Annotated in this window: 106 protein-coding genes, 3 tRNA genes and 3 pseudogenes (2 of these 112 only partly in view); 37 read left to right on the forward strand and 75 right to left on the reverse strand. The window is 69.2% G+C overall.

Features of this window, described 5'->3' with window-relative positions; genetic code table 11:
• Nucleotides 1–888 carry the 5' portion of a stealth family protein gene (locus tag KY500_RS11360; RefSeq protein ID WP_219903414.1) on the reverse strand. The gene continues 828 nt to the left of window position 1, outside the view, so 888 of the gene's 1,716 nt are visible here — the first part of the coding sequence; it begins with the start codon at nt 886–888; the stop codon falls past the left edge of the window.
• Between the two features lie 395 nt (nt 889–1,283).
• Nucleotides 1,284–3,164 carry a thioredoxin domain-containing protein gene (locus tag KY500_RS11365; RefSeq protein WP_219900674.1) on the reverse strand — a complete coding sequence of 627 codons (1,881 nt, stop codon included), beginning with the start codon at nt 3,162–3,164 and terminating at the stop codon, nt 1,284–1,286.
• A 357-nt stretch (nt 3,165–3,521) separates the two neighbouring features.
• Between KY500_RS11365 and KY500_RS11370 the strand changes: the two genes are divergently transcribed.
• Nucleotides 3,522–4,232, forward strand: coding sequence for a hypothetical protein (locus tag KY500_RS11370; RefSeq protein ID WP_219900675.1), 711 nt, complete (start codon nt 3,522–3,524; stop codon nt 4,230–4,232).
• 94 nt (nt 4,233–4,326) lie between these two features.
• Here the strand turns inward: KY500_RS11370 and pnuC are convergent, their stop codons facing one another.
• The 7 genes from pnuC to KY500_RS11405 form a co-directional block, all read right to left on the reverse strand.
• On the reverse strand, nt 4,327–5,025 hold the full coding sequence (gene pnuC, locus KY500_RS11375) for a nicotinamide riboside transporter PnuC (protein ID WP_370626801.1): 699 nt from the start codon (nt 5,023–5,025) through the stop codon (nt 4,327–4,329).
• A gap of 51 nt (nt 5,026–5,076) precedes the next feature.
• Nucleotides 5,077–5,658 carry an FMN reductase gene (msuE, locus tag KY500_RS11380; protein WP_219900677.1) on the reverse strand — a complete coding sequence of 194 codons (582 nt, stop codon included), beginning with the start codon at nt 5,656–5,658 and terminating at the stop codon, nt 5,077–5,079.
• A gap of 258 nt (nt 5,659–5,916) precedes the next feature.
• Nucleotides 5,917–6,750 carry an aldo/keto reductase gene (locus KY500_RS11385; protein WP_219900678.1) on the reverse strand — a complete coding sequence of 278 codons (834 nt, stop codon included), beginning with the start codon at nt 6,748–6,750 and terminating at the stop codon, nt 5,917–5,919.
• Between the two features lie 318 nt (nt 6,751–7,068).
• Nucleotides 7,069–7,896: an ABC transporter permease gene (locus tag KY500_RS11390; protein ID WP_255579215.1), complete on the reverse strand. Its 828-nt coding sequence runs from the start codon at nt 7,894–7,896 to the stop codon at nt 7,069–7,071.
• Entirely contained in the window at nt 7,893–8,867 is a 975-nt protein-coding gene (locus KY500_RS11395; RefSeq protein ID WP_219900679.1) for an ABC transporter ATP-binding protein, read from the reverse strand. Before KY500_RS11395 ends, KY500_RS11390 begins: the two co-directional genes overlap by 4 nt.
• Nucleotides 8,864–9,160, reverse strand: coding sequence for a transcriptional regulator (locus KY500_RS11400; RefSeq protein WP_219900680.1), 297 nt, complete (start codon nt 9,158–9,160; stop codon nt 8,864–8,866). Before KY500_RS11400 ends, KY500_RS11395 begins: the two co-directional genes overlap by 4 nt.
• Before the next feature lie 2 nt (nt 9,161–9,162).
• Nucleotides 9,163–9,822, reverse strand: coding sequence for a hypothetical protein (locus KY500_RS11405; RefSeq protein WP_219900681.1), 660 nt, complete (start codon nt 9,820–9,822; stop codon nt 9,163–9,165).
• An 86-nt stretch (nt 9,823–9,908) separates the two neighbouring features.
• On the opposite strand from KY500_RS11405, the gene hrpA reads away from it, so the two are divergent.
• The gene (gene hrpA, locus KY500_RS11410) at nt 9,909–13,916 is read left to right on the forward strand and encodes an ATP-dependent RNA helicase HrpA (RefSeq protein ID WP_219900682.1); all 4,008 of its coding nucleotides are present in this window, start codon (nt 9,909–9,911) and stop codon (nt 13,914–13,916) included.
• A 146-nt stretch (nt 13,917–14,062) separates the two neighbouring features.
• Here the strand turns inward: hrpA and KY500_RS11415 are convergent, their stop codons facing one another.
• The 8 genes from KY500_RS11415 to KY500_RS11450 form a co-directional block, all read right to left on the reverse strand.
• Nucleotides 14,063–14,815: an amino acid ABC transporter ATP-binding protein gene (locus tag KY500_RS11415; protein ID WP_219903415.1), complete on the reverse strand. Its 753-nt coding sequence runs from the start codon at nt 14,813–14,815 to the stop codon at nt 14,063–14,065.
• Nucleotides 14,816–14,853: 38 nt separating this feature from the next.
• A complete protein-coding gene (locus KY500_RS11420) occupies nt 14,854–15,891 on the reverse strand; it encodes an amino acid ABC transporter permease (protein WP_219900683.1) in 1,038 nt (345 codons plus the stop codon).
• A gap of 3 nt (nt 15,892–15,894) precedes the next feature.
• On the reverse strand, nt 15,895–16,791 hold the full coding sequence (locus KY500_RS11425) for an ABC transporter substrate-binding protein (RefSeq protein ID WP_219900684.1): 897 nt from the start codon (nt 16,789–16,791) through the stop codon (nt 15,895–15,897).
• 197 nt (nt 16,792–16,988) lie between these two features.
• Nucleotides 16,989–17,885, reverse strand: coding sequence for an ABC transporter substrate-binding protein (locus KY500_RS11430; protein WP_219900685.1), 897 nt, complete (start codon nt 17,883–17,885; stop codon nt 16,989–16,991).
• Between the two features lie 226 nt (nt 17,886–18,111).
• The gene (locus KY500_RS11435; RefSeq protein WP_219900686.1) at nt 18,112–19,137 is read right to left on the reverse strand and encodes an iron-siderophore ABC transporter substrate-binding protein; all 1,026 of its coding nucleotides are present in this window, start codon (nt 19,135–19,137) and stop codon (nt 18,112–18,114) included.
• A gap of 66 nt (nt 19,138–19,203) precedes the next feature.
• Nucleotides 19,204–20,073 carry an ABC transporter ATP-binding protein gene (locus KY500_RS11440; protein ID WP_219900687.1) on the reverse strand — a complete coding sequence of 290 codons (870 nt, stop codon included), beginning with the start codon at nt 20,071–20,073 and terminating at the stop codon, nt 19,204–19,206.
• Nucleotides 20,073–21,176 carry an iron chelate uptake ABC transporter family permease subunit gene (locus KY500_RS11445; protein WP_255579216.1) on the reverse strand — a complete coding sequence of 368 codons (1,104 nt, stop codon included), beginning with the start codon at nt 21,174–21,176 and terminating at the stop codon, nt 20,073–20,075. Before KY500_RS11445 ends, KY500_RS11440 begins: the two co-directional genes overlap by 1 nt.
• Complete coding sequence (locus KY500_RS11450) at nt 21,173–22,249, reverse strand: iron ABC transporter permease (RefSeq protein WP_255579217.1); 1,077 nt, start codon at nt 22,247–22,249, stop codon at nt 21,173–21,175. Before KY500_RS11450 ends, KY500_RS11445 begins: the two co-directional genes overlap by 4 nt.
• A 198-nt stretch (nt 22,250–22,447) precedes the next feature.
• On the opposite strand from KY500_RS11450, the gene KY500_RS11455 reads away from it, so the two are divergent.
• Entirely contained in the window at nt 22,448–23,314 is an 867-nt protein-coding gene (locus KY500_RS11455) for a PhzF family phenazine biosynthesis protein (protein WP_219900688.1), read from the forward strand.
• Between the two features lie 462 nt (nt 23,315–23,776).
• On the opposite strand, the gene KY500_RS11460 is transcribed toward KY500_RS11455, so the two are convergent.
• Nucleotides 23,777–24,775, reverse strand: a complete 999-nt coding sequence (locus KY500_RS11460; protein WP_370626802.1) for a sulfurtransferase — start codon at nt 24,773–24,775, stop codon at nt 23,777–23,779.
• Between the two features lie 217 nt (nt 24,776–24,992).
• Between KY500_RS11460 and KY500_RS11465 the strand changes: the two genes are divergently transcribed.
• From KY500_RS11465 to KY500_RS11475, 3 genes are all read left to right on the forward strand, one after another.
• On the forward strand, nt 24,993–26,201 hold the full coding sequence (locus KY500_RS11465) for an MFS transporter (RefSeq protein ID WP_219900689.1): 1,209 nt from the start codon (nt 24,993–24,995) through the stop codon (nt 26,199–26,201).
• A gap of 150 nt (nt 26,202–26,351) precedes the next feature.
• Nucleotides 26,352–27,260: an endonuclease domain-containing protein gene (locus KY500_RS11470; RefSeq protein ID WP_219900690.1), complete on the forward strand. Its 909-nt coding sequence runs from the start codon at nt 26,352–26,354 to the stop codon at nt 27,258–27,260.
• A gap of 60 nt (nt 27,261–27,320) precedes the next feature.
• Nucleotides 27,321–28,139, forward strand: coding sequence for an aldo/keto reductase (locus tag KY500_RS11475; RefSeq protein ID WP_219900691.1), 819 nt, complete (start codon nt 27,321–27,323; stop codon nt 28,137–28,139).
• 90 nt (nt 28,140–28,229) lie between these two features.
• Here the strand turns inward: KY500_RS11475 and KY500_RS11480 are convergent, their stop codons facing one another.
• The 4 genes from KY500_RS11480 to KY500_RS11495 all read right to left on the reverse strand — a co-directional run bounded on the left by KY500_RS11480 (nt 28,230) and on the right by KY500_RS11495 (nt 31,273).
• A complete protein-coding gene (locus tag KY500_RS11480; protein WP_219900692.1) occupies nt 28,230–29,216 on the reverse strand; it encodes an aldo/keto reductase in 987 nt (328 codons plus the stop codon).
• Nucleotides 29,217–29,257: 41 nt separating this feature from the next.
• Complete coding sequence (locus KY500_RS11485; RefSeq protein ID WP_219900693.1) at nt 29,258–30,046, reverse strand: GNAT family N-acetyltransferase; 789 nt, start codon at nt 30,044–30,046, stop codon at nt 29,258–29,260.
• 105 nt (nt 30,047–30,151) lie between these two features.
• The gene (locus KY500_RS11490; RefSeq protein ID WP_219900694.1) at nt 30,152–31,036 is read right to left on the reverse strand and encodes an alpha/beta fold hydrolase; all 885 of its coding nucleotides are present in this window, start codon (nt 31,034–31,036) and stop codon (nt 30,152–30,154) included.
• Between the two features lie 24 nt (nt 31,037–31,060).
• Nucleotides 31,061–31,273, reverse strand: a complete 213-nt coding sequence (locus KY500_RS11495) for a hypothetical protein (RefSeq protein WP_219900695.1) — start codon at nt 31,271–31,273, stop codon at nt 31,061–31,063.
• A 163-nt stretch (nt 31,274–31,436) separates the two neighbouring features.
• On the opposite strand from KY500_RS11495, the gene KY500_RS11500 reads away from it, so the two are divergent.
• The 4 genes from KY500_RS11500 (at nt 31,437) to KY500_RS11515 (ending at nt 35,158) form a co-directional block, all read left to right on the forward strand.
• Nucleotides 31,437–32,354, forward strand: coding sequence for a DUF4349 domain-containing protein (locus KY500_RS11500; RefSeq protein ID WP_219900696.1), 918 nt, complete (start codon nt 31,437–31,439; stop codon nt 32,352–32,354).
• A 10-nt stretch (nt 32,355–32,364) separates the two neighbouring features.
• Nucleotides 32,365–33,558, forward strand: coding sequence for an acyl-CoA dehydrogenase family protein (locus KY500_RS11505; RefSeq protein ID WP_219900697.1), 1,194 nt, complete (start codon nt 32,365–32,367; stop codon nt 33,556–33,558).
• 83 nt (nt 33,559–33,641) lie between these two features.
• On the forward strand, nt 33,642–34,535 hold the full coding sequence (locus tag KY500_RS11510) for a threonine/serine exporter ThrE family protein (RefSeq protein WP_219900698.1): 894 nt from the start codon (nt 33,642–33,644) through the stop codon (nt 34,533–34,535).
• Nucleotides 34,487–35,158: a threonine/serine exporter family protein gene (locus tag KY500_RS11515; RefSeq protein WP_219900699.1), complete on the forward strand. Its 672-nt coding sequence runs from the start codon at nt 34,487–34,489 to the stop codon at nt 35,156–35,158. The genes KY500_RS11510 and KY500_RS11515 overlap by 49 nt, the downstream gene beginning before the upstream one ends.
• 84 nt (nt 35,159–35,242) lie before the next feature.
• On the opposite strand, the gene KY500_RS11520 is transcribed toward KY500_RS11515, so the two are convergent.
• The 8 genes from KY500_RS11520 to galU form a co-directional block, all read right to left on the reverse strand.
• Nucleotides 35,243–35,461 carry a hypothetical protein gene (locus KY500_RS11520; protein WP_219900700.1) on the reverse strand — a complete coding sequence of 73 codons (219 nt, stop codon included), beginning with the start codon at nt 35,459–35,461 and terminating at the stop codon, nt 35,243–35,245.
• Between the two features lie 498 nt (nt 35,462–35,959).
• Nucleotides 35,960–37,096 (reverse strand): hypothetical protein, encoded by a 1,137-nt coding sequence (locus KY500_RS11525; RefSeq protein WP_219900701.1) that lies wholly within the window; start codon nt 37,094–37,096, stop codon nt 35,960–35,962.
• 104 nt (nt 37,097–37,200) lie between these two features.
• Complete coding sequence (locus KY500_RS11530) at nt 37,201–37,980, reverse strand: hypothetical protein (protein WP_219900702.1); 780 nt, start codon at nt 37,978–37,980, stop codon at nt 37,201–37,203.
• A gap of 162 nt (nt 37,981–38,142) precedes the next feature.
• Nucleotides 38,143–38,556, reverse strand: coding sequence for an ankyrin repeat domain-containing protein (locus KY500_RS11535; protein ID WP_219900703.1), 414 nt, complete (start codon nt 38,554–38,556; stop codon nt 38,143–38,145).
• Nucleotides 38,557–38,843: 287 nt separating this feature from the next.
• A tRNA-Ala gene (locus KY500_RS11540) sits at nt 38,844–38,919 on the reverse strand.
• Between the two features lie 55 nt (nt 38,920–38,974).
• Nucleotides 38,975–39,964: a hypothetical protein gene (locus KY500_RS11545; RefSeq protein ID WP_219900704.1), complete on the reverse strand. Its 990-nt coding sequence runs from the start codon at nt 39,962–39,964 to the stop codon at nt 38,975–38,977.
• 54 nt (nt 39,965–40,018) lie between these two features.
• Entirely contained in the window at nt 40,019–40,678 is a 660-nt protein-coding gene (locus tag KY500_RS11550) for a GNAT family N-acetyltransferase (RefSeq protein ID WP_219900705.1), read from the reverse strand.
• Nucleotides 40,679–40,741: 63 nt separating this feature from the next.
• On the reverse strand, nt 40,742–41,635 hold the full coding sequence (gene galU / locus KY500_RS11555) for a UTP--glucose-1-phosphate uridylyltransferase GalU (protein ID WP_066597235.1): 894 nt from the start codon (nt 41,633–41,635) through the stop codon (nt 40,742–40,744).
• A 51-nt stretch (nt 41,636–41,686) separates the two neighbouring features.
• Here galU and KY500_RS11560 point away from each other — a divergent pair, with 51 nt between their 5' ends.
• The 3 genes from KY500_RS11560 to mscL all read left to right on the forward strand — a co-directional run bounded on the left by KY500_RS11560 (nt 41,687) and on the right by mscL (nt 43,309).
• Nucleotides 41,687–42,265, forward strand: a complete 579-nt coding sequence (locus tag KY500_RS11560) for a 5-formyltetrahydrofolate cyclo-ligase (protein ID WP_219900706.1) — start codon at nt 41,687–41,689, stop codon at nt 42,263–42,265.
• A gap of 67 nt (nt 42,266–42,332) precedes the next feature.
• Nucleotides 42,333–42,725, forward strand: coding sequence for an FmdB family zinc ribbon protein (locus tag KY500_RS11565; RefSeq protein WP_219900707.1), 393 nt, complete (start codon nt 42,333–42,335; stop codon nt 42,723–42,725).
• An 83-nt stretch (nt 42,726–42,808) separates the two neighbouring features.
• On the forward strand, nt 42,809–43,309 hold the full coding sequence (mscL, locus tag KY500_RS11570; RefSeq protein WP_255579226.1) for a large conductance mechanosensitive channel protein MscL: 501 nt from the start codon (nt 42,809–42,811) through the stop codon (nt 43,307–43,309).
• A gap of 443 nt (nt 43,310–43,752) precedes the next feature.
• Here the strand turns inward: mscL and KY500_RS11575 are convergent, their stop codons facing one another.
• The 5 genes from KY500_RS11575 to KY500_RS11595 all read right to left on the reverse strand — a co-directional run bounded on the left by KY500_RS11575 (nt 43,753) and on the right by KY500_RS11595 (nt 51,435).
• Nucleotides 43,753–44,952, reverse strand: coding sequence for an IS110 family transposase (locus KY500_RS11575; protein WP_219900708.1), 1,200 nt, complete (start codon nt 44,950–44,952; stop codon nt 43,753–43,755).
• A 599-nt stretch (nt 44,953–45,551) separates the two neighbouring features.
• Entirely contained in the window at nt 45,552–45,719 is a 168-nt protein-coding gene (locus KY500_RS11580) for a hypothetical protein (protein ID WP_255579227.1), read from the reverse strand.
• A gap of 187 nt (nt 45,720–45,906) precedes the next feature.
• Nucleotides 45,907–49,656: an AAA family ATPase gene (locus KY500_RS11585; RefSeq protein ID WP_219900710.1), complete on the reverse strand. Its 3,750-nt coding sequence runs from the start codon at nt 49,654–49,656 to the stop codon at nt 45,907–45,909.
• A gap of 99 nt (nt 49,657–49,755) precedes the next feature.
• Nucleotides 49,756–50,772 carry a magnesium/cobalt transporter CorA gene (corA, locus tag KY500_RS11590; protein ID WP_219900711.1) on the reverse strand — a complete coding sequence of 339 codons (1,017 nt, stop codon included), beginning with the start codon at nt 50,770–50,772 and terminating at the stop codon, nt 49,756–49,758.
• A gap of 63 nt (nt 50,773–50,835) precedes the next feature.
• Nucleotides 50,836–51,435, reverse strand: a complete 600-nt coding sequence (locus KY500_RS11595) for a hypothetical protein (RefSeq protein WP_219900712.1) — start codon at nt 51,433–51,435, stop codon at nt 50,836–50,838.
• A gap of 189 nt (nt 51,436–51,624) precedes the next feature.
• Here KY500_RS11595 and KY500_RS11600 point away from each other — a divergent pair, with 189 nt between their 5' ends.
• Nucleotides 51,625–52,386: a 4'-phosphopantetheinyl transferase superfamily protein gene (locus KY500_RS11600; protein ID WP_219900713.1), complete on the forward strand. Its 762-nt coding sequence runs from the start codon at nt 51,625–51,627 to the stop codon at nt 52,384–52,386.
• A gap of 176 nt (nt 52,387–52,562) precedes the next feature.
• Here the strand turns inward: KY500_RS11600 and KY500_RS11605 are convergent.
• Nucleotides 52,563–52,808: pseudogene (locus tag KY500_RS11605) on the reverse strand (hypothetical protein); the annotation flags it as partial.
• Between the two features lie 91 nt (nt 52,809–52,899).
• Between KY500_RS11605 and KY500_RS11610 the strand changes: the two are divergent.
• Nucleotides 52,900–53,253, forward strand: coding sequence for a four-helix bundle copper-binding protein (locus KY500_RS11610; protein WP_219900714.1), 354 nt, complete (start codon nt 52,900–52,902; stop codon nt 53,251–53,253).
• Between the two features lie 34 nt (nt 53,254–53,287).
• Here the strand turns inward: KY500_RS11610 and KY500_RS11615 are convergent, their stop codons facing one another.
• Nucleotides 53,288–53,923 (reverse strand): TetR/AcrR family transcriptional regulator, encoded by a 636-nt coding sequence (locus KY500_RS11615; RefSeq protein WP_219900715.1) that lies wholly within the window; start codon nt 53,921–53,923, stop codon nt 53,288–53,290.
• A gap of 725 nt (nt 53,924–54,648) precedes the next feature.
• Here KY500_RS11615 and KY500_RS11620 point away from each other — a divergent pair.
• On the forward strand, nt 54,649–56,499 hold the full coding sequence (locus KY500_RS11620) for a S9 family peptidase (protein ID WP_219900716.1): 1,851 nt from the start codon (nt 54,649–54,651) through the stop codon (nt 56,497–56,499).
• Between the two features lie 376 nt (nt 56,500–56,875).
• Here KY500_RS11620 and KY500_RS11625 read toward each other — a convergent pair whose 3' ends face one another.
• From KY500_RS11625 to KY500_RS11635, 3 genes are all read right to left on the reverse strand, one after another.
• A complete protein-coding gene (locus KY500_RS11625) occupies nt 56,876–58,210 on the reverse strand; it encodes a M1 family metallopeptidase (RefSeq protein WP_219900717.1) in 1,335 nt (444 codons plus the stop codon).
• Between the two features lie 7 nt (nt 58,211–58,217).
• A complete protein-coding gene (locus KY500_RS11630) occupies nt 58,218–62,144 on the reverse strand; it encodes a Pls/PosA family non-ribosomal peptide synthetase (RefSeq protein WP_255579939.1) in 3,927 nt (1,308 codons plus the stop codon).
• A 353-nt stretch (nt 62,145–62,497) separates the two neighbouring features.
• Entirely contained in the window at nt 62,498–63,463 is a 966-nt protein-coding gene (locus KY500_RS11635) for a DMT family transporter (RefSeq protein ID WP_219900718.1), read from the reverse strand.
• Between KY500_RS11635 and KY500_RS11640 the strand changes: the two genes are divergently transcribed.
• Nucleotides 63,462–64,895, forward strand: a complete 1,434-nt coding sequence (locus tag KY500_RS11640; RefSeq protein ID WP_219900719.1) for a PLP-dependent aminotransferase family protein — start codon at nt 63,462–63,464, stop codon at nt 64,893–64,895. The two genes, KY500_RS11635 and KY500_RS11640, sit on opposite strands and share 2 nt — an antisense overlap.
• Nucleotides 64,896–65,044: 149 nt before the next feature.
• Here KY500_RS11640 and KY500_RS11645 read toward each other — a convergent pair whose 3' ends face one another.
• Entirely contained in the window at nt 65,045–65,941 is an 897-nt protein-coding gene (locus tag KY500_RS11645; protein WP_219900720.1) for a patatin-like phospholipase family protein, read from the reverse strand.
• A gap of 264 nt (nt 65,942–66,205) precedes the next feature.
• Here KY500_RS11645 and KY500_RS11650 point away from each other — a divergent pair, with 264 nt between their 5' ends.
• Together KY500_RS11650 and KY500_RS11655 are read left to right on the forward strand one after the other, a co-directional pair.
• Nucleotides 66,206–66,505 carry a hypothetical protein gene (locus KY500_RS11650; protein ID WP_219900721.1) on the forward strand — a complete coding sequence of 100 codons (300 nt, stop codon included), beginning with the start codon at nt 66,206–66,208 and terminating at the stop codon, nt 66,503–66,505.
• Nucleotides 66,506–66,918: 413 nt separating this feature from the next.
• Nucleotides 66,919–67,116: a hypothetical protein gene (locus tag KY500_RS11655; RefSeq protein ID WP_219900722.1), complete on the forward strand. Its 198-nt coding sequence runs from the start codon at nt 66,919–66,921 to the stop codon at nt 67,114–67,116.
• Nucleotides 67,117–67,182: 66 nt separating this feature from the next.
• Here the strand turns inward: KY500_RS11655 and KY500_RS11660 are convergent, their stop codons facing one another.
• Nucleotides 67,183–67,383, reverse strand: coding sequence for a hypothetical protein (locus KY500_RS11660; RefSeq protein WP_066597280.1), 201 nt, complete (start codon nt 67,381–67,383; stop codon nt 67,183–67,185).
• A 141-nt stretch (nt 67,384–67,524) separates the two neighbouring features.
• Between KY500_RS11660 and KY500_RS11665 the strand changes: the two genes are divergently transcribed.
• Nucleotides 67,525–68,406: a transposase gene (locus tag KY500_RS11665; RefSeq protein WP_219900723.1), complete on the forward strand. Its 882-nt coding sequence runs from the start codon at nt 67,525–67,527 to the stop codon at nt 68,404–68,406.
• Nucleotides 68,407–68,470: 64 nt separating this feature from the next.
• Here KY500_RS11665 and KY500_RS11670 read toward each other — a convergent pair whose 3' ends face one another.
• Entirely contained in the window at nt 68,471–68,743 is a 273-nt protein-coding gene (locus KY500_RS11670; RefSeq protein ID WP_219900724.1) for a DUF2277 domain-containing protein, read from the reverse strand.
• Nucleotides 68,744–69,148: 405 nt separating this feature from the next.
• On the opposite strand from KY500_RS11670, the gene KY500_RS11675 reads away from it, so the two are divergent.
• Entirely contained in the window at nt 69,149–69,418 is a 270-nt protein-coding gene (locus KY500_RS11675; protein ID WP_219900725.1) for a hypothetical protein, read from the forward strand.
• A 258-nt stretch (nt 69,419–69,676) separates the two neighbouring features.
• On the opposite strand, the gene KY500_RS11680 is transcribed toward KY500_RS11675, so the two are convergent.
• The 8 genes from KY500_RS11680 to KY500_RS11715 all read right to left on the reverse strand — a co-directional run bounded on the left by KY500_RS11680 (nt 69,677) and on the right by KY500_RS11715 (nt 75,991).
• Nucleotides 69,677–70,660 carry a Gfo/Idh/MocA family protein gene (locus tag KY500_RS11680; protein ID WP_219900726.1) on the reverse strand — a complete coding sequence of 328 codons (984 nt, stop codon included), beginning with the start codon at nt 70,658–70,660 and terminating at the stop codon, nt 69,677–69,679.
• Nucleotides 70,661–70,859: 199 nt separating this feature from the next.
• A tRNA-Arg gene (locus KY500_RS11685) sits at nt 70,860–70,934 on the reverse strand.
• A 96-nt stretch (nt 70,935–71,030) separates the two neighbouring features.
• Entirely contained in the window at nt 71,031–72,095 is a 1,065-nt protein-coding gene (locus tag KY500_RS11690; RefSeq protein ID WP_219900727.1) for a CHAP domain-containing protein, read from the reverse strand.
• 336 nt (nt 72,096–72,431) lie between these two features.
• On the reverse strand, nt 72,432–72,788 hold the full coding sequence (locus KY500_RS11695; protein WP_219900728.1) for a three-helix bundle dimerization domain-containing protein: 357 nt from the start codon (nt 72,786–72,788) through the stop codon (nt 72,432–72,434).
• Nucleotides 72,789–72,855: 67 nt separating this feature from the next.
• Nucleotides 72,856–73,170: a hypothetical protein gene (locus KY500_RS11700; RefSeq protein WP_219900729.1), complete on the reverse strand. Its 315-nt coding sequence runs from the start codon at nt 73,168–73,170 to the stop codon at nt 72,856–72,858.
• A 133-nt stretch (nt 73,171–73,303) separates the two neighbouring features.
• Nucleotides 73,304–73,807 carry an HNH endonuclease gene (locus KY500_RS11705; RefSeq protein ID WP_219900730.1) on the reverse strand — a complete coding sequence of 168 codons (504 nt, stop codon included), beginning with the start codon at nt 73,805–73,807 and terminating at the stop codon, nt 73,304–73,306.
• Nucleotides 73,808–74,171: 364 nt separating this feature from the next.
• Entirely contained in the window at nt 74,172–74,978 is an 807-nt protein-coding gene (locus tag KY500_RS11710; RefSeq protein WP_219900731.1) for a C40 family peptidase, read from the reverse strand.
• 299 nt (nt 74,979–75,277) lie between these two features.
• Nucleotides 75,278–75,991 (reverse strand): metal-dependent transcriptional regulator, encoded by a 714-nt coding sequence (locus KY500_RS11715; RefSeq protein WP_120339493.1) that lies wholly within the window; start codon nt 75,989–75,991, stop codon nt 75,278–75,280.
• Nucleotides 75,992–76,065: 74 nt separating this feature from the next.
• Between KY500_RS11715 and serC the strand changes: the two genes are divergently transcribed.
• Together serC and KY500_RS19325 are read left to right on the forward strand one after the other, a co-directional pair.
• Complete coding sequence (gene serC, locus KY500_RS11720) at nt 76,066–77,181, forward strand: phosphoserine transaminase (RefSeq protein ID WP_219900732.1); 1,116 nt, start codon at nt 76,066–76,068, stop codon at nt 77,179–77,181.
• Nucleotides 77,182–77,189: 8 nt separating this feature from the next.
• Nucleotides 77,190–77,423, forward strand: a complete 234-nt coding sequence (locus tag KY500_RS19325) for a DUF2530 domain-containing protein (RefSeq protein WP_255579231.1) — start codon at nt 77,190–77,192, stop codon at nt 77,421–77,423.
• Nucleotides 77,424–77,546: 123 nt separating this feature from the next.
• Here KY500_RS19325 and KY500_RS11725 read toward each other — a convergent pair.
• Both KY500_RS11725 and KY500_RS11730 read right to left on the reverse strand, forming a co-directional pair.
• Nucleotides 77,547–78,131: pseudogene (locus KY500_RS11725) on the reverse strand (DUF3027 domain-containing protein); the annotation flags it as partial.
• A complete protein-coding gene (locus KY500_RS11730) occupies nt 78,124–78,504 on the reverse strand; it encodes a cold-shock protein (protein ID WP_066597311.1) in 381 nt (126 codons plus the stop codon). The pseudogene KY500_RS11725 and the gene KY500_RS11730, both read right to left, overlap by 8 nt.
• Nucleotides 78,505–78,598: 94 nt before the next feature.
• Between KY500_RS11730 and KY500_RS11735 the strand changes: the two genes are divergently transcribed.
• The 3 genes and pseudogenes from KY500_RS11735 (at nt 78,599) to KY500_RS11745 (ending at nt 82,440) form a co-directional block, all read left to right on the forward strand.
• Nucleotides 78,599–78,874, forward strand: coding sequence for a hypothetical protein (locus KY500_RS11735; RefSeq protein ID WP_219900734.1), 276 nt, complete (start codon nt 78,599–78,601; stop codon nt 78,872–78,874).
• Nucleotides 78,875–78,879: 5 nt separating this feature from the next.
• Complete coding sequence (locus KY500_RS11740) at nt 78,880–80,727, forward strand: helicase-associated domain-containing protein (protein ID WP_219900735.1); 1,848 nt, start codon at nt 78,880–78,882, stop codon at nt 80,725–80,727.
• Nucleotides 80,728–80,791: 64 nt separating this feature from the next.
• Nucleotides 80,792–82,440, forward strand: a pseudogene (locus KY500_RS11745) (DNA repair helicase XPB).
• Nucleotides 82,441–82,502: 62 nt separating this feature from the next.
• Here KY500_RS11745 and KY500_RS11750 read toward each other — a convergent pair.
• Genes KY500_RS11750 through KY500_RS11760 form a run of 3 tightly spaced genes read right to left on the reverse strand, consistent with a single transcriptional unit; the run spans nt 82,503 to nt 85,536 of the window.
• Entirely contained in the window at nt 82,503–83,315 is an 813-nt protein-coding gene (locus KY500_RS11750; protein ID WP_219900736.1) for a pyrimidine reductase family protein, read from the reverse strand.
• Nucleotides 83,315–84,220 carry a dihydropteroate synthase gene (gene folP, locus KY500_RS11755; protein WP_219900737.1) on the reverse strand — a complete coding sequence of 302 codons (906 nt, stop codon included), beginning with the start codon at nt 84,218–84,220 and terminating at the stop codon, nt 83,315–83,317. The genes KY500_RS11750 and folP overlap by 1 nt, the downstream gene beginning before the upstream one ends.
• Nucleotides 84,221–84,258: 38 nt before the next feature.
• Nucleotides 84,259–85,536 (reverse strand): NAD(P)/FAD-dependent oxidoreductase, encoded by a 1,278-nt coding sequence (locus KY500_RS11760; RefSeq protein ID WP_219900738.1) that lies wholly within the window; start codon nt 85,534–85,536, stop codon nt 84,259–84,261.
• A gap of 164 nt (nt 85,537–85,700) precedes the next feature.
• Here KY500_RS11760 and KY500_RS11765 point away from each other — a divergent pair, with 164 nt between their 5' ends.
• From KY500_RS11765 to KY500_RS11775, 3 genes are all read left to right on the forward strand, one after another.
• Nucleotides 85,701–86,393, forward strand: coding sequence for a response regulator transcription factor (locus KY500_RS11765; RefSeq protein WP_066597326.1), 693 nt, complete (start codon nt 85,701–85,703; stop codon nt 86,391–86,393).
• Between the two features lie 28 nt (nt 86,394–86,421).
• Complete coding sequence (locus KY500_RS11770) at nt 86,422–88,230, forward strand: cell wall metabolism sensor histidine kinase WalK (protein ID WP_219900739.1); 1,809 nt, start codon at nt 86,422–86,424, stop codon at nt 88,228–88,230.
• A gap of 147 nt (nt 88,231–88,377) precedes the next feature.
• Nucleotides 88,378–88,668 carry a WXG100 family type VII secretion target gene (locus KY500_RS11775; protein ID WP_219900740.1) on the forward strand — a complete coding sequence of 97 codons (291 nt, stop codon included), beginning with the start codon at nt 88,378–88,380 and terminating at the stop codon, nt 88,666–88,668.
• 103 nt (nt 88,669–88,771) lie between these two features.
• On the opposite strand, the gene groL is transcribed toward KY500_RS11775, so the two are convergent.
• The 5 genes from groL to KY500_RS11800 all read right to left on the reverse strand — a co-directional run bounded on the left by groL (nt 88,772) and on the right by KY500_RS11800 (nt 93,077).
• The gene (gene groL / locus KY500_RS11780) at nt 88,772–90,400 is read right to left on the reverse strand and encodes a chaperonin GroEL (RefSeq protein ID WP_066597333.1); all 1,629 of its coding nucleotides are present in this window, start codon (nt 90,398–90,400) and stop codon (nt 88,772–88,774) included.
• A gap of 141 nt (nt 90,401–90,541) precedes the next feature.
• Nucleotides 90,542–91,588 (reverse strand): DUF3048 domain-containing protein, encoded by a 1,047-nt coding sequence (locus KY500_RS11785; protein ID WP_219900741.1) that lies wholly within the window; start codon nt 91,586–91,588, stop codon nt 90,542–90,544.
• Between the two features lie 144 nt (nt 91,589–91,732).
• The gene (locus KY500_RS11790; protein WP_066597336.1) at nt 91,733–91,936 is read right to left on the reverse strand and encodes a cold-shock protein; all 204 of its coding nucleotides are present in this window, start codon (nt 91,934–91,936) and stop codon (nt 91,733–91,735) included.
• Between the two features lie 213 nt (nt 91,937–92,149).
• A complete protein-coding gene (locus tag KY500_RS11795) occupies nt 92,150–92,728 on the reverse strand; it encodes a LytR C-terminal domain-containing protein (protein ID WP_219900742.1) in 579 nt (192 codons plus the stop codon).
• Nucleotides 92,729–92,777: 49 nt separating this feature from the next.
• The gene (locus KY500_RS11800) at nt 92,778–93,077 is read right to left on the reverse strand and encodes a DUF3263 domain-containing protein (protein WP_219900743.1); all 300 of its coding nucleotides are present in this window, start codon (nt 93,075–93,077) and stop codon (nt 92,778–92,780) included.
• A gap of 215 nt (nt 93,078–93,292) precedes the next feature.
• On the opposite strand from KY500_RS11800, the gene msrB reads away from it, so the two are divergent.
• Nucleotides 93,293–93,694, forward strand: coding sequence for a peptide-methionine (R)-S-oxide reductase MsrB (gene msrB / locus KY500_RS11805; RefSeq protein WP_066597342.1), 402 nt, complete (start codon nt 93,293–93,295; stop codon nt 93,692–93,694).
• 5 nt (nt 93,695–93,699) lie between these two features.
• A complete protein-coding gene (locus KY500_RS11810) occupies nt 93,700–94,254 on the forward strand; it encodes a nitroreductase family protein (RefSeq protein WP_219900744.1) in 555 nt (184 codons plus the stop codon).
• A 97-nt stretch (nt 94,255–94,351) separates the two neighbouring features.
• Here the strand turns inward: KY500_RS11810 and KY500_RS11815 are convergent, their stop codons facing one another.
• Complete coding sequence (locus tag KY500_RS11815) at nt 94,352–95,326, reverse strand: oxidoreductase (RefSeq protein WP_219900745.1); 975 nt, start codon at nt 95,324–95,326, stop codon at nt 94,352–94,354.
• A gap of 76 nt (nt 95,327–95,402) precedes the next feature.
• Between KY500_RS11815 and KY500_RS11820 the strand changes: the two genes are divergently transcribed.
• A complete protein-coding gene (locus KY500_RS11820; protein ID WP_219900746.1) occupies nt 95,403–95,645 on the forward strand; it encodes an SHOCT domain-containing protein in 243 nt (80 codons plus the stop codon).
• A 9-nt stretch (nt 95,646–95,654) separates the two neighbouring features.
• Here the strand turns inward: KY500_RS11820 and KY500_RS11825 are convergent, their stop codons facing one another.
• Nucleotides 95,655–96,260: a sugar O-acetyltransferase gene (locus KY500_RS11825; protein ID WP_219900747.1), complete on the reverse strand. Its 606-nt coding sequence runs from the start codon at nt 96,258–96,260 to the stop codon at nt 95,655–95,657.
• A 67-nt stretch (nt 96,261–96,327) separates the two neighbouring features.
• Complete coding sequence (locus tag KY500_RS11830; protein WP_219900748.1) at nt 96,328–96,726, reverse strand: PLD nuclease N-terminal domain-containing protein; 399 nt, start codon at nt 96,724–96,726, stop codon at nt 96,328–96,330.
• Between the two features lie 203 nt (nt 96,727–96,929).
• Here KY500_RS11830 and KY500_RS11835 point away from each other — a divergent pair, with 203 nt between their 5' ends.
• Nucleotides 96,930–98,327, forward strand: a complete 1,398-nt coding sequence (locus KY500_RS11835) for a chloride channel protein (protein WP_219900749.1) — start codon at nt 96,930–96,932, stop codon at nt 98,325–98,327.
• A 5-nt stretch (nt 98,328–98,332) separates the two neighbouring features.
• On the opposite strand, the gene KY500_RS11840 is transcribed toward KY500_RS11835, so the two are convergent.
• The 3 genes from KY500_RS11840 to KY500_RS11850 form a co-directional block, all read right to left on the reverse strand.
• The gene (locus KY500_RS11840; RefSeq protein WP_219900750.1) at nt 98,333–98,869 is read right to left on the reverse strand and encodes a nucleoside deaminase; all 537 of its coding nucleotides are present in this window, start codon (nt 98,867–98,869) and stop codon (nt 98,333–98,335) included.
• Nucleotides 98,870–98,915: 46 nt separating this feature from the next.
• Nucleotides 98,916–98,991: transfer RNA gene (locus KY500_RS11845), tRNA-Thr, on the reverse strand.
• A gap of 97 nt (nt 98,992–99,088) precedes the next feature.
• On the reverse strand, nt 99,089–100,003 hold the full coding sequence (locus tag KY500_RS11850) for a thioredoxin domain-containing protein (RefSeq protein WP_219900751.1): 915 nt from the start codon (nt 100,001–100,003) through the stop codon (nt 99,089–99,091).
• 285 nt (nt 100,004–100,288) lie between these two features.
• On the opposite strand from KY500_RS11850, the gene KY500_RS11855 reads away from it, so the two are divergent.
• Both KY500_RS11855 and KY500_RS11860 read left to right on the forward strand, forming a co-directional pair.
• Nucleotides 100,289–101,386: an ABC transporter ATP-binding protein gene (locus KY500_RS11855; protein ID WP_219900752.1), complete on the forward strand. Its 1,098-nt coding sequence runs from the start codon at nt 100,289–100,291 to the stop codon at nt 101,384–101,386.
• 166 nt (nt 101,387–101,552) lie between these two features.
• Complete coding sequence (locus tag KY500_RS11860) at nt 101,553–102,857, forward strand: DUF4032 domain-containing protein (protein ID WP_219900753.1); 1,305 nt, start codon at nt 101,553–101,555, stop codon at nt 102,855–102,857.
• Nucleotides 102,858–103,271: 414 nt separating this feature from the next.
• Here KY500_RS11860 and rlmB read toward each other — a convergent pair whose 3' ends face one another.
• The 4 genes from rlmB to KY500_RS11880 form a co-directional block, all read right to left on the reverse strand.
• Nucleotides 103,272–104,369, reverse strand: a complete 1,098-nt coding sequence (gene rlmB, locus KY500_RS11865) for a 23S rRNA (guanosine(2251)-2'-O)-methyltransferase RlmB (RefSeq protein ID WP_219900754.1) — start codon at nt 104,367–104,369, stop codon at nt 103,272–103,274.
• The gene (gene cysS, locus KY500_RS11870) at nt 104,369–105,784 is read right to left on the reverse strand and encodes a cysteine--tRNA ligase (RefSeq protein ID WP_219900755.1); all 1,416 of its coding nucleotides are present in this window, start codon (nt 105,782–105,784) and stop codon (nt 104,369–104,371) included. Before cysS ends, rlmB begins: the two co-directional genes overlap by 1 nt.
• Nucleotides 105,781–107,022, reverse strand: coding sequence for a 2-C-methyl-D-erythritol 4-phosphate cytidylyltransferase (gene ispD / locus KY500_RS11875; RefSeq protein ID WP_219900756.1), 1,242 nt, complete (start codon nt 107,020–107,022; stop codon nt 105,781–105,783). The genes cysS and ispD overlap by 4 nt, the downstream gene beginning before the upstream one ends.
• A 107-nt stretch (nt 107,023–107,129) precedes the next feature.
• Entirely contained in the window at nt 107,130–107,612 is a 483-nt protein-coding gene (locus KY500_RS11880) for a CarD family transcriptional regulator (protein WP_066597369.1), read from the reverse strand.
• 192 nt (nt 107,613–107,804) lie between these two features.
• On the opposite strand from KY500_RS11880, the gene KY500_RS11885 reads away from it, so the two are divergent.
• Nucleotides 107,805–108,356, forward strand: coding sequence for a hypothetical protein (locus KY500_RS11885; protein ID WP_084021181.1), 552 nt, complete (start codon nt 107,805–107,807; stop codon nt 108,354–108,356).
• 159 nt (nt 108,357–108,515) lie between these two features.
• Here the strand turns inward: KY500_RS11885 and KY500_RS11890 are convergent, their stop codons facing one another.
• Together KY500_RS11890 and KY500_RS11895 are read right to left on the reverse strand one after the other, a co-directional pair.
• On the reverse strand, nt 108,516–109,196 hold the full coding sequence (locus KY500_RS11890; protein ID WP_219900757.1) for a response regulator transcription factor: 681 nt from the start codon (nt 109,194–109,196) through the stop codon (nt 108,516–108,518).
• Nucleotides 109,193–110,347 (reverse strand): cell wall metabolism sensor histidine kinase WalK, encoded by a 1,155-nt coding sequence (locus KY500_RS11895; RefSeq protein ID WP_219900758.1) that lies wholly within the window; start codon nt 110,345–110,347, stop codon nt 109,193–109,195. The genes KY500_RS11890 and KY500_RS11895 overlap by 4 nt, the downstream gene beginning before the upstream one ends.
• Nucleotides 110,348–110,531: 184 nt before the next feature.
• Between KY500_RS11895 and phoU the strand changes: the two genes are divergently transcribed.
• Nucleotides 110,532–111,194, forward strand: a complete 663-nt coding sequence (phoU, locus tag KY500_RS11900) for a phosphate signaling complex protein PhoU (RefSeq protein WP_219900759.1) — start codon at nt 110,532–110,534, stop codon at nt 111,192–111,194.
• A gap of 200 nt (nt 111,195–111,394) precedes the next feature.
• Here the strand turns inward: phoU and KY500_RS11905 are convergent, their stop codons facing one another.
• Together KY500_RS11905 and KY500_RS11910 are read right to left on the reverse strand one after the other, a co-directional pair.
• Nucleotides 111,395–112,144, reverse strand: a complete 750-nt coding sequence (locus KY500_RS11905; protein ID WP_066597380.1) for a phosphoglyceromutase — start codon at nt 112,142–112,144, stop codon at nt 111,395–111,397.
• 76 nt (nt 112,145–112,220) lie between these two features.
• A protein-coding gene (locus KY500_RS11910) for a folate-binding protein YgfZ (RefSeq protein ID WP_219900760.1) crosses the window boundary here: on the reverse strand, nt 112,221–113,079 show its 3' portion. The gene runs 323 nt beyond the window's last position; the window shows 859 of its 1,182 coding nt (coding positions 324–1,182); its start codon lies beyond the right edge, outside the window; its stop codon occupies nt 112,221–112,223.

The raw sequence follows: 113,079 nt of genomic DNA on the forward strand, positions 1-113,079 counted from the left end.
TTCGCTATTCATGATGGTCACCCGCGGGTGCTCCACCAGCCACTCGGGAGCGGGCGAATCGGTGGCAATGAAGATACGCCGCACCCACGGTGCGAACATGTACACGCTGCGCAGGGCGTATTTGAGCTCGTCGATCTGCCGGAACCGGGCATCCGAGTCGTCACCCTCGCCCACCACGTACGACGCCATGCGTGCGGCGCGAGCCTTCTGGAAGTCGGTGGACGACCCGTCGACCCAGGAGAAGACCAGATCGATGTCGAAGCTGATGTCGCTGACGAGGTCGTCGAACATGTTCTGCAGGGTGCGCCAGCTGCGGCCGAACAGCTCGACCGTGGTCTCCCGCGCCTCGGAGCGAGGCAGGCGCTTCCGCATCAGCACGTTCTCCACGGGGGCGATGATCTCGTCCTCGCCGAAGGTCCAGAGTTCGAGCTGGAAGGCGGTCTCGGCGCCGTAGCGGAGCCGGCCGATGGGTTCGATGCGCGGCTGGTAGGCGCGGAAGACATCGGACTTGCGCAGTTGGGCCAGGGCCCCGTCGGCGAGCAGCCCGGCCCGGGCCTCGTCGTTGTCGAGCGGCTTGATATAGAACGGGGTGTCGGAGAAAGCGTTGCTCAGGATCTTGCTGATCTGCTTGCGTCGTTTGCGGTTGACCGCGATGACCGGGCGGTCGTGGTCGCCGCGCACGAGCAGGTACTCGATGCCGGCGGCGTCGAGGGCGGCGCTCAGGGCGAGCAGGTCGATGACCATGGACTCGTGCGGGGTGAAGTGCCCGTTGATGAGGGCGATTTCGCCCTTCCGTACGACGACGTCGTCGCGGTCGAAGCGGCGGGTGCGCTCGTCGAGCGACAGCAGAACGGGTTCGGGTTCGTTGCTCAGAGAGAGGATGGGCATGGACGCGGTGTCCGGAGCCGGTTCGTCGAAGGGTGCCGGCAGGGCCTCGGAGAAGCCGCTGCCTGAGGCGTTGCGAGCGTGTCGTGCGGAATCGGTGCGGTCAAAGCGAGCCATGGTCCTCCTTGGAGCAATAGCGTGGAACGGGGAACAGCTGCAGTCGGGCTGCGATTCAGATGCGGTGATTCGTAACAGGTTGTCGAGAGGAATCCGTTGGGCGGGCATCCATGCGCCAGGCCCCGGAATGTGCGCCCGGGTTTCCCGGGCATCCCCCGCACCGCACCAGACCGGGTATGAAGCCCGCTGGGAACAGTGTCGTAAGACCTAGTGTACGTCGTGCGCGCCGTCCTCTCGCGACCCGCGCCGGGCCGGGGTTCCGGGCGGCCCGACGAGGCCGGTCAGACCAGGTCTGCAGTCTCCGTGACGGGCAGCCGGCAGACGAAATCCCGGCACTGGTAGGCGGTGGGCACGCCGTCGCGGACACCACGGTGGGCGAACAGGTCGAAGCCTGCCGCCGCCCAGTCGCGCCCCTGCTCCTCGGTGACCACGGCCACGAGGCCGCTCCGACGCCGGGCCGCGTCGACCAGGCCGCCGGGCGAGGTGGCGCCGACCGGGGTCGCGCCGGTCGCAGTGGCGCCGGCCGCCGGACTGTCCGGGGTCACCACGACGAGTTGCCGCACGGACGAGGTGAGCGCGTCGACCAGGCGCAGGGCGGCACCGAATGCGAGCGGGTTGAGACTGCCCGACCCCACCAGGCGCACCATCGCCGCTGTTGCGGCCTGCCGGTATCGGGCCGCCCCGGTGAGCACGTACAGCCGCCAGGCCGCGGCCGCGATGGCACTGAGCCCGGACGGGTAGGCGCCCTCGGAGGGGTCGGTCGCCAAGTCGAGGCCGTGACCGGTGAGCACCGGGTCGGCGCCCTCCGGCGCGACAAAGACCACCGACGTGAGGTCGGGCAGGGTGCGGTCCACGAGTTCGCGCGCCGCGACCGCGTAGCGCACCTCGCCGGTGGCCGTCGCGAGGTCGAGCAGACCGGCCGCGAACATGCCGTAGTCCTCGAGCGTGGCCACGGCACTCGAGAGCCGGCCGTCGATGGATGCGCGCACCAGTGCGCCGTCCTCCCGGCGGTGCAGCTCCAGCAGCCGGTCCGCCGCCCGGCGGGCCAGGGTGAGAGCGGTGTCGTCGTCCCAGGCCGCTCCGGCGAGCGCGAGCGCGCCGATCGCGAGGCCGTTCCAGCCGGTGAGCATCTTGGTGTCGAGGGCCGGCGGCACCTGCTCGTGCCGGCTGTCCTCGTCGAGGGCGTAGTAGCCGCCCTCCACGCGCACGCCGTCCACCGTGCTCTCCGAGTCCTGGGCGCTGGCGAATCCGCCGTCGGGCAGCTGCAGTACCTCGCCGAGGAACCGCACCAGCCCCTCGCTCACCAGCCGGGCCCACGCTTCGCCGGTGAACATCCACGCCCGGGTGTACAGCTCGAGCAGCTGGGCGTTGTCGTAGAGCATCCGTTCGTAGTGCGGCTCGCTCCAGTCCCGGTTGACGGCGTAGCGGAAGAACCCGCCTTCGACGGAGTCGCGGAGGGGGGTGGCGCCCAGCCGCTTGAGGGTGCGCAGGGCCAGGTCGCGCCCGTCGGCACGGTCGAGCAGCAGCGCCAGGGTGGGCGAGGCCGGAAACTTGGGGGCGCCGCCGAAGCCGCCGTAGACCGGGTCCTCGGCGGTGGCGAGCAGGTCGACGCTCTCGGCGAGCCGGTCCTGGCCGGGCAGCTCCCCCCCGCCCGGGTCCGGCGCCGCCTGGGCGAGGGCGTCTGCCAGTCCTGCGGCGCTGTCCTCCACGGCGTCGCGGCGGGTGGTCCAGGCATCCGTCACGGCGGCGAGCACCTCGCGAAAGGCCGGGTGCCCGGGCATCGGCGCGGGCGGCGAATAGGTGCCGGCGTAGAACGGCCGGCCGGCCGGGGTGACGAACACGTTCAACGGCCAACCGAGGTTCTGGGTGAAAGCTCCCGCGGCCGCGAGGTAGCTGGCGTCCACATCGGGGTGCTCCTCGCGGTCTACCTTGATGCTCACGAAGTTCTCGTTGAGATAGGCGGCGATCACAGGATCGCTGAAGCTCTCGCGGGCCATGACGTGGCACCAGTGGCAGGTGGAGTAGCCGATGCTCACGAGCACCGGCACATCGCGGGCGCGCGCCTCGTCGAACGCGGCCGCGCTCCAGGGTTGCCAGTCCACCGGATTCTCGGCGTGCGAACGAAGATATGGGCTGATGGCGTCGGCGAGGCGGTTCGTCATCCCTCCATTGTGACTCGGCCGCCTCCGCGCCCGCTGGTCGTGCAGCGATTCATGCGGTGTTCGCGGCTGCAGGCCGTTCCGCGCCGCTGCCCGCAGGTGCCGCCCCACCCGCGAGTTGCCGCATATCGCCCCCTCAAAACGGCCGAAGGGGCACTCTGCCGCAACTGGGTGCTGCGTGCGCGCGGATTCGTGCCGTCGGAAACCGGGTCGCACGAGAGGCTTGCCGCGCCGGATTGCTGCTGTGAGACTTGAGGGAGAAAGGGGCGCGATGAAGATCTGGGCACGGGTTCCGGGCAGAGGCGCGAATTCCCGTGCGTTCTCGCGGCGCGGCAGCCCTGATCGGATCGAGTGCCGGCCATGATGACCCTCGCCGAAGCCGCGGCCCTGCTCGAGGTCGCGGTCGATGCGCATCCCGAGCAGGTTGAACGCGCGTACCGCTACCAAGCGCAGCAGTCACACCCGGACCGGATGACCTCAGCCAGCCCGGCAGAGCTGGCCGCCGCCGCCGCTCGGTTCGACAGGTTCACCCAGGCGCGCGCACTGCTGCGCAAGGCCGACGCCGAACGGATGCGCCCCTCCCCCGCCGACGCGCAAGCGGGGCGCCCCGCGGCTTCAGGCGCATCCGCCGCACCGGGCCGAAACTCGGCCGACGGCTCCGCCTGGGCCGATCCGAACTGGGCGGCCGACGAGCCCTACGAACCTGCACCGCCTGCCGGACCGTGGCTGTTCTGGGTGTGGACGGGCCTGTTCGGGCTCGCCGCCGCGATCTCGTACCTCGGCGGGCCGCTGCCGCAATCGGCGGCCGACCTGTGGCTGCGGGTGGTGCCGCTCGGGCTGGCCAGCGTGGCCTTCGCCCGCACCGGCCGGCCGGTGTTCCTCGGAGGAATCCTGGTGTTCGGGGCCGCGACGGCTGTGCTCACGGTGCTGTTCGCGTCGTTCGGTCCGCTCGTGACGCTGCAGCTGCTCATCGCACCGGTGCTGGGGCTCGTCGCGCTGGGCCGGCCCAAGCAGCTGCGCCGCCGTTTCGGCCCGGTCTCGACTGCGCCCCCACCGCGCCCGGTCGGCTGAGCGACTGAGCGACTGAGCGGCTGAGCGACTGAGCGGCTGAGCGACTGAGCGACTGAGCGACTGAGCGACTGAGGGCAGCGCGAGACCGCCGTGGTCAGAGCGGCGCAACCTCGAGAAGGAGTTGCCGGCGGCGTTGCACCCGGGTCCAGATCACGAAACCGGTGATGGTGAACGCGCCGTAGAACAGGTAGAGCACGGCCGAGGCGTAGTAGCCGGCACTGATCAAGAGCGGCACCCCGACGATGTCGACCGCCACCCAGATCAGCCAGAATTCGGTCCAGCCGCGGGCCATTCCGTAGGTGGCTAGCAGCGACCCGGTGAAGATCCAGGCATCCGCCCACACCGGTTCGAACGACCCGAGGGCCCGGAAGATCGGCGTGAGCACGAGGGTACCGGCGACCAGGCCCACACCCAGGCCTATGCGCGCCCGGGCGCCGGCCCAGTGCGGGGCGACGGCGGCCGTGCCGGTGGAGCGGCTGCGCGACCATTGCACCCAGCCGTAGACCGACACCACGATGAACATGACCTGCCGGCCGGCCTGGCCGAGCAGGTTCACCGGATTGGGGGTGCCGAACACGGCGCCGAGGAACACCGTGAAGAGCAGCGCGTTGCCGACAATGCCCACGGGCCAGGCCCAGAGCTTGCGGCGCATGCCGCCGACGGCGCTGGCGATGCCGAAGACGTTGCCGATGATCTCCCGCCAGAGGATGGTCTGGGTGCCGATGTGGAGCTGGGCGTCGAACAGCCAGGTGATCAGGGACACAGCACAACTTCTCTCTCGGATGGTTCGCATCCGTGCACGTCCCAATGTAAGCCGCTGAGGCGGGTGGCTATTCCCCGCGCGTCACCAGACGATCGCGGCAGAGTCGGCGGAGAGCACGGCGGGCAGGCTGGCCCGCACCAGCGGCAGGCCTCGGCGGATGGCCTGGTCGATGCGCTCACTCAGCTCGGTGTTGGTCACCTCGTAGTTGGTGAAATCGGCGTCCTTGGCGTAGACGCCGATCGGCAGGGTGAGCGCCTGGAAGAAGCTGAACAGCGGCCGGAACTGGTGCTCGAGGATGAGCGCATGCCGGTCGCTGCCGCCGGTTGCGGCCAGCAGAACGGGCTTGTCGACGAGCGAGTACTGGTCGACGAAGTCGAAGACGTGCTTGAACAGGCCCGTGAACGAGGCCCGATACACCGGCGACGCCACGATGAGCAGGTCGGCACCCTCGATACGCACGAGGTCGGCTTCGGCCGCGGCGGAGAGCTCGTCACGGCGCAGCGCCCCGGAGAACTCGCGGCCCACCTGGCTGAGCTCGATCAGGTGCACGTCGATCGACAACTCGCGCTCCAGCGCGGCAACGATCGCCCGCACCAGCGCGGTGGTCTTGGAGGGCGCGTGCAGGCTGCCGGAGACGGCGACGACGTTCAGGGTGTACGACATGCTTCGACGCTAAGTGCCCGCCGCGGATGCCGCCACCCGCACCGACACACGGCGTAAGACGGCGGATGCTGCCGGCGCCGCCGCATCCGCCGCCCACGCCGCTCGCACGCCAGTCGAGTTGCCACATTGTGCCCTCTCGCGCCGCCCCAATGGGCATCATCTGGCAAGTCAATTGGCGCGGTCGCCGTGACTTGCCAGAAACGGCCCCTTCCGAAGCACGGAAGGGGCCGTTAGTGGCAAGTCACGAGCCGGGTGGGGCTAGTTGACGTCGTTGGGGTGCGAGCCGACCCGGCCGCCCCGCTCGAGGGCCGTGATGGTGGCCAGCTCGGTGTGGCTGAGCTCGAAGTCGAAGACGTCGAAGTTCTCGATCATGCGCTCACGGCGGTTGGACTTGGGGAAGACGATGTTGCCGCTCTGCAGGTGCCAGCGGATGATGACCTGCGCCGGGGTCTTGCCGTGTGCCTCGGCCGCGGCGGTGACCACGCCCTCCTCGAGCAGCGGGTACTTGCCCTGGCCAAGTGGGCCCCAGGCCTCGATGTGGATGCCGTTGGCGCGGGCGAACGCGGTGAGCTCGGCCTGCTGGAGCGCAGGGTGCAGCTCGATCTGGTTGACCGCGGGCACGACATCCGTTTCACTGAGCAGGCGCTCCAGCTGCGGCACCAGGAAGTTCGACACACCGATGGAGCGGGCGCGGCCGGACTCGCGGATCTTCTCGAGGGCCTTCCAGCTCTCGACGAACTTGTCGTTCGCGGGAGCGGGCCAGTGGATGAGGTAGAGGTCGACGTAATCCAGGCCGAGCTTCTCCAGGCTCGCGTCGAAGGCATCCAGCGCCGACTGGGTGCCCTGCTTGTCGTTCCAGAGCTTCGTGGTGATGAACAGCTCGGAGCGGTCGATGTTGGAGGAGGCCAGTGCCTGACCCACGCCCTCCTCGTTGCCGTAGATGGCCGCTGTGTCGATGTGGCGGTAGCCCACCTCGAGCGCGTCGGTGACGATGCGGGTGGTCTCGGTCGGGTCGACCTTGAAGACCCCGAAACCGAGCTGCGGGATGGTGTGGCCGTCGTTCAGGGTGATGAGGGGTACAGAATTCGTCATCCAACGAGCCTACGGAGCGCGCGGCCGGGGCGCACGTCACGCACGCCGACAGCGTAATCCGCGGCTTTGTAGGCGTCGCCACCACACGCTGGCCGAGGCCCGATGTCTGTCTCGACGGCGCCACCACACGCTGGCCGAGCTTGTCGAGCTGTGGGGGCGCTTCGCGCCCGGGTGGTCGGCGGAAGCGCACTTCCTTAGGAGACCCCGTGACCGTGCCTACGTTCCGAGGGCGGCTCACGAGGTCTACTTCGACAGGCTCAGCACGGCGTCGACAAGCTCGACCGACGAGACAGGCGCGGCCTCGTAGACCGCGTCGACCTAGTGGTAGCGGCGGCCCTCGTCGCGGCGGAAGAGCAGCAGGGCCAGGGCGAAGGTCGCCGCGGTCCAGACCAGGATGCCCACCCATACCCACGGCTCCAGCTCGCCGCCCTGCACGGCCCAGATCACGAACTCGCGGGCCTGCCGCGACGGCAGGAACTTGGACAGCGTGTCGAGCCAGTCCGCGAAGAGGTACGGCGGCAGGAACAGCCCGCCTGCGAACGCCAGGCCAAACATGACGATCTGCACCACGGCGATGGCGGCCTTGGACGACATCGAGTAGCCGATCGAGATGCCGATGAACATGAACGGCAGCGCCGAGATGCCCAACGCCACGATCCCCGCGAGAATGCCCAGGGCGGATGCCTCGGCGGCCGTGAACAATGCCCCGATCGCGATCACGGGGAGGATCGAGACCAGGCCCATCAGCCCGGTGGAGCAGATCTGCCCCAGCACCCGGGAGATGCCCGGCACCGGCAGGGTGCGCAGGTAGGGGTCCCACGGCTGCTCCCGGTTGGCCGAGATGTTCAGGCCGAAGCTGAACAGCGAGTTCGACATCAGCGCGAAGACGCTCAGCGCGATCACCGCCTGGGTGGCGAACTCCGGATTGTCGGCGACGGTGCGCTGCGGCACCACGAAAAACAGCAGCGACAGCCCGGGAAACACCAACGACCCGATCAGGGCGGCCGGGATGCGGAAGGTCTCGACGAGGATGATCCGGGCGTGCACGAGTGTGAGGGCCAGGATGCCCGTCCGCCCGCCGAGAACCGGGCCGCGGCCGCCGGTGCCGGGCGCGGTGCCGGCCGGGGTGGGGGTGAGAGTACTCATCGGTTCATCTCCTTCTGGGCGGAGCGCACAGCGGGGTCGTGATCGTGAATTGCCTCCGTGGCGGGCCGGGCTGGCTGCCCGGTGGCGGCATCCGTCGCCCCGGTAAGGGTGAGGAACGCCTCTTCGAGGGTGGCGCCGCGCACGGTGAGGTCGGTGAAGGGGATGCCGGAGCGCACCAGCTCCACGATCAACCGGTCGCTGTCGTTGGCGTAGAACGTGGTGCTGCCGTTGTCGCTGAGGTCACGGCCCACCACGCCGGGCAGTCCACTCACCCGGTCGGGCTGGTCGGTCACCAGGCGTACCTGGCGGAGCGAGACCTGGTTGATGACCGCGGTGACGGTGTCATCGGCGATCACCCGGCCGTGCCCCATCACGACCACGCGTTCGGCGAGCGCCTCGATCTCCTCGAGGTAGTGGCTGGTCACGACCACGGTGGCGCCGCGGTCGTGCTGCCGGCGCACGGCGTCCCACAGGGTGCGGCGGGCATCCACGTCGAGCCCGGTGGTGGGTTCGTCGAGCAGCACCAACCGCGGCTGGCCCACGAACGCGAGCGCCACACTGAGCCGACGCTTCTGGCCACCCGACAGAGCGCCGGTCTGGCGTTTGAGCAGGTCCCCCAGGCCGAACTCCTCGGCCACGGCCGCGGTGCTCAGCGGCTCCTCGAAGTGCCGACCGACGAAGTCGATGACCTCGCCCACCCGCAGTGTCGGCGGCAGCGCGGTCTCCTGAGGGGTGCCACCGAGCTTCTGGCGCATCCGGTAGTCGCCGGGCGAGCCGCCGAACAGCGTGACGGTGCCGGAGCTGGGCTTGCGCAGCCCCTGCAGCATCGTGAGCACGGTGGACTTGCCCGCGCCGTTGGGCCCGAGCAGTCCCAGGATGCTACCGGAGTGGATGTCGAGGGTGACATCGTCGACGGCGAGTACGTCGCCGAAGCGGCGGGTGACGTGATCGAGCCGGGCTAGAACGCTCATGCGGATTCTCCCAACAGCCCGCGCAGGGCTTCTCGGTAGTCTTCGAATGCGCGCCGGCCCGTGCGCGACAGGGCCAGATAGGTGGCCGGGGTGCGGCCTTGGTGCGACTTCACGACGTCGACGTAGCCGGCGTCTTCGAGCTTGCGCAGATGCGTAGACAGGTTGCCGGCGGTCATGCCGAGCAGTTCCTGGAGGCGGGGAAAAGCGATCTGGTCGCCCACCGGCAGCGTCGCCAACGTAGCACTGATCTTCAGCCTGGCAGAGGCGTGGATGACGGGGTCGAGTTCGTCCATCGTCAGCGGTTCGCTCGGCGCCGAATTGTGAGCGTACCGGCGGCGACCAGGAACGCGCCGCCCACTCCGAGGGCAAGAACGAGATCGTTGCCCGGAGACCCGGCGAAGGTTGACGCGGCTCCGACCGTGAGCAGCACGAGGCCGAGCACCAGCTGGGACACGTCCCGCCAGAGGGCCGCGCCGCCGAGGTAGATGGTGCCACACATCAGGGCGTACGCGGCCGGGAAGTAGAGGTTGGCGAGTTCGGGCGAGAGGCCCTGGCTGATCAGGCCGGTGCCGACCATCGCAAATGCCGTGCCGCAGGCCGACCAGGACACCCCGTAGACGGCGCCGGAGAAGGTGGAGGTGCCGCGCACACCGCGGTTGATGCGAATTCCCAAGACGGCCGACGCCACAATCGACACCACCAGCATGATGATGAATACCGGCGTGGCCACGTAGGCCGGAATGGTGAACCACGGATTGCCGTCCACGTCGCCCGACCAGAGGGCCAGGAAACCGACGAACCAGGTGATGCCCCAGATGAAGTACATCCAGATCACCGGTGCCTTCTGGGCGTTCAGCACCTCGCGCTGCTGGCTTTCGAGCAGCGCGAGCATCTCGCGAGGGTCCCCCATTGGCTCGTCGACGTCGGCGCCAGCAGCAGTTCTGTTGTTGTCCATGAGTACTTTGTAACACAAACTACTTTGCGCCACAACGTTTTATCCCGAAGTGGGCTGTGCCCGCGAGGCAATAACATGGAGGGCTAATGATTCCCGTGAACATCACCTTCCCGCCCGAGTTGCCGATCAGCCAGCGCCGCGATGACATCGCGCGCGCCATCCGCGACAACCAGGTCGTGATCGTCGCGGGATCCACCGGGTCGGGCAAGACCACCCAGCTGCCCAAGATCTGCCTGGAGCTGGGGCGCGAGAGCATCGGCCACACCCAGCCGCGCCGGCTCGCGGCGCGCACCATCGCCGAGCGCATCGCCGAAGAACTCGGCCAGGAGGTCGGCGAACTCGTCGGCTACCAGGTGCGCTTCACGGACCGGGTCGGCGCCGACACCCGCATCAAGCTGATGACCGACGGCATCCTGCTGAACGAAATCCACCGCGACCGGATGCTGCGGAAGTACGACACCATCATCATCGACGAGGCCCACGAGCGCAGCCTCAACATCGACTTCCTGCTCGGCTACCTGCAGCAGCTGCTCCCCCAGCGCCCCGACCTCAAGCTCATCATCACGAGCGCCACCATCGACCCGGCCAGCTTCGCCAAGCATTTCGCGGCCGCCGACGGCACCCCGGCACCCATCATCGAAGTCTCCGGCCGCACGTACCCGGTTGAAATCCGCTACCGCCCACTCGTGGCCGAGGCCGCGATCGACGACGACGACGAACTCTCGGATGCCGCGCCCAGCGTGGACAGGGACTACATCGAGGGCATCTCCGCCGCGCTCGACGAGCTCGAGCGGGAGTCCAACGGCGACGTGCTGGTATTCCTTTCCGGCGAGACCGAGATCCGCGACGCCGCCGACGCCCTGCAGGGCAAGTTCGCCGGCGGCGATCGCACCAGTCCCACCGAGGTGCTGCCGCTCTACGGCCGGCTCTCCTCAGCCGACCAGCACAAGGTGTTCCAGCCCTCCACCGTCGCCGGGGTGCGGCGCCGCATCGTGCTGGCCACCAACGTGGCCGAGACCAGCCTCACCGTGCCGGGCATCCGCTACGTCATCGACGCCGGCACCGCCCGCATCAGCCGCTACAGCGTGCGCTCCAAGGTGCAGCGGCTGCCGATCGAGGCCATCGCGCAGGCCTCGGCCAACCAACGCTCGGGCCGCTCCGGCCGCACCAGCGACGGCATCGCCATCCGCCTGTACAGCGAAGAAGACTTCACCCGCCGGCCCGAGTACACCGAGCCGGAAATCCTGCGCACCAACCTGGCCGCGGTCATCCTGCAGATGATCTCGCTGGGCCTCGGCGACATCGCGCAGTTCCCGTTCCTCACCCCGCCGGACTCACGGAATATCAAGGACGGCCTCGACCTGCTCACCGAGCTCGGAGCCGTCAAGGCCGTCGTGGCCCCCACCGGCACACCCACCGAAGACCCGAGCCAGGCCGGCGGCCGGTCCGGGCGTGACGGCGGGCGCGGGCGCGGCGGGCGCGACAACGGAGCACGTGGCGGGCGGATGGCCGTGACGGCTGGCACGCACAGCCTCACCCGGGTGGGCCAGCAGCTGGCCCAGCTGCCCATCGACCCCCGGTTCGGCCGCATGGTGATCGAGTCCAAGGTACAGGGCACCAGCCGCGAGGTGATGGCCATCGTGGCCGGCCTCACCATCCAGGACGTGCGCGAGCGCCCGCTCGAGCGGCGCGGCTCCGCGGACGAGAAGCACGCCAGGTTCGCAGACCCCACCAGCGATTTCCTTTCGCTGCTCAACCTCTGGAACTACCTCGAAACGCAGCAGAAGGAGCTCGGCTCCAGCGCGTTCCGGCGGCTGTGCAAGAACGAGTACCTCAACTACCTGCGGGTGCGCGAGTGGCAGGACGTCTACAAGCAGCTCCGCCAGCTGGCCAAGCCGCTGGGCCTCCACATCGGCGACCCGGCCGTGAATCCCGACGGCATCCACCGGTCGATGCTCTCCGGCCTGCTCTCCCACATCGGTTTGAAGGACGTGGCCAAGAAGGACTACATCGGCGCCAGGCAGCAGCGCTTCGTGCTCTTCCCGGGCTCCGCACTGGCCAAGAAACAGCCCAACGCAGTGATGAGCGCCGAGCTCGTGGAGACCAGCCGGCTGTTCGCCCGGATGAACGCCGTCGTCGACCCGGCCTGGGCCGAGCAACTGGCCGGCGACCTGTGCAAGCGGTCGTACTCCGAACCACACTGGGAGAAGAAGCAGGGCGCCGTGGTCGCCTACGAGCGCGTCACCCTCTACGGCGTGCCGATTGTGCCGCGCCGCCGGGTGCAGTTCTCTAGGGTCGACCCGGCCTACGCGCGCGAGCTATTCATCCGGCACGCCCTCGTCGACGGCGAGTGGGACCTCGACCGGGTCGATCAACGGGTCACCGCCTTCGACCGGGCCAACACGGCCCTTCGCAAGGAACTCGCGGAGCTCGAGGAACGCACCCGGCGCCGCGACATCCTATTCGACGACGAAGCCGTCTTCGAGTTCTACCACCGCCGAATCCCCGCCGAGGTGCACAGCACCCGCACCTTCGAGACCTGGTGGCGCGTCGCCCGCGCCCAGACGCCTGACCTGCTCACCATGACGGCCGAGACTCTCGTGCCCGAGGACGCTCCGGAGATCGACGAGGCGCTCTTCCCGCCGTCCTGGCAGCAACGCGACCAGCGCTTCGCGCTGAGCTACCGGTTCGAACCGGGCGCCGAAGACGACGGTGTGACCGTGCAGGTGCCGCTGGCTCTCTTGGCCCGGGTCTCCCCCACCGGCTTCGACTGGCAGGTGCCGGGGCTGCGCGCAGACCTGGTCACGTCGCTGATCAAGTCGTTGCCCAAGGCCATCCGCCGCAACGTCGTGCCCGCCGCCGACTGGGCCGTGCGCCTGCTCGCCGAGCTGCCCCCGGCCCCCGGTGTGGTGGGAAGCTCGCTGGTTGAGCCTGTCGAAACCTCGCAAGGTGCCTCGAATCGCACCAACACTCACGGCGACTCGTCCGACCCCTCCTTCGCCGAAACCCTCGCCGCCCTCATCCAGCGCCTCACCTACGTGCCCGTCACCGTGCGCGACTTCGACCTCTCCCGGGTGCCGGCGCACCTGCGCATGACCTTCCGGGTGGTCGACGAGCGCGGCAAGAGCGTCGCCAGCGGCAAAGACCTCGGTGAACTGCAGCGGCGCCTGGGCAACAAGGCGCGCGAATCCGTCGCCAAGGCCTCCGCCGCCGTGCCCACGAACGCTATCGAGCGCTCGGGCCTCACCACCTGGGACTTCGTCGAGCTGCCCCGCTTCATCGACACCAAGCAGGGTGACAACACCATCCGCGGCTACCCCACCCTGATCGACGACGGAACGTCGGTAAGCATCCGCATGATGAGCACCGTTGACGAGCAGGCCCGCACGCTGCCCGGCGGCGTGCGCCGACTGCTGCTGCTGGCGACCCCCTCGCCGGTGGCCTACGTGCAGCAGCACCTCAAGGGCGGCGAGAAGCTCTCTTTGGCCACCAGCCCGTACCGTTCGACCCAGGCCCTGTTCGACGACTGCCTCGCGGCCGCCGTCGATGATGTGCTCTACCGAGTGCGGCCCGACGGCCAGGTCTTCATGAAGGCTGAATTCGACACCATCCGCGACCGGGTCTCCGGGGTGGTGATGGACTCGATGTTCGAGACCGTCGGCCTCGTGGCCCGCATCCTCACGGCCTCACGAGCCGCCGACAAGGCGCTCAAGGCCTCCACGAGCATGGCCCTGCTGGCGGCGCTCACGGATGCCCGCGAGCAGCTGAACGGGCTGGTCTACCCCGGTTTCGTCAGCGCCACCGGTCTTGCCCAGCTGCGGCACCTGCCGCGCTACCTCGGCGGCATCAGCGCGCGCATCGACAAGCTCCTCGACAACCCCAACCGAGACCGGGTGTGGATGAACGAGGTGCAGTCCGCCACGGCCAAGTTCACCGAGGCCGGCGGCCGCATCCCGTTGCCCGAGACGGCCGCGCCGAACCTGGTGCGCGCCCGCTGGATGATCGAGGAGCTGCGCATCAGCCTCTTCGCCCAGGAGCTGCGGGCCGCGGAGAGCGTCTCCCTCCAGCGCATCCAGAAGGTCCTAGCCTCCTAGCCCCGTCTCACGAGGTCTCGACGAGCTCGACCGACGAGGCGGGGCGTTCCGCGGACCGCAGCAAAAAAGGAAATAGTGACCAAAAAAGGACGAAATCCGAGATTTCGTCCTTTTTTGCGACCTTTTTCCCGTTTTGCGGTCGTCGTCTAGAGCACCTTGGAGAGGAACGCCTGGGTGCGGGCGTGCCTCGGGTTCGCCAGGACCTCCGAGGGGAGGCCCGACTCGACGACGACACCGGCGTCCATGAACACCAGGGAGTCGGCGACCTCACGGGCGAAGCCCATCTCGTGGGTCACCACGATCATGGTCATGCCCTCCTTGGCCAGGCCCTTCATCACGTCGAGCACCTCGCCGACGAGCTCGGGGTCGAGCGCGCTGGTGGGCTCGTCGAAGAGCATCAGCTTGGGCTCCATGGCCAGTGCCCGGGCGATCGCCACCCGCTGCTGCTGTCCGCCGGAGAGATGCGCCGGGTAGTACTCGGCCCGGTCGGCCAGGCCCACCCGGGCCAGCAGCTCGCGCGCGCTCGACTCGACCTTCGCCTTGGGCAGGCCCTTGACACGCAGCGGCGCCTCCATGACGTTCTGCAGAGCGGTCATGTGCGGGAACAGGTTGAACCGCTGGAACACCATGCCGATGTCGCGGCGTTGCTTCGCTGCTTCCTTGGGCGCCATCTCGTAGAGCTTGCCGTTGGCTTCGCGGTAGCCGATCAGGTCACCGTCCACGCTGAGCCGGCCGGCCGAGAGCACCTCGAGGTGATTGATGCAGCGCAGGAACGTGGACTTGCCTGAGCCCGACGGCCCGACCAGGCACATGACCTCGCCGCGCTTGACCTCGAGCGTGATGCCCTTGAGCACCTCGTGCGTGCCGAAGCTCTTGGTCACTTGCTCGGCCAGCACCATCGGCGTCTCGGATGCGACGCCCCACACTGTCGTGTCGCTCATCGTGCTCCCCCGTCGCCGGGCGTGCCCGGGTTATCGGTCTTCGGCGGCGCGATCACGGTCGGCTGGCCCGCGCCCACCACAGGCAACACGCCCGTGATGACGCCGGTGCCGGTGCCCACGTCGTTCTTGTCGGTCTGCCGGTCGCCCACTCCACGGGAGAAGCGCTTCTCCAGGAAGTACTGGCCCACCATGAGGATCGAGGTGAAGAACAGGTACCAGATCGACGCCACGATGAGCAGCGGGATCGGGTTGAAGGTCTCCGCCGAGATGTCCCGCGACCGGGTGAACAGCTCGAGGCTGAACGGCACGGCCGTGACCAGCGAGGTCGTTTTCAGCATCGAGATCACCTCGTTGCCGGTCGGCGGGATGATCACCCGCATCGACTGCGGCAGGATGACCCGGGTCATCGTCTGCGACCAACTCATGCCCAGGGCGACCGAGGCCTCTTCCTGGCCCTTGTCGACCGAGAGGAGTCCGGCACGCACGATCTCGGCCATGTACGCGGCCTCGTTCAGCGCCAGACCGATGACGGCCAACGTGAAGGTGTTCAACGCCGCATTGGTGCTGAACGAGATCCACGGCGTCATGAACGGCAGGCCGATGTCGATGCTCGTGTAGATCAGCGAGATCAGGCCCCAGATGGTCAGCTGCACGTACACCGGGGTGCCGCGGAAGATCCACAGGTAGAACCAGGCCACGCTCTTGACCACCGGATTCGGTGAGAGCCGCATCACGGCCAGGATCACGCCGAGGACGATGGCGATCACCATCGAAAACACCGTCAGCTCGATCGTGACCAGCGCGGCCATCGAGATGCGCCGGTCGAAGAGGTACTTGCCCACCGACGGCCAGTCGTAGGCCGGGCGGAAGGCCGCATCCACGACGAACCAGGCGAAGATCGCCACCAACAGCACGGCGAACACCACGCGCCACGGGTGCCGTAGCCGGATGGCCTTGATCGGCTCACTCGGTGCCGGTGCGCCACGCGGCGGGGTCGCCGCCGCCGCGTGGCCATTCACGTTCGTGGTGCTCATGGTCTAACCGTTCGAGGCCGCGTTGATCGTGATCGTGTCGATGCCGCCGTCGGCTACGCCCCACTGATCGAGGATCGCCGTGTAGCTTCCGTCGTCAACCATGGACTGCAGTGCGGCCTGGATGGCCTTCGAGAGCTCGGAGCCCTTGGCGACGACCATGCCGTACGGGGCCACGTCGAAGGTCTCGCCGGCCAGCTGCAGCTTGTCGCCGGTCTGCGAGATGGCGTAGAGCGTGACCGGGGAGTCGGCGCTGAGCGCATCGGCCTGGCCGAGCACGACGGCGTTCGTCGCGGCATCCTGGGTGTCGAACTTGAGCTTCTCGATGGCGGGCTTACCGGCGGCAACGCAGGCGTCGCTCTTGGCCGGAACCTCGTCGGTGTCCTCGTAGGTGGTGGCCTGCACGGCGACCTTCAGGCCGCAGGCATCGTTGGGGTCGACGTCCTTGCCCTTGGCGGATGCCCACTGGATGCCAGCGGTGTAGTAGTTGACGAAGTCGACCTGCTGCTCGCGCTCGACGGTGTCGGTGAACGACGACGAGCCCATGTCGGCCTTGCCGCCGGAGACGCTCGGGATGATGTTGTCGAACTTGGCGACCTGGAACTCGGGCTCGAGGCCGAGCTTGGCGGCGATGGCGCTGGCGATCTCGACGCCCCAGCCGATCGGGTCGCCGGCTTCGTTCTTGAACTCGTTGGGAGCGTAGGTCGGGTCGGTGCCGATGACGAGCTTGCCGGTGTCGGCCACCTCGGCGGGCACCATGGCCGCCGCGGCGTCGTCCTTCGCGATCGCAGGGGCGGTGCTGGCGTCGGACCCGGATGTCGCGGGCGTCGAGTTGTCGACGCAGCCGGTGAGCATCAGGGCCGCAGCGGCGGCGAGGGCGGGGAGTACGTATCTAGCGCGCATGGCACGACCTTCTTCGTAGGGTGTCGAGTTGGGATTCGACTGCTGAACGTGAACGGTTCCGACTGCAGCGAGCCTAATACACCCCCGCGCTGGGGCTATGGCTCGGCGATATCGGTTCGGGAACAGCCGCTGGACGCGTGGCAAGGTTACCGCCTTCGCAGGCGGTGGACTCCCGCGGTCTTTTCGCGAGCTGACGCTCAGCTGTTCGCGGCTGCGTTGATCGTGATCTCGGCCACGCCGCCGTCGGTGACACCCCAGGCATCAAGAATGGCCGTGTAGCTGCCGTCGACAACCATGGACTGCAGCGCTGCCTGCACGGCGGCCGTCAGGTCGGAACCCTTGGCGACGACCATGCCGTACGGAGCCTCGTCGAAGGTGGTTCCGGCCGCCTGCAACTTGTCGCCCGTCTGGGCGATCGCGTACAGCGTGACCGGGGAATCGGCGCTGAGCGCGTCGGCCTGACCGAGCACGACAGCGTTGGCCACGTCGGCCTGGGTGTCGAACTTCAGCTTGTCGATCGGCGGCTTGCCGGCGGCGACACAGGCGTCACTCTTGGCGGGCACCTCATCGGTGTCTTCATAGGTGGCGGTCTGCACCGCCACCTTCAGGCCGCAGGCGTTGTCGGGGTCGACGTCCGTGCCCGTGGCCGACGCCCACTGGATGCCGGCGTTGTAGTAGTTGACAAAATCAACCTGCTGCTCGCGCTCGACGGTGTCGGTGAAGGAGGAGGCCCCGATGTCGGCCTTGCCGCCGGCCACGCTCGGGATGATGTTGTCGAACTTGGCGACCTGGAACTCGGGCTCGAGGCCGAGCTTGGCGGCGATGCCGCTCGCGAGCTCGATGTCCCAGCCGATCGGGTCTCCGGCCTCGTTCTTGAATTCGTTCGGCGCATAGGTCGGTTCGGTGCCAATGATCAAGGTGCCACGATCGGCTACCTCGGCCGGGACCAGTGCTGCCGCCGCGTCATCCGTCGTGATCGCGGGAGCCGTGCTGACGGCGGACCCGGATGTCGCGGGCGTCGAGTTGTCGACGCATCCGGTGAGCGTCAGCGCCGCTACGGCAGCGAGGGCGGGGAGGACGTATTTAGCGCGCATGGCACAACCTTTTCGTGGGTCTCGAGGCCTCACGGGATCGAGTCGACTGAGCGGTCCGTGAATGGTTCGACTAGAGCGAGCCTGCGAATCCCTGCGCTGGGATGCGGCTCGTACGATCGCGGCTTCGGGATCAGTCGAAACGGACGCGTGTCCAGGTTATCGTGCTCCAGAGCGCACACAGCGCCCGGCCGAATCCGGCCGGGCGCTGCTCGTGCGAGCGGTGCTGCTACTTCGCGGCGTCCGCGGCGAGGGCAGCGGTGGAGAGCAGGTCGACGTAGTCGTCGATGCCCCAGGGCAGCGAGAGACCGGTGGGCGGTGACACCGAGGAGATGAAGGCCGCGCCGACCGGGGAGGCCACAGCACCGGACTGCACCTGCGGCATGACCTGGGCGTAGCCGGCTTTCAGGAACGCGTCGGACTCCTCCTGCGTGGCGCCGAAGTTGACCAGCACGTCGCTGGAGAGCTGGTCGAGCTGCTCATAGCTGAGCGTGTAGTAGAACGAGGACTCGCCGTTGGCGAGCGTGTCGACGCTCGGGGCGCTGGTGAATCCCAGGTCGGTGGCGAAGGTCACACGCGGGTCGGCATCCGTGTAGACGTAGAAGACCCCGCCGCTGTCCGAGGTCAGCGCGACGGACTTGCCGGCGAATTCGGGGTGTGCGGCAGCCTTTTCGGCGATGGTGGCGTCGATATCGCTGAGCAGCGCGGTGGCTTCGGTGGACTTGCCGAGCGCTGTGCCGGTGATGGTGATCAGGTCGCGCCAGTCGGTGGACCAGGGCGCGTCGGGATAGGCCACGACCGGGGCGATGTCGCTGAGCAACTCGTACTGCTCCTCGGTGATGCCGGAATACGCGGCGAGGATGACGTCGGGCGCGGCGGCCGCGATCTCTTCGTAGGGCGGCTCAGTGGAGTCGGAGAGCACCGTGGGCGTTTCGACGCCCTGCTCGTCGAGGGACTCGGAGATCCACGGCAGCACGCCGTTGTCGTCGCCGCCGTAGGCCTGGAACGGGATCGCGACGGGCACGACGCCGAGCGCGATGGCATCGTCGGCGCTGCCCCAGCCCCAGGCGACGACGCGGGTGGGTTCGGCGTCGATCGTGGTCTCGCCGAAGGCGTGCTCGATGGTGACGGGGAAGGAATCACCGCTTGCGCCGCCCGTCGCCGTGTCGGTGGCGGGCGTGGCGGAGCATCCGCTGAGCGTGAGGGCGGCGATGGCCGCGGCGGCGGCGAGCACGGTGGTCAGACGTCTGGGCACAGGTAACTCCGGTTCTGGAAAAGGAAGGCCGACCGTGATTAGGGTAGCCTCACCTAATATAGCGGGTCAGACCGTGCCGTGGAACCGTCCGACCGGAACGATCATCGGGGATCCGCAGACCGGGTCGGCGATGATGCGGGCGGTGAGCCCGAACGCCTCGAGGACCACGGCCTCGGTGAGCACCTCGGCGGGTGGCCCCTCGGCGATGATGCGGCCGGCGCGCATGACCACGAGCCGGTCGGCGTACCGGGCCGCGAGATTGAGGTCGTGCAGCACCATCACCACGGTGGTGCCCCGCTCGTGGTTGAGCTCGTGCAGCAGGTCGAGCACCTCGATCTGGTGGGTGACGTCGAGGAAGGTGGTGGGCTCGTCGAGTAGCAGGATGTCGGGCTTCTGGGCCAGGGCCATGGCGATCCAGACGCGTTGGCGCTGTCCGCCGGAGAGCTCCTCCATGCGCCGCGGGGCCAGCTCGAGGGTCTGGGTGGCGGCCATCGCCGCCGCCACGATGGCGTCGTCGGTGCTGGACCAGTGCCGGAACCAGCCCTGGTGCGGATAGCGTCCACGGCCGACGAGGTCGGCGACGCCGATGCCGTCGGGGGCGACGGGCTGCTGCGGCAGCAGCCCCACGATGGTGGCGACCTGCTTGCTGGGCAGGCTCGCGATATCCCGGCCGTCGAGCGTGACGGTGCCGGCCTGCGGCGGCAGCAGTCGGGCCAGTCCGCGCAGCAGGGTGGACTTGCCCGACGCGTTGGCGCCCACGATCACGGTGACCGCGCCGGGTTCGATGGCCAGGTCGAGAGAGTCGACGATACACACACCGTCGTAGCCGAGGCTGAGGCCGTTGGCGGTGAGTTCGTGGCGGGCGGATGCGGCGGGCGCGGTGATGGGGCCCGGTGCGGTGGCCTCGGTGGCGGGCTGGTCGGTGGGCTGGGGCATCAGGCTCCCTTTCCGATTCGGTTCTGGGTGGCCAGCAGCCAGAGCAGGTAGGGGGCGCCGATGGCGCCGGTGATGATGCCGGCCGGCAGGTCGAGGGCGCCCGGCAGCAGGTGCTGGGCGGTAAAGTCCGCCACCGTGGTGATGAGCACGCCGATGAGTGCGGCCGGCACCAGGGCGAGACTGCCCGTGGCGACGAGGCGACGGGCGATGGGCGCCGACACGAACGCGACGAACGCGAGTGGTCCCACGAAGGCCGTGGCGAGGGCGGCGAGGGCCACGGCGGCCACGAGCAGCGCCAGCCGGGACCGCTCGGCACGCACGCCGAGGGCGCTGGCGGTGTCGTCGCCGAGCTGGAGCATCCGCATTCGCCCCGCCAGCACGGCCACCCCGGGCAGTAGCACCGCGAGGAAGGCGGCCAGTACCGCGATCTCTGGCCACCGGGCGCCGCTGACGCTACCGACGAGCCAGGTGAGGGCGTCCTGTGCATTGCGGAGGTCGGCGCGGGAGAGCAGGTAGCCGAGCAGGCCCTGCACCATGAACGCGACGCCCACGCCGATGAGCACGAACCGGTAGCCGGCCACGCCGCCGCGCCAGGCGAGGAGGTAGATGGCGCAGGCCACCACCATCGCGCCGCCGAACGCCATGAACGAGGTGGCCACGCTGCCCAGGCCCAGCACGAGCATGCCGAACACCGCGGCGGCGCTCGCTCCCCCGGTGACACCGATGATGTCGGGGCTGGCCAGGGGGTTGCGCAGCACGGTTTGGAACAGGGCCCCGGAGACCGCGAACGCGACGCCCACCAGGATCGCCAGGGTGAGCCGCGGCAGCCGCAACTTGAAGACGATGAAGTTCTCGCTCGTGGCGCCCTGGCCCACCAGGGTGCGCAGCAGGTCGGGCACACTGAGGTTGTAGGCGCCCACCATCAGGCTCAGGGCGGCGACGAGCAGTACCAGAACGACCAGCACGAGCACCACCCGGCGTTCCCGGCGGTGCCGCACGGCCCTGGCCAGGACCAGCGGGGCGGCGGCATCCGTGCCGGGGGTCAGGTATGCGGCACCGGTGCGCGGGCCGGTGCAGACGGATGCTCCGCGGCCGGCGCTCACAGGCCGGCCAGCTTCACGCGGCGCACCAGGGCGATGAGCATCGGGGCGCCCAGGAACGCCACGACCAGGCCGGCCTCGATCTCGCCGGGCGGGGCGATCACGCGGCCGAGCACGTCCGCGGCCAGCAGCAGCACCGGGCCGAGCACCGCGGAGTAGAGCAGGATCCAGCGGTAGTCCGGTCCGGTGAAGCGGCGGGCGATGTGCGGCACGGCCAGGCCGACGAACACGATCGGGCCGGCCAGCGCGGTGGCGGAACCGCACAGCAGCACCACGGCGACGGCGCAGACGATGCGCGCCGCGACGAGGTTCTGGCCGAGGCCGCGGGCCAGGTCGTCACCGAGCGCGAGCGCGTTGAGCATCCGCCCGGCCAGGAGGCAGAGCAGCACCCCCACGCCGATGAACGGGGCCAGTTGGAGCGCCGAGCCGAGGTCGCGGGCCACCAGGGAGCCGGCCGACCAGAACCGGTACTTGTCGAAGGCCGCGGAGTCGCCGAGCAGCACGATGGTGATCAGCGAGGTGAGCGACGCGGTGAGCGCGGTGCCGGCCAGCGCCAGCTTCACCGGGGTGGCGCCCTCGCGGCCGAGTGACCCGATCACGTAGACGATCACCGCCGCGACAAAGGCGCCGGCGAAGGCGAACCAGACGTAGCCGAGGGCCGAGCTGACGCCGAACCAGGCGATGCCGGCGACGACGAAGAGCGAGGCGCCGGCGTTGACGCCCAGCAGGCCCGGGTCGGCAAGCGGGTTGCGGGTGATGCCCTGCATGAGGGCGCCGGCCAGGCCGAGGGCGAGGCCCGCGAGTAGGCCGATGGCGGTACGGGGCACGCGCAGGTCGAGTACCACGGTGTGGTCGGTGAGGCTGAGGTCGGGGCGCACCAGAGCGTCGAGCACCGTGCCCAACGGGATGTCGCGGCTGCCCACCACGAGTGACGCCGTGACCGCGAGCACCAGCAGCAGCACCGCGACCAGGAGGCCGGACAGCTGCCGGCGGCGCGGCATCCGCAAGGCTTCGCCGGGCAGGGCCGAACCACGAGCGGGCGCGCCCGTCATCCCGGCCTGTGCTGAGGTAAGCATTACCTAAGTATGACAGCCCGGCCTGGCCCGCGCCCCTTCCCGGCGGCCGCATCGCAGGCAACCCACGCCATGACTGGCCCACTTTCGCTAGTCGGATGCCCCTCCCGACTAGCAATTCCGGGCCAGTCTGGGCGGGAAGCATCCACGAGTTACGAATTGGCCTGGGCGCGCACGGATTACCCCTGCCAGCATGGAGTCATGACCGTGCCCGTGCTGCGCCTTGCCGCCTTCACCGACCCTGCCCGTTCCGATGCCTCCGCCGGGGGCAACCCGGCCGGGGTCGTGCTTGACGCGAGCGCACTCGACGACGCTGCGATGCAGGTGATCGCGGCCGAGGTCGGCTACGCCGAGACGGCCTTCGTCACGGAGCGGTCGGTCGGCGGCGATCCGCGGCACAGCCGGCTGCGCTACTTCTCCCCCGTGGCCGAGGTGCCGTTCTGCGGGCATGCCACCGTCGCCACCGCAGTGGCACTGGCCCGCCGCGACGGCGTGGGCGCCCTCACCTTCGAGACCAGCGTCGGCTCGATCACTATCCAGACCCGGGCCACGGATGCCGGCCTCACGGCGTCGTTCACGAGCGTCGACCCGCAGGTGCGCCCCATCGCACCCGAGGTGCTCGCTCGGTTGCTGGAGTTGCTCGGGGCCACCCCCTCGTCGCTGCACCCCGGGTATCCGCCCCGGCTGGCTTTCGCGGGCAATTGGCATCCGGTGCTGGTGTTCTTGTCGCCGGCCGAGTTCGACGCCTTCAGCTTCGACCCCGCGGGCATGCGCGCCCTCATGGACGAGCAGGGCTGGGCGGGTACCGTGACGACCCTGTCGGTGTTGGGAGACACCGAGTTCGAGGCGCGCAACCTGTTCCCGGTCGGCACCCTCACCGAGGACCCGGCCACCGGATCGGCCGCCGCCTCGGTGGGCGGCTACCTGCGCGAGCTCGGGCTGGTGCGCCCGCCCACCCGGGTGGTCATCCACCAGGGCCGGCACGTGAGCCGGCCGAGCCTGCTCCTGGTGGACGTGCCCGCCACCGGCGGCATCGTGGTGAGCGGCGGCGCCACGGAGATCGCCTGACCGCTCGCGGCGCAAGGTAGACCTCGTGGCGCAGGAAGAACCTCGCGGCGCAGGAAAATGGGCCACCTACCCTGCGCCACGAGGCCAAACGTGCGCCACGGCGGCCTTGCAGGGACGAGAGGCTGGCATTCCCGTCCCTCACATGCCCGCAGCACCCCTTCCGCGCCTGCATCACCACCGAACCACGCATGGACGGCCGCGCATCCCTGGCTCGCAGCACGCGAAAATGCTCGCAGCACGCGAAAATGCTCGCAGCGTGCGAAAGTGCTCGCAGCACGCGAAAGTGCTCGCAGCGTGCGAAAAGCAGCGCACTACCGCACGCTGCGAGCACTAGTGCACGCTGCGAGCACCACTGCACGCTGCGAGCACCACTGCACGCTGCCCGCTGCCCGCTGCCCGCTGCCCGCTGCGACGGTCATCCCGTGCTGCGAGACGCATCCTGCGCGAGTGGAATGCTCCGGACTAGAGCCCGGGGGCGTCCCCCGTCGCGACGGGCCGGTCGGGTAGGTTCGACCACTGCGACCAGGAGCCGGGATACAGCGCCGGAGCGAAGCCCGCGAGCGTGAGCGCCACCGCCTCGTGCGCCGCCGTCACGCCGGATCCGCAGTACACGCCCACGTCGAACCCGAAATCGGGCACTGCCCCGGCGCCACCGGATGCATCGGACCCCGCCCCCGTCTCGTCGCCATCCGCTGCGCCAGGCGCGGTTTCCGCCGGCGAAGCGGGTGCATCAGCTGACGCGAGTTCCCCGCCCCGCCCAGGAGCCGCATCCGTCCCGGTACGCGCCCGCACCCCGAGCGCCTCGAACCGCGCACGCAACTCGGCGGCCGGCAGGAAGCGTCCGTCGGCGTCGAGGTTGCCGCCCGTCGGCGCGTTCACCGCACCGGGGATGTGTCCGGCGCGGGGATCGATCGGCTCGGAGTCGCCCCGGTAGCGTTCGGCGGCGCGGGCGTCGAGGAGCACGCCGTCCTGTGCGAGCGCGGCCGCGGCATCCGCGTCGAGAGTAGGCAGCGCGCCGAAGACCAGGGTCACCGAACCCGCTGTCACCGGCTCCTCGCCCTCCACCACGGGAAGGCCGTCCGCGCGCCAGGCACCGAGCCCGCCGTCGAGCAGGCGCACGTCGCGCACACCCGCGTTCCGCAGCAACCACCAGGCGCGGGCGGACGACATGTTGCCCAGGTCGTCGTAGACCACGACGGTGTCTCCGTCGTTCAGACCCCATCCACGCGCCGCGGCCTGCAGCTCGGCCGGTGCGGGCAGCGGATGCCGACCATCCGTCGGCTCACCGTGCCCGGCAAGCTCGGTGTCGAGGTCCACGTACACGGCCCCCGGCAGGTGACCGCGGCGGAATTCCGTGCGGCCGGGAGGGCCGCCGAGCTTCCACCGCACGTCGAGGATGCGCGGGGCGGGCCCGACGACGAGGAGCGCGGCCAGATCCGCCGGCGTGATCAGAGTGTGCACCCGTTCACGTTAGCCGTAGCCGTCGGCTCGTCGCTGGGCAACCCGGCCGACCCGGACCAGGCGGACCTGGCGGGCAAAGCCGGCCAGGCCGACCTGAGGGACCCGACATCCGCTTCGACCCGGCGGAGCCCCCACCCGACATCGCGCGCCGGACCCTCAACCGACCTCGGCATCCCGCGATGCGCCGAGCCCCGCTCCGGCCGTAGACTGGACGGTTGTGAGCAGCTACTGGACCCTTCTGAAAACACCGGGCGTTGCCCGTCTCATCGGAGCCCAGCTCACCGCCCGATTCCCGTTCGGGATGCTCTCGCTGGCATTCCTGATCCACATCGAGAAGCTCTTCGATTCCTACGCCGCGGCCGGCCTCGTTCTGGCCGCCATGAGCATCGGCCAGGCCATCGCGGGCCCGCTCACCTCCCGGCTGATGGGCCGCCTGGGCATGCGCCCGGTGCTCATCGTCACCATGGTCATCTGCACCACGTCGATCGTGGCGATGGCCCTCGTTCCGCTGCCGATCGCTGGACTCATGATCATCGGCTTCATCGCCGGCCTGTCGATGCCGCCCATCCAGCCGGCCGTGCGCACCATCTACCCCAAGGTCGTCAACTCCCGCCAGCTCACCCCGCTGTTCTCCCTGGATGCCTCGGCGCAGGAGATCATCTGGGTGCTGGGCCCGGTCATCGCCACCTTCGTCGCCATCCAGGTCAGCACCACCGCGGGCATCCTGCTCGCCGCGTTCTTCCTGGTCGCCGGCGGCATCTGGTTCGTGGCGCTGCCGGAGGTGGGCCGGGTGCGCATCCCCCGCAGCCGCCGCAAGCTCGGCGTGGTGCTCAAGAAACCCGAGGTGCTGCTCAGCACCGTTGTGGGCTTCATGCTCGTCGCGGCCTGCGCCGCCGTCGAGGCCGGCGTCGTCGCCGTGTTCGGCCACGGCAGCGCCAATGCCGGCTGGGTGCTGGGCATCTTTGCCGTCGGGTCGCTCATCGGCGGGCTCGCCCTCGGGCACCTCCCGATCGGCCCGTGGGCACTGGCCAGCCGGATGCTCATCGTCACGATCGGCCTGGCCATCGCCGGCCTCTTCCTCAACTTCTGGTGGCTTTCCGCCGCGCTGCTCGTCGCCGGCATCGGCATAGCGCCGTCGTTCGCGGTCTTGTTCGGCATCGTCTCGGCGAGCGTCAAGTTCAGCGACACCGCCGAGGCCTACGGCTGGATCGGTACCGGCCAGCTCATCGGCGCGGCGCTCGGCTCGGCACTGGCCGGCTTCGCGATCGACCACTCCGGCGCCGGCTCGGCAATCTACGTCGCCGCCGGGTTCGCCGCGCTCGGCACGCTCATCCCCGCGCTCGGCCGTCGCTGGCACCCCGACCTGCGCGGACGCGACGTGAGCCCCATCCCCGACACCGAGCCCATCAGCATCCAGGTCTCCTAGTCCCCTCCCTCCCTCCCTCCCGCCCTCCCGCCCTCCCGCGAACTGTGAGTTAAGCACCCAAAAACGCCGGATTCTGGGGCTTTTCTCTCAGTTCGCGGGTGCCTGTGGAGAGATTCCGCGCGGACCGCTTCCGTTTGACATCCTCTGTGCATGTCACGACGCACCCCTCTCCCTCCCGAGCTCTTAGGCGAGCCGTTCCCGGTTGCGCTGGCCCGCAGCCTCGGCGTCACCCGGCGACGCCTCCAGGGCGCTGACCTCACCGCCCCGTTCCGGGCGGTGCGGGTCGCCGGGCCCTCCCCCAGCAGCGCGGCAACTCTCAGCCGCAGCTATGCCGAGCGGATGCCGCCCACCCACGTGATCAGCCACCACACCGCGGCCCTTCTGCTCGGGTTGCCGCTGCCCGGCTGGCTCGCCGCGGACACCCGCATCCACGTCACCGTGCCGGCCGGTACTCGGCCGCCGCAGATGACCGGGGTGATCGGACACGAGCTGCGCACCGAGCTGATGAACGTCGAGTACGTCGACGGGATCCCGGTCACCTCGCCGCTGCAGACCTGGGCGGACCTCGGCATGGTGCTGCCTCGCACCGCGCTCGTCGCCGTCGCCGATTTCCTGCTCGCCGGCGACAACCCCGCCTACTGTCGGGAGGACTTGGACCGCGTGATCCTGGGGCGTACCGGCCGCCGCGGGGTCAAACGGCTGCGTGCGGCGGCGGCCCTCGCCCGGGCCCGGGTCGAGTCGCCCAAGGAGACCGAGACCCGCCTACTCCTCTTCGATGCGGGGCTGCCCGAGCCGCTCACGAACTACGTCATCACCGACGCCGAGGGCACCTTCATCGCGCGGGTCGACCTGGCCTGGCCGCACCTGCGCGCCTGCGTCGAGTACGAGGGCGACGGGCATCGCACCGACCGCGCGCAGTTCCGCAAGGACATCACCCGCCGGGAGCGGCTCGAGGATCACGGCTGGCGGGTCATCCGGGTCACCGACGATGACCTCATGAACGGCGGCGAGGAGTTCCTGCGGCGGGTGCGCGCTATCCTCACCGCCCGCGAACCGTGAGTAAAGCACCGGAATTTCGGGATTTTTGGTGCTTTACTCACAGTTCGCGAAAATGGGGGCATGGAACATGCTCTGACGCTCAACGACGGACACGCCATCCCCCAGCTCGGACTCGGGGTCTACAAGATCCCCGACGACCTCGCCGCCGGGACCGTGCAGATCGCACTGGAGGACGGCTACCGGCACATCGACACGGCCGCGCTGTACGCCAACGAACGCGGCGTCGGCGAGGGCCTGGCCCGGGCGGCGCTGCCCCGCGACGAGGTCTTCGTCACCACCAAGGTCTGGAACGACCGGCACGGCTACGACGAGACCCTGCGCGCCTTCGACGAGAGCCTGGCCAAGCTCGGCCTCGACTACGTCGACCTCTACCTGATCCACTGGCCGGCACCCCGGCAGGACCGGTACATCGAGACCTACCGCGCGCTCGAACGCTTGCAGGCGGATGGCCGCGCCCGATCGATCGGGGTATCCAACTTCCACCCGCACCACCTCGACCGGCTCATCGCCGAGACCGACATCGTGCCGGCAGTCAACCAAATCGAACTGCATCCGTGGCTGGCGCAGGCCGAGACCCGCGCGTACAACGCCGCCCACGGCATCCTCACCGAGGCCTGGTCGCCGCTGGCCAGGGGCCGCGCGATCGGCAACGCCACCCTCGACGCCATCGGCGCCCGGCACGGCAAGTCCGCCGCACAGGTGGTCATCCGTTGGCACCTCGAGCTCGGCAACGTGGTGATTCCCAAGTCGGTGACGCCGTCGCGCATCCGGGCGAACCTCGACGTCTTCGACTTCGCCCTGGATGCGGCCGACCGAGAGGCCATCGCCGGCCTGGACGCCGGCGAACGCACCGGAAAAGACCCCGACGACCTCGACTGACCCTCGCGCCCACCCCGCGACCTGTGAGAAAAGCACGCCTCCGGGCTCGGAGGCGTGCTTAAGTCACAGTTCGCGGAAGGGGCGGGAGGGTTACCAGCGGTGGTGGATGGACTCGCGCAGCTGGCGGTCGTAGATGGACTGCACGCCTTCCATGAACTCGATGGGCAGCGCCGGCACGGCGCCGGCGGATGCGTTGCCCTCAGCCTGCTTCACCGACCGGGCGCCCGGGATCACCGAAGACACCCCGTCGATCTGCGCCACCCAGGCCAGCGCGGCCTGCGCCGGCGTGAGGCCCTCCGGCACCAGGGCGGCGAACTCCGCCGCCGCGGCCAGGCCGGTCTCGTAGTCGACACCGGAGAAGGTCTCGCCCACATCGAAGGCGCTACCGTCGCGGTTGTAGTTGCGGTGGTCGTTCTCGGCGAACACGGTCTCGCGCGTGTACTTGCCGGTGAGCAGCCCGCTGGCCAGCGGCACCCGGGCGATGATGCCCACGCCCGCGGCGCGCGCGGCCGGCACGACCTCGTCGAGCGGCTTGAGCCGGAAGGCGTTGAGAATGATCTGCACCGTCGCGATGCCCGGCCGGCTAATGGCCTCCAGGGCCTGCGAGCAGGTCTCCACGCTCACGCCGTAGTTGGCGATGACGCCGTCGTCGACGAGGGTGTCGAGGGCGTCGTAGACCTCGCCCGACTCGATCACGGCGCTCGGCGGGCAGTGCAGCTGCACCAGGTCGAGGGTCTCGGTGCCGAGGTTGCGGCGCGAGCGTTCGGTCCAGGCGCGGAAGTTGTCGAGGACGTAGTTCTCCGGCAGCTGCTCGAGGCGCCGGCCCATCTTGGTGGCCACGGTGATGTCCACGCCGGGGGCGCCGTGCTCGAGGAAGTGCCCGATGATCTGCTCGCTGCGTCCGTCGCCATAGACGTCCGCGGTGTCGAAGAAGGTGACGCCGGCATCCACGGATGCGGCGAGCACGGCGGTGGCGTCGGCCTCGGTGACGTCGCCCCAGTCGGCGCCCAGCTGCCAGGTGCCCAGTCCGATGACGGAGACGGTGCGGCCGGTTCTGCCCAGTGTTCTCTTATCCATAGGACCAGCCTAACGACGGGGCCTGACAGAACCTGGTCGACTTACCGGTTCCAGTTGTACGGCGTGGTCGTCGACACACGGAGGAGCCCGGATCGCTCCATGATCGGCCGCGAGTCCTCGGTGGAGTCGCTGTGCACGAACCTCTTGCCCAGCGCGAGCGCGGAACGGGCACGAGCGGCCGTCAGGGCACGGTAGATGCCGCGGCCGCGGTAGGCCGGGAGGGTGGCGCCGCCCCAGATGCCGACGAAGTCGGTACCGGGGACCGGTTCGAGGCGGCCTCCGCAGACGATGCGGCCGTCGGTCTCCGCCACCCACAGTTCCATTCCGTCGTCACGGGCGAGGCGCTCAAGCAGCGCCTGGGCCATCCGGGTGTCGACGGCCTCCCCGAATGCTTCGTCGACCGCCGCGCTCATGGCGCGCACGTCGGCCTCGGCGGTGACCCGCCGCAGTGTCACGTCGGCGGGGGTGGGAGCGTTGCGGCACAGTGCCTCCAGCGGGCCGATCATGATCGACTCCGGCTCGTCGGCGGAGAACCCGTTCGCCAGCAGAGCCGCGTGCAGCCCGGGCGCCCGGTCGTGACCACGGCTCTTCCACTCCACGGTCCTGATCTCCCGGTCGGCCCGGAAGTGCTCCAGCGCCGCCGCCACCAGACCCGCGATAGCCGGTGCGTCGGCGCCGTCGAGATCCTGGTAGGTGATGAAGCCTCGCCCTCCAGCGAAGGTCACCAACCGGAGCGGACCCAGTCGGGCGACGCTGAGCGCGCTGGGCGTTTCGGCATCGGTGCGGAGTTGAGCGTCGTAGGCCTGCAGGTAATCCGTGGCACGTGTCATCGGATCCATGCTGGCAGCACCGCGGTTCCCCGGCAACTCGGTCCCGTTCCCTCGGTCGAGGCGCCGTTCACGGCCCAGACAAGCGGCCCGGGCACTCGTGACGTCTCAGCCCGAAACCTCGGCCGGCGTCGGACCGCCCGAGGTGCCCGTCACCGGTCCGGGCGCACCGTCGATCACCCGCACCAGAACCTTGGCGATGCGGCTGCGCACGATGTGGTCGTTGGCCTCAACCCGGTGAGTGGTGACGTGCCGCATCCGCTCGACCACCCGGAGGCTGCCGGGCGCGACGAAGGCATCAAGCGCACCGTAGATCAGGTCGACGGGCACGTGCAGACTGGCGATGTCGCTCACCATGGTCTGCGACTCGATGCAGTGCTCGAGTGACTTCACGAACGGTGTCCAGTTCTCCGCGGTGAGCTCAAGGATCCCCTTGGGCAGCAGGCGCGCCAGCACGGCGGCGTTGGCGAGGGTGAAGTCCTTGTTCGCCCGCAGGAACTCGTACGCGCGCAGGTACGCGGTGACCCTGGCGCGCACCCAGGGGTCGCCGATGTCGGTGGGCGAGAGGTAGATCGGCGGGCCCACCAGGACCAGCCGGGAGACCCGGCTGCCCGACGGCGAGAACCAGCGGCGCTCGGAGGCGTAGCGGGTGGCGATGAGGCTGCCCAGCGAGTGCCCGACGAGCACGAACGGCTGGCGCAGCCTGAGGTGCTGGATGGTCGCGGCGAGCGCGGCGACGTGATCGTCGAGGGTGTATTCGCAGCCGGCCGGTTTCGGAGACGCCCCATGGCCGAGGATGTCGACGGTGATCACCCGGTGATTCGGGGCGAGCAACGGAACGACCTTGCGAAAGGTGACCGCGGTGGAGGCGATGCCGTGCACCAGGATCACGACCGGGCCGGAGCCGGTGTCGGAGTGGATGTTCAGACGCGGGGCCCGGCGCCGACGGAACCATCCCGTCGGCGCCGGCCCCTCACCCTCGCTGGGCGGCATCAGGCGGCGTCTGCTCCGCTCTGTCTAGCGCAACTCTTCCTTGTAGTCGTTCTTGGCCTTCGTGGCGTCACGCTCGGCTTCGGCGCGCTTCACGTCACCCTCGGCCTTCTTGACCTCGGCGTCCGCCTGGACCTCGTCAACCTTGTCGGAGACGCGCTCCTTGGCGTCTTCGGCGGCGCGTCCGATCTTCTGGCCGGTGGCCGCGAGGGCATCTTTGGCGTCGTCTGCGAATCCCATGGTTCCTCCTAGAACACGAACTGAATCGGTGATCGGGCATCGGCGCCGCACGTTTTCGGCGCCACGTCGAGCGTACGATGCCCGCCCGGACCGAGACTCGATTGTGATCCGACTCCCAGAATCCACCCAGATTCCGGATGCGGCCCGACCCTACAGTGGGGCCATGAGCCACACCCCGGAGACAGCCAGCCCGGCCACCAGCAGCACCGACCGCGCCCGCCCGCGACGCCGTAGCCCCCGCCTCGGCCTGGCCGCCGGGGTCATCCTCGCGGCCGTTCTCCTGGCCGGTTGCACGTCCTCAGGCTCCGACAGCCTGAGCGCCCAGTCCGCCGAGTCGATGGATGCCGGCACCGCGCCCGGTCAGCTCGTCGCGCCCGGCGAGGCCGCCGCCGGGGACGCGGCCAGCGCCGACCGGTCCGTGATCACGACCGGCTCGGTGTCGGTGACCGTGGAGGACCCGATCGGCTCGGCCGAGGCCGCCGTCACCATCGTCGAGGAGGCCGGCGGCCGGGTCGACTCTCGCACCGAGAACCCCAAGACCGAGAACCAGGCCGCCAGCGCCAACCTGTCGCTGCGCATCCCCGCCGGCGACCTCGACCGCACCCTCGACGAACTCCGCGCTCTGGGCACCGTCAACTACGTGTCGCTGAACGCCTCCGACGTCACCCAGCAGAGCCAGGACCTCGACGCTCGCATCACCGCGCTGAGCACCTCCGTCGACCGGCTGCTGGCGCTCATGACGCAGGCCACGAGCACCACCGACCTGGTCGCCATCGAAGGCGAGCTCTCCACCCGGCAGGCCGAGCTGGAGAGCATGCGCTCGCAGCGTGACTACCTCAGCGACCAGGTCGAGTACTCCACCGTGAGCCTCGAGCTGTACTCCACGGGTACCGTCGCCCCCGGTGCCCCGGACAACTTCTGGACCGGCATCGTGGCCGGCTGGGACACCCTCGTGGTGGCGCTCGGCGGCCTCCTGGTGGGCATCGGATTCGCCCTACCGTGGCTGGCGATCCTCGCCGTCTTCGGCGGGATCGTGTTTCTCATCGTGCGCCTGTTCACCCGCAAGGGAAAGGCTACGTAGGCTTGCAGGTGTGACAGAATCTTCCCGTCCCGCTGCATCCTCCCCCGCCGCCCCACCGGCGCTGCTCGACGACGAACTCCTGGCCCGCATCCGCTCGCGCGCAGCGGCGCACGACGCCGCCAACACCTTCCCGTTCGACGACGTCACCGAACTCGCCGAGGCCGGTTATCTGCGCGCCCTGGTGCCCACCCGGTTCGGCGGGCTCGGCCTCACCCTGCCGCAGCTGGCCGCCGAGCAGGCCCGGCTCGCCGCACATGCCCCGGCCACTGCGCTGGCCATCAACATGCACCTGGTCTGGACCGGCGTGGCCAAAGCCATGCACGACCGAGGCGACAGCGCCCTCGACTTCGTCCTCACCGAGGCCGCAGCGGGCGCCATCTTCGGTTTCGGCGTCAGCGAACCCGGCAACGATCTGGTGCTGTTCGGGTCGGGCACGGATGCCGCACCCCAGCCCGACGGCGGCTACCGGTTCACCGGCACCAAGGTGTTCACCTCGCTCTCCCCTGTCTGGACCAGCCTGGGCACCATGGGCCTGGACACCAGCGACCCCGGTCGGCCTCTCATCGTCTGGGCGTTCCTCGACCGCGCTGAGGCGGGCATCACCCGGTCCGACGACTGGGACACGCTGGGCATGCGCGGCAGCCAGAGCCAGACCACCCGGCTCGACGCGGCGTATGCGCCCCCTCACCGGGTGGTGCGGAAGCTCCCGCCCGGCCCGGTGGCCGACCCACTGATCTTCGGCATCTTCGCCACCTTCGAGATCCTGCTCGCCGCCGTGTACACGGGCCTGGCGCAGCGGGCGATCGAGCTGGGCGTCGAGGCGGCGAAGCGTCGCCACTCGGCCAAGAACGACGGCCGATCGCTCAGCCAGGATCCCGACATCCGTCGCCGCATCGCGCAGGCGGCGATGCTGCTGGACGCCCTGTACCCGCAGATCGACACCCTCGCCCGCGACGTCGACGCCCTCGTCGACCACGGCCCGTTCTGGTTCGCCCGGCTCTCCGGCCTGAAGCACCGTGCCGTGGAGAGCGCCAAGGAGGTCGTCGACCTCATGGTGCGCGTGAACGGCGGGGCCAGCTATTTCACCGGCGACGAGCTCGGCCGGCTCTACCGCGACGTGCTGGCCGGGCTGTTCCACCCGTCCAACTCCGACTCAGCCCACGCCACCGTCGCCGCCGCCTGGCTCGGTCCCCTCGATGAGTGACCGCGCCCACCCCATCCCCACCCGCATCCCCGACCCTCGAAGTGTAGAAGTTGTCCCGTTGACTGCAGTTCCCCCCCCCGCCCGTGACCACCCCCGCGGTGACCCCCACCCCCACCGAACCGGTGAACGTCGCCCGCACCCCCTACCGGGCGCCGCACCCCACGACTCCGCGACCGGTCACCACGAGCATCCCGATCCTGCGCGCCGACGCCAGCGGCATCGCCGCCGTGCGGGCCTACGAGGATGCGCCGAGCACCTCCACGATCGCCGTTCCGGTGATCGACATCGCCGCGTACACCCGCTCGGTGCTCGACCTCACGATGCGGTTGGCGGAGGTGATCTTCGCGTCGGGCGCCGGCGCCGAGGACGCCACCGCGGCCATGCACGCGCTCACCCGCGCCTACGGGCTGCGCGGCACCGACGCCAACATCACGCACACCATCATCACCCTCACCCACGAGGACCAGTCCACGCACGAGGCCATCTCGCGCAGCCGCGACGTGAAATACCGCACCCTCAACTACGCCAAGCTCACCGCCACCTCCGAGCTCATCGCCGATCTCATCGAGGAGCCCACGGATGTCGCCGAGGCCCGCAAGCGCCTGGCCACCATCGTCTCCTCCAAGCCGCAGGTGCCGCCGCTCTACCGCCGGTTCGGCTGGAGCCTGGTCGGCGCCGGCGCGGCCGCGCTGATCGGCGGTGGCCCGATCGTGATCCTGGCCGCCTTCGTCGCCGCGTTCGTGATCGACCTGCTCACCACCGCGCTCGACAACCGGCGGGTGCCGTTGTTCTACCAGACCGTCGTCGGCGGGGCCATCGGGCCGCTCTTCGCCGCGTTCGTGCCCCTGGTCGACCCCACCGCCACCCCGTCGCTCGTCGTCGTGGCCACGATCATCATGCTCCTGGCCGGGTCACCACCTTCGGCGCCGTGCACGACACCCTGTCCGGGTTCTATCTCACCGGCACCGCGCGGTTGATCGAGGCGTTGCTGATCACCGGCGGCCTGGTCGCCGGGGTCGCCGGATCCTCGCTGCTGCTGGCCCGGTTCGGCCTCGATCTGCGCATCAACGCCGACGTCTCCCCCACCCTGAGCAACCTCGCTATCCAGCTGGTCGCCGCCGTGGTGATCGTGATCGGGTTCGGCCTGGCCACCCAGGTGCCCTGGCGCGCGGTCTGGGTGGTGTCCCTGCTCGGTGCCGTGGCCGAGGCCATCTACCTCGGCGCCACGAGCTCAGGGTTCGGGCTGGTCTGGTCCTCCGGAGCGGCCGCGATGGGGGCAGGGCTGCTCGCCGCGGTCGGCGCGCGTATCGTGCGCACCCCGCCGCTGGTGATCATCGTGTGCGCCCTGGTACCGCTGGTGCCGGGTCTCGCACTGTTCCGTGGGTTGCTGCAGATGTCCGACGGTGACATCAACGGGCTGCTCAACCTGCTCACCGCCGGCGCGATCGCCGTGGCCCTGGCGGCCAGCGCCATCCTGGCACAGCTGATCGTGCAGTACGTGTGGGGTCCGGGCCGGCGCCTGCAGCGCCGCTTCGTCGGTCCGCTCATGGCCCTGCCCGTGCGGCTGGGCCGCAACCCCGGCCCAGGCACCCGCATCTAACCCCGGCCAGGGCGCACAAGGGCGTCGCACGGCTGCGCATCCGCGATGCCGTGCGACGCTCACCTGCCGCGTGACTCAGGTCGACTAGTTGGGAACTTCGCCCTCGGCGGTCTCGTCGCTGACGTCTTCGTCGACGAAACGGTACGGGATCGGCTCCTCCGTTTCCCGGCCCTTCTTGTAGGTGCGGGTGATCTTCTGGCCGTCCTCGACGGCCTCGAGCACCACGACGTCCTGGTGTTCTCCGTTGGCGAAGTGCAGTTCCACCTCGGTGCCCGCCGCGATCACGTTCGGACCGAACAGCACTGCTTTGTATGTTCCCTGTGAGCTCATGATCTCCCGGCTCTCCTGCGCCTTCCCGTCCCACTGACGAGGCGCCTCATCGCAGACAGCCTACGTCGACACGATCAAAAGGCACAGGGCACGCGCAGCGCGCCTTGGGATACCGCTCAGGATGCCGCTCGGGCAGTCGCCGAGGCCGTCCCGCCGCGTCGAGATGCTCTTTGTCCCGAACCCGCGTAGGGTCAAAGCATCCGGCCGCACGGCCGGGTCCGAAGGAGTACACATGGCTGACAAATCACCCAAGAAGGATGCGACCAAGAAGGTCGCCGGCAAGTCGCTCAAGGAAAAGCGCGCCGACAAGCAGGCCAAGTCCGCTGAGACCGAGAAGGCTCGCAAGCGCTGACCACTTCCGGCCGGGCGCATCCGCCCGACCCGCCAGACTCACCGGTGTCGCCCGTTTTCGGGCGGCACCGGTTTTTCTCGCCCGGTCTGCCGGACGGCCCGGTTCCGGTCCGCGGCGGCTCAGACCACGAACCGCACCCCGGCCGCCACCGCTCCGCCGCCCGGTATGTCGTCGGCCCGCACCGCGAAGATCTCGGCGCCCGACAGAAGCGCCCGGCGCAGGATCTCGTCGACCACGCCATACGTCACGGCGTCCTCGGTGTCGCTGAGGGTGATCGCCCCGGTCTGCTCGTCGACCACCCCGGGCACGCTCCGGTCGATGTCCACGAAGAGAGTCTCGACGGCGCCGTAGGTGGCCGCCCTGGCCACGTCGCTGAGGTCGGTGACGGCGCGGCCGTGCGCGGCCCGGCTAGCCATCCGGTCTTTGAGGGTTTCGAGTTCGACCGCGTAGCGCTGGTCCAGGATCCCCCGCGCCGCCCGGCCGAGCTCCTCGTCCGGAGTCTCCTCGGGGTTACCGGCGATGATGCCCTCGGTGAGATTGGGGTAGCTGTTCACCGACGGGTAGATGCCCGCAAGGGGTTCGGCGGCGGCGAGCACCAAGGGCAGGTCGAGTCCGCTGAGCACCGGGCGGAGCGCCCGGTCGATGGCCCTGGCGTACTGGCGCATCCGCACCTTCTGACCTTCGCTGCCCTGGATGCGCCCGTTCATGCTGTGGCCGTCCTGGCTGCGGCCGCTGATCGACGGCAGGCCCACCGAACTGGCCACGTCGCTGGGCAGACCCGGCACGGGCACCGCGTAGACGGGGCCCTCTGCGCTGATCTCGAGCAGCCGCACGGAGTTCTGCGCCAGGGCGAGCACGAACGCCGCCTGCGGGAAGGTGACCGCTCGCAGCAACGGCTTGAGATAGAACCGGTCGGAGACCTCCAGGGCGCCGCTGAGCCGGTTGGGCAGCCGGAACGTACGCACACTGGTGGGCGTGGCGAAAATGGCCAGGCTGTACGACAGGGACCGCCAGAAGTCGGAGTCTTCGACAAGGTCCCCCAGGGTCTCCTGCACGGCCTCGATGACGCTCTTGTCGGTGTTCGCGTCGCGCAGCTGCTGCACCGTCTCGGCGAGCCGGTTCTTCAGCTCCACCCGGGCTTTATCCGAATCCTGCGGCAGCGGGGTGGTGCTGAGGTAAACCGAGACGCACGGATGCTGCCGCACCGCGGCCAGGGTATCGACGTCGTCTCGGGTAGGTATATCGGTGTGCAGCACGACCAGGCTCCTTCGATTGGCGAGAGTGTGCCCACGTGCCGTCCCCCTGCTCGACGAACTACTCGACTCCTCTGCTCGACCGTGAGCGTCTTACCCGGCCCACTCTAACCACTCGGATCTGTTCGCATAAGGGCGGCCACGGCCTCCTCCCCGCGGATCAGCACGAGCAACCGCAGTACCTCGTCGATCACCAGGGCGGTCACCCCGGCGCAGGCGATGCTGTACGGTCCGAGCGGCTCCAGGCCGTCGGCGCGCACCCGGATCACGGCCCAGCCCACCTCGGCGAGGGCCGCGTCCTTCTCGCGGTCGGAGGCCTCCTTCAGACCGCGGTGAGCGGTGCGCTCCCGCCCCGGCGAGTCGTATTCGATCGCCACCAACAGCCCCGGGATGATGATGTCGGGCCACACCTCGGGTTTGCCGTAGAAGCTCCGGTTGATCCGGATGGCGTTCACCCGGTGCGGCAGCCGGATGCGCTCGCCCAGCAGCATCCGCAGCTTCTGTTCCGCCTGGGAAGTGCGGGTCTTCAGGCCGGGCTTCATGAACGGCACCCCGCCCTCGTGCCGGGCCGCGGGCGCCTGGGCGTTCTTCTGGCATTTCGGGCAGCCGGGCCCGGTGAGGGCCTGACGCACTGTGGCCTCATACCGGGAGTGCCCGCGCGTGCAGATCCACTCGTAGCTCGCTCCGATGCGGGTCTCCTGGGCCAGGGCGGCCGGGCCGGCGGGCGCCGCGCGGCGGAGCAGTTCCTCGCGGCTGCGCTTGGTCTCGCCGAGCAGCATGCACAGCGGGCAGGCTCGTTGCAGGGTGATGCGTGCCTCGGCGGCATCCGCCCCGTGCCCGCAGCGGAACCGCACGGCGACGCCCGCCGCACCCGAGTCCTCGTCCATCCGCATCCGCCCGTCGCCGCCCGAACCTCGCAACCGAGGTGCCACCACGGTAACCACACCCGCCGACATCGACGCCCGGATACGCGAGTCGAGGTGCGGACTTCCGCCTTCGTTTCGTCGGGGAAGGAGGGATCTCCGCTGTCGAGTGCGCGGGAGAGCCGGTCAGGTGCCGGTGTGGGCCTCGATGACCTGGCGCATCCGCGGCAGGGCGAACTGGTCGGCGATCTGGATGCCCGTGTGGCTGCCCAGGTCGGGGTCGGCGCCGGCCGCAAGCAGGTCGAGCAGGATCGCCTCGTTGCCCCGGAACACGGCGCAGGCGAGGGCGGTCTGGCCCATAGCGTTCACCACGGCAGTGTCAGCGCCGCGTCGGATCAGCTCCAGCACAGTGTCCCGGTGCTGCGCGTACGCGGCCACGATCAGCAGGCTGTCGCCGCGCCCGTTGACCAGGTCGAGCGGCACCCCGGCGTCGAGCATCTCGCCGAGCGGGCCGGTGCGGCCGTCCCTCGCCAGGGCGAAGACACCCTCGACGACCTCCTCGGGAGGCGCCGTCACCGGCTGGTCCTGGTGCGCTGTCATGATCGTCTCCGCTTGTCTCGAACAGTGGAACCGCAAGCTCCCCGCCTGCCCGGCCCCGGCAGTGCCCCCAATCCTAACCAACGCCTCCGCCCCACCCGCCCGGCAAGCCCGGGCCTTGGGGGAGCACAGTTCCCGCAGAATTCTCCGGGGTGCCGACGCACGCGCGTGATTCCGGCATCCGCTGCCCGCGCGGCGTCGAATTGCAGGAGGTAGGCCCAGGACCGGCACGGAAGGCCGGGGAAACGAAAAAGGACCGCAACCCGGGGGCTGCGGTCCTTCTCCTTCAGTGGTGGAGCTAAGGAGATTCGAACTCCTGACCTTCTCATTGCGAACGAGACGCGCTACCAACTGCGCCATAGCCCCAGACTGCGTATTTACAATATCACGCGAGCGCTGCCGCTTCGAACCGGGCGGGTCCTCAGCCGACGGCCCGGCGGCGGCGCAACACGTCGTCCAGGTCGGTCATGCCGGGTTCGGTCTCGCCGACGATGCCCATGCTGGCGAACCGGCTCGGTGCGGCCTGCGGGGACGCCTTGGCCGCGGCGGCGCGGGCGGCCACCGGGCGGGTGATCGGGGTGACTTCCGACGGCGCGATGGCCTCGGCCAGGGCCTGCGCCCGGCGCTGCAGCTCGGCCTCGGCGGCCGCCTGGCGCAGCTGGGCGGCGGCATCCACCGATGCCATCGCGGCCTGGGCGATCGAGCCGGGTGAGAGGTGCAGGGGCTTGGGCAACGGCTGCGGGGTCCACGGGGTCGGTGCCGCCACGGGTGCCTCTTCGAAGTGCACGGGTTCGAAGCGCTGGCCCCGGCTGCCCTGGGGCACGCGGCGGCCGGTTTCGGTGGCCACCGCATCCGTCGCCTGGCGCGGGGCTCGAGCCGATCGGCTCACGCTGGCCAGGCGGCCGAGCGCGGCGACGGCCGTTCCGGCGGCGACGAGGCCGCCCACCAGCAGGGTCCACAGGCCCGCAGAGAGCAGGGTGAGCCCGGCGACGGCGCTGACCAGGCCGATGAGCAGCAGCAGGGTCGAGAGGGCGCGCATGGCGCGCAGGCGGCGGGCCTTGCCTGCCGGGGTGAGCGCCTTGGGCCGGGCTGCAGCAGCGCGCAGGACCGCGGCACGACGGGCGGCCGTGGCGGCGTCGCCGGCGGCCTTGGAGGCGATCCGGGCGTCTTCTTCCGCCTGGGCCAGCAGTTTGCGTTGGGCGGACACACCGCGCGCGTTGGTCTCCACGCGTACCTCCTGGGGGATTTCCGACGTCTCGGCGAGAATGCGCAGGGTCTGCTGCAGCCGCACGGCGTTACGTTCGGTGGCGAGATACTGCCGTCGTCTCGCCCATGTCGGCATGAGATACGTCACCCAGAGCGCGGCGGCCACGGCCACCATCACTCCCCCACCCAGGACTTCGCTACTCATGCTCCCTACGGTATGAGTCCCGCGCCCCTCCGTCCCTGATTACGAGGGGGTGTGTCACTTGTCGGCCACCTGCAACGGATGCTGCGCGGCGGCCCGGTCGTACTCGTTCACGGTGGCGTTTCCGGGCGGCACGAGGCCGTCCTGCCAGCGGCGCAGCACCCCACCGCGCACCTCCTCGGCCACGAGGCCGAAGGCGAAGTGGTCGCGCCACGCGCCGTTGATGTGGATGAACCGGCGGCGAAGGCCCTCGTAGCGGAAACCCAGCTTCTCCACGACCCGCAGCGACGGCCCGTTCTCTGGGCGGATGCAGATCTCCATCCGGTGCAGCCCCAACTGGGCGAAGCAGTAGTCGGTGGCCAGCGCCACCGCGGTGGGCGTGATCGCCCGGCCGGCGAACTGCTCGCCCACCCAGTAGCCGATCGACGCGCTGGAGAGCGATCCCCAGGTGATCGACGAGACGTTCAACTGGCCGGCGAGCTCCCCGTTGTACTCGATCAGGAACGGCAGCCCGCTGCCGGCGCGCGAGTGGGCGAGCAGGCTACGGATGCTCGCCCGGGTGTCGAAGGACATGGGCGCGTACGGGCTCGTCGCCTCCCAGGTGCGCAGCCAGGACCTGTTCGCCATCAGCTCACGCTCCAGGGCGCGGGCATCGCGCAGGCGGATCGGTCGCAGGGTCACTGCACCCTCACGGAGAGTCGGTATCGCGGTCGGCACGATGAGCCCGTCTACTTGGGGGCCGAGGCCCGATGATGTGTCGCAGCTTAGCCCGCGTCCGACCTACTCGAGAGTGGCGGTGAACTCCTTGAGCCAGGGGCGCAGCTCGGTGCCGAGGTCGTCGCGGTCGACAGCGAGCTGGATGATGGCCTTGATGTAGTCCAACCGGTCACCGGTGTCGTAGCGGCGGCCGCGGAAGATGACGCCGTAGACGCCGCCAGTGGTCTCCGGGTTGACCGCCATCTCCTGCAGGGCGTCGGTGAGCTGGATCTCGTTGCCCTTGCCCGGCGCGGTGTGCTCGAGCACGTCGAACACCTCGGGGCGCAGCACGTAGCGGCCGATGATGGCCAGGTTCGACGGCGCATCCGCTGCCGACGGCTTCTCGACCAGGCCGGTGATGCGCACCACGTCGGGGTCGTCGGTCTTCTCGATCGCGGCGGCACCGTAGAGGTGGATCTGCGACGGGTCGACCTCGAGGAGCGCGACGACGCTCGTGTTGCGGCCGATCTGCTCGGCGAGCATCTTGTCGAGCAAGGGGTCGCGGGCGTCGATGATGTCGTCACCGAGGAGCACGGCGAAGGGCTCGTTGCCCACGTGCATCTTGGCGCGAAGCACGGCGTGCCCCAGGCCCAGCGGGTCGCCCTGACGCACATAGTGCATGTCGGCGAGGTCGGTCGACTCGTTCACCTTGGCAAGACGGTCGCGGTCACCCTTCTGGATGAGCACCGCCTCAAGCTCGGTGACCCGGTCGAAATGGTTCTCCAGTGCGTTCTTGTTGCGGCCCGTGATCATGAGCACGTCGGTCAGCCCGGCGGCGACGGCCTCTTCGACCACGTACTGGATGGCGGGCTTGTCCACCACCGGCAACATCTCTTTGGGCATGGCCTTGGTTGCCGGCAGAAACCGGGTTCCCATACCGGCAGCGGGAATAACGGCCTTCGTAATGTGAGTAACCATGGCATTAGGTTAGCGGCAAGCCGAAAGGCTTACGCACCTAGGATGACTTGTATGGATTCTGACATCGAGCACCGAAAGCGGGCGCTCCGCGCAGAGCTGCGGGAGCGCCGGCACACCATGACGGCGGCTGAACGCGACGCGGCCACCGCCGGGTTCACCGAAAACCTGCAGAGCATCGTGCTGGACCTGTCCGCCCGGTCGATTTCCTGCTATCTCTCCAGCCCCACCGAGCCCAACACGCGCCCGTTCGTGAACTGGGCCGAGGCCCGCGGCATCCGGGTGCTGTTCCCGGTGTCGCGCGACGACGGCCTGCTCGACTGGACCGTTGGCGAGGAAGAGACCGAGGTGCAGGGCATCTCCGGCGCGCCGGAGCCCCAGGGCGAACTGCTCGGACCCATCGCCATCAACGATGTCGACCTCATCATCGTTCCGGCCGCGGCGATCGACAACACCGGTCTACGGATGGGCTGGGGTCGCGGTTACTTCGACAAGACCCTCGGCTCGATGGAGAAATGCCCGCCGGTGTATGCCGTCGTCTACGACAATGAGTACATGGACGAGGTGCCGCGCGAGGTGCACGACCAACCGGTGAACGGTCTCGTTACCCCTACTCGCATCGTCGTCTTCTAGACTTTCCCGGCCGGCACCTGCCGGCCTGAGCCACGAACCACCCGTGTTCACAAACCGAAAAGACGCAGTGCCTACCTATTCCTACCGTTGCACCGAGTGTGACACCGCCTTCGATATCCAGCAGGCGTTCACCGACAACACCCTCACCGAGTGCCCCACCTGCGGAGGCAAGCTGCGCAAGGTCTACTCGTCGATCGGGGTGAGCTTCACCGGCTCGGGCTTCTACCGCAACGACTCGCGCGCCGAGTCGAGCGGCAAGTCATCGCTGTCCGCGGAAAAGAGCGCGGGCAAGTCCGACAGCAAGTCCGACTCGGCCCCGGCTGCGAAGCCGGCCGAGAAGTCCGGCACCGCCGCATCGACGTCGTCGAGCGGGGCGTCGTCAGGCGGGTCCTCTTCGTCGTCTTCCTCTACGTCGTCTTCCTCCAGCTCGTCGCCGACACCGGCGCCGAAGTCGTCCTGACCCGGTCAGGCACCTGCACATCAGCACGGCCACGCACGCGCACCGCAGCACAATGCACCGCAGTACAACAAAGGAGTAATCGAATGGGCATGATCAACGGCTTCAAAGAATTCATCATGCGGGGCAACGTCATCGAGCTCGCCGTCGCCGTCGTCATCGGGGCAGCCTTCACCGGGGTCGTCAAGGCCATCGTCGACGGCATCTTCAACCCGCTGATCGGCGCGATCTTCAACGCCGAGTCGCTCAACGACTCCATGAACGTGACGCTGGGCGCCAGCACCATCTCGTTCGGACTCGTCCTGGCCGCGCTGATCCAGTTCCTCCTCGTGGCCGCGGTCGTCTACTTCGCCTTCGTGATGCCGCTCAACACGCTCAAGGAACACCAGGCCCGTCGCCGTCAGGCCGGCGTGCCGCTGGACCCGAAGAAGAACCCGATCACCGATCTCGATCTGCTCACCGAGATCCGCGACCTGCTCGCCGCCCAGAACGGTGCCGTTACGCCCTCCGCCGCCACGGATGTCCCCGCGCCGTACACCGCAGGCACCTCTCCCAGTGGGCCCGAAGGCGCCAAGCACACACTCTAGCCTCACCACTTCTCCCCCGACGCACCCGCAGCAGCGCCAGGGAGCACCCCTCACTGCATCCTCTGCATCCTCTGCATCCGCTGCATCCTCTGCATCCTCTGCATCCGCTGCATCCGCCGCATCCGCTGCATCCGCTGCATCCTCTGCATCCTCTGCATCCTCTGCATCCGCCGCGTAGACGCACAGACCCCCGCGGCGTTGACTTGCGGCATACGACCCCTCGCGGCGCCGGAAAGGGTGCTTCGTTGCATCTCGCGGGTCGTCTACCGCCGACGTGGCCCGAGCTGGCTTGAGACATGCTGTCCCTTCACGGCGCCGCACGGGGCTCTGCGCTGAATCTCACCGACTGACCGCCCGCCGACTTGCGCCATGTCGCCCGCTCACGGAGCCGGAAGGAGTGCTTGGCTGCATCTCGGGATGGGGGGGGTGCCCCTATGTTCTTGTCAAGCGGCGAGCTGATGGTCGGCTTGGTAGAGGGTGCCGTCGCGGAGCATGGCGTAGAGAACGTCGCAGCGTCGGCGAGCGAGGGCGATGAGGGCTTGGTTGTGGCGTTTGCCTTGGGCGATTTTGCGGTCGTAGTAGGCGCGTGAGAGCGGGTCGCGGAGCGCGGCGAAGGCGGAGAGGAACAGGGCTCGTTTCAGGATCTTGTTCCCGCGTCGGGAGGGGTGCTCGCCGCGGATGGAGCTGCCGGAGCGGCGGGTGACCGGTGCGAGGCCGGCGTAGGCGGCGAGGTGGCCGGCGGTGGCGAAGTCCTTGCCCGAGACTTCGGTGAGGAGTCTGGCGGCGGTCCTGATCCCGACTCCGGGCATGCTGATCAGGACGGGGTGAAGAGGGTGAGCCTCCACGAGCCGTTCTACTTCGACCGCGATCTCGTCCCGTTGCCGGCGGAGTGCTGCGAGTTGTTCGGCGAGTCTGGGGAGCACAATGCTGCTGGCATTCGTGCCAGTGACCACGACGGTCTGCTCGCTCAGGGCCCGGGTGATTTCGTCTGCGAGGCGGCGGCCCATGCGTGGTGCCAGCTTCACGAGCCGGTTGCCAAGGCGGGTCGTGCCGGCCGCTTTCATCGCAGCTGGCGTGGGGTAGCGCTGCAGCAAGTCCAACACCGCGGGATGGTCCAAGTGCGGGCCGAGAACACGCTCCAACGCGGGGTGGATCTGGGTGAGGAGGCCCCGGATGCGGTTACTCGTGGCGGTGATCTGGCCGACAACGTCGTCGTCGAAGCCGCAGAGCATCGAGAGCTCAGCAACCTGCTCATCAGCCAGCTGTAGCGACCGCAGGGCGTGCGGGAGGCTCCTCGCGGCTTGGGCGATGATTGCCGCGTCGCGGGCATCGGTCTTGGCTTCACCGGCGTGCAGGTCCGCGATGCGGCGCATTGCCAGACCGGGCAGGTAGCCCACGAGCACGCCTTCGGCCTGGGCCACGGCGATCGGTAAGGCACCAATAGTCGCCGGCTGATCAACGACGAACAAGACTTGGCCGTGTCGTTTCAGCTGCCCGATCAGCTCGCGCAGCTTCGCCTCATCGTTGGGTAAAGCCTTGTCGAAGAGTTGCTTGCCGGCCCGGTTGAGGGCGACCGCGTGGTGTTCTCCCTTGCCGACGTCCACGCCGATGAAGACGTCGACGCTGTCGTAGTTCTCGATCATGAATCCTCCGTCTCAGGTTCGACAAAGTTGGCCTGAATCGCGGCATCAAGTCTCGGCATCCACGTTACGAACGGCCTGGGACATGTCCCGGTCCAGCCCCTATCAGCGATCACCTGATACCAGTCAGGCCCGGTGACAACACCCCCCGGATCATGGGCGACTGGGGGCAAGAACCATGCCGGGCCTGACAGGCCAACACCCTCACATAACTACACGATCAAGGGCTACGAAGAAAGTAACGGGGGGGGCCAGCATGAGGCATCCAGCCGCCATCGGCACCCCTCTGCGCCCCTCGGAGAAGCACTCACGGCAGGCTGACTTGCCAGTTGGCGCCCAGTGCGAGCGCCCCAGAGGGCCACAAGTGGCAACTCACTCGACGGGCGTGAGGTGACTCGCCACATCGTTTCCAGTGCGAGCGCCCCAGAGGGCCACAACTGGCAACTCACTCGACGGGCGTGAGGTGACTCGCCACATCGTGCCCAGTGCGAGCGCCCCAGAGGGCCACAACTGGCAACTCACTCGACGGGCGTGAGGTGACTTGCCACTTCGTGCCCAGTGCGAGCGCCCCAGAGGGCCTCAGATGGCAACTCAGAATTCTGCTACCAGTGCGGAGGCTTGTCCTGACGCAGCCGGGCGTCGTTCGCGCTGGTCGAGGAGCCGTCGCCGGAGGTCTGGCCGCCTTCTTCGCGGGAGGGCGGCTCCGGGCTGGTGTCGGTGTTCGGTGCGGGAGTCAGGCGTGCGCGGCGAGCACCTGCCGAACGGACCACCGACTGGCGCGGTTCCACTGACCCGGATGCGCCGGCCGATGCCGCGGGCCGTGCGGCGGTGCCTCGGATGGGTCCCTTATCGGAAACAGGCCTATCCTCAGGCACCGCGGTACCATCGGGCTCCGCGTCGACCTCGGACGGAGCAGCACCGTCGGGCACCGCGGCACCCTCAGGCGCAACCGCCGGGTCAGGCACGGTGAGCCGGACCGCCAGACCCCTCGGTCGGCGTGACCCCCGCGAGGGCCGCGACGCGCGCGGCGACGGCATCCGGGTTGCTGAACAGTTCGAAGCTGTGCACGCGCAGGTAGTGCCAGCCGAGGCGGCGCAGTACCTCGGGGCGCAGCCTGAGCGACTCGCGCAGGCTGGCGCGGTTGACCACGGCGTCGGTCTCCACGACCACGGCACGTCCGGCGTGTGAAGCGGCCAGCGCGACCTTGCCACGGTGCCCGAGCGAGACGGTGAGGCCCTGGCGTTCCAGACGTCGGGCGAGGTCGACCAGCATGGCTTCGCGCGCATCCGGCACGGGCACCTCGTTGCGGCGCGCCTCGGTCTCGGTGAGCACCTGTGACAGGGCCAGGATGCCGTGCCGCTGGCGGTCGGCGTCGATGTCGATGGGGCGGAAGCAGGAGACGATGTCCATGGCGCGGCGGGCACGGGTCATGCCGATCGCGAGCAGGCGTTCACCGCCGGGTTCGCCGAGCGAACCGAAGTTGCTCAGCAGCCGCCCGTGCGGGGTGCGGCCGTAGCCGATGGAGAAGATGACCCGGTCACGGCTCTGCGCCACGGCCTGCTCGAGGGTGAGCACCGTGAACGGTTCGGCGCGGTCCTTGAGAATGAAGTCGCTGAGGTCGGTGCGCTTGGCGAACGCGGCGAGCACGGCCTGGTGCACGCGCACGGCGTGCCGGGCGCTGGCGGTGATCACCATGAGGGATTCGCGGGGGCGCTTGACGGCGTGGTCCATGACCAGGTCGACGACCTTGGACACCTCGGCGTCGACGCTTTCGACGGCGCCACTGTCGACGTCGGGCATGCCGTGGCCGCCCTTGACGTAGTTGAGGGTGAGGCTGCCGTGACCGAGGTAGCTCCCTGCCCAGGGCAGCGAGTCGATGCGGCCGCCGTAGAACCGGTGGTTGACCAGCTCGGCGAGGTCCTCCCCACCGGCCCGGTAGCTGCGGGTGAGGGTGAGAGTGGGCAGCAATTCGCCCAGCCGGGCCAGCGCCGAGTCGGCGTGCAGCGCGTCAACGTTGGTCTCCTGCGGGCGGGGCACGTCGGCCGGTTCCACGATGCCGGTCTCGAAGCCCGACGGCGTCTGGGTGACCGGGTCACCGAAGGCGACGACCTGCTTGGCACGGCGGATCGCGCCGACGTTCTCAGCGAGGGTGGTGGCGCCGGCGTCAACGAGGAGCACAGCGTCGAAGGTCATCTTGTCGTCGAGCCCGGCGACCTCGTACGGCGAGGCGAGCCAGACCGGTGCGAGCACACGGCCCAGGTGCGGGGCGACCTCGTTGATGCGGCCGGGGGTGGCGCGGTCGGCGCGCAGCAGCCGGCGCAGCTGGTCGGCCTCATCGGGCCAGTCGACCACGCCGATCTTCCAGGTCTCGGCGAGCAGCCACGCCAGGATCTGTCCAGTCGTGGAGGCGTGAGCCTCGTCGACGAGCTTGAAGTCGGCTTCGAGCCGGTCGAGCACCTGGGTGTTGGCGTTGAGCAGGGCCCGTTCGCCGCTGAGCATGACCTCGAGCACCGACTGCCACCAGGCGAGTTCGAGCTCGGCCGCCACGTTCTCCTCCGACACGTGCCGCTGGGACAGATCGGTCATCAGCGGGTCGAGGTTGTGCTCGCGCAGGGTGGCGAGCAGGGCCGTGCGCTCGTGCAGGTTCGCGAGCACCTCGCTCTCGGCGGCGAGGCCGACGAGAGTGCGCAACAGCTCCTTCACCGGCCGGGAGACCAGCTGGCGCGGGGTGCCGGCGTTGCCGAGCGGCACATCGAGCTTGCCGAGGTCTTCGGAGACCCGCTGGAACGCCACGTGCACATCGTTGATACCCACCGGCACCTCGGGAGTGACGCCCGCGGCCGCGTAGCGCTGCCACAGGGTGCGCTGCTGCTGGATGCGGCGCAGGCTCTCGTTCATGTCGCTCACGTGCACGCCGGGCCGCAGGTACTCGTCGGCGAGTTTGCGCAGCCGGCGACGGTTGCTCGAGGTCATCTCGGGCGAGTCCCGGCGGGCCGAGGTAGCGGCGATGAGTTCGGTCAGCGACCGGTCGAACACGGCGGGCTGGAACTTGTCCAGGGTCTCGCGGATGTCCAGGAGCAGGCGCAGGTAGATGCCCAGCTCGTGCACCGTCTCGAACGGGCGCAGCCGGGTCTGGCCGACCAGGTGACCGGCGCGCTCGAGCAGCCGGGGAACGTCGGTCTGGCTGAGCCGCTTGGCGAGGTCGTGCGACGCACCGGCATCCGCAGTGGAGGCGAAGGAGGCGCCATACCAGGGCGAGTCGCCCGGGCCGTAGCGGAATTGGCCGAGGACGGCGGCCTTGATCAGTATCGCAGCGGCACTGGCCCGGTCGTGGGCGAGGCGCTCGAGGGCCACCCGGTCGAGCCGGGCGGTGGTCGACGGCGGCGCCGGCAGCTGGGCGAGCCGGGCGAGTTCGCCGAGCGCGTCGAGCACCGAGACGCCGAGGGCGGCGTCCTTGCGGGTGAGGGCGGAGCGGTAGTCGAGCAGCACCTTGCGCAGGCGCACGAGGGCGTCGTCGACGTCGCCGACGCGCGGCTGGGCGGCCTTCTCGTTGCGGGTGATCGACTGGATCAGGTCGCGGCGGAGGGTGCGGGGCGTGACGGCCACGCCGGGCAGGCCCACCTGCACGAGCCGGTGCGCGATGCCGTCGAGGCTGGAGCGTCGGGCGCTGACGACGAGCACACGCTTGTGCTGGGCGATGAGCGAACCGATCGCGTTCACGATGGTCTGGGTGCCGCCCGTGCCGGGCAGCGTCTTCACGACGAGGGAGTTGCCGGCGCTGATCTGCGCGACGACGTTCTCCTGCTCGGCGTCGGCATCCAGCAGCAGAGTGTCGGTGCCGGGCGGGCGCACGTCCTGGCCGATCGGCAGCACCGGGTTGTACGCCATCTCGATGGCGCGACGGGCGGTGGGGTTGCCGGCGACGGCGTCGAGCACCGGATGCGTGAGCTTCTGCGCGTCGACGGCCATGGCGCGGCCGACGTCGGCGAAGGAGGACGCGACCAGCCGGGGCACCACGTTGAACCAGGGCAGGTGCGAGGTGAGGCCGCGCAGCCGGTCGATCACGGGCTGCGGCTTGAACGCCCCGTTGGTCACGGCGAGAGCGACGAACGCGTCCGCGTCGAGGGTGATCTGGAACTGGTCATGCAGCGCGCGGGCCAGTTCGGGGTTGAGGAACGGCTGGCCCTTGAGCTTGAGCTCGAAGTCACGGCCGTAGCGGCGGATGGCGAGGGGTCGTAGCAGCACCGGCGCGGTGAACTCCACGTCGCCGTGACGCCACTGGGCCAGGCCGATGGCCAGGTGCACCGACTCGATGCCGCGCATGGAGCGCAGTTCGATGCCCTTCTGGGTGATCTCGTTCGCGGCCAGGCGGGCGTTGCGGAGGGCCAGTTCGTCGCGGATCAGGTTGGAGAGCAGGGTGGTCTTGCCCGTGATGAACTGGGGCAGCCCGCCCGGGTGGGTGGCGGAGAGTTCGATGCGGGAGCGGGGGCTGTCACCGAAGTGCAGCAGCGGGGAGTGCCCGCCGACCAGGGCAAGTTCGTCCCGCCAGCGTTGCCAGGTCGGTTCGGCGATGTTCCCGGCGACCAGCGAGGGGTCCCCCAGGCTCACCGAGTCCGGGGAGGTCGCTTGACGCGAGCCGGGCGAGGACACATCGGGGTAATCCGATGTGAAATCGTCATCTTCTGGTTTTCTATCGAGGCGCCACACACCCACACCCTATTTCTCCGCCGGTCGGATCTCGGTTAGGCCACCCGGTTATTTACCGCATTCGCAGGATTCTGGGGGCGATTGAGCACAATATGGTGACTACAGCCAGTCTTTGCGCTTGAAGACGGCGTAGAGCCCGAACCCCATTGCGACCATCAAGGTGATCGCGAACGGATAGCCGAACTGCCATTTTAGCTCCGGCATATGGGTGAAATTCATGCCGTAGATGGTGCCGACGAGGGTGGGGGCGAACAAAATCGCCGCCCAACTGGAGATTTTCTTCACCTCTTCGCTTTGCGCCAGGCCCGTTTCGGAGAGCCGACGGGTTTCGTCGTTCTGCCGTTGGGCGACGAGGGTGCTGTGCACCGTGAGCGCGTTCTGCAGCAGCTGCCGGAACGCATCCCCCCGTTCGACGACCCGGATGGTGTGGTCGAGCACATCCCGCAGGTGCCGGTGCAACTCCACGTCCACGTTGTGCTTCTCGAAGCCCTCCTGGAGCGATTCGAGCATGCCGATCAGCGGCTGGGTGGCGCGCTGGAACTCGATGACCTCTCGGGAGAGCGCGTAGATGCGCCGGGACACGGCCTGGTCGCCGTCGAAGAGCTGGTCCTCGATTTCGTCGATGTCGTTCTCCAGGCCGGCCACGACGGGCGCGTACTCGTCGATCACCTGGTCGAGGATCGCGTACAGCACCGCCTGGGGGCCGAAGGCGAGGAGCTTGGGGGTGCTTTCCAGCCGGTGCCGCACCGAGGCGAGGTCGGGCGACTCGGCGTGCCGGATGGTCACGACGAAGTCGGGGCCCACGAACACGTGCAGTTCGCCGAACTCCACGCGCTCTTCGGTGTCGAGGTAGCGTGCCGGGCGGAGCACAAGGAACAGGGTGTCGGAGTAGCGTTCGATCTTCGCGCGCTGGTGGCCCTTGAGGGCGTCCTCGATCGCGAGGTGGTGCAGCGTGAACTCGTCAGCGACCGACCTGACCTCGTCGTCGGTCGGCCGGTACAGGCCGATCCAGGCGAAGCCGTCCTTCCCTTTGAGCACCTCGAAAACGTCCTGCAACGTTTCCGGGGTTGCCACCCGACGGCCATCCACATAGATTGCGTCATCAATCAGCGCCACTGCTGCTCCTCACTCGCCGTACAAGTGTGCCACCCGCGGAGGGGCGCGCCGCACAGCCGAGTGTCAGCGCGCCGGGCTGGCCTGCCGCTGGGGCCCCTCGTGCTTGCGATAGGTGGGGCTGAAGGAGAGCAACACCAGGCCGGCGCCGAGCACGGTCTGGCCCAGCGCGTTGCCGGGGAGCAGCGAAACCGCCCCGCCGGCCAGGATCACGACGGCGGGAAGCACCCGGTAGACCCGTGCGCGCAGGATCGCGGTGCCGAGCAACAGCCAGCCGACCCCGAACACCGCGGCGGTGAGCAGCAGCCCGAACGCGTAGGAGCCGGCACGGGCGGTACCGTCGAGCAGGCCGGGGGCGATGCGGCCCAGCGTGGGATAGAGGAACGCCTCGGCCCAGAACTGGCCGCTGATCAGGATGGTGCCGGTGCCGGCCACGATCGCCGCGGAGAACCCGAACGGCCCGATCTGCTTAGCGTGGCGCTCGTAGATCGACACCAACGACAGGATCAGGAGCAGCGCCCCGCCGAGCAGGGCGATGGAGCGTACGGCGTAGAGGGGGGTCTGCACGAGCTCGCTGGCCGCCTCGCCGGTGAGGCGTAAGACCAGGTCGAGGATGCCGCCGACCAGGAAGACCACTCCGGCCGCGAGGGTGGATGGCCTAGCCAAACCTTCGAATCTCTTCACTGAAACCTCACCCACCGCGCCTGCCGCCTCGACAGCCCCGCACGCCGGTGTTCATCCAGAAGGGCTGGTCCCGTTGATTCTTGCACCGGCACGGCCCCCGAACAAGGGCCATGCGGGTCGACAGGTTCGGGCATCGACCTTGACGGATGCCGGCGGCGTTAGGGTGAGGGCGTGTCAGATGCTCCTACCCCCGTGAACGGCCCGCCGGCGACCGGTTCACCGGGCAGTGCTCTGCCGGGCAGCGGCGCATCGGCGATCGATCTGTCGCGCACCGTGGCCGTGGCGGTGGGTGACCGGGCGGAGACCAGGGCGGGCGATCATGCCCTGCTCGCCGGCATGGTGGCCCGGTTGACCGGCGCGGCCGCCGCATCCGTCGTCCTCACCCGACGATGCCCTCACTGCGGCGCGAGCGACCACGGCCCGCTGCGGGTGAGAATCCCCGGCTTCCCCGCCGTCGTGCCACGGGTGAGCCTGGCCCGGGCGGGTGGGCGGCTGGCCTTGGCGGTCACCGCGGCCGGCCCGGTGGGCATCGACCTGGAGTCGCTCGCCGACCTCGCCCGCGCTCCCCTTCATGACGTGGCGCTCTCCCCCGCAGAAGCAGCGACGCTCGCCACGCTGCGTCCCGCCGCCGCGGCGGAGGCGGCGCTGGCGAACATCTGGACCACGAAGGAGGCCGTGCTCAAGGCGGCCGGGTTGGGCCTCCGGGTCGACCCGCGTGAGCTCACGGTCACCCTCGAGCCGGCCGGCCGGCCCGATGGCCCCTCGCCGCGGCCGTCCGATCGTCGGACCGTGTCCTGGCCCCGCGCCCCGTTCCCCGACACCGACGTGCAGCTCTGGCCCGTGGCCGCCCCGCGGGGCACCGTGGCCACCGTCGCCGTCGTCTGCGGCGAGCGCCCTTCCGTCCTCATGGTCACGGTGCCCCCGCCGCGGTGATTGCGCGGACGGCCTCGGCGTAGGTATTTTGGGCGCACCAACAGTTCGCTCTGCTCTGTCGGTTCGGCGGGGCGAAGCCGGGCCGTCCCCCAGTGAGGAGGAACCGGCTATGACGGGTCACGAGCACCCGCGGCGCCCCGGCTGGGTGACCTGGGCCATGGTCGTGATGTACATCGGCGGGCGTTCGGCGCGTTGAGGAGCGCCAGCCGGTCCAACGCCAGTTTCGCGCGGTACTCCTGCACCGTGCCGATGACCGCATTCTCGATGGCGCTGAAGCCGAACAACGCATCCTGCCATCGCCCGATCGCGAGCAGAACGGGGAAGCAGACCAGGAGGATGCCGTTGAACAGGGTGAGCACGTTGGCCCGCAGGGTGCTCCAGATGCTGCGGCTGGTCTCTTGCACAATGCGTTCGGGCGACAGCCGATTCGGCGCAGGGCTAGCACCGTCTCGGTCCTCGGGCTTAGCGTGAGGTGATGGACGCCAACCGGTTCACCGTAGCCCCGCCGCTGAAGTGCAGGATTGCATCGACGCCTGCACCGAGCTGGAGCGGGCGAGCGAGGATTGCGCGGAGGCGTGCCTACGGCTGGACGGTGACGGCGACGTCACGGACTGTTTCCTGGCCGACCTGGACTGCGTGGAAGTCTGCGCGGCGACCAACCGGCTGCTCGGGTGGCGCTCACGCACCGACGGGCCCACGACGCAAGCAATGCTGCTGGCCTGCCGTGCGGCCGCATCCGTTTCGATCGCGGCCTGTGAACGGATGCTGCCGGGCCGTCCGCACTGGATTTCGTGTGTTCCCGCCGCCCACCGCGCTATCGAGGCCTGCACGGCGCTTCTGAAGGTTTTCGAGCCCGACGCCGTGTAGCGCACCGGACTCGGTGGGTCGGGGCCTGGGGCCGCTACTCGGTCTCGGCCGGCGCGGACAGGAAGAGCGGGTCAGCGACGCGCTCGGTCTTGGCGGCCGGGATGTGCTGATCGGTCCGGGGCGGGTGATCGAACAGACCTACCTCATCCAAGCCCAACGTATCCGGCATCGGCATCCGCAGCGCGGACCGCACGATCCGCAGGGCCCCACGAGCGAAGAACAGATCGATGTCTCGCTGGGGCGCGCCAGTGAGCGCGGTGACGAGCTGAATCATCCCGCTCAGACGCGTTCGGCACAGCGTTTCGATCTCCACACAGTTCCGCGCGGCGGCCCACGCCTGCAGCTGGAACATCAGCACGACATCGTCCCGGATGAGCTCGGCATACTCCCGGCCCAGGGCGTCGAGTGTGACCACACGGCCGGCCCTCCGCTCACGATCGGCGCAGTCGGTGGCCGACTGCTCAAGCTGATCCTGACAGGAGTCGATGCACGCCAGGAACAGCGCTTGCTTGGTGGGAAAGAGTTGGAAGAGGTACGGCTGAGAGATGCCCAGCTCCCCTGATACCCGACTGACCGGGGTACCGACATACCCCGAGAAGGCGAACAGCGGGATCGCCGCGGCGATCGCCTGCCGTCGTCTCTCGCCGGCGGGAACGCGCTCTTCACTCACACGCCCAATGTAGTCGCCCCGCCTGACCGCGCCTCCCCCTTCGCTTAGCGACCACTCGCAAGTGGAATCCGAGCGTGCGTGTCGGTGGCATGCACATTCGTGCAGACATTCTGGGCGCAACCCGACGGATGATCGGTCCCTTGCCGCCGACGGCTCGCCAGACCCGCACAATCGTGCAGGGTGAAGCCTGTTGCCCGGCCCGGTTGGGCCGCTAACATCGACAGATCAGCCCGGCTGTCGACCGTGCGCTGTAGGAAGAATCCGTCTCGGATGTGTGGCAATCCGGGCCGCCACCGCACCCGGGCGCGATCCGCCGGACGGGTGCGACAGCCGGTGTCGCGACGACCGATGCAGGGTCCGGGTTCGGCTCGGGCTGCCCCGCAGCCCGACCCGCAAACCCGTGACGGAAGCCAGAAACGAATGATCAAAGGAGATCGCATGGACACCATCCCACAACCGCGGAACCAACCGCCGTACTGCCGCCGGTCAGGCAGCGCACCGCTCGACACCGTTCGATAGCCGGCTCACCCTCAGAATCACAGCCGCGCCCAGCAGCCACCTGCCGCTCCCACGACCAGCGGCAGGTGCGCATCCCGGCCATTCGCCCGTGTCGTCTTCGGCACGAACGACCTCCCGCCGGCACGATCCGGCAGCCGCCTCTTCTGCGTGCCGTCGACCCCCTCGTCTCTCCTCTCACCAACCCGAAATTCTAGGAGCACAGCACCATGCCCACCCCATTCCTTCGAAGGAACAGCTTCTGGCTGATCCTCTCGCTCGCCCTCTGCCTGATCTCGGCGGTTGGCGCCTCCTTCGTTCAGAGCAACGGGGCAACCGTCGCCGTCACGGACATGCGCTGGGAGACCAGCTCCGGGCGCGAACTGAGCGCCCTGCTGTACAAGCCCGCATCGGCGACCCCCGAAAACAAGGCCCCCGTCGTGATCGTCAGCCACGGGTGGTGGAACTCCCGGGAGATGCAGGACGCCAACTACGTTGAGCTGGCCAAGCGGGGCTATGTCGTGGTGTCCATCGACATGTACGGTCACGGCAACTCCGGCCCTCTTCCGCTCGGCATGGAATCCGAGAATGGCACCGGCATGTACGACGCCGTGAAGCTTGTCGCGCAGCTGCCCTACATCGACCCCGACAAGATCGGCGTCTCCGGCCACTCCAACGGCGCGCGGGCGGCGAACTACGCCGTCGTCGCCGACAACGAGGCCGAGAAGCCGCTGATCTCGGCAGTGCTCCTGGTCGACAACGAAGCCTTCTACAGCGATCTGACCGACCCGGCGAAGTATGTCAACAACTACGGCTCGCGTGACGTCGGGCTCGTCGCCGACCAGTATGACGAGTTCTTCTTCCGCAGCTATGACGCCAACGGCCAGCAGCTCACCCCGCCCCGCGAGTTCATCGGAACTCCGAATGCCCAGTCCTTCCTACACTTCGGCACGACGGATGACTCCGACGTGCGCACGGCCGACGAGCTGTACACCGAGACCATCGACGGCACGGACGCCCTCCGCGTGGTCTACACGCCCGCCCAGACCCACCCGTGGGGACCCTTCTCGAAGCAGACCACCGAGTACACCATCGACTTCTTCCAGGAGGCTTTCGGCGCCCCGGACCCCATCCCGGCCGGATCGCAGACCTGGCAGCTCAAGGCGTTCTTCAACGCGCTGGGCCTGATCGGTTTCGGGATGTTCCTGGTCGCCTTCACCAAGGCGCTGCTCGTCACCCGCGCCTTCGCCGGACTTCGCCGCACCGAACCGTTCCAGCTCGCACCGAGCAGCCGAAAGGGCTTGTACTGGTTCTGGGGTGCCCTCGTGGTGTCCGCCCTGTTCTCGGGCTGGAGTTATGTGGCCCTGAGCCAGTCGGCGGCCCTCACCCCGATCGTGTTCAACGCCGCCCCCACCTGGATTCCCCAGGGAGCGCCGTTCTTCATCGGGCTCTGGGCGGCGGTCAACGGTGTCTTCAGCATCGTCGTCATGGTCGTGTCCTACCTGCTGTTCGGCCGGAAGAACGGCCAGAACCTGCGGGAGGTCGGCGTGTTCCCCGGCTGGAAGCCGTTCCTGCATGGACTGGGATTGTCCGCTGTGGTTGTGGTGGCGGCCTTCGGGATCGTGTTCGTCGTCGACTACTTCTTCAAGACCGATTTCCGGTTCTGGGTGCTCGCGGTGAAGGCGTTCACCCCCGACAAGGTGGGGATTGCGTTCCTCTACCTGCCGCTGTTCCTCGTCTACTACGTCGCCAACTCTGTCGCGATCAACAGCTTCAACCGGTTCACGATCCGCGAGAAGGAGTGGGTGAATACCGCGATCCTCGCCCTATTCAATTCCCTTGCCCCGCTGGTGCTGGTCATCGCGCAGTACTGGACCTTCTTCGTGACCGGCGATCTGATCCCCGGGTTCGGCGGAATCTTCAGCATCTGGCTGTTCCCGGTCATCGTGATCCTGGCAGCCTCGGCGGTCATCACCCGCAAGATCTTCCGCGCCACCAACAATCCGTACATCGGCGGTTTCATCATGGCCGCGGTGGTGACCGTCATCTCGGTGACGAACACGCTCACCGTCGTCAGCTAGTTCGGCCGGGCTTCAGGCCCGCCGACGGGTGCTGTCGCGGCAGCTCAAGAGAACACGTTCTTGCGTTGCCGCGAAGCGCCCCCGATGAGGGTGCCGAGCTATCTGACTTGCCACTTCAAGCCCCTTGGAAGCCCGGGAGAGGGTGCGAACTGGCAAGTCGCCCGCCGTCCTTGTGGTGACTTGCCGGTTGAGGCCCACTCAGCGAGTGTGTGGGGGCGCAAAGTGGCAACTCATCTCAGGAAGCGTAGGAGTGCGGCCGACCGGAGTCTGTCACACGAGGCACTGCGCGCCGAGTTGCCGTTAAATCATCTTCTTGGCGCATCCGAAGAGGCGCTTAGCAACAACTCAGTCGTGCGTTCGCCCGTTAGAGGGCAGGTCAGGCGGCCAGCGGCGGCAGGCTCTTGCCCGACACCCAGCGGGCGATGATCTTGTCGGCGACACGGGTGCCGGAGGCGACGTCGAAGCAGCCGAGCAGGTCGTCGGTGGTGACGCTGCCGTGCCGGTGGGTGCGGGTGTACGCACGGAGCGCCGTGAAGAAGGCCTCGTCGCCGATGGCCTGCCGCACGGCGTGCAGGGCCAGGGCGCCGCGCTTGTAGACCCGGTCGTCGAACATGTCTTGAGGGCCGGGGTCGCCGACCACGATGTTCTTCGGCAGCAGGTCTACCTCGGCCCGGTGCAGCAGGGCGCTCTCGTGCGCGGTGGGTCCCCCACTGGCCTCGGCCCAGATCCATTCGGCGTAGCAGGCGAAGCCCTCGTGCAGCCAGATATCGGCCCACCGGGTGAGGGTGAGGCTGTTGCCGAACCACTGATGCGCCAGCTCGTGAGCGATGAGCCGGTCGCTGCCGTGCAGGCCGTCCACGTGGTTACGGCCGAACACAGCCAGACCGTGCGCCTCGAGCGGAATCTCCAACTCGTCGGCCGTGACGATGACCGAGAACGCCGGGAACGGGTAGGGGCCGAACGCCTCACCGAACACGGAGATCATATCTCCCAGCCGGGTGAAGTCCACCGACACCGGCCGGGCCAGTGCGGGCGGGTAGAACAGGCTGTACGCCACCGGGGTGGCGGTCACGTCCTGCCGGCGGTACCGGCCGATCTGCACGCTGGCCAGATACGCGGCCATGGGCTCGCGCACCTCGAAGGTCCAGGTGGTGCGGCCGGACCGGCTGCTCTTTGCCACGAGCGGCCCGTTGCTCACGACCGTGTACGGCGCCTCGCAGCTGAGCTGGATGCGGAAGGTGGCTTTGTCGCTGGGGTGGTCGTTGCAGGGGAACCACGACGGTGCGCCGCTCGGCTGCCCGGCGACGAGCACGCCGTCGGTGAGTTCCTCCCAGCCCAGCTCGCCCCAGTGGCTGCGCACCGGGTGCGGCGCCCCGCGGTAGACCACGACCACGTCGAACCTCTCGCCCGGCTGTAGCGGCACGGCCGGGGTCAGCACCAGCTTGCGCGCGGTGTGCGTGGTCTTGGTGGGCATCCGCCCGGCCACGGTGACCTTGTCGACGCTGAGACCGGCCAGGTCGAGGCTGAACCGGTCGAGCCGGGTGAGGGCGCGCGCGGTGATCGTGGCGGTGGCGGTCAGACGATTGGAAGAGACCCGGTAGTCGAGCACCAGGTCGTAGTGCTCGACCTGGTAGCCACCGTTCCCGCTCGCCGGCAGGTAGGGGTCGCCCGCGGACGTGGAGCCGACAATGGGAGGCGTGGGAGACAACATAACGGGGTCAAGTCTTCCATGGCGGACGGTGCCACGGCGCAATCGGGTTGCCGGCCCAGAGCGAGTCGGTGGGCACCCGCTCGCCGCGCATCACCAGGGAGCCGGGCCCTACCGTGGCATGGTCGTCGATCCGCGCCGCAGGCAGGATCACGCTGTTGGGCCCCAGGGTGCCGCCGGAGCCGATGTGCACGGTGTCCAGTTGCATGATCCGATCGTGAAACAGGTGGGTCTGCACCACGCAGCCGCGGTTGATGCTGCTGCCGGCGGCGAGGGTGACCAGGTCCGCCTCTGGCAGCCAATACGATTCGCACCACACGCCCCGGCCGATCCGGGCGCCGAGCGAGCGCAGCCACAGCGCCAGGGCCGGGGTGCCCGACGCGTTCTGCGCAAACCAGGGCCGGGCCACCATCTCCACAAAGGTGTCGGACACCTCGTTGCGCCAGATGAACGACGACCAGAGCGGATGCTCGGTGGCGCGGATGCGGCCCACCAGCAGCCATTTGGCGGCCGTTGTGACCGCCGCTGCGACCACGCCCGCACCGATGAGTACGAACCCGGAGAGCAGGAGCGCCCAGCCGGGGCCGGCCGCGAGCCACAGCGCCTCGAGCACGGCCAGGACGCCGAGGGCGATCCACGCGGACACGAACACCGGCACCAGGCGGAGCAGTTCCCAGAGCGACCGGGCCAGGCGCAGCCGCGCCGGTGGGTGGAAGGTTCGGGCTTCGTCGATGTCGGTCACCCGGCGGCGCAGCCGCGCCGGCGGGTTGCCCAGCCAGGACGACCCGCGCTTGGCCTTCCGCGGGGTGGAGGAGAGCACGGCCACGAGACCATCCCGCGGCACGGTGCGGCCGGGGCCGGCGATGCCACTGTTGCCCAGGAAGGCCCGGCGGCCGATCTTGGCCCGGTCGATGCGCATCCAGCCGCCGCCGAGCTCGTAGCAGGCGACCATGGTGTCGTCGGCGAGGAACGCGCCCGGCGCGATGGTGGTGAGCGCGGGCACGAGCAGCACTGTGGAGGCCTCGACGCCGGGGCCGACCTTGGCGCCGAGCAGCCGCAGCCACACCGGGGTGAGCAGGCTCGCGTAGACCGGGAAGAGCAGGGTGCGAGCGCCGTCGAGCAGGCGTTCGGTCATCCAGACTTGCCAGCCCACGCGGCTGCGCACCGGATGGTGCCCCTCTGACAGGCCCAGCCCGAGCAGCCGCACCGCGCCGATGACAGCCCCGGCGTAGAACAGGCCGGCGGCCAGAACGGCCAGGGGCACGGCCAGGGCCGCCCGGCCCACGGCGGCGCCGAGACTCGCGGCCTCCCCCACGAACAGCCCGACGATGAGCACGCCGAGCAGAACCGCGACTGTGGGGATGGCGGTGAGGCCGACCGAACCGGCGCCATAGGCGAGCAGCCAGCGGCGGGCACTCGGCGGGCGTTCGGCCGGCCAGGCGTGCCGGGCCGAGCCGACTCGGGCGGCGGGTGAGCCGGCCCAGCGTTCGCCGGCCGGGACCCTGCCGGAGACCGCGGAGCCCGGTTCGATCTCGGCGCCGGCGCCGATCTTCGCGCCGCCGAGCAGCGTGCTGCGGGAGCCGATCACGGCCTCGGCGCCGATCTTCACCTGCCCCAGACGCAGGGTGTCCCCGTCGAGCCAGTACCCGGCCAGGTCCACCTCGGGTTCGATCGCGGCGCGCTCGCCGATACTGAGCATCCCGGTGACCGGCGGCACCGAGTGCAGGTCAACGCCGGGTTCGACGCGGGCGCCGAGCAGGCGGGCGTAGTAGCTGATCCACGGCGCCCCGGCCAGGCTGGCGGCGTCGACGAATTGCGCCACCTGTTCGGCCAGCCACAGCCGTAGGTGCACCGATCCGCCGCGCGGGTAGGCGCCCGGCTTGACGCCCCGGAGCAGGAGCCGGGCCGCGGCCACCGAGATGCCCATCTTGCCCAGCGGAGTGACGAGAAGGAGGAACCCGGCGAGGATCCACCACCACGACACGGTGGGGGCGAAGGATGCGCCGGCGGCGGCGAGCAGGTTGTTGGCCGCGGCCAGGTAGACGAGCCATTTGGCGCCCACGAGCAGGTGCAGCGGGATGCCGAGCAGGCTCTGCAGCAGACCGCTGCGTGCCGGGGTGGGGAGCACCGCGCGGCTGCGGCGGGCCACTGGCGGGGTGCGGCCGTCGAGTTCGGCGGCCAGCGCGCCGATGCGGGGGTGGTCGTAGATGTCGCTGACCCGGGTGTCGGGGTAGCGTTCTCGGATCGCCGAGACGAACTGGGCGGCCGAGAGCGAACCACCGCCGTAGGCGAAGAAGTCGCTGTCGGCGTCGGCCACGGGCAGCCCGAGGATCGCGGCCCAGTGCTCGGCGAGCCAGGCGGCGGTGGGACTGAGCGCATCCGTGTCGGTGCCGGCACCGGCCAGGCTGGGCAACGGCCAGGGCAAGGCGGCCCGGTCGACCTTGCCGGAAGTGCGGGTGGGGATGGTGTCGACCACGGTGAGCAGCGGCACGAGTGCAGCCGGCAGCGCGACGCGCAGGGCTTCGGTGGCGGCGGTGAGGTCGAAGGCCTCGAGGCCGGCCGGGGCGGCCGGGGCGGGGTCGACGAGCGAGAGATACCCCACCAGCACCTGGTTGCCGGCCGGGGTGATCTGCACCACCGCGGCGGCGCCGGCGACGCCGGGCAGGGCCTGCAGGGCGGCGTCGATCTCACCGAGTTCGATGCGGCGCCCGCCGAGTTTGATCTGGTCGTCGGCGCGGCCCACGAATACGAGCCCGGCGGGGTCGAAGCGCACCAGGTCGCCGCTGCGGTAGGCGCGGTCCCAGCCCAGGCCGGCGTGCGGGGCGTACTTCACGCCATCCTGCGTCGCGTCGAGGTAACGGGCCAAGCCCACCCCGCCGATGATCAGCTCACCGGTGGCGCCGGCGGGCACCCGGGCGCCGTCGGCGTCGACCACGGCCAGGCTCCAGCCGTCCAGCGGCAGGCCGATGCGCACGGGGTCGCTGCCGTCGAGCAGGGCGCCGCAGGCCACGACGGTGGCCTCGGTCGGGCCGTAGGTGTTCCAGACCTCGCGGCCGCGGCCGCTGATGCGGGCGGCTAGCTCGGGTGGGCAAGCCTCGCCGCCGAAGATCACCAGGCGCACGGATTCCAGTGCCTCCTCGGGCCAGAGCGCGGCGAGGGTGGGTACCGTCGAGACCACGGTGATGCCGTGGGCGATCAGCCAGGGGCCGAGGTCGGCGCCGCTGCGCACGAGGGAGCGCGGGGCCGGCACCAGGCAGGCGCCGTTCCGCCAGGCCAGCCACATCTCCTCGCAGGAGGCGTCGAACGCCACCGACAGGCCGGCCAGCACCCGGTCGCCCGGCGCGATCGGTTCGCCGGCCAGGAACAGTCCGGCCTCGGCGTCCACGAACGCCGCGGCGGAGCGGTGCGTCACGGCGACGCCCTTGGGCACGCCGGTGGAGCCGGAGGTGAAGATGATCCAGGCGTCGTCGTCGGGGCCCGGCATCGGTTCCCCCCAGTGCGCCAGCGACGGGTCCTCGCCTGCGGGCACCGGACGCTCGGTGAGCACACCGGCGTCGACTCCGTCACGCACCGCGAAGCGGCCGCCGGCCCCGATCACCCCCACGACATGGGCCTCACCGAACACCAGTCGGGCGCGTTCCTCGGGGTCGTCGGCGTCCACCGGCACATAGGCGGCGCCCACGCTGAGGGTGGCCAGAATCGACAGGTAGAGCTCGCGGGTGCCCGACGGGATGCGGATGCCCACGGTGTCACCGCGGCGCACGCCCTTGCGGCTGAGCTGCACGGCCTGGTCGTTGACCAGCCGCAGCATGCGGCGGTAGCTCAGGGCACCTGCGGCGTCCTCGAGCGCGAGAGCGGTGGGGTGTTCCTCGGCGGTGGCCCGCAGGATGTCGACGAGGGTGCGCTCAGGGTGCACCAGATGGCCGGCATCCAGCATGCCTTGCTCGTGCGCCTGCACGTACGAGTCTGAGATCGTGGTGAGGGGAGCCGAAGTGGTGGCAGGAATCGAGACGGTGCTGGCGAGTGAGTCGACTGAGCGCATATCGGGCTCTGAATGGTTCGGGGTCACGCGCACTCCTGTCCGGCTTTCGCGACAAACCGCGACGCGGCCAGCCTAAGGCGATCAGGTAACCGGCGGGTGAACGCACGTCACACCCGTTCATTGTCCCTCTCACGCACCTTCCAGAAAGGAAATAGCGACGTTATCGGGATGAAAGTCGCGCACAGCATCCTGTTTTTCTCACTTTGTCCTGATAACCGTTCGTCGACCCCGGCGACGGATGGGGCGGGTCAGCGGATGCGGGCGCGCACCGCCGTCGCCGCGCAGGCGATCACCGCGACCGCGCCGACCAGCACCACGAGGTCGAGCCGCTCGCCGAGCAGCAGGGCGGCCCACACGATCGTGAGCACGGGTTGCACGAGCTGGATCTGGCTCACCCGGGCGATCGGCCCGATCGCCAGCCCCCGGTACCAGGCGAAGAACCCGAGGAACATGCTCACCCCGGCGAGGTAGGCGAAGGCCAGCCAGGCCGGCGCATCCGCCCGGGGCCAGCCGGAGCCGAGCCCGACGAGCATCAGCGGCACCATCACCGGCAGCGCCACGATCAGGGCCCAGCAGATGGTCTGCCACGAGCCCAGCTCGCGGGACAGCAGGGCGCCCTCGCCGTAACCGATCGCGGCGAGCGCGACGGCGCCCGCTAACAGCAGGTCGGCCGGCTGCAGAGCCTCGAGGCCGCCGGCGGTGATCGCCACGAACCCCACCACGGCGGACACGCCGAGTCCGCTAGCAAGCCAGAACCGGGACGTCGGCCGTTCGCGGGCACGAAGAACCGCGACCACGGCCGTGGCAGCGGGCAGCAGGCCGATCACGACGGCGCCGTGGGCGGCCGGCACCGTCTGCAGCGCGTACGAGGTGAGAATGGGGAACCCGGCGATGACCCCCGCCCCCACGAGCGCCAGTCGCGCCCACTGCTGGCCGCGCGGAAACCGCTGCCGCAACACCGCGAGCACCAGGATCGCGAGGAGCCCGGCCGCGACGGCCCGGCCGGCGCCGACGAAGAGCGGGTCGAGCTGCCCAACGGCCACCCTCGTCAGCGGCAGGGTGAAGGAGAACGCCAGCACGCCGAGCAGACCGAACCCCAACCCGGCTGCAGACGAGCCAGGCAAAGCCGCACCCGTGGATCCCGTGGCCGTGGCAGGAACCGGGCCGGATAACACTGGCGGCCGAGCGACGATAGCGCTATTGTCTGGTTTCATGCATGAGGATAGCACCACGGTAGACGGTCCGTCCGGCGAATCCGCCCACCTGGCGATCGAACGGCGGTTGCGCCGGTTGGCGGCGACCCGGCCCGCCGGTGAGCGCTTGCCCTCCACGCGCACCCTGGTGCGTGAGCACGCGGCCAGTCCGCTCACGGTGCAGCGGGCCGTGCAACGGCTGGTGCTCGAGGGGCTCGTGGAGACCCGGCCGGGTGCGGGCAGCTTCGTGGCCCGGCGACCCGGCGTGCACCGGGCCGACTTCGGCTGGCAGACCACCGCCCTGGGCACCCCGCGCACCGGCGCCGACGCCATCGGCGCCGCCCTGGCCACCGCTGGTCCCGGGGTCATCTCCCTGCATTCCGGCTACCCGGCCGAGGAACTGCTGCCCACCCGGCTGGTACGGTCGGCGCTCGTGCGCGCGGCGCGCACGAGTACCGCCGTCGAGCGGGCTCCCCTGGCCGGGCTGCCCGAGCTGCTCACCTGGTTCGCCGCGGAGCTGGCCCCCGCCGGCGCATCCGCCGCCGCCCCGGCCACGGCCGACGACGTCGTGATCACGCCAGGCGGGCAGAGCGCGCTGTCATCGATCTTCCGGGCGCTGGCCGCTCCGGGCGACGCCATCGTGATGGAATCGCCCACCTACTGGGGTGCGATGGCGGCCGCCCGCCAGGCCGGACTGCGAGTGGTGCCCATCGGCCGGGGCGCAGGGGCGCCCGCCGCGGGCGACCTCGACGACGCCCTGGCCGCCAGCGGGGCGCGGCTGTTCTACGCCCAACCGCACTTCGCCAACCCCACCGGGGCGCTCTGGACGAGCACCGAACGGGCCGACGTCCTGGCCGTGATCCAGGCCCGCGGGGTCTACCTCATCGAGGACGACTGGGCGCATGACTTCGGCATCGACGCCGAGGTCGTGCCGCTCGCCGCCGACGACGCCAACGGGCACATCGTGTACGTGCGGTCACTCACCAAGAGCGTCTCCCCCGCCATCCGGGTGGGCGCCGTCGTGGCGCGCGGCCCTGCGCTGGCCCGCATCCAGGCCGACCGCACCGTCGACGACCTCTACGTCAGCGGCATCCTGCAGGCCGCCGCCGTCGACGTGCTCACCGATCCCGGCTGGCGCAGCCACCTCGCGCGGCTGCGCGGGGCATTGCGCGCCCGCCGCGACGAGATGGCCAGGCAGGTGCGCGGCCAGTTGGGCACGGATGCGCTCGAGGTGGTTCCCCGGGGCGGCCTCAACCTCTGGGTGCGCACGAGCGACGGCGTCGACATGCGCGACCTCGCCCGCCGCAGCCGCGCGGCCGGCGTGCTGTTCTCCCCCGGCGACGACTGGTTCCCCGCCGAACCCACCGGCTCGTTCCTGCGCCTGAACTACTCACGCGCCCGCCCCGAGATCTTCGAAGAGGCCGTGGCGATCATCGCCGGGTTGCTGCCCTGACAGCAGCAGCGCACCGGCAGCCTCCCTCGACCGATTAGAGGGAAAAAGGTCGCAACAGAGGATGCCCCGTCGCATTACGTCTGGTTAATCTCACTTTTGCCCGAGAATCGTTTCCCGAAGCCGAGCCCGGTACGGTCGTCGCAGGCTGCTCAGCTTTCGTGGTGGACCGTCGCGGTGCGAGGATCCGCCCAGAGCTCCGCGACGGTTCGCCGGCCCTGCTGCCCCTGCCGGTAGCCGGCGCGGGCCGACGCCGCACGGGTGCTGGTGGCCAGCGGGTTCCTGCCGAACGCCCGAGTGGACTGGGCATCGGCGTACACCAGATGGCTACGACTCGAGCCGAGCGTGTCCAGTTCGGTCGGCGAGATGCTGCCGATGCCGGGACCGCCCTCGCGCATGGGAACTACGATGAGTACCGGATCGCAGCCGCGGGCGAGATCCGCGTTGGCTATCGACCTCATGCCGCCGTCCATGTACCGACGGCCCTGAATTGTGACGGGCGGAAAGATACCCGGTACCGCGCAACTGGCCGCAACGGCGTCGGCGAGGCCAACGCCCGAGTCCCGGTCGAAGACTCTGAATTCTCCGGACTCCACGTCGACCGCGGTGATGAGGAGGCGGCGGTCGGGCCAGGTGTGCAGGGGCAGGCGGGCGGCTATGCTCTCAACCCACGCATCCTCGGGCCCGGTGGCGGCGCGGGCGGCGAACGCCCCTATTCTCCGGCGGCCTGCCTCGGGCGTCCTGGCTCCGACCCGGGCGCGCAGCATGGCCGCCCCCACCCGCACGATCCCCCACAAGGTTCCCCGGCCGCGGGAGCCGACGGTGCTCGCGCTGTCCAGCTCGGGTTGCAACAGGTCGGTCAAGCTCGCGCCACTGGCGAGCATGGCTGCCACGATCGACCCCGCAGAGGTACCCACATAGGTGGTTTCCGGCTCACGGATGCGCGTCATCAGCGCCGCATCCGCGTTCTGAAGTCCCGCCAGAAAACCGAGTTCCCACGCGATGCCCACGCTGCCGCCGCCGGCGAGTACCAGTGCTCCGTTCGTCACGACGCACCTCCTTCTGGCCCCACGATAGACGCTTCCGCATTCCTCTAGCCCCGGTCATGATCGCCGTGATGATCGGGGCTCTTGCCGAGACCGAGCTGCGACGCGCTCTCGCCGTGTCTGCGAGAGACCCGGCCGGCTGGTCTCCAGCCCGTGCACGACGCCAGAAAACTGGGCGTCCTCCGACAGCTGCGGCGCGAAGGGACCGCGGGCGTCTCGACGGCGCTGGGGATTCCCTAGACTGGGACAGAAGGGGGCGTGATCCGGATGAAGAAGGACAAGAGCGACGAACCGCGCGACGAGTTCGACCGTATCCAGATTCCCGAGTTTCTGGCCCGGCCGTTTGAACGGCTCGGCGGCGGGCCGGCTCCAGCCGCACCCGTCGGGCGCGACGGCGTGCGCTCTGCCGATGCCGCCGGTCCCGGCACGACCGAGTTGCCGGATGATGCGCCCGCCGACGACGAGCAGCCCGCGCCGCGCGCCTGGTGGGCCGGCTACCGCGGCAAGCTGTTGCTCTACGGAGCGGGCACCCTCGTGATGGTCTTCCTCCAGTCCCGCGGCCGATAACGCGTTCCGCGTCTGCCTGAAGCGAAGGCGACCTGCTTCCGCCCCGGTGCGACACACGCTCCGGTGCCATCAACGATCTTCCGCCGATGAGTGACGTCGGGCTCCTCGACGCGTGCTCGCGAACCGTCATGGCCGTAGCGACCCGGTGAGGCCGCGTTCAGCGACGGCTCCACCGTCCCGGTAGAGATCACTCCTGGTCGAAGAGGCCATCGAAATGGGCGAAACGGAGTCCTGGTCGACGCCATCACGCCACCCCGGGAGCTCTCCGACAGCTGAGCCGGCGGCGCGGCGACTACACCAAACGGAGCACACCGGTTCATCCGTCTGGCGGATGCCACGGCAGCGCCCAGCAGGCACGATGGAATGACCGATCAGGACGCGAAGGTCGGACCATTCCGTTGAAAGGACCGACCATGACCACCCTGCTACGCACCAGTCCCGCCCACCGGGCCCTGTACCCCGTCGTGATGACCGCGAGCGTCGTGGCGGTGCCCGCCGGCGCGCACGGGCCGGCCGATCTGCCCGTCTCTGTGGACCGGGCCCCGGCGCACTCCCTCGACCGCGTGGCCCTGTGGACGGCCGAACCGGCCGAACTCGGCCGTATCGCCTGAGGCGTCCCGCCCCTGCCGGATGGGCCGGCTCCCGCTGCCGCGCCGCCGGTTGGGCTACGCCTGCGGTCACGCCCCGAGCAGCAGCAGCACGTGATAGGTGGCGTAGGCCGGCCAAACGATGGCCTGGAGCAGGCCGAGGATGAAGCCCCAGAATGAGCCGTCCGAGATCGAGATGAAGTAGATCGCCGCCCCGATGTAGGCGAGAAGGAAGAAGAACCCCCACGATCCGTCGCGTACGATCACGCGGCCCCGCCCATCCGTCGTCATCACGCGCTCCATTTCCTGGCCTGGCCGACCGGTTCTCCCGCTCACGGTAGCCGCGCGGGGGCTCGGGCGAAACCCCCGACCTGCACCTGATTGCCGGTACGGCCGCTGGCGGCGGGCGCCCCCGCGGGTGAGGATAGTGCCATGGCCGTCTCGCTCACCGCAATCGCCCAGGAACTCTACGGCCTCGCCCCCGCAGACTTCACGGCCCACCGGAATGCCCGGGCGCGAGACCTCAGGCCGACGGATGCCGCGCTGGCCACACAGGTCGCCGCCCTGCGCAAGCCCTCGCCCGCGGCCTGGGTGATGAACCTGATCGCGCGGGAACGGGCGGAGAAGCTCGAGGCGCTCCTGCGGCTCGGCGAAAAGATGCGCCAGGCGCAGGAGCGACTCGACCGTGACGAGCTCCGCCGGCTCGGCGCCGAGCGCCGGGACGCCGTGGCCGGACTCGCCCGCGAGGCCGCAGATCTGGCCCAGGCGGCCGGGTATCCGCCCACCGCGAGCGTGCTCGGCGAGGTCGAGCAGGCGCTGCAGGCGGCCACCTCCGACCCGGCGGCCGCGGCCGCGGCTGCCGCCGGTCTTCTCGTGCGTGCGCTGCGGGCCGTGGGCTTCGAACCCGTCGACCTGCTCGATGCCGTCGCGGTGCCGGGCGCCGCCGCCGTTCCCTCGCCGAAACCAGCCTCTTCCAGCAGCACACCGCCGGTGCAACTGCACCAGGTGCGCCTGCGCAAAGAGGCCCGCCGGGAGGCCGAACGTCTCGAGGGTGACGCCGAGGCCGCGGCCGCGACGCTCGATGCCCTCGACCGTCGCGCCCATCGGCTCGACCTACGTCGGCAGCGCCTGGAGGCCGAGGTGGCGGCGCTGCGGGAGCAGCTGAGGGAGGCGGAATCCACCCGCACGGCCGTCGACGACGACTCGCAGGCCCTGGTCGACGCACGCAGCGCTGCCCAGGCCCAGGCGGATACGACGAGTCGGCGCGCCCACGAGGCCCGGGCGGCAGCCGATGCGCTAGCGGCCCAGGACTGACGTTCCCCGCTCCACACGCATCCGGTGCCGACGGGCGCGCGCCGCCGACTGATCGGCGACGGTGTCAGGCCGCGGCGAACCGTTTGGCCGAACGCGCCTTGGCCTTCTCCGCCTCCACCTCGCGGTTCTTCGGCGGAGCGGTCGTGACCAGGTCCTCCAGAAGGTGCCTGGAGATGTGGGCGATCTCCTCAACCGCACGGTTGAATGCGTCCTGGTTGGTCTGCGACGGTTTCGTGGACCCACTGATCTTGCGCACGAATTGGAGGGCGGCGGCGTGTACTTCGTCGTCCGTCGCGGCCGGCTCGAAATTGTGCAGCTGATGGATGTTCCTACACATGTTTTCAGGGTAGCCAGACTGGCCCAACGACGAAAGTGCCAAAAAGTGTTGCAGCGCGGCCGGTCATCCCACTACGGTGATGCTTACGCCATACGACGAAAGGAGCCCAGCGTGTTTATTCAGATGACTGCAATCGCAATCCGTACCACCGCCGGCTTCGTCGGCGTCTTCACCGCCTGATCGGCCAGTAGGTAACCCACCGGTCCAGACGGTGGTGACGCTCTCGAAGCCCGACCAGGCAGCATCCGCACTCATGTGCCTGCAGCCAGGGTCATTCACCCCGCTCGCGTCGCGCGTTCCTCGCGCGCCGCGCCTCTAGCCGCCTCCAGCGGCCACCCTCATTCGGCGACCCCGGACGCTCTTCGGCGTGCCCGGATTCGCACCTTTCACGAAGGAATCACCACCATGAATACCCAACTGGCGCCCCGTCCGGGCCGTCACGATCACCCGCCCCAACCTGTCCCGCACCCCGAACCGCGCCCCGTGCGCCGTGTGGGGGCGCTCGACCGTGCCGCGATGCACCTGGGCATGGCCCTCATCGCCTGGGGTCGACGCCCCGTGCGCACGCCCCGTCGGGAACGCCCCGTGTTCTCGCCCGAGTCGGTGCGGGCCCGGCGAGACCTGGAGAACGCTCGAGACCAATACCTGGTTCTCAAGCTCACACAGTTCCGATGATCCGACCGCGCCCCGGTGCGCCCCGCAGCCTCGGCTTCGGCGGCGCCCCGGGTGCGATCGGTCTCACAGGTTCCGCGGGCACCACGCCGCTTGGTGGGTGGCCCGCCCGGTGCCTAACGGCGCCCGACCCGCGCGTCGTGTTCCGCGGGCACCCCGCCGCTCCCCGGGTGGCTCGACCCGCGCGTCGCGTTCTCGGCTCCGAATGGCCATCGGGGTTGCGCGAGCAGGTGCCCCTCCCCCGACAGACGACGCGGATACTCAGTCCCCGAGCCCCGCGCGCCACTGATCGAGCAGGCGCGCGATGGCGCGGCTGTGCGTCCAGGGCATCTCGGCCACTTCGGTCCGGCCCTCCAGCGCGGCCAGCGACACGGCGTCGGCCTCCGCGGCAAACGGATCCACCGTCGCCGGTTCGACAACACGATCGCCGCGGTCGGTGCGCACGGTGAAGGATGCCGCAGAGGCGGCCCGGCTGCCGAACACGTCGGGCAGGTCGATCCTCCCCGCGCTGCCGATCAGCGTCGCCGACTTCGGCAACTCGGTCACGATGGAGCAGGCCACCTCCGCCGTGAAGCCGTTCGCCGACACGGTAGCGGTGGCGTGCTCATCCACCCCGGTGTCGCCGACACGGCCCGCGGCGGCTGTGAGGGTGAGGTCCGCGGGGTCGAGGCCGGCGGCGGCGGCGAGTCCCACCGCGAGAGACACCGGGTAGCCGCCCACGTCGAGGATCGCCCCGCCGGCCAGGCCCGGGTCGAACAGGCGGCCGGAGCGCTCGCCCGCGGCGAAGCCGAACGACGCGGTCAACCGCAGCGCCGAGCCCACCTCCAGGCCGGCGACGGCGGCGTCGAGGGCCCGGGCGAACGGCCCGAACCGGTGCTTGTACGCCTCCACGAACGGGAGGTCGGAGGCCGCGGCTTGGGCCAGCACCCGCTCCACCTCGGCCAGAGTCGGCGCGACGGGCTTTTCGCACAGCACGGCCTTGCCCGCCTGCAGCGCCGCCACGGCCAGGTCGGCATGGGTGGTGTTCACCGTCGAGATGTACACGGCGTCGATGTCGTCCCGGGCGAGCAGCTCGCCGTAGGTACCGGTGACCGGTGCACCATACAGTGCCGCGAAATCGGCCGCCCGACCGGGGTCGGTGCTGCCGACGGCGTGCAGCGTGCCGTGCGCCGACCCGGGCAATGCCCGCGCGAACCAGCCGCCGATATCGCCCGGTCCGAGGATTGCCCACCGTGTAGTTGTCATGCCGTCACGCTACCAAGCCCACGATGGGGCGGATGCCGGCCGGTACGCCCTGCCCACAACCACACCACGGTCTCGCCGCGGACGCCTGAGCAACGAACGTTTACAAGGAGATCGGTGAGATACAAGGACGTTTCGTCAACACCGGTCCTATTAATCGCACTATTTCCTTGGAATGTGGTGCGATTCCGCGGCCGACGGATGGTGCCCCTGGAGGGACTCGAACCCCCAACCCTTTCCTTAGGACGGAACTGCTCTTCCATTGAGCTACAGAGGCTGACCGGGCAAGTTTATCTTCAATCGGCGCAGGATTTAGTCCACTCATCGCGACACCGTACGGCAGGAGAACACTCCGGCTCCGGCTCTGCAGGGACTAGGACGGCGGGTAGAGGTACATCGGCACCTCGCTGATCGGCACCGTACGGGTGTGATACGCGTGCGAACCCATCCAGTTGTACTCCTCGAGCACCACGGTGCCGTCTCCGGGCACGGACTGCACGTAGGCCACGTGGTTGTAGGTGAACCAGGCCACCGCGCCCACGATCGGGGTCTTACTGGTGGGCCAGCCCTTGGCCGCCCAGGCGTTCGCCCACGAGGATGCGTCTCCGCCGCCGGGGGTCATCGAGTTCCAGCTCCACTTCCACGGGCTGCCGGTGCTGCCGGCATCGCGGTTGAGCCGCCACGCCACGAAGTCGACGCATTCGCGGTAGTAGTAGCCGAGCGGGGAGAGCCCGCCGCCCTGCGCATCCGTCGCCGCTGTGGGCCACGGGTAGTCGTCACGCTCCGAGCGGATGCCGTACACGGCGTACTCCGCCGCGGAGGCCCGCGCCTGTTCGGCCGCGCTCTGCTGCGATTGGGAGGCCTGCAGACCGGCCTCGATGTCGTCGAGTTCGGCCTGGCTGGTGGCCGAGAACCCGTCGGCCGAAATGGTCACGGCGGCCGCGGCGGAGGCGACGGTGACGGCCTGGGCGTCGACCGCGGACTGGGCGCTGAAGCCGGCGGAGCCTTGCGGGGAGAACGCGTAGGCGGGCAGGGCCGCGGTAAGGAAGACCGCGGGGATGGCCATGAGGGTGACGAGCTTGGCCAGCGGCGTGTGGCGTTTGACGCGTCGCACGGCTGCCGACCCGGCCGGCTTGGCGGATGCGGCGGCCGGTTTGGTCGGCTTGGCCGGCGCCCGCAGCGCCCGGGTTGTCGGCGTCGGCCGCACGGTGGCGCGCTGACGGGCTTCGCGGCGGGAGGGCGGGAAGACGCCTGTGGTCTGATCCGGAAGCAGGTATTCCGGCACCGACAGTTCGGGAATCGTCGAGCCCGGCGGGGCGGTCTCCGGGCGGCTGAGCGGTGCCGACGCGACGACGGGAATGCTGGAGGTGGTCGCGCTCTCAACAACGGCCGCCAGATCGGGCGACACCGACACGACAGGCACGGCCGGAACGGGCACGGCGGGCTCCGAAACCGGCGCGGTGTCGTGCGTCGCGCTCACAACAAGGTCGGCAGTTGCGGAAAGAGCCGCGGCTTCGGCGGCTGCACGAAGGGCTCGGGCCTCACGGCGCGTGGGGATTACACCGTCGCTCTCGGGCGAGCCGGCGGGGCCGGAATGAGTCACAGACAATCCTCTTAACAGCCACAACCGGTGGGGGGACCTCATAACCATATGGGATGAGCGCACCCGATGTCACCTTGAGCGTTACGTTTTCGTGACATTGTGACGACAACGGGGTGCCGGACACCTGACCGCGCCCCGGACAGGCGGCGAGGGTGGGCGCGAGGAAGTCAGTCAGTGCTCATTCTCTCCGGAGTTTCCGACAAGGCCGCCGAACAAATGGCTGCCCTGAGCCGCGCGGCGTGCCCGCTCGACTTCCATCGGATCCGGGTCTGGGGCACCGTCTCGTGGCGGAACCAGCGCTTCCGGTTGTTCGACCGAGACGAACGTGTCGTCGGCTTCCTTTTTCAGCCGCTTCTTCGCGGCCTTCTCGACGAGGACCGGTACGAAGTCGCGCACTCGACCCTGCTCGAGGCGCCCGTGCTCCTCTTCCACAATGTTCGCGATGTGGGCTCGCCCCAGGCCCGGGAACCGCTGTGACAGTCGGTCGAGCACGTGGCCGAGGGCTTGAGTTTCGTCTAGTTCGCTCACAAGGTCATTCTTCAGCGCTTGGGCACCCGAGGCAACCACCCGATCGTGGACTCGACCACACTCCCGGCTAACGGAAAGGAAGGGGAACACGGGCCGCTTTGGCCCAGTCGAACCGGATGCGCTGACCGTCCGTTTCGTTCAGGATATAGGCCTCGAGCTTCATGATGCGGTGATCGGCAATCGCTTGGTCGTTGCCGACGACGTCGAAGCGGTAGCTGTTGGCGTGCTCGGTCACGAGGACCGCGCCGATACCAGGGAAGATCACAAACATCTGATCGGTGAAGAGCAGGGTGTGTTCGTAGTGACGGCGAAGATTCTGTCCGAGGACGGGGAAGCTGCTGAGCGGTTCCACCGGGCGCACGATAGCTGTCATGGTGATCATGACGTGATCCTCAGCCCTGAAGGTAAGCACCAGGTTAACGAGGGGTGGGCGTCAGCTGGGAATACCGAGGCGGTCGGAGTGAGACTGCGTGCACCAAGCCGGACGCTGGCGTGCCTGCCCAGGTGTCGGTGAGCTACGCGGCGACGGCGGGCGCGAGGAACTCGTCCCATTGCGGCAACGGCCGCTCCACACCGCTGACCACCCAGGTGGTGCCCTGCGGCATCCGCGGGTCGAAATGCATGTCCCACCCCATCTCGGCCGGCGTTCGGTCGCTCTTGAGGTTGTTGCAGCGCAGGCAGCAGGCCACCAGGTTGTCCCAGGTATCCCGCCCGCCACGTGACCGCGGCTGCACGTGATCGATCGTGCTCGCCGACTTGCCGCAGTAGCAGCAGCGGTGTTCGTCGCGGCGCAGCACTCCCCTTCGGCTCACCGGCACGGCCCGCGAGCGCGGCAGGCGCACGTACCGAGTGAGCAGGATGACGCTGGGACGCTCCCACGAACCCGTCGCAGCCCAGACCGGGTGCCCCTGATCGGCCTGGATGATTGTTGCCTTCTGGTTCATGACGAGGACGAGTGCCCGCTTGAACGAAACGACCGCGAGGGGTTCATATCCCGCGTTGAGGACCAGTGTGCGCATGCGCTCCCTTTCGAAAAGGGCTGGACGGCTTCCAGCCATTCGAACTGCTGCCTGGAGTCGGCGGGGAGGAGATGCGGGCAAACAAAAAGGGCGTCGTCATCATGACAACGCCCCACGGGCTCCGGTGTGCTGACCGCACACGAAACTCGCAACAGATTTGACTGCTGTGCCGCAGCGCGAAGTGTCCGCGCACATCCATGGTGTGGATCGTGCGTAGCTTGCGCATTGGCTCTCCCAAAATCCCGCAGAACATCAGGGCAACAGGTTAACCCACAAATGGTGCGCCACGGTATCGTGGCGCACCATTTGTGCTAGGCGTTACCCAGTGTTTACCGCGGAGGCCGGCCTGGGGAGGTCAAGCGGCTCAGATGCCGAGTCGGACGATGTAGTAGTCGCTGGTCCAGATCGGCTGCACCCGCACGGATGCGCCTTCATACGGCGCGTGCAGGATATTGCCGTTCCCGGCGTAGAACCCGTCGTGGCCGTCCATGATGACCAGGTCGCCAGGCTGTGCGTCCGCCAGGGAGATGCGGGTGCCTGCGGCGCCCTGCCCGGTGGACGAGTGCGGCAGGGAAATACCGAACTGTGCGTACACGTACATCACGAAGCCGGAGCAGTCGAAACCGGCCGGAGTGGCGCCGCCGTAGACGTACGGAACGCCCTGGTACTGCAGGGCGACGTTGTAGACGGAGGAGAGGCTGAAGCTCGGGTAGGCCGGGCTGGCCAGGTAGTCGGCCGCGGTCGGGCCGCTGTACGAGGCCGCGTAAGAGGTCATCGAGCTGGCAGCGGCGGTACGCGCCGCTTCGGCGGCCTCGGCTGCGGCTGCGGCGGCGTCGGCCGCGTCGAGCTCGGCCTGGGGCGTGGCGGCGAAGGCGTCCTCCGCGACGGTGACAGTGGCTGCGGTGTCATCCACGGCCACAGCCTGCTCGCCGGCCTTGGCCTGTTCGGTCGCGTCGGTAGCGGTGAAGCTCTCGGCGTTGTCGGACGGCGCGAAGGCATAGGCCGGTAGGGCCATGGTGGCGACGAGCCCGGTCGCGAGGGTCATCATCACGATGTTGCCCACGGCGTTGCGGCGGGCGGGCCGTTTCACGGGCGTCCCCGGGCGCATCACGATGCGCGGGTTGACCTCGGTCTGCGCTGCGCGCAGCGGTTCGAGGGGGGCGGGGCGCACAGCGAGAGCCGTTGAGCGCCGACCGCGTCGGGACAGTCTTCTACCTAATACAGCCAAATCGAACCTCCGGCGCCTTGACAACACTAGGTAGTTGCCCCCGTCCAGTGCGTCTGGTCGCGTGTAATTTTCCGCCGCAAGAGACGGGAGGGTAAAGGCGTCTTGCGCGGGCCCGACGATCGTTTCTGATCTGTGAGCAGGTCTGAGGTTACGTGACCGACTACGGTTTGTCACCCTGAAATGCCGGAATCTAACGAATTGGTAACAAACCTGTGAATTCCAACAGAACTTTGAGGGCCTCGTCAGGCCGCTGCGGCGGCGACAGGGGTCGTCACGAAGATGTGGCCGGCGACCTCGTTGGGCAGCTCGAGTCCGTCTCCGAAACCCTCCACCTGCACGAGAACATACGAGCCCGCGGCGGAGAAGGTACCGGTGTTCCCCGGCAGCACGCCGGACTGCTTGAGCTGAGAGAGCAGCTCGGGGTCGAACTGCACGGGCTCGCCCAGGCGGCGGATGACGGCGCTCACCGGCTGGGTCGACGCGGCAACCACGTCGAGCAGGTTGGTGACACCGGCCATGAACGCGACGGCGGGCGAATCGCCCAGCTCATCGAGCCCGGGGATGGGGTTGCCGTATGGGGATTCTGTGGGGTGACCAAGGATTTCGAGGATCTTGCGCTCGACCTGCTCGCTCATCACGTGCTCCCAGCGGCAGGCTTCGTCGTGGACGAACTCCCACTCAAGACCAATGACGTCACTGAGCAGTCGCTCGGCCAGACGGTGCTTGCGCATGACGTGCACTGCCTTGCTGCGGCCGCTCAGGGTGAGTTCGAGGTGACGGTCGCCGGAGACGACGACGAGGCCGTCGCGTTCCATCCGGGCCACGGTCTGGGACACCGTAGGGCCGGAGTGGCCGAGGCGCTCCGAGATGCGCGCGCGCAGGGGAACGATGTTCTCCTCCTCGAGGTCGAGGATCGTGCGGAGATACATTTCGGTCGTGTCGATAAGGTCAGTCATCCGCAGCCTCCCGCTCGGCCATATGTGCAACGCCACAACACTACCCGTGCGACCCGGCCAACTAGAATCCAGATATGCCGGACCTACAGATCCCCACTGACTTGCTGCCCGCCGACGGACGTTTTGGCTGCGGCCCGTCCAAGATCCGCCGGGAGCAGCTCGACTACCTCTCCGGTGCCGGCGCGAGCATCCTGGGCACCTCCCACCGTCAGGCACCGGTGAAGAACCTGGTCGGGCGCGTGCGCACCGGTCTCAGTGACCTGTTCCGCGCCCCCGAGGGCTACGAGATCATCATGGGCAACGGCGGGTCGACCGCGTTCTGGGACGCCGCCGCTTTCTCGCTCATCCAGACCCGCGCCCAGAACCTCGTCTTCGGCGAGTTCGGCGGCAAGTTCGCCGCCGCCGCCGCCGCACCGTTCCTCACCGCACCAGATGTGATCAAGGCACCCGCAGGGTCACGTGCCGAGGCCGTTCCCACCGAGGGTGTCGACGTGTACGCCTGGCCGCAGAACGAGACCTCGACCGGCGTCATGGCCCCGGTGACCCGGGTGCACGGCGACGCCGGCGCGCTCACCGTGATCGACGCCACGAGCGCCGCCGCGGGCATCGACTTCGAAGCCGACCAGGCGGATGTCTACTACTTCGCCCCGCAGAAGAACCTCGCCTCCGACGGGGGCATCTGGTTCGCGCTCTTCTCCGCCGCGGCGATCGAACGCGTCGAGCGCATCGCGGCCAGCGGCCGGTACATTCCCGAGTTCCTCAGCCTCAAGAACGCGATCGACAACTCGCGCCTCAACCAGACGCTCAACACCCCCGCGCTGTCGACGCTGCTGCTCATGGAAAACCAGCTGGACTGGATCAACGGCAACGGCGGACTCGCCTGGGCGTCGGCGCGCACGCAGGAATCGTCATCCGTGCTCTACGACTGGGCCGCGACCGTGGACTACGCCACCCCGTTCGTGGCGGACCCGAGCCACCGCTCGCAGGTCGTCGCCACGATCGACTTCGACGACGCCATCGACGCCGCCTCTATCGCCAAGGTACTGCGCGCCAACGGCATCGTCGACACCGAGCCGTACCGCAAGCTCGGCCGCAACCAGCTGCGCGTCGCCACTTTCACGGCCATCGAACCGGCGGATGTGCGCAAGCTCGTCTCGTCGATCGAGTACGTAGTAGCCAACCTGGGTTAGTCGCACTCATGCGCCTCTGGCTCAAGGACAGCGAAAGACGGCCGGACCCGGTGCCCGCCCGCGCGAATGCGCGGAAAGCGGTGGCGGTGGGTTCGGCCGTCTGGCTGATTGCGCTGGTGCTAGCGGTCGTCTTCCGAACTGAACTGAGCGACGCCGGCCTGGGCTGGTGGCTGTGGTGCGCCGCCATCGGACTGGGCCTCGGCCTGGCTGGACTCGCCTTCGTGCTGCTCCGACGCCGCTAGGGCTTCGTCGACGTCGATGCCGTCATCGGCGATGTCGTCGGCGTGGAGGTCGGCCTCGTCACTGTCGTCGTCATCGTCGTCGTCGTCGTCGTCATCGTCGTCGTCATCGTCGTCATCGTCGTCGTCGCTGTCGTCGTCGTCGCTGTCGTCGCTGTCGTCGGTCAGTGCGGCCGCGGCGAGTTCCTCGGCGAGCTTGGAGTCGGCCAGCCGGTCACTCCACGGCACCCATTCCGGCGCGAGCAGGGCGTCGTCGCCGGGCATGAGCTCGGTTTCGAGCACCTGGGGTTCTGACTCGCCGTCGACCCGCGACAGGCTGACCGTCCAGCGCCATCCCGGGTATCCGGTCATCAAGCAATCGAACAGCAGCGAGAGCACGTGCTCACCCTCGACGATGTAGCCGAGGGGTTCACCGATCGTGTCGGCCGGGGTGATCAGCTCCAGAGCCGCCCGGGCCTGGTCGGTCGCGCCGACGAGCACCTCGTCGGCCTCGTAGACCTCGTCATCGTCGACCTCCGCGACGGCGCCGCTACTGGCCGGGGCATCCTCTGCGGGTGCCGCGTCGTCGGAGGCGGCGTCGTCAGCAGCAGTATCGGAGGCAACCGCGTCAGAGGCAATGGTGCCAGCGGGCGTCTCGTCGACGAGCTCTCCCTCGACGGGCGTCTCAACAGGCTGGGCCGGAGCTGGGGTGGGATCGAACGGATCACGCATCCAGTTCCTCGGCAACCTTGCGCAGCATCGCCGCGATCTTCTTGCCGTGTGCACTGTCGGGGTAACGTCCGCGGCGCAGGCTCGAGCCGATGCCGTCGAGCAGCTTGACGAGGTCCTCCACGATGATGGCCATGTCGTCGGCCGGCTTGCGGCTGAGCTTGGCCAGGCTCGGCGGAGCCTCGATGACCCGCACCGACAGCGCCTGTGCGCCGCGCTTGCCGTCGGCGATGCCGAACTCGAGCTTCATCCCGGCCTTCACGGTAACTCCGGCGGGCACCGCGGATGCGTGCAGGAAGACTTCTTGGCCATCATCGGAGCTGATGAAGCCAAAACCCTTCTCCTCGTCGTAGAACTTGACTTTGCCGGTGGGCATCTGAACCTCGCTGTAATTTTGGGGCGCGCAGAATGCGTGCCAACCTGACCCAGCTTATTCCGTTGTAGCTGACTATGCCCCGTATCCTAGGTCTGTGACCACTCAAACTCCACACGACCCCGGCCGGCTCGAGAAGATCCTGGCGTACATGGTCGCGGGCGTGGTCGGCCTGTCCATCCTTGCCTTCCTCGCCGTGATCCTCGGCACTGCCGCCGGCGCCGGCGACAACGACGGGTTCAGCCAGGGAGTGTGGCCCGCCGTGCTCACACTGCCCCTGTTCGGCCTCCCCCTCGGTTTCCTCCTGATCATCGCGCTGATGATCGTCAGCGGAATCCGCCGTGCACGCGAGGCTCGACAGAACCAGGAGTAACACCCATGCTGACGCTCGCCTCCCGCCTCCGCGCACTGGACGACGCAGCATTGCGCCGCACGATCGCCCTTCGATCGATCCCGGCCCACGGCATCCGTGATTTCTTCGACCTCGCCGAGGCCCTGCTCGACCCCGACGCCATTCAGGCGACGCTCTCGCACCTGGACCGCAACACGCTGGCCGTGCTGGCGGTGGCCGGCGAGCTGGGCGCACCCACACTCGACGAGCTCACCGAAGGGCTCGTCGACCTGGGCCACGACACCGGCTCCGCCGAGGAGATGACAGCCCGCATCGACCGGCTGGCCGACCTGATGCTGCTCGCCCGCGTCGACGACACCGTGCGGCCCTACCCGGCCGTCACCGCGCGACTGCGCGACTGGTCCGATCAGGGCCTGCCGAGCGCCGCCGACCTGGCCGGCATTCCCGCACCCACGCCGCTGGCGCCTCTCTCGGCCACCGAGGGCCGCTTCACCGAGCGGCTCGCCGCCGAGCGCGCGTTCGCCTCGGTCTCCGCGATCGCCGAGCTGCTTACCGAACTCGACCGCGAACCGGCCCGCGAGCTCAGCCGCGGCGGGCTCGGCTTGCCCGACAGCAAACGGCTCTCCGCGGCCATGGGCGTCGATCTCGACGACGTCATCGCGCTGGTCACCATCGCCGCCCGCGCCGAACTGGTGGTGCTCGACGCCGGCTACTGGTCCGAATCGGCCGCAGGCGAGGCCTGGCTGGTCGACGCTGCGGGAGCCCGCTGGGGCGTGCTGGCCCAGTCCTGGCTCGCGGCGCTGCCCGCGGACATCCGGCAGATTGTGGCGGGTCGCCCCGAGGTCGCCTGGGGCGACGCGTTGCACCGCTTCGTCGCCTGGCTCTACCCCGCCGGCGGCACCTGGATGGACGCCCGCATCGCCGACTTCGCCCGCGACGGCGAACTGATCGGCATCACCGCGCGGCAGGCCACCAGCGCGGCAGGCGCATCCGTTCTCGCCGGCGACATCGACGGCGCGATCCGCTTGATCACCGCCTCGCTGCCCGCCGAGGTGGGCACGGTCTACCTGCAGCACGATCTCTCGATCGTGGCGCCCGGCCCGCTCTCGCCGGCGATCGACGCGCGGCTGCGCACCTTTGCGGATGTCGAAAGCCGCGAACTGGCCTCTAGCTACCGGCTCAGCGGCCCCTCCGTCAATCGCGCCCTGGCCACCGGCGACGACGCCGAATCACTGCTGGCCTTCCTCGGTTCCATCTCGCTCACCGGGATCCCGCAGCCGGTGGACTACCTCATCCGCGACGCCGCCGACCGGTACGGGCGGGTGCGCGTGGGCAGCGTGGATGCGACCCAGCCGGGCGGGCCCTGCTACATCAGGTCAGACGACACGGCGGTGCTCGGCGCCATCGCGGTCGACCAGACGTTCACGACCCTAGCCCTGACCACGCTCTCCCCCACCCGGCTGAGCAGTTCACACCCGGCCGAAGCCGTGTTCTGGGCGCTCACCGACGCCCGCTATCCGGTGGCTGCCGAGACTCCCACCGGCGAAATCGTGCACCTGCGCCGGCACCCGCGGGCGCAGACACAACGCCCGACATCACCGGACCCCACCGTTGCCCTCGTGGCTGAGCTGCGCGCCACCGACGGCGGCGAGGCACAGGCCGCGCACGCCTGGCTGGCACGGCAACTCGACTCGGCCATCAAGCACCGCCAGACCGTGCAGGTGAGCGTGCAGATGCCGGACGGCGAGGTCGTGGACTACCTCCTCGAACCGGCCAGCGTCGGCGGCGGCCGGTTCCGCGCCCGCGACCGCCGGGCCGACATCGAACGCACGCTGCCGCTGTCCAGCATCGTCAGCATCCTGCCCGCGCCCTGAGCGGCCACGTCACCCCGCTTTGTGGGGCTGAGGCTCGCCGCCCACGGGCGTACCATTGACGGTTATGTCCGATGGCCCGCTGATCGTCCAAAGTGACCGCACGGTTCTGCTCGAAGTCGCGCACCCCCAGGCCGAGGATGCCCGGCACGACCTGGCCGTGTTCGCCGAGCTGGAGCGCGCGCCCGAGCACATCCACACCTACCGAATCACCCGGCTCGGCCTGTGGAACGCGCGCGCGGCCGGCCACGATGCCGCGAACATGCTGGCCACGCTCGAGAAGTACTCCAAGTTCCCGATTCCGGCGTCGGTCACCGTCGACCTCGAGGAGACCGTCGGCCGGTACGGCCGTCTGGTCATCGACCGGGACGACGAGGGACAGCTCGTGCTGCGCAGCACCGACTCCCCCGTGCTCACCGAGGTCGCCGGCGCCCGCCGGATCGCCCCGCTGCTGATCGGACACCCACGCCGGGGTCGTTCCTGGTGGCACCGTGGGCGCGCGGGCAGCTCAAGCAGGAGCTGGTGAAACTCGGCTGGCCCGCCGAAGACCTCGCCGGTTACACCCCGGGCACCCCACACGACATCGCACTGCTCGAAAACGGCTGGGCGTTGCGCGACTACCAGAACAAGGCCGTCGCGAACTTCTTCGACGCCGGCTCCGGGGTGGTCGTGCTGCCCTGCGGCGCCGGTAAGACCCTCGTAGGAGCCGGGGCGATGGCCACCGCCAAGACCAACACGCTGATCCTGGTGACGAACACAGTGTCCGCCCGGCAGTGGCGCGACGAGCTACTCAAGCGCACCACGCTCACGGCCGAGGAGATCGGCGAATACTCCGGCCAGGTGAAAGAGGTCAAACCCGTCACCATCGCGACGTACCAGATCCTCACGGCCAAGCGGAAGGGGGAGTACGCCCACCTCGCACTGCTCGACGCCATGGACTGGGGCCTGGTGATCTACGACGAGGTGCACCTGCTGCCCGCGCCGGTGTTCAAGCTCACCGCCGAACTGCAGGCGCGCCGCCGGCTCGGGCTCACCGCCACCCTGGTGCGGGAGGACGGCCGCGAGGGCGACGTGTTCAGCCTGATCGGCCCCAAGCGCTTCGACGCCCCGTGGAAGGAGATCGAGGCCCAGGGCTTCATCTCCCCCGCCGCCTGCTACGAGGTGCGCATCGACCTGCCGCACGCCGAACGGCTCAGCTACGCCGCGGCGCCCGATGATGAGCGCTACCGGATGGCCGCGACAGCGCCGGCGAAGCTGGATGTCGTCAAGCAGCTAGTCGCGATGCACCCGGGCGAACGCATCCTCGTGATCGGTCAGTACCTCGACCAGATCGACGAACTCGCCGAGGTCTTGCAGGCCCCCACGCTGACCGGTGCCACACCCGTGAACGAACGAGAACGGCTCTACCAGGCGTTCCGAGTGGGCGAGGAGAACCTGCTCGTGGTCTCCAAGGTGGCCAATTTCTCGGTCGACCTGCCCGAGGCGTCGGTGGCGATCCAGGTGTCCGGTTCCTACGGCTCCCGCCAAGAGGAGGCCCAGCGGCTCGGCCGGCTGCTGCGCCCCAAGGAGTCCGGCCTCACCGCGAGCTTCTACACGCTCGTGGCCCGCGACACCGTCGATCAGGACTTCGCTCAGAACCGGCAGCGCTTTCTCGCCGAGCAGGGCTACGCCTACACGATCCTCGACGCGCACGCCCTCCACGCCCCCGTCCCCTAGCCCTCCGCCCCACCGCGAACTGTGAGAAAAGCCCCGAAAATCCGGGATTTTCGGGGCTTAGGTCACAGTTCGCGGGCCCGCTGGTAGCGCAGGAGCAGGGTGTCGGCAGCCGGGAGGGCGTGCACGAGACGCATCCGGCGCGGTGCTGCCTCCGTCGCGGCGGCGATGCGCCCGGCGGAGCCGGACTCGAGCAGCGGCGCCAGGGTGAGGCAGAGTTCGTCCACGGCGTCGGCGGCCAGCAGCGACCCGAACAGGCTCGGCCCGCCCTCGCAGAGCACCTGCGGGTAGCCCCGCTCGGTGAGGGTGGTCACCATGAGCGAATGATCCACGGATGCGTCCCCGCAGACCAGCACATCGGCCACCGCCGCCAGCGCCGCCCGCCGCTCGGCGGGGGCCTGTCCCCGGGTCACTATGATCGGGCGGGTGGCGGCACGGGTGAACACCGGGTGCGCCGGGTCGAGGTCGAGCCGGGCGGACACGATCGCCACTGGAGGGTGCTCCGGCAGCCCGTGGGCGAGCCGCCAGGCCACGGCCTCCGGGCTGAACCGGATCCCGCCGTACCCCTCGGCGCGCACGGTCCCGGCGCCGACCAGGATCACATCGGTGAGCATCCGCACGGTGTCGAAGACCAGCCGGTCGGCGTCGTCGCCGAGGCCGCCACTGACGCCGTCGTGCGTGGCGGCGCCGTCGAGGCTGCTGACGAAGTTGACCCGCAGGTGCGGCGTAGCCCGGTCGGTGATGAGGTACCGACGGAGCACCTCGGCGGGGTCCAGACCGTCGGGGCTGGAACCCGTGGCAGCGGAATCCGCAGGGTCGAGACCCGTGGGACCGGGAATGGCGGGGTCGAGGCCCTCGGGGCCGTGAGCGGCGGTCATCAGGCGAGGTTGTGGCGCAGGTAGGCGGGTTCGCGGAAGCCCAGGATGGCCTCGGTCATACGCACGGCGTCCACGGCGGCCGCAACATTGTGCACCCGCACGATGCGGGCGCCCTGCAGGATGCAGTAGACGGCCGCGGCGAGGGTTCCCTCCACGCGGCGGTCCCTGTCGCGGTCGAGGGTCTCGCCGATGAAGTCCTTGTTCGACACCGCCACGAGCGTCGGCAGGCCGAGCGCGGTGATCTCGCCCAGCCGGCGGGTGAGCTCGAGGGAGTGCAGGGTGTTCTTGTTCAGGTCGTGGCCCGGGTCGATGACCAGCCGCTCGGCCGGCATCCCGTGAGCCAGGGCGCGGTCGACCCTGGCGAGCAGGAATTCGGCGACCTCGGCCACCACATCGTCGTACTGCGGCGCCGGGTAGGGCGTGCGCGGGCGGGCCAGGCTGTGCGTGATCACCAGGGTGGCGTCGCTGTCGGCGACGACCTCGGCCATCCGCGGGTCGTGCACGCCGGTGGTGTCGTTGATGACGTGGGCGCCGGCGCGGATGCTGGCCAGTGCGACGTCGGGGTCGAAGGTGTCGACGGAGATGACCGCGCCGGAGCCCTGCAGGGCCGAGACCACGGGGACGACCCGGTCGATCTCCTCCGCAACGGGGATCGGCGGCCCCGGGGCGAACTTGGCCCCGCCGATGTCGACCCAGTCGGCGCCATCGGCGACGGCGGCCCGGGCGGCGGCCACGGCCACGTCGAGCGCGAACGTGGCGCCTTGGTCGTAGAAAGAGTCCGGTGTGCGGTTGATCACGGCCATCACCGCGATCTCGCGGGAGAAGTCGAAGTCGCGCCCGCCGATCGTGCGCACCGGCACCTCCAAGCATGGCAGGATGACGCCGGCGGCGGTCGAACGGGCCATCTGTACTCCTCGGGGCTGGTCGGGGTCTGCGGGCCGGATCACTCGGATGCGACGAGCAGGTCCTCCAGAGCAATGCTCTCATCCGCGAGCCGCTTGGCATCCACCCGCATGCCCGAACGGATGAGGCGCTGCACGGTCTCGTTCACGTCCCAGACGTTCACGTTCATACCTGCGACCACGTGGCCGTCCCGGAGCCAGAACGCCACGAACTCCCGCGTGGACCGGTCGCCGCGGAACACCAACTCGGCGCCGGCGGCCAGCTCGCCGAACCCCGAGTACTCCATGCTGAGGTCGAACTGGTCTGTGTAGAAGTACGGGATGGCGTCGTACTCGGTGGTGTCGCCGAGCACGGCCCGACCCGCGGCCGCGCCGGCGGTGTCGGCGTTCGCCCAGTGCTCCACCCGCAGCCGGTGACCGAGGCGGGGGTGGTGCACGTTCGCCACGTCACCCACCGCGAACACATCGGGGTCGCTCGTCGCGAAGGTGGCCGACACGGCGATCCCGTCGTCGACCTCGAGACCGGAGCCCAGGGCCAGCTGGGTGTTGGGCGTGGCCCCGATACCGACCACCACCAGGTCCGCCCGCACCAGGGTGCGGTCGCTCAGCCGCACCCCGGTGACCCGGGTGCCGCCGCTGCGAATCTCGCCCTCCAACTCCACCACGGTGGTGTTGTTGCCCATGTGCACCCCGTGGTCACGGTGCAGCAGATCGAACATCCCGCCCAGCTCGGCGCCGATGGCCGACTCCAGCGGCACCGGCCCACGGCCAAGCACGATCACGTCGTTGCCGTAGCCCTTGGCGGTGGCCGCGACCTCGAGTCCGATCCAGCCGCTGCCCACGATGACCACCCGTCGTCCGCCCTCCGCCAGCGCGGTGCGCAGCTTGCTGGAGTCGTCGACGCTGCGCAGGTAGTGCACGCCCGGCAGGCTCGCGCCCGGGCCGGGGAACGGCCGCGGCGACGCGCCAGTGGCCAGCAGCAGCCGGCTGTAGCGCAGGCTGCGTCCGTCGTCGAGGGTGAGTCGGTGGGCACCGCGGTCGAGCACGGCCGCCCGGTGGCCGGCGATCCGCTCGATCTCCTGCTCGGCGTACCAGGCAAGCGGATGCACGTCCACGGATTCCCGGTCCGCCCGACCGGCGAGGTACTCCTTCGACAGCGGCGGCCGGATGTACGGCGCGGCGACCTCCTCGCCCACGAGCACGACCCGCCCGCCGAAGCCGTCGCGCACGGCTTCGGCCGCCCGCGCCCCGGCCAGTCCGCCGCCCACGATGACCACGGGGTCGTCGCCCGCCGCGCCCTGCTGCGTTGCCTCACTCATCCGCTGCTCCCACTCCTGCCCTGCCCGGCGTCGGCGCACACCGGTGCGCTCTGCGCTTGACGGTAGAGGTATCCGGCGCACTCCGAAAGGCCTATCCCCGTTTCCCCCGACCCTGTACCGCCCACTCACAGCAAAGCACCAGCTAACGCGCAGATACTGGGTTCATGACTGACGGCCCCCGCATCCTTATCGTTGACGACGAACCCAACATCCGGGATCTCCTCACCACCAGCCTCCGCTTCGCCGGATTTGCCGTGCGTGCCGTGGGAAACGGTGCGCAGGCGATTTCCGCCGTGCTCGAGGAAGAGCCCGACCTCATCATCCTCGACGTGATGCTGCCCGACATGAACGGCTTCGGCGTGACCAAGCGCCTGCGTTCGGCCGGGTACACCGCGCCCATCCTCTTCCTGACGGCGAAGGACGACACCGAGGACAAGATCACCGGCCTCACGGTCGGCGGTGACGATTACGTCACGAAGCCCTTCAGCCTCGACGAGATCGTGGCCCGCATCAAGGCCATCCTGCGTCGCACGATGCACGCCGACGAGGATGCCGTCATTCGCGCCGGCGAGCTCACCATGGACCAGGACACCCACGAGGTCCTCGTCGGCGACCAGCCCATCGAGCTCAGCCCTACCGAGTTCAAGCTGCTGCGTTACCTGATGCTCAACCCCAACCGGGTTCTCTCCAAGGCGCAGATCCTCGACCACGTCTGGGAATACGACTTCAACGGCGACGCGGGCATCGTCGAGTCCTACATCTCGTACCTGCGCCGCAAGGTCGACATGCACTCCAGCGAGCCGCTGATCCAGACCAAGCGAGGCTTCGGCTACATGCTCAAGGCCGCCAAGGCATAGACCCAGATTCGCTTCCTAGACTGGACCCATGCATGTGGCCCTGATGGACCGATGGAGCCGGGTATCGCTCCGCTCTAAGATCACCGGTGTAACCGTGCTGATGTTGACGCTTGGCCTACTCGTTTCCGGGGTGGGCACCATGGTCATCCTGCAGAACTACATGGTCCAGCAGGTGGATGCGCGCCTGCAGTCCTCCGCTCAAGGACTGTCGTCCAATTACCTCGACTCTCCGTTTGTCGCCAGCAGCGCCAACGGTGTGGTGGACTCCGACTACTTTGTGGCGGTGTTCGACCAGAACGGAGACCTCAAGGCTCGCACCTGGCAGGACCGGCCGCGGTCGAGCCTGCCCCTTGTCACGATCCCGATGGATCTGCAGAGCTCGAACGCGTTGAATGGTTCGATTCAGGAGCTCGCCAGCGCCGACGGCGACACGGAGTTCCACGCCGTGGCCGTGCCCTTCGTGATCAACTCCAGCGGCACCTACGGCACCGTCCTGCTCGCCCTGTCGATGCAGTCGGCCCAGAACACCGTCAACACCTATCTGAGCATCTTCCTCGGCTTCGGTGTGGGCGTGGTTGTCGTGGGCGCGATGCTGACCCGCCTGCTCGTCACCACGACCTTCGCACCTCTCCGCGAGGCTGAGCGCACCGCAGCGGCCATCGCCGACGGCGACTTCAGCCAGCGCCTGGGCGGGGCCACCCCCAACACCGAGGTGGGCCGGCTGAATCGCTCGCTCAACACCATGCTCAGCCGCATCGACCGGGCGTTCAAGGACCGCGCCCGCACCATCGATCAGATGCGACGGTTCGTCGGCGACGCCAGCCACGAACTGCGCACCCCACTGGTTTCCGTCCGCGGGTACGCCGAGCTCTACCGGATGGGCGCCCTGCAAACCCCTGAGGACGTCGCCCAGGCCATGCAGCGCATCGAGAAGGAAGCCATCCGGATGGGCGGCCTTGTCGAGGACCTGCTCGAACTGGCCCGCCTCGACGAGACCAAGCCGCTCGCCCTCACCCGCGTCGACCTGCTCCCCCTCGCCCAGGACGCCGCGCTGGATGCCATGGCCTCGTCCCCCGGCCGCAGCATCACCGTACTGACGAGCCACCCCGCCGAGTACGACGAGGAGGTCGTGGCGCCGCCCATCGACCTGGCCCACTCCACCGGTGAGGTCGCCGATGCCGCGCCGCTTCCCCCTGAGCCCGTCGCTGTCTCTGCTGCCGCTTCCGCGAAGGCCGCCGCCGCCGCCGCTAAGGCCGCGGCAAAGACCACGCCCAAACCGGCCGCGGTCAAGCCCGAGCAGTCCGGTTCCACGACCGGCACGATCTCCTTCGCCGGCGCCACGCTCGCGCGCCTGCGCACCCGCAAGCCCAAGCGCACGGATGCGACGGTTCCCTCCGTCGAGACCCCCGACGTCGCCGAGGCTCCGCCGGCTCTCGACGCCGTGATCATGGCCGAGGAGAACAAGGTGCGCCAGGTGATCACCAACCTGATGGGCAACGCCCTGCGCTTCAGCCCGGCCGACAGCCCGGTGGAGCTCGAGGTCGCCGTGGACCGGCGCAACCAGCGCGCATCCGTCTCCGTCATCGACCACGGTGAGGGTATCCCGCCGCAGATTCGCGACAAGATCTTCCAGCGGTTCTGGCGGGCCGACACGTCCCGCGCCCGGGAAACCGGCGGTAGCGGACTGGGGCTGGCGATCGTGGCCTCCATCGTGGCCAGCCACAACGGTTCGGTCGAGGTCGTCGAGACGCCGGGCGGCGGCGCCACCTTCCGGGTGTGGTTCCCGTTGGCCGAGTCCCCCGCGGCCCCGCAGGCGTTACCGGTGCCCCAGGGCTGAGCCGGACGGGCCGGTCCTCCCCAAGCGGGGGCCTGTCGGTTCTCTCCCCAGTGCGGCCGGGCCGGCGCATCTGCTTCGCCCGGATGCGTAGTGTCGCCCGCGGGCGGCCGACCGGTCGTCCGGGCGAGCGAGCGAGTGGAGTGAACCATGACCCAGTTCCAGGTCGACAGCGAGGCATTGATCAGCACCACCGGCGCGGCGCGCGCCACCATGGGCCGCATCCAGGCCGAGGTGGCCGCGCTCCTCGGGCAGCTCACCGCCCTGGAGGGGTCCTGGTCGGGGCAGGCAGCCTCCCAGTTCCAGGCTGCGGTGTCGGCCTGGCGCACCACCCAGCAACATGTCGAACAGAGCGCGGACGCCCTCAACCAGGCGCTCGGCCGGGCCGGCCAGCAATACGCGGAGGTGGAGCAGGCCAACGCCCGGCTCTTCGCGAGCTAGTCATGGCCTGAGAGCGCCTGGCAGGGTACGACGAAGGCTGGGCGCCTCCCGAGGGAGACGCCCAGCCTGTGGTCGTGCGGTACTGCTGTGCTGCTGGCGGGACTTAGAAGTCCATGCCACCCGACGGGTCGCCGGCCGGGGCCGGGTTCTTCTCGGGCTTGTCGGCGACGACGGCCTCGGTGGTGAGGAACAGTCCGGCGATCGACGATGCGTTCAGCAGCGCGGAGCGGGTGACCTTCACCGGGTCATTGATGCCGGCAGCGATCATGTCGACGTACTCGCCGGTTGCGGCGTTGAGGCCGAATCCGACGGGCAGGTTGCGCACCTTGTCGGCGACAACGCCCGGCTCCATGCCGGCGTTGAGGGCGATCTGCTTGAGCGGAGCGTCGATGGCGACGCGCACGATGTTCGCGCCCGTTGCCTCGTCGCCGACGAGGTCAAGGATGGCCTTGCTCTCGAATGCGGTCTTGCCGGCCTGGATCAGTGCCACGCCACCACCGGCGACGATGCCCTCTTCGACGGCTGCCTTCGCGTTACGGACGGCGTCTTCGATGCGGTGCTTGCGCTCCTTGAGCTCAACCTCCGTCGCGGCGCCGGCCTTGATGACAGCAACGCCACCGGCGAGCTTGGCGAGACGCTCCTGGAGCTTCTCACGGTCGTAGTCGGAGTCGGTGTTCTCGATCTCGTTGCGGATCTGCTGAACGCGACCGGCGATGGCGTCGGCGTCGCCGGCACCCTCGACGATGGTGGTCTCGTCCTTGGTGATGACGACCTTACGGGCGTTACCGAGCAGGTCGAGGGTGACGTTCTCGAGCTTGAGGCCGACCTCCTCGGAGATGACCTGCCCACCGGTGAGGATGGCGATGTCCTGCAGCTGCGCCTTGCGACGGTCGCCGAAGCCCGGAGCCTTGACGGCAACCGACTTGAAGATGCCGCGGATCTTGTTCACAACGAGCGTGGCCAGGGCCTCGCCGTCGACGTCCTCGGCGATGATGAGCAGCTGCTTGCCGCTCTGGATGACCTTGTCGACGATCGGCAGCAGGTCCTTGATGTTGGAGACCTTGGAGTTGACGATCAGGATGTAGGGGTCTTCGAAGACCGCTTCCTGACGGTCGGGGTCGGTGACGAAGTATGCCGACAGGAAGCCCTTGTCGAAGCGCATGCCCTCGGTGAGCTCGAGCTCGGTGCCGAAGGTGTTCGACTCCTCGACGGTGACAACACCCTCCTTGCCGACCTTGTCGATGGCTTCGGCGATGATCGCGCCGATCTCGGCGTCGCCGGCGGAGATGGAGGCCGTGGCCGCGATCTCTTCCTTGGTCTCGATCTCCTTGGCGCTGGAGATGAGCTCTGCGATGACCGCAGCGGTGGCCTTCTCGATGCCGCGCTTGAGGCTGATCGGGTCGGCGCCGGCTGCGACGTTGCGCAGGCCTTCGCGGACCAGCGCCTGAGCGAGGACGGTGGCGGTGGTGGTACCGTCGCCGGCGACGTCGTCAGTCTTCTTGGCGACCTCCTTGACGAGCTCGGCACCGATCTTCTCGTACGGGTCGTCGAGCTCGATCTCCTTGGCGATGGACACGCCGTCGTTGGTGATCGTGGGGGCGCCCCACTTCTTCTCCAGCACGACGTTGCGTCCGCGCGGGCCGAGGGTCACCTTGACCGTGTCAGCGAGGATGTTCAGGCCGCGCTCCAGGCCGCGACGGGCCTCTTCATTGAAAGCAATGATCTTTGCCATATGTGTTTCTCGTCCCTCCCGGACGTTACCAAAACGATGATGGGTTAGCACTCCAAACAGCAGAGTGCTAAACCGATTCTGGCACTCTGGGGTCGAGAGTGCAAGTGAACGGGGGCTGCACGATGCCGCCGCAAGACCGGGTTACGGCAGGATCTCCACGGCGCCGCCACCGTCGGTGGGCACCAGTTCGATCCAGGTGTTGCCCGGTGCGAGCTCGATGGCCGCGCCGTCGGCATCCGTCAACTTGATCGGCGCCGCGGGGGCGTCCTTGGTCCACGTCGCGGGCAGGGTCGATCCGTTGGTTGAGACCCAGGCCTGGCCCGTGCCTTCCAAGATGGTGCGGGGCACGTCGGTGCTGCGGTCCACGCCGACGCTGAGCACCACGACATTGGTGGCGACCAGCCGGCCGCCGCCGGCGTCCAGGTCGGGCGCGCCGTCCTGGCCGCGCAGGTAGGCGCTGCCGGCGGGGTCCCAGGTCCAGGAGCGCTCGCTCGAGTCGGAGAACCGGGTGACGATGGTGCCGGCGGCCTCCCCGGCCGTGGCAGCCCCGGCGGAAGCCGCGCTGTCGGCGTAGTCGAACTGCCGCTCCGGCGGGGCCAGGTCTGCATGCCGGTCGACGACCTCGGCGGCGCTGAGCACCACGTCTTGCGGGGATTCCCGGTCGTCCACGCGCCGAAAAATGCCGCTGTCGTCCTGGTCGAAGATCACGTTGAGCACCGGGGTGTTCTGCATGGCTTCGATGAACTGCGGCTGCCCGCCGGAATAGGCCACGATGCCGCCGAACGGACTCAGCAGGTCAGGGTCCATGGGCCGGATGGAGCGCACCGGGCCCACGTCGTCGGGCACGTCCGAGTGCCAGAGGGCGGCATACCGGGTGAGCCCGCCTTCCACCAGCTCTTCGAACACCAGGTCCGAGCGTTCGAGGCCGATCTGCGGCCGGGCCGCGGGGAGGTTGTCGATCTTCACGGCCAACGACGGATGCTCCGCGTCGGCCGGGTCGATCGGGGTTCCCCGCAGCGGGGCCACGGCGGGAGCCGCCGCGGTGGGCGTCGGTTCGGTGGGCGGCGCGGTGACGCAGCCGGTCAGGACGCAGGCGGCTCCGATCAGCACAGCGGCAGCCCAGGCGTGGGAGCCGGTGCGGCGGGAGCGGGGGCGTCGAACAGGGGTGGTCATCCGTAACGCAGTCACGCCACACACCTTAGCTCCGCGAGGTATGTCTGCCGAGCGGGGCAAGGTGTGTGGCGTGCTGGTCATCACGGGAACCGATACATCGTCGGCGCCTGTTCAGTTGTGTGCTGCCGGCCCCGTGAGGCCGACTGTTCCACGCGAGGGCTATGCCGGACGAACCGACTCTGCCTGCGGACCTTTGGCTCCGGTACCGAGTTCGAAGACGACATGCTGGCCTTCTTCAAGAACCTTGTAGCCGTGCATGTCAATGGCGGAGTAGTGGACGAAAACGTCCTGCCCACCTCCATCGACCGTGATGAAGCCGAAACCCTTTTCAGCGTTGAACCATTTGACGGTTCCGTTCGCCATGTGAAACTCCCCTAGTGCAGTGTTGACTTTCGGCTTTCACCCGCTGGTGTTACCGGGCCTGGCGCAGTAGCTGCGTCCACCGTCCGCGAAAGAGCGCTCTCAACCCGAGAACGCGACTCGCATAAAATGAGCGACCACTGCAGATAGTAGTGACGGCAGCGGGGATCCATAGGGGGTTGACTGGCGGGCACAACGCCACTAGGAATTCGGCGCTTAGCCCTCCGGTATCGCGTAGTCGGTGCCGACCACGACGGTCAGGGTGGCGTCAGAGCCCGCGAAGTCGCTGGAGAGCAGGATCGCCGAACCGGGCAGCAGGGCCGCCACCCCGCGGGCAGCGCCCTCCAGGGAGGCATCCGCGTAATACACGGTGGTGGTGGTGACGTCTTCGGTGTCGGCGTCACTCATGGTGCCGACGCTCCAGCCGCTGTCGGTGAGCACCTCGCCCACTGAGCGGGCGACACCGGTGGTGGCCGTGCCGTTGAGCACGGTGACACTCGCAGTGGGGTCGGTGGTGGGCTCGGCGGTGGGCACGGGCTCGGCCGTGGGCGCCTCTGAGGCGGCTTCCGTGCCGGTGCTGGTCTGGCTGGAGATTCCGGGGATGGTGAAGTTCAGCCGGTTGTTCAGCACGGTCAGTCCGATCGCTCCCACGCCCACGAGCAGGGCCGTTGCGGCGAGCGCCCACCAGAACGCCACCCAGCGGCGGCCCTTTCGGCCGGGGGCCCGGTGCGCCCCCACGCGGTCGAGCTTGTGCGGAAGGTCGTCGAAGCGGTCTTTCGGGTACGAAGTGGGCATCGTGAGTCTGGTTCGATCCTCGGTTGGCTGAACACGCGGTAGGAGGGTCCTACTCGATGGGGCGGATGGCCCGGCGCGACCGGGCCTGGGACCGCGCGTCACGCATCCGCTGCAGGCGTTTCACCAGCATGGGATCGTGGGCGAGGGCAAGCGGGGAGTCGAGCAGGGCACCCAACAACTGATAGTAGCGGGCAGCCGACAGGCCGAACTCGGCCCGGATCGCCTGTTCCTTGGCGCCTGGGTGGGACCACCAGCGCCGTTCGAAAGCGAGTACGGCGGTGTCGCGCGGGCTGAGCGCCGTGCCGCCGTCGACACCCCGATCGCTCTCGCCGTGCCCGCTGGTCGCCATACGCGTCATCCTATTTGGCGTGGACTGGGTTTTCGCTGACCGGCGCGGCCTGTCCCGCCGGTCGCTGCCCGCTCCGGCAGTGATGACCGCCGGCTGGGAATCCCCCGGCCCGGGGAATGTCCGGGGGCCCGGCCGAGTTTAGGCTGGAGGCAGCAATCTGCCCGCTGAGTTGCCCGCAAGAGTAATGCCGCACAGAAGTAGTGAAGGGACGCACCATGGACTACGAGGTCACCAAGTCTGACGCCGAATGGAAGGCCGAGCTTTCCCCCGAGCAGTACGCCGTGTTGCGCGGGGCTGCGACCGAGCGCGCCTGGACCGGCGAACTGCTCGACGAGGGCCGGTCGGGCGTGTACACCTGTGGCGCCTGTAACGCAGAGCTGTTCAAGAGCGGCACCAAGTTCGACTCCGGTTGCGGCTGGCCGAGCTTCTATGAGTCGGTGCGCCCCGAGGCCGTCGAGCTCATCGAAGACCGCTCGCTGGGCGTCGTACGCACCGAGGTGCGGTGCGCGGCCTGCGGTTCGCACCTGGGCCACGTGTTCGATGACGGTTTCGGCACGCCCACCGGCGACCGGTACTGCATGAACTCGATCTCGCTCAACTTCACGCCCGTCGAGTAACGGTCTTGTCGGCGGTTCTCGACGCGATCTTGTCGCGCCGGTCGTATTCCGTGGTCACCGCGGATGCGCCCGGCCGCGACGAGCTGGTTCCCCTGATCCAGGCGGCTGCCCGCGCCTCCGACCACGGCGCATTGCGCCCGTGGCGGATCATCGAGGTGCGCGGCGCCGCCCGGATCGCACTGGGCGACGCGCTCGTGGCGGCCTCGGGCCTCGAGGGACCGGCCGCCGCCAAGCTCGCCGGCAAGCCGCTGCGCGCCCCACTGCTGCTGGCCCTGGTGGCCCGGCATCGGCCGAGCCACAAGGTGGCGGCCTGGGAGCAGGACGCGGCGGCCGTCGGCGTCGCCCACTTCCTCAGCCTGCTGCTCGAGGATGCGGGCTGGGGCGTGATGTGGCGCACCGGCGGCCACACCCGCGCCGAACCGGTGCGGCAGGTGCACGGACTCGCCGACGGCGAGGAGCTGCTCGGCTGGCTCTACGTCGGCGGCATCCCCGAGAACGTCAAGCCCGCCGTGCGCCAACCGGTCGACGCGGCCGACCACCTCAGCGCCCTGCCCGCCTGACCGCCCCGCGCCCCCGCAACTGCACCCGAAGCGGACAATTGGTCCCGGCGCACCGGGACCAATCGTCCGCTTCGGGACCAGTTGTGCGCGCCAGGGGTCAGGCGAACGCGTTCACACCGGTGAGTTCGGCCGAGAGCACCCAGAGGCGGGCCGCATCCGCGGGGTCGATCGCGTGTGCGTCCACACCTCGGATACGGGCGGTCTCGCTGCCCGGAACGGTGGGCTCGGCGATGTCGCAGTCCTCGCAGTAGACCCCGCCCAGGCCGTCGAGCATCGGGGAGGTCGCCGCCCAGGTTGCCGTAGCGGCGCCCTGCTCGGTCGTCTTGAAGACGGAGTTCACGGTGCCGTCCTCGGTCATCCATCCCGACGCGATCATCTCCTCGCGCGGCAGGTGCCGCTGCAGCTCGGTCATGATGCCGCCAGGGTGCACGGCGAATGCGCGCACGCCGTGCCCGGCACCGAGGGCGTCCAGCTGCACGGCGAACAGGCTGTCGGCGGTCTTGGCCTGACCGTAGGCCAGCCACTTGTCATAGCCGGTCTCGAACTGCGGGTCGTCGAAACGGATGCCGCTGAGCTTGTGCCCGGTTGACGACAGAGCCACAACGCGGGCTCCCCCGCCGGCCACCAGGGCGGGCCAGAGCAGGTTGGTGAGCACATAGTGGCCCAGGTGGTTGGTGGCGAACTGGGACTCCCAACCGTCGCCGACGCGGGCTTCAGGGGAGGCCATGATGGCGGCGTTGTTGATCAGGATGTCGAGCCTGCGTCCGGCGGCCAGAAACCGATCGGCGAAAGCGCGCACGCTGCCGAGGTCGGCCAGGTCGAGGGTCTCGACCTTGACGTCAGCCAGCCCGCGCGCGTCGAGCGCGGCCCGGGCCGCCTCGGGACGGCGGGCAGGAACCAGGACCTGAGCGCCCGCAGCGGCGAGCGCCGCGACGGTCTCGATACCCAGCCCCGAATAGCCGCCGGTGACGATGGCCGTCCGGCCGTTCAGGTCAATGCCGGCGAGTACCTGGGTGGCGGTGGTGCGCGCTCCGAACCCGGAGGGGAGGGCGTGCTGGGGTGTAGTTGTCATCGTTCCAGCGTACGCTCGCTCGCCCCTGGATAGACTTTCGCCGTGCGGCCGAACGCGCCGTCGCAGGGGGACTCACATGATCGGCAATCTAACCGGCTGGCACTTTCTCATCATCGCGGGCGTCCTCGCCGCGGTGGTCCTGATCGCGCTGGCGATAGTGTTCCTGATCGTGCGTCTGGTGCGGCGACGCCCGGCGGGCTCCGGCGGCCTGGCGGACCCCGCGACCCGGTTGGCGCAGCTCGACCAGCTGCGCGCCCAAGGTCTGGTCACTGAGGCCGAATACGACGCCAAGCGCCGGGAGATCCTCGGGCTGCTCTGATCCGGCGGATCAGACCGAGTCGAGCCCGACCCGGTCGTCGGGACCGATGGCCCGCACGACCCGCGCCGGGTTGCCCACGGCGATGACCCCGGGCGGCACGTCGCGGGTGACCACCGAGCCGGCGCCGATGATGCTGCCCGCGCCGATCGTGACGCCGGGGCAGACGACGACGTTGCCGCCGAGCCACACGTCGTCTTCGATCACGATTGGCCAGACCCGCTCGTATCCGGCCCGGCGCTCGCCCACGTCGACGGCATGGCTGGGCGTGTAGAAGCGGGCACTCGGACCTACCAGCACGTTGGCACCGATGGTGATCTCGCCCCCGCCGAGGGCCAGGAAGTCGGCGTTGATGAACGTATTGGCGCCCACGCGCAGCCGCGAGCCGTAGTCCAGGTACAGCGGCGGCCTGAAGTCGGCACCGTCGCCGACGCTCGCGAGCATCCCCACGAACAGGGCGTGCGCGGCGGCCTGGTCGTCGTCGTAGAGGGCGGTGATCTGGCGGCAGGTGCGCTGCGTGCTGGTCGTCAGCTCGGCCAGTTCGGGCCCGGACCGGTAGCGGTACCACTCCCCCGCGATCATCTTGTCGTACTCGGAGCGAACGAGAACCGGGGGCATTTTGTTGTCTGTAACCACAAACACGAGCCTAGCCCGTCGCCGCTGCTCCGCGCGCGTCGATCCGCCGTCAGGTTCCCTCGGTCAGCCGACGTCGTTCGGCCAGCTCGGCTTCGATCCGGCGGATGCGCGCCTGTTCGGCATGGAACTCGATCTCGCGGTCCAGCGAGGCCAGTTGCTCCTCGGTGCTGGTGATCCGCCGTTCCGCCTGGGCCGTGGGGGTCGCCTGTGCGCTCGAGGCCGAACCCGTGCGACGCCGGGGCGCACCCAACCGAGGATGCGCCATCGGTGTGTCGTAGTCGTGTCCGATCACGAACCAGAGCAGGCTGCCGATGAGGGGGAGGAAGATCACCAGGAGCACCCACACCACCTTGGGCAGGTGTTTCACCTGGCCGTCCTGCCGGGTGATGATGTCCACGAGGGCGGCCACAACGAGCACCAGGAGCACGAGGGAGAGCAGCGCATACATGGCGGTCAGCTTAGTGACCGCCGTGCACGGGCGACCAGCCCCCAGTTCCGCGGGCACTCGCGGGGCCGACGTGGGGCTTGCGCCCGCACGGACACCGGGCCAGCGTGGTCAGCGATGCCGGCCGAACCCGGGACCGACCGACCCGGACCGGTCCAGCCACAGTGCCAGATCGGCGGAGGAGACCGGCCGAGGAGGACCGCGACATGCCCGCGCACCCCGAGCCACCGGCGACCCCCGCCCCCGATTCCGCGGCGGGCCACCCGGCCAACCCGGCCCAGACCGGCGACCCACTGGCGGTCATCCGTTCGCGCGGATACCTGCGCGTGCTGTTGCTGGCCGGGCTCATCGGCGTGCCGGTGTCCGTGGTCTCCTACGGGTTCCTCGCCCTGGTCTCCTGGCTGCAGGGCTACCTGTTCACTGAGCTGCCGGCTGCCCTGGGGTTCGACAGCGTGCCGGTGTGGTGGCCGCTTCCACTCGTGGCCCTGTCCGGCCTGCTGGTGGCGCTGTGCATCCGGTTCCTGCCGGGAACCAGCGGGCATCCGCCGTCGGAGGGCTTCGCGGCCGGCGGGTTCCCGCGGCCCCCGGAGCTGCCCGGCGTCGCGCTGGCGGCGCTGGCCACGCTCGCCCTGGGCGCGGTGCTCGGTCCAGAGGCACCGCTGATCGCCCTCGGCGGCGGGCTGGGCGCTCTCGCGGTGCTCCTGATCAAGAAGGACTCGCCGCCCACCGCCCTCGCGGTCATCGCATCGGCGGGCAGCTTCGCCGCGGTGAGCACCCTGCTCGGTTCGCCGCTGTTGGGCGCCTTCCTCTTGATGGAGGCATCCGGTCTGGGTGGTGCCATGCTCGGGGTGGGTCTGCTTCCCGGGCTGCTCGCCGCGGGGATCGGCTCCCTTGTCTTCGTCGGCCTGGATTCCTGGACTGGGCTGGGCACCTTCTCCCTCGCCATCCCCGACCTGCCGGCGTTCAGCACGCCCACCCTGGCGATGTTCCTCTGGGCACTTGTGCTCGGGGTGGCCTGCCCCCTCCTGGCCTGGGGAATCAAGGCGCTCGCGAGGGTGGTACGCCCGGCGGTACACGCCCAGCGGCTGCTCGTCACCCCGGTGCTCGGTCTGCTCATCGCCGGGCTTGCGATCTGGTTCGCGGTGGTCACCGGCGAAGACACGGGTCAGGTGCTCTTCTCCGGCCAGACGACCTTGCCCGCGCTCATCAGCAACGGAGCCTCCTGGCCGATCGGCGCGCTCGGCTTGCTGGCGCTCTGCAAGGCTCTCGCCTACGGCCTGTCGCCCAGTGCGTTCCGCGGCGGGCCGGTGTTTCCCGCCATGTTCATCGGCGCTGCCCTGGGCATCATGGCGTCCCATCTGCCGGGCATGGCTCTGGTTCCGGCGCTGGGGGTGGGCATCGGCGCCATGTGCGTGTCGATGCTGCGGCTGCCGCTCACGAGCGTTCTCCTGGCCACCGTGCTGCTCACCAGCGATGCCTACGCCGTGATGCCGCTGGTCATCGTGGCCGTGGTGGTGGCACACGTGATCACCGGCCGGCTGCCAGAGCCACCGGGCCGGTGGCTCCGCCGCGACCCGGCGCCGACCGCTCCGGGCCTCGGCTAGCGGATCTAGCGGGCGTCCCAGAATCCCCGGTGCACCTCGGTCGCCTCCGCGACCAGCGCCGGGCCGGCCACGACCACGCTGCCGCCACCGCGGGCGAAAACCTCGCGGCAGGGCAGGTCCAGCGTGGGCTCGCCGTCCTGGCTGGGCACCATGGCGCCGAGGTCCTGCTCGGGCAGCGCATAGGCGACCCGCCCGATCCCGGCCCAGTAGATGGCGCCGGAGCACATCGCGCAGGGTTCGGTACTCGTGTACAGGGTGCTCGAGCGCAGCGCGGTCTTGTCCAGCCGGGCGCTGGCCAGGCGCACGAGGTTGGTCTCGGCGTGTCCGGTGGGATCGTTGCCGGTGACCACGCTGTTCTGACTCTCCATGATGGTGCCGTCGGCGGTGACCAGGATGGCGCCGAACGGGTGGTTTCCGTTCGCGCGAGCCAGTGCCGCCACGGCGATGGCCCGCAGCAGGTGTTCCTCGTCGGCGGCCGAGATGCTCGTGGGCACCGGCGTGGAGGAACCCAGCGGGCTGACCTCGTCGAGTGGACTGGTCATTCCGCTCCTCGTCGCTGTTCTGCGAAGCCCGGGGGAACACGGGCGATGGGGCCGGCCACGGGACTTGAACCCGTAACCCCCACTTTACAAGAGTGGTGCGCTACCAATTGCGCCAGGCCGGCATGAGACGCACGAAGCACCTCGAGCATTCATCCTAAATCACTCGGCACTCTCGTGCCGACGCATTCGGTCCCGCCGTCACCAGCAGAGCCGGTGCGGTCAGCCGGCCGGAGTGGGCGTGGGCGTCGGGGTGGCGGTGGAATACGCCTCGCTGGCCGCCTGCAACACGAACGCCGCGAACTCCTTCGGGTCGTCCAGGGCACCCACGTACTGCTTGCCATTCACCAGCACGGTCGGGGTGCCGGTGATCGCCTTGAGGGAAGAGTTCGGGATCGGTCCGCTCAGGGCGCGATCGGTGGCATCCTGCACCCACGACTTGTAGGTGGTCTCTTCGATGCAGGTGTTGATCTCGGACAGGCTCGTCGACACTCCCGAGCTCTTCACGAGAGCCTTGAGGTCGTCGTCGTTGAGGCCCGCGGTGCCCTCGACGGGCTGGTCGGCGAAGAGCGCGGCGTTGAACGACAGGAAATCGTCCGGCGAGTAGTTCGCCACACAGGCGGCGGCGTTGGCCGCACGCAACGAGTACTGGGTGCCAGCGGATTTGCTGGTGAGGATCGAAATGGGGTGGACCTCGACCGTGGCCGCGCCGGAGTCGACCCACTGCGAGATCTGGTCGGCGTTGGTGGTCTCGAACTGTCCGCAGAACGGGCACAGGTAGTCGATGTAGATGCGGATGTCGGCGACGTTGCCCGACGCATCCGGAGGGGAGGGAATCGGGTCGGCCTTGGGCTGCAGGGCCGGGGTGGTGACGGCGGTGAGGCCCTCACCGACGAGCAGACCGTCACTGGCCATGTTGCGCGGGCCGGGGCCGTCGGGGCGAACCGAGTTGACGATGATCAGCACGATCACGGCGACGACCGCGATGGCGGCGATGGCGATGCCGCCCTGCAGGAACACCCGGTTACGACGGTCGCGCTTCTTCTGCTCGACTCGGAGTTGGGCGGCCTTGGTGCGTGCGGCGTCGCGTCGCTGATTCTTCGAGGGGCGAGGTTCGCCTGGGCCACCAGTTGTCATGGATGATCACTCCGAGTTGAGGGGGTGCGCTCGCGAATGAGCGCGATTGCATTTCAAATAGTAGGTCCCCAGTCTGAGAATTAACCAACCGGGGCTTCACAGCGGCCTCTCTGGGGGTTCACCGGGGACACACTGGCGGGGCTCCGGCAGGCGATTCAGGCGACGCTCACGCGGGACATGCCATACTAGGAAGGTCTTGCGCTGGTGCTACGTCAGCCGGACAGCAAATCCCATCACAACGGATCGTCCGGCACGTACCTGCCGGTGAAGGAGAATAACGAAACAATGGCTTCAGTAACTTTTGACAAGGCCACCCGCCTGTACCCGGGCTCCACCCGCCCCGCGGTCGACCACCTCGACCTGTCGGTCGCCGACGGTGAGTTCCTCGTCCTGGTCGGCCCCTCCGGCTGTGGCAAGTCCACGTCGCTCCGCATGCTCGCCGGCCTCGAAGAGGTCAACGACGGCGACATCTTCATCGGTGAGCGCAACGTCACCGACGTTCCCCCGAAGGACCGTGACATTGCCATGGTCTTCCAGAACTACGCTCTGTACCCGCACATGACCGTCGCCGAGAACATGGGCTTCGCGCTCAAGATCGCCGGCGTCAACAAGGACGAGCGTGCCACCCGCGTTCTCGAAGCCGCCAAGCTGCTCGACCTCGAGCCCTACCTCAGCCGCAAGCCGAAGGCCCTCTCGGGTGGCCAGCGTCAGCGTGTTGCCATGGGTCGCGCCATCGTGCGTCAGCCCCAGGTGTTCCTCATGGACGAGCCGCTGTCGAACCTCGACGCCAAGCTGCGCGTGCAGACCCGTACCCAGATCGCGTCGCTGCAGCGTCGCCTGGGCGTCACCACGGTCTACGTCACCCACGACCAGACCGAGGCGCTCACCATGGGCGACCGCATCGCCGTGCTCAAGGATGGCGTCCTGCAGCAGGTCGGCACCCCCCGCGACCTGTACGCCAAGCCGAACAACGTCTTCGTTGCCGGCTTCATCGGCAGCCCGGCCATGAACCTGTTCCTGGCCGACGCCGTCGACGGTGGCATCATGTTCGGTACAGCCACGGTGCCCGTGGCCCGCGACACCCTTGCCGGCGCTTCCGGTAAGAAGGTCACCATCGGCGTTCGCCCCGAGGACATCCACCTCTCGACCACCCACGGCGAAGGCCTCGCCGTTGACGTCGACCTGGTCGAGGAGCTCGGCGCCGACGGTTACCTGTACGGCCACTCCACCGTCGAGGGCAAGCGCACCGACATCGTCGCCCGCGTCGATGGCCGTTCGCACCCGTCGGCCGGCGACACCGTCTACCTGACCCCGACGCCGAACCACCTGCACGTGTTCGACGCAGAGACCGGCCTCCGTCTCGGCGGCGCCGTCAGCGACTAAGTTCCATCCCGACAAACTCGACCGCCGGCAGTTTTTGGCGGTCGAGTTTGTCATTTCGGCGCCCGTTCCCTGTGGGCGGCACCGTCGTACATCCCGCGCCTTGTGAGCCCACCCCGGCCGAGGCCACCCGCGGGGCTTCGCCGCCCTGCCGACAGTTAGGCGCTTCATGAGCGGTTCCTTGAACATCACCTCGGCAACGGCCGATCCGGCCCTGCTCGACCTGCCCTGGCACCTGCCGCTGGATGCCTGGCCGAACGAGAACATCGCCTCGCTGCCCAAGGGCCTCTCCCGACACCTCGTGCGATTCGCTCACCTGAGCGGACGCGTCGTGGCCATCAAGGAGACCACCAGCGAGATGGCCAAACGCGAGTACGACATGCTCCGCACCCTGCAGGGCCTCGAGATCCCCTGCGTCGAACCGCTCGCGGTGATCACCAACCGCACCGATGAAGACGGCGACCCGCTCAACTCGGTGCTCGTCACCCGGCACCTCAAGTTCTCGCTGCCCTACCGCGCACTGTACTCGCAGGCCCTCCGCCCGGACACGGCCACCCGCCTCGTCGACGCCCTCGCCCTGCTCCTCGTGCGCGTGCACATGGTCGGCCTGTTCTGGGGCGACGTGTCGCTGTCCAATACCCTCTTCCGCCGCGACGCCGGCGCCTTCGCCGCGTACCTCGTCGACGCGGAGACCGGGCAGCTCTACCCGGGCGGCCTCTCCAACGGCCAGCGCGAGAACGACCTCGAAATCGCCCGTGTCAATATCGCCGGCGAGCTGATGGACCTCGAGGCCGGCGGCCGGGTCGCCAACGAACTCGACCCTATCATCGTCAGCAACGGCATCGTCGCCGCCTACCGGTTGCTCTGGAAGGAGCTCACCGGGTCGGAGTCGTTCGCGAGCAACGAGCGCTGGCGCATCACGGAGCGCGTCGAGCGCCTCAACCACCTGGGCTTCGACATCGAGGAACTGGCCATCAAGACCGATGAGACCGGAACGACGGTGCGCATCCAGCCCAAGGTCGTCGACGCGGGCCACCACCAGCGCCGTCTGCTGCGTCTCACCGGCCTCGACGCCGAGGAGAACCAGGCCCGCCGTCTGCTCAACGACCTCGACTCCTACGGTGTCGCCTACGGCAATCCCGACGCCGACGAGGAGATGATGGCCCACGAGTGGCTGGTGCGAGTGTTCGAACCCGTCGTGCGCGCCATCCCGCGTGAGCTCAAGGGCAAGCTCGAGCCCGCCGAGGTGTTCCACCAGCTGCTCGACCACCGCTGGTACATGGCGCAGAACGCCGGGCGAGACATCCCGTTGGCCGAGGCCGTGACCTCGTACGTGCAGGATGTGCTGCGGCACCGTCGCGACGAGGCCACCGTCATCGATCCGCCCACCACGCCGATCAGCCTCCCCGACCTCGAAGCCGAAGGCATCGACGCCGACGAGGCCGAGGCAGACGACTGGCGCCTGAACGTCTGACGCCCGGCCGCGCGCGAAGGGCCCTTCGCGAACGCGGCAGGTGGGCTCCCCCCGTGAGTTGCCAGTTGGCGCCCTCTCCCGACGCCGCAATGGGCCTCAACTGGAAAGTCACCCACGGCGCGACAGCCGAGTTGCCAGTTCACGCCCCCTCACGGCGCGCCAAGGGGCCTGAAGCGACAACTCACTGGGGCCCACCCAGGCAGAGCCGCTCAGGGCTCTCGACAACGAGACCTGCGGCACTCACCCGGGCACCCGCGTCCCCTCATCAGCACGCCCTGAACTGAACCACGGCAATCAGCGAGGTCGCCCAAGGCCCTGAATCGACCCCTCACACAGCATCCGCCCACAAAAAACGGCGCAGACCACCCGGAATCGGCATGATCTGCGCCGTTCTCACACGCGCGAGCGGTCGGCTCAGGCCTCCGCGGCCTTCTTCGCGACCTTCGCCGCAAGCGCGTCCGCGCGCAGCTTGGAGATCTCGTAGAGGGTGACGCCGGCGGCGATTCCAGCGTTCAGCGATTCGGTGTTCGCGTTGATCGGGATCGACACGATGGCGTCGCAGGTCTCGGTGACGAGGCGGGACAGGCCCTTGCCCTCGCTGCCGACGACCACGACGATGGGGCGCTCCGCATAGCCCAGGCCCAGTTCGGGCAGCTGAGTGTCGCCGCCGCCGTCGAGGCCGATGACGAGCATGCCGCGCTCCTTGAGCGCCTTGAGCGTCTGGGTGAGGTTGCTGGCCATGGCGACGGGCAGGCGCGCTGCGGCACCGGCGGAGGTCTTCCAGGCCGAAGCGGTGACGCCCACGGAGCGGCGCTGCGGCACGATGACGCCGTGGCCGCCGAACGCGGCGGTGGAGCGGATGATCGCACCGAGGTTGCGCGGGTCGGTGATGCCGTCGAGGGCCACGAACAGCGGCTTGTGGCCGCGGCTGATGGTGAGGTCGAGCAGTTCCACCGGGTGCGCGTACTCGTACGCGGGAACCTTGAGCGCGAGGCCCTGGTGCACGGCGTCCTTACCCGAGAGCCGGTCGATCTCGGGGCGCATGACCTCGAGCACCGGGATGTTGCGGGTCGTCGCGAGCTTGAGGACCTCCTTGACCCGGTCATCCATTTCGATGCGCGTGGCCACGTACAGCGCCGATGCGGGGATCTTGGCGCGCAGTGCCTCGAGCACCGAGTTACGGCCGGTGACGACCTCGAACTCGGCCTCCGACTTGGCCTTACGGGTGGACGAACCGCCGCCGCCGGTGTTGCCGGTGCCGGTGTTGCGGCCCGAGCGCGGGGCGCCGGAGCCGGAGCCGCCGGGTGCGCGGCTGCGTCCGCCGCCGGCCGCGGCGAAGCGGTCCTTGGCGGCCTTGGCCTTGCCAGCGGGGTGGTACGGACGGTCTTCGGCCTTGGGGGTGGGCTTCTTGCCCTCGAGTGCCTGACGGCCCTGTCCGCCGGAGCCGACCTGCGGTCCCCTGCTGCCCTTGCGCACCGCGCCGGTGCGCGACTTGCGATCTGTGTTCTTCATCAGTCAAAACTCCAATGTGCACCCGACGGGGTGTCTTCGATGGTTATGCCGGCGGCGACGAGCTCGTCCCGGATACGGTCTGCGGCCGCGTAATCGCGGCTCTGCCTGGCGGTCTCCCGGTCGTCGAGCAGGCGCTCGACGAGAGCGGTGAGGGCCACCATGGCGGGTTCGTCTGTCGCAACGGCCCAGCCGGGCGACAGGGGGTTGATGCCGAGGACCTCGCTCATGGCGAGCACCTGGCCGCGAGCGGTCGCTGCGGCGTGGAGGTCTTCGGCGTCGAGGGCCGCGTTGCCGGCGCGCACGGTGTCGTGCAGCACGCCGAGCGCCTGCGGTACCGCGAGGTCGTCGTCCATGGCCTCGGCGAAGGCATCCGGAACGATCTCGACACCGGAGCCGGCGAAGCGGGTGTCGGCCAGGCGCCGGTCGGCGCGGTCGAGGAAGCTCTCGATGCGCTCGAGGGCCGCCTCGGCCTCGGCGAGGGACCCCTCGTGGAAGTCGAGGGTGGAGCGGTAGTGCGCGGCGCCGAGGTAGTAGCGCACCACGATGGGACGGGCCTGGTCGAGCAGTTCGGCCGCGTAGACCGAGTTGCCCAGCGACTTGGACATCTTCTGGCCATTGGTGTTGACCAGGCCATTGTGCACCCAGTAGTTGGCGAAGGCGTCGCCGGCGGCAGTGGACTGCGCGAGCTCGTTCTCGTGGTGCGGGAAGCGCAGGTCGAGACCGCCGCCGTGGATGTCGAAGTGCGGGCCAAGGTAGCGGGCCGACATGGCGGAGCACTCGATGTGCCAGCCGGGCCGGCCGGAACCCCACGGGGACGCCCAGGCGGCCGAGGCGGGCTCACCCTCCTTGTGCCCCTTCCAGAGGGCGAAGTCGCGGGCATCGCGCTTGCCGCGCGGGTCGGCGTCGGCGGCGGCCTCCATGTTGTCGGGATTCTGCCGGGTGAGTTCGCCGTAGGCGGGCCAGCTCTTGGTGTCGAAATACACGTCGCCGGAGTCGTCCGCGGCCGGGTACGCGTGGCCGGCATCGACGAGCCGGCCGATGATGTTCTGCATCTCCTGCACGCTCGCCGTCGCGCGCGGCTCGTAGGTGGGGGCCAGGATGCCCAGCTTCTGGTAGCCAGCGGTGAATTCCAGTTCGAAGCGGTAGGCCAGCGCCCACCACTGCTCGGTGGTGCCCTGGGCGTTCAGCAGGATCTTGTCGTCGATGTCGGTGACGTTGCGGACGAAGGTGACGTCGTTGCCGCGGTAGCTGAGCCAGCGGCGCAGCTGGTCGTAGACCAGGGCGCTGCGCAGGTGACCGATGTGAGGGGACGACTGCACGGTGGGTCCGCAGACGTAGATTCCCACCTGGCCGGGGACGATCGGCAGGAAATCGCGAAGGGCCGCAGTCTTCGAGTCGTATAGTCGCATGCTCACTGGTTCAGTTTAGGCGAGGGCCGGTAAGTGCTCGGGTAGATGACCGCCGTGGCCAGCGCGGCGATGCCTTCGCCGCGCCCGGTGAAACCGAGCGCGTCGGTGGTGGTGGCCGCTACCGACACCGGGGCGTGCAGGATGCCACTGAGCAACTCCTCCGCTTCGTCCCGCCTCGGGGCGAGCTTGGGCCGGTTACCGATGATCTGCACGGTGACATTGCCGACCCGGTACCCGGCCTCCTCGATCAGGCGCAGGGTCTCGGCGAGGAAGACCTCACCGTGGGCGTCGGTGAGGCGGGGGTCGGCGGTGCCGAACACCTGGCCGATGTCGCCCAGGCCCGCGGCGGCGAGCAGGGCGTCGCAGATGGCGTGCACGGCGGCGTCCCCGTCGCTGTGCCCGGACAGGCCCCGCTCCCCCGGCCAGTGCAGGCCGGCCAGCCACAGGGCACTGGTGTCGTCGAAGGCGTGCACGTCCAGGCCGGTGCCCACGCGCGGCAGAGCGGCAGGGGTCGGCTCGTTCTCACCGAGCAGGAGTTCGGCACGGCGAAGGTCCCACGCGGTGGTGACCTTGAACGCCAGCGGGTCGCCGGGGATCACGGTGACGGGGTTGCCGGCCGCGGCGACGAGCGCCGCGTCGTCGGTGAGGTCTTGCGCAGCGGCATCCGTGCCCGGCAGGCCGGCGGCCCAGGCGAACGCGGCATCGAGCATGGCACGGGGAAAGCCCTGCGGAGTCTGCACGGCCGAGAGCAGCGACCGGTCGACGGTGCCCCGGATGGTGGCGTCGGCGGTGACGCTCTTGATGGTGTCCACCACGGGCAGTCCTGGCACGATGCCGTGGCCCGCGGCGCGCACCGCGGCGACGACGGCCGCGATGAGGGTGCTCGGGGTCAGCGCCCGTGCGGCGTCGTGCACCAGGACGACGCTGACGCCGGCGCGCACGGCGGCGAGCCCGCGGGCCACCGAGGCCTGGCGGGTGTCGCCGCCAGCCACGACGTCAAGGTGTCCGGCGGCGGGCCCGGCCACGTGGGCGGCGATGACCCGAGCCTCGTCGAGTTGGGCGTCGGGCGCTACGACGATCACCTGCGCGGGCTCGTCCAGACCGAACACCCCGGTGAGAGCGTGTTCGAGGATGCTGTGCGCGCCGAGCGGCACGAACGCCTTGGGCTGGTCGCGGCCGAGCCGGCTGCCGCTGCCGGCGGCGACGACGATGACCGCGACGGCGGGAACCGGTAATTCAGTCATGTCTGGAGGCTATCTGGTGGGGCGCGGTGAGGCGGAGCGAAAAGGTCGGGGCCGAACATGCGACAGGCGGCACCGGTGGGCGCCGCCTGTCAGGGAACAGGGTGGGGTTACGAGGCGAGCACCTCGTCGAGCACTGTTGAGGCCTTCTCCTCGTCGGTCTTCTCGGCCAGGGCCAGTTCGGAGATGAGGATCTGCCGCGCCTTCGCGAGCATCCGCTTCTCTCCGGCGGAGAGGCCGCGGTCCTGGTCGCGGCGCCACAGGTCGCGCACGACCTCGGACACCTTGATCACGTCGCCGCTGGCGAGCTTCTCAAGATTGGCCTTGTAGCGCCGTGACCAGTTGGTGGGTTCCTCGGTGAACGGGGCGCGCAGGACTTCGAAGACCTTGTCGAGGCCGTCCTGCCCGATCACGTCGCGAACACCGACCAGGTCGACGTTCTCCGCCGGAACCTCGATGGTGAGGTCCCCCTGGGTGACATTGAGCTTCAAATACAGTTTTTCTTCACCCTTGATGATGCGAGTCTTCACCTCGGTGATCGTCGCAGCGCCGTGGTGGGGATAAACGACCGTTTCGCCGACTTCAAATAACATGTATTGATATCCCTTCAGCAACGTCTATGATACCACCCCACTCCGGCACCCTCCGGAGAGCCCGATGAGCCTGGGAAGACGACGCGCCCGGGCGGGACGCATCCGTAAGGTAAACTCAACGGAAATCTGCAGCGTTCACGCCACTTCGGCTGAACGCTGAACTCTTGTGGAGGTCTTGTGAGAGCGCGAACCATGGCAACCGTCGTTGTGGCGGCCGGAATCCTGTTGGGAACGACCGGATGCAATCTGTACGCGCCCCAGGCGACGACTATTCACTACGACGCGAGCGACGGCGTGAGCGGCAACCTGGGCGACCTGGCCATCCGCAACGCGATCCTGCTCACCGACGACGGTGAGAACGCCAACCTGCTCGTGCACGTGGTGAACAAGAGCGCCAAGTCCGTCAACCTGCTCGTCCAGTACGAGGGCACCGACGAGAAGGTCACCCAGAGGGTGACCATCGACCCCAACGCCACCACCGAGATCGGCGTGCCCGGCGGAGAGAACGTGGGCGTGCAGAGCCTGAACGCCTCGGCAGGCTCACTGTTCCCGGTGTTCTTCCAGTACGGCGACCTCACCGGCATCGAGCTGCTCGTTCCCGTTCTCGACGGCACGCTCGACGCGTACTCCACGCTGGTGCCCACGCCCACCCCCACCGTGGTGCCGACGTCGACACCCGGCGTCACCGAGACGCCCACGGATGCCCCCACCACGACGCCGGAACCCACCACCGCGCCGGAGTAGCCCGCTCGAGTTGCAACAGGATGCCCCTTGGCCGCACGCCAGGGGGCATTTGTGCGCCTCTCGGGAGGTCGGCATCCGCCCAGATGCGGCGAAGTCCCCCTCCGGAAGTGCTGAAGGGGGACGTTGCGGCAACGCAGGGAGGCGGGACCCTGTTACGGGTCAGGCCTCGAAACGGTAGCCGAGCCCGCGCACGGTGACGAGCATCGTGGGCTCGGACGGGGTCACCTCGATGCGCGACCGGATGCGCTTGATGTGCACGTCGAGGGTCTTGGTGTCGCCGAAGTAGTCGGTTCCCCAGACCCGGTCGATCAGCTGGCCGCGGGTGAGCACCCGACCGGCATTGCGGAGCAGGAACTCGAGCAGCTCGAATTCCTTCAGCGGCATGTTCACCACGGCGCCGGAGACCGCCACGGTGTGCCGCTCCAGGTCCATCCGCACGGTGCCTGCGGTCAGCACGCTGTCGTCGGCGTCGGCCGGGTCGGTGTGCCGACGCGATACGGCGCGGATGCGGGCAAGCAGCTCACGGGTCGAGTACGGCTTGGTGACGTAGTCGTCCGCCCCCAGCTCGAGCCCCACGACGATGTCCACCTCGGAGTCCTTGGCGGTGAGCATGATGATCGGCACTGCCGAGCGGGTGCGGATCTCGCGGCACACCTCGGTGCCGGGGATGCCGGGCAGCATCAGGTCGAGCAGCACGAGGTCGGCGCCGGCACGGTCGAACTCGGCCAGGGCGCTCGGGCCGTCCTCTGCAACGGCCACCTCGTAGCCCTCCCGTTCGAGCAGGAAGCTCAGCGGCTCGCTCAGCGCCTGCTCGTCTTCAACAAGAAGGATTCGGGTCATGGGGTGTCTCCTGTCGCCGCTGGAGCGGGGTGGGTGGCCTCGGGGAGGCGGATGGTGAAGGTCGAGCCGCTGCCGGGTTGGGACCAGACGCGGATGTCACCGCCGTGGATCTGCACGACGTGCTTGACGATGGACAGGCCCAGCCCGGTTCCGCCGGTGTTGCGGGAGCGGGCCTGGTCGACGCGGAAGAACCGTTCGAAGATGCGGTCGAGGTCGCTCTCCGGGATGCCGACGCCCTGGTCGGTCACGGTGACCTCGATCACGCCGTCCGTGACGCGGGCGCCCACACCGACCCGGGAACCGGGAGTCGAGTAGTGCACGGCGTTGGCCACCAGGTTGTGCACGGCCATCACGAGCAGGCGTTCGTCGCCGTACACCTGGGCGCGGCACTTCTTCCCCACCGCGAGGGTGATGCGGTCGGCGTCGGCAACGACCCGATTCTGGTCGACGCCCGCGGCCACGATGTCGTCGATGTCGAGCAGCTCGGGCTGCCGCAGCGCATCCTGGGCCTGCAGCCGCGACAGTTCGATGATCTCCTGGGTGAGCCGGGCCAGCCGGCCGGCCTCGGTGGTGAGCCGGTCGGCGAAGCGGCGCACCTGCACGGGCTCGTCCGCCGCATGTCCAAGGGCCTCGGCGAGCAGCCCCACCGCGGCGATCGGGGTCTTCAGCTCGTGGCTGATGTTGGCCACGAAGTCGCGGCGCACCTCGTCGAGCCGGAACGCCTCGGTGCGGTCCTCGGCCAGTAGCAGCACGTAGCGGGAGCCCAGCCGGGCCAGGCGCACCCTGAGGTGCATGCTCGCGTCGCCGAACGGACCGCGGGAGAGTACAAGGTCTTCCGACACCGATTCGCCCGTCCGGCGCACCCCGCGGGCGAGTTCGAGAAGCTCAGGATGGGCCAGTTGCTGGTTCACCACGATGCCCATGGCGAGCGCGCCCGGGGAGGTCTTGATGACGTTGTTGGACGGGTCGAGCACCACGCCGGCGCTGTCGAGGGCGTCAAGCACCTGGTCGATGCCGTCGGGGACGGCGGGGTTGACCACTTCGGCGGCCCGCTTGCCGTGCCGCTCGGCCACATTCAGGAGAGTCACAAACCCTCCACCGACGGTGAGGCCCAGTGCCAGGGACAGCAACACGAGCCACGTCGATTCCATTTCACCAGATTAGTGACTCTGGCACAGGTCATTCGCAGCAGCAAGGGTGCGCACACGCTACTTTAGGAACTGTTCAATCGTGCGGCACCTGCCGTTAACCTGCGTTCGCCAGTATTGGCCGGGGGCCAGGCGGGTCTCATGCGTTCGCGCGCTTTGGCGCGACCAGGAAGGACCACACAAACACATGCGTGAAGTATTTCAGCAAGAGCTCGCCGAGGTGCAGGATCGTCTCGCCGAGATCGCGCGCCTCGTGGCGATCTCGATCGAGAAGGCCACCCACGCTTTCAACAAGTCGGATGTGGCGTTGGCCGAAGAGGTCATCGCCGACGACGACAAGATCGACGCCCTCACCGTGGAACTCGATGAGCTGGCCATCACCATCCTCGCCCGTCAGCAGCCGGTCGCCCGCGACCTGCGTATCGTGGTGAGCGCCCTGCGCATCAGCGCCTCGCTCGAGCGGATGGGCGACATGTCCACGCACATCTCCCAGCTGGCCAGGTACCGGTTCCCCGACAAGGTGATCCCCAAGAGCCTGCGCCCGACGTTCGCCGAGATGGGCGCTCTGGACGTGAAGATCGCGAAGATGCTCGCCGAGCTGCTCACCACCGAGGACATGCAGCTGGCCGAGGCGATCCGCAACGAGGACGACAAGGTGGATGCCCTGCACCTGAGCGTGTTCGACGCCGTGCTCGGCGAGACCTGGAAGGGCCAGGCCGCCGACACCGTCGACGCCACCCTCGCCAGCCGGTACCACGAGCGGTTCGCCGACCACGCGGTCTCGATCGCCAAGAAGGTGCAGTACCTGGGCACCGGTGACTGGCACCAGCCGGCACCCACCGAGGCCTAGATCTCGACAAGCCGCTGGTCTCGACCCTAACGCGGTCTCGACCCGCACGCTGGTCGAGCTTGTCGAGACCTCGTGAGGGATCTCGACAAGCTCGATCACCGGTTCGGCTCGATCACCGGTTCGGCTCGATCACCGGTTCGGCTCGATCAACGAGAAAAGCCCCCGTCTTGTGACGGGGGCTTTTCTTGTGGGGGCTGGGGTTACTTCTTGCCCTGCGCGGCGACCGCTGCGGCGCCGGCCGCTGCGGCGGCGGGGTCGAGGTACTCGCCCGCGCCGATGGGCTTGAGGTCTTCGTCGAGACGGTAGACCAGCGGGATGCCGGTGGGGATGTTCAGCTCGGCGATGTCGGCGTCGGAGATGCCGTCGAGGTGCTTGACCAGCGCGCGCAGCGAGTTGCCGTGCGCGGTGACGAGAACCGTCTTGCCGGTGCGGAGGTCAGCGGCGATGTCGGACTCCCAGTAGGGAAGCATCCGTGCGATGACGTCCTTGAGGCTCTCGGTGCGGGGCACGTCGTCACCGAGGTCGGCGTAACGGGCGTCGCCCACCTGCGACCACTCGGAGGAGTCGTCGAGCAGGGGCGGCGGCACGTCGAACGAACGACGCCAGGTCTGGAACTGCTCGGGGCCGTACTTGGCCAGTGTCTCGGCCTTGTCCAGGCCCTGCAAGGCGCCGTAGTGACGCTCGTTGAGGCGCCAGGAGCGCTTGACATCGATCCACAGACGGTCGGCCTCTTCGAGGGCGATGTCGGCGGTCTGGATGGCGCGGGTGAGGCGCGAGGTGTGCAGGATGTCGGGCAGCAAGCCCGACTCGGCCAGCAGTTCGCCGGCGCGCAGCGCTTCGGCCCGGCCCTGGTCGCTCAGACGCACATCCACCCAACCGGTGAAGAGGTTTTGCTGGTTCCAGGTGCTGTTGCCGTGGCGGAGGAGGATGAGGGTATAAGGAGCAGACATGTTCCAACTCTAGCGAGCGGTCCGCCGCCCTGCCGCACCCGGCCGCGTGACGAAAGTCCCGCCGGATAACGCCCGCTCAGCCGCGGGGAGCCCGCACGCCCAGCCGGGGCAGCCGGGGAATCTCGGCTACGGAGCCGGCCGATTCGGGCACGATGACCTCCTGGCTGGCGGTGATGGAGAGGCCCTGCGAGAGCACGTGCAACGTCACCGAGCCGGGCACGGTGCGCTTGATCACGGCCAGCGCGATCGGACCGAGCTCGTAGTGGATGGCGCTGGAGGTGATGGTGCCCACGGTGCGCCGCTCGGGCTCGCCGCCGGCGACGAACCGGTCGCCCTGCACTTCGTCGCCGTGGGCGGGCAGCACGGAGTCAGAGCCGTCCAGGTGCAACAGCACCAGCCGGCGGGGCGGGTGACCGAGGTTGTGCACCTTGGCGATGGTCTCCTGGCCGCGGTAGCAGCCCTTGTTGAGGTGCACGGCGGTGCGCAGCCAGTCCAGTTCGTGCGGGATGGTGCGCTCGTCGGCATCGAGGGCTCCGCGCGGCCGCCAGGCGGCGATGCGCAGCGCCTCCAGGGCCAGCAGACCGGCGGCGGCCACGGTTCCGGCCGCCACGGCGTCGCGGAGCTCCGGCAGCGCCGAGCGGTCGATGAGCACCTCGCTCCACTGCCAGGCGGCGCCGGGGTGGGCGGTCTCGGCGGCGTACTGCCAACCGCCCGGGGTCACGGCGTTCCAGGGGTCGTGCCACACGAGCGGCACCCCGTTCGGGCTCGCGGGAGTGAGCGCCACGGTCGCCGGGTCGGCGGCCATGGTGCCGATGGTGGCGTAAGCGAGGGTGTGGTCGACGACCTGCACCCGCAGGGTGAAGCGCATCCGGTCGAGCCAGGCGTGCAGGCCGGGCAGCTCGGCGGCCTCGATAAGCAGCCAGCTTTCCACGCCG

The sequence above is a fragment of the Cryobacterium sp. PAMC25264 genome (genome assembly GCF_019443325.1).
In the GTDB taxonomy this organism is placed as follows: Bacteria; Actinomycetota; Actinomycetes; order Actinomycetales; family Microbacteriaceae; genus Cryobacterium.

Bases quoted from the DNA above. Each gene is read 5' to 3' on its own strand.
- KY500_RS11365 (WP_219900674.1), bottom strand. From the start codon at position 3,164: ATGACGAACCGCCTCGCCGACGCCATCAGCCCATATCTTCGTTCGCAC.
- KY500_RS11370 (WP_219900675.1), top strand. From the start codon at position 3,522: ATGATGACCCTCGCCGAAGCCGCGGCCCTGCTCGAGGTCGCGGTCGAT.
- pnuC (WP_370626801.1), bottom strand. From the start codon at position 5,025: ATGCGAACCATCCGAGAGAGAAGTTGTGCTGTGTCCCTGATCACCTGG.
- msuE (WP_219900677.1), bottom strand. From the start codon at position 5,658: ATGTCGTACACCCTGAACGTCGTCGCCGTCTCCGGCAGCCTGCACGCG.
- KY500_RS11385 (WP_219900678.1), bottom strand. From the start codon at position 6,750: ATGACGAATTCTGTACCCCTCATCACCCTGAACGACGGCCACACCATC.
- KY500_RS11390 (WP_255579215.1), bottom strand. From the start codon at position 7,896: ATGAGTACTCTCACCCCCACCCCGGCCGGCACCGCGCCCGGCACCGGC.
- KY500_RS11395 (WP_219900679.1), bottom strand. From the start codon at position 8,867: ATGAGCGTTCTAGCCCGGCTCGATCACGTCACCCGCCGCTTCGGCGAC.
- KY500_RS11400 (WP_219900680.1), bottom strand. From the start codon at position 9,160: ATGGACGAACTCGACCCCGTCATCCACGCCTCTGCCAGGCTGAAGATC.
- KY500_RS11405 (WP_219900681.1), bottom strand. From the start codon at position 9,822: ATGGACAACAACAGAACTGCTGCTGGCGCCGACGTCGACGAGCCAATG.
- hrpA (WP_219900682.1), top strand. From the start codon at position 9,909: ATGATTCCCGTGAACATCACCTTCCCGCCCGAGTTGCCGATCAGCCAG.
- KY500_RS11415 (WP_219903415.1), bottom strand. From the start codon at position 14,815: ATGGTGCTGGCCGAGCAAGTGACCAAGAGCTTCGGCACGCACGAGGTG.
- KY500_RS11420 (WP_219900683.1), bottom strand. From the start codon at position 15,891: ATGAGCACCACGAACGTGAATGGCCACGCGGCGGCGGCGACCCCGCCG.
- KY500_RS11425 (WP_219900684.1), bottom strand. From the start codon at position 16,791: ATGCGCGCTAGATACGTACTCCCCGCCCTCGCCGCCGCTGCGGCCCTG.
- KY500_RS11430 (WP_219900685.1), bottom strand. From the start codon at position 17,885: ATGCGCGCTAAATACGTCCTCCCCGCCCTCGCTGCCGTAGCGGCGCTG.
- KY500_RS11440 (WP_219900687.1), bottom strand. From the start codon at position 20,073: ATGCCCCAGCCCACCGACCAGCCCGCCACCGAGGCCACCGCACCGGGC.
- KY500_RS11450 (WP_255579217.1), bottom strand. From the start codon at position 22,249: ATGCTTACCTCAGCACAGGCCGGGATGACGGGCGCGCCCGCTCGTGGT.
- KY500_RS11455 (WP_219900688.1), top strand. From the start codon at position 22,448: ATGACCGTGCCCGTGCTGCGCCTTGCCGCCTTCACCGACCCTGCCCGT.
- KY500_RS11470 (WP_219900690.1), top strand. From the start codon at position 26,352: ATGTCACGACGCACCCCTCTCCCTCCCGAGCTCTTAGGCGAGCCGTTC.
- KY500_RS11475 (WP_219900691.1), top strand. From the start codon at position 27,321: ATGGAACATGCTCTGACGCTCAACGACGGACACGCCATCCCCCAGCTC.
- KY500_RS11480 (WP_219900692.1), bottom strand. From the start codon at position 29,216: ATGGATAAGAGAACACTGGGCAGAACCGGCCGCACCGTCTCCGTCATC.
- KY500_RS11485 (WP_219900693.1), bottom strand. From the start codon at position 30,046: ATGACACGTGCCACGGATTACCTGCAGGCCTACGACGCTCAACTCCGC.
- KY500_RS11490 (WP_219900694.1), bottom strand. From the start codon at position 31,036: ATGCCGCCCAGCGAGGGTGAGGGGCCGGCGCCGACGGGATGGTTCCGT.
- KY500_RS11495 (WP_219900695.1), bottom strand. From the start codon at position 31,273: ATGGGATTCGCAGACGACGCCAAAGATGCCCTCGCGGCCACCGGCCAG.
- KY500_RS11500 (WP_219900696.1), top strand. From the start codon at position 31,437: ATGAGCCACACCCCGGAGACAGCCAGCCCGGCCACCAGCAGCACCGAC.
- KY500_RS11530 (WP_219900702.1), bottom strand. From the start codon at position 37,980: ATGGACGAGGACTCGGGTGCGGCGGGCGTCGCCGTGCGGTTCCGCTGC.
- KY500_RS11535 (WP_219900703.1), bottom strand. From the start codon at position 38,556: ATGACAGCGCACCAGGACCAGCCGGTGACGGCGCCTCCCGAGGAGGTC.
- KY500_RS11545 (WP_219900704.1), bottom strand. From the start codon at position 39,964: ATGAGTAGCGAAGTCCTGGGTGGGGGAGTGATGGTGGCCGTGGCCGCC.
- galU (WP_066597235.1), bottom strand. From the start codon at position 41,635: ATGGTTACTCACATTACGAAGGCCGTTATTCCCGCTGCCGGTATGGGA.
- KY500_RS11560 (WP_219900706.1), top strand. From the start codon at position 41,687: ATGGATTCTGACATCGAGCACCGAAAGCGGGCGCTCCGCGCAGAGCTG.
- mscL (WP_255579226.1), top strand. From the start codon at position 42,809: ATGGGCATGATCAACGGCTTCAAAGAATTCATCATGCGGGGCAACGTC.
- KY500_RS11575 (WP_219900708.1), bottom strand. From the start codon at position 44,952: ATGATCGAGAACTACGACAGCGTCGACGTCTTCATCGGCGTGGACGTC.
- KY500_RS11620 (WP_219900716.1), top strand. From the start codon at position 54,649: ATGCCCACCCCATTCCTTCGAAGGAACAGCTTCTGGCTGATCCTCTCG.
- KY500_RS11625 (WP_219900717.1), bottom strand. From the start codon at position 58,210: ATGTTGTCTCCCACGCCTCCCATTGTCGGCTCCACGTCCGCGGGCGAC.
- KY500_RS11630 (WP_255579939.1), bottom strand. From the start codon at position 62,144: ATGCTGGATGCCGGCCATCTGGTGCACCCTGAGCGCACCCTCGTCGAC.
- KY500_RS11640 (WP_219900719.1), top strand. From the start codon at position 63,462: ATGCATGAGGATAGCACCACGGTAGACGGTCCGTCCGGCGAATCCGCC.
- KY500_RS11635 (WP_219900718.1), bottom strand. From the start codon at position 63,463: ATGAAACCAGACAATAGCGCTATCGTCGCTCGGCCGCCAGTGTTATCC.
- KY500_RS11650 (WP_219900721.1), top strand. From the start codon at position 66,206: ATGAAGAAGGACAAGAGCGACGAACCGCGCGACGAGTTCGACCGTATC.
- KY500_RS11655 (WP_219900722.1), top strand. From the start codon at position 66,919: ATGACCACCCTGCTACGCACCAGTCCCGCCCACCGGGCCCTGTACCCC.
- KY500_RS11660 (WP_066597280.1), bottom strand. From the start codon at position 67,383: ATGACGACGGATGGGCGGGGCCGCGTGATCGTACGCGACGGATCGTGG.
- KY500_RS11665 (WP_219900723.1), top strand. From the start codon at position 67,525: ATGGCCGTCTCGCTCACCGCAATCGCCCAGGAACTCTACGGCCTCGCC.
- KY500_RS11670 (WP_219900724.1), bottom strand. From the start codon at position 68,743: ATGTGTAGGAACATCCATCAGCTGCACAATTTCGAGCCGGCCGCGACG.
- KY500_RS11675 (WP_219900725.1), top strand. From the start codon at position 69,149: ATGAATACCCAACTGGCGCCCCGTCCGGGCCGTCACGATCACCCGCCC.
- KY500_RS11680 (WP_219900726.1), bottom strand. From the start codon at position 70,660: ATGACAACTACACGGTGGGCAATCCTCGGACCGGGCGATATCGGCGGC.
- KY500_RS11700 (WP_219900729.1), bottom strand. From the start codon at position 73,170: ATGATCACCATGACAGCTATCGTGCGCCCGGTGGAACCGCTCAGCAGC.
- KY500_RS11705 (WP_219900730.1), bottom strand. From the start codon at position 73,807: ATGCGCACACTGGTCCTCAACGCGGGATATGAACCCCTCGCGGTCGTT.
- KY500_RS11715 (WP_120339493.1), bottom strand. From the start codon at position 75,991: ATGACTGACCTTATCGACACGACCGAAATGTATCTCCGCACGATCCTC.
- serC (WP_219900732.1), top strand. From the start codon at position 76,066: ATGCCGGACCTACAGATCCCCACTGACTTGCTGCCCGCCGACGGACGT.
- KY500_RS19325 (WP_255579231.1), top strand. From the start codon at position 77,190: ATGCGCCTCTGGCTCAAGGACAGCGAAAGACGGCCGGACCCGGTGCCC.
- KY500_RS11730 (WP_066597311.1), bottom strand. From the start codon at position 78,504: ATGCCCACCGGCAAAGTCAAGTTCTACGACGAGGAGAAGGGTTTTGGC.
- KY500_RS11740 (WP_219900735.1), top strand. From the start codon at position 78,880: ATGCTGACGCTCGCCTCCCGCCTCCGCGCACTGGACGACGCAGCATTG.
- KY500_RS11750 (WP_219900736.1), bottom strand. From the start codon at position 83,315: ATGACCGCCGCTCACGGCCCCGAGGGCCTCGACCCCGCCATTCCCGGT.
- folP (WP_219900737.1), bottom strand. From the start codon at position 84,220: ATGGCCCGTTCGACCGCCGCCGGCGTCATCCTGCCATGCTTGGAGGTG.
- KY500_RS11760 (WP_219900738.1), bottom strand. From the start codon at position 85,536: ATGAGTGAGGCAACGCAGCAGGGCGCGGCGGGCGACGACCCCGTGGTC.
- KY500_RS11765 (WP_066597326.1), top strand. From the start codon at position 85,701: ATGACTGACGGCCCCCGCATCCTTATCGTTGACGACGAACCCAACATC.
- KY500_RS11770 (WP_219900739.1), top strand. From the start codon at position 86,422: ATGCATGTGGCCCTGATGGACCGATGGAGCCGGGTATCGCTCCGCTCT.
- KY500_RS11775 (WP_219900740.1), top strand. From the start codon at position 88,378: ATGACCCAGTTCCAGGTCGACAGCGAGGCATTGATCAGCACCACCGGC.
- groL (WP_066597333.1), bottom strand. From the start codon at position 90,400: ATGGCAAAGATCATTGCTTTCAATGAAGAGGCCCGTCGCGGCCTGGAG.
- KY500_RS11790 (WP_066597336.1), bottom strand. From the start codon at position 91,936: ATGGCGAACGGAACCGTCAAATGGTTCAACGCTGAAAAGGGTTTCGGC.
- KY500_RS11795 (WP_219900742.1), bottom strand. From the start codon at position 92,728: ATGCCCACTTCGTACCCGAAAGACCGCTTCGACGACCTTCCGCACAAG.
- KY500_RS11800 (WP_219900743.1), bottom strand. From the start codon at position 93,077: ATGGCGACCAGCGGGCACGGCGAGAGCGATCGGGGTGTCGACGGCGGC.
- msrB (WP_066597342.1), top strand. From the start codon at position 93,293: ATGGACTACGAGGTCACCAAGTCTGACGCCGAATGGAAGGCCGAGCTT.
- KY500_RS11815 (WP_219900745.1), bottom strand. From the start codon at position 95,326: ATGACAACTACACCCCAGCACGCCCTCCCCTCCGGGTTCGGAGCGCGC.
- KY500_RS11820 (WP_219900746.1), top strand. From the start codon at position 95,403: ATGATCGGCAATCTAACCGGCTGGCACTTTCTCATCATCGCGGGCGTC.
- KY500_RS11825 (WP_219900747.1), bottom strand. From the start codon at position 96,260: ATGCCCCCGGTTCTCGTTCGCTCCGAGTACGACAAGATGATCGCGGGG.
- KY500_RS11830 (WP_219900748.1), bottom strand. From the start codon at position 96,726: ATGTATGCGCTGCTCTCCCTCGTGCTCCTGGTGCTCGTTGTGGCCGCC.
- KY500_RS11835 (WP_219900749.1), top strand. From the start codon at position 96,930: ATGCCCGCGCACCCCGAGCCACCGGCGACCCCCGCCCCCGATTCCGCG.
- KY500_RS11840 (WP_219900750.1), bottom strand. From the start codon at position 98,869: ATGACCAGTCCACTCGACGAGGTCAGCCCGCTGGGTTCCTCCACGCCG.
- KY500_RS11850 (WP_219900751.1), bottom strand. From the start codon at position 100,003: ATGACAACTGGTGGCCCAGGCGAACCTCGCCCCTCGAAGAATCAGCGA.
- KY500_RS11855 (WP_219900752.1), top strand. From the start codon at position 100,289: ATGGCTTCAGTAACTTTTGACAAGGCCACCCGCCTGTACCCGGGCTCC.
- KY500_RS11860 (WP_219900753.1), top strand. From the start codon at position 101,553: ATGAGCGGTTCCTTGAACATCACCTCGGCAACGGCCGATCCGGCCCTG.
- rlmB (WP_219900754.1), bottom strand. From the start codon at position 104,369: ATGAAGAACACAGATCGCAAGTCGCGCACCGGCGCGGTGCGCAAGGGC.
- ispD (WP_219900756.1), bottom strand. From the start codon at position 107,022: ATGACTGAATTACCGGTTCCCGCCGTCGCGGTCATCGTCGTCGCCGCC.
- KY500_RS11880 (WP_066597369.1), bottom strand. From the start codon at position 107,612: ATGTTATTTGAAGTCGGCGAAACGGTCGTTTATCCCCACCACGGCGCT.
- KY500_RS11885 (WP_084021181.1), top strand. From the start codon at position 107,805: ATGGCAACCGTCGTTGTGGCGGCCGGAATCCTGTTGGGAACGACCGGA.
- KY500_RS11890 (WP_219900757.1), bottom strand. From the start codon at position 109,196: ATGACCCGAATCCTTCTTGTTGAAGACGAGCAGGCGCTGAGCGAGCCG.
- KY500_RS11895 (WP_219900758.1), bottom strand. From the start codon at position 110,347: ATGGAATCGACGTGGCTCGTGTTGCTGTCCCTGGCACTGGGCCTCACC.
- phoU (WP_219900759.1), top strand. From the start codon at position 110,532: ATGCGTGAAGTATTTCAGCAAGAGCTCGCCGAGGTGCAGGATCGTCTC.
- KY500_RS11905 (WP_066597380.1), bottom strand. From the start codon at position 112,144: ATGTCTGCTCCTTATACCCTCATCCTCCTCCGCCACGGCAACAGCACC.